General features: G+C 44.3%; 101 protein-coding genes and 1 tRNA gene (2 of these 102 only partly in view). 57 read left to right on the forward strand and 45 right to left on the reverse strand.

Annotation, left to right across the window (positions count from 1 at the left end; all coding sequences use genetic code 11):
- Positions 1-1,687 carry the 5' portion of a TonB-dependent receptor gene (locus AAFN85_RS03440; protein ID WP_347525561.1) on the reverse strand. It extends 734 nt beyond the left edge of the window, so the window shows 1,687 of its 2,421 coding nt (coding positions 1-1,687); the start codon lies at positions 1,685-1,687; its stop codon lies off the left edge, out of view.
- Positions 1,688-1,894: 207 nt separating this feature from the next.
- On the opposite strand from AAFN85_RS03440, the gene AAFN85_RS03445 reads away from it, so the two are divergent.
- Both AAFN85_RS03445 and AAFN85_RS03450 read left to right on the forward strand, forming a co-directional pair.
- Positions 1,895-2,923 carry a sensor histidine kinase gene (locus AAFN85_RS03445; RefSeq protein ID WP_347525562.1) on the forward strand — a complete coding sequence of 343 codons (1,029 nt, stop codon included), beginning with the start codon at positions 1,895-1,897 and terminating at the stop codon, positions 2,921-2,923.
- 28 nt (positions 2,924-2,951) lie between these two features.
- A complete protein-coding gene (locus AAFN85_RS03450) occupies positions 2,952-3,644 on the forward strand; it encodes a LytTR family DNA-binding domain-containing protein (protein WP_347525563.1) in 693 nt (230 codons plus the stop codon).
- A 64-nt stretch (positions 3,645-3,708) separates the two neighbouring features.
- Here the strand turns inward: AAFN85_RS03450 and AAFN85_RS03455 are convergent, their stop codons facing one another.
- From AAFN85_RS03455 to AAFN85_RS03465, 3 genes are all read right to left on the reverse strand, one after another.
- The gene (locus tag AAFN85_RS03455) at positions 3,709-4,005 is read right to left on the reverse strand and encodes a hypothetical protein (RefSeq protein WP_347525564.1); all 297 of its coding nucleotides are present in this window, start codon (positions 4,003-4,005) and stop codon (positions 3,709-3,711) included.
- A gap of 36 nt (positions 4,006-4,041) precedes the next feature.
- Positions 4,042-4,512 carry an exodeoxyribonuclease VII large subunit gene (locus tag AAFN85_RS03460; RefSeq protein ID WP_347525753.1) on the reverse strand — a complete coding sequence of 157 codons (471 nt, stop codon included), beginning with the start codon at positions 4,510-4,512 and terminating at the stop codon, positions 4,042-4,044.
- Positions 4,513-4,597: 85 nt separating this feature from the next.
- Positions 4,598-4,879, reverse strand: a complete 282-nt coding sequence (locus AAFN85_RS03465; RefSeq protein ID WP_347525565.1) for a hypothetical protein — start codon at positions 4,877-4,879, stop codon at positions 4,598-4,600.
- 141 nt (positions 4,880-5,020) lie between these two features.
- Here AAFN85_RS03465 and AAFN85_RS03470 point away from each other — a divergent pair, with 141 nt between their 5' ends.
- From AAFN85_RS03470 to mobC, 4 genes are all read left to right on the forward strand, one after another.
- The gene (locus AAFN85_RS03470) at positions 5,021-5,956 is read left to right on the forward strand and encodes a toprim domain-containing protein (protein WP_347525566.1); all 936 of its coding nucleotides are present in this window, start codon (positions 5,021-5,023) and stop codon (positions 5,954-5,956) included.
- 186 nt (positions 5,957-6,142) lie between these two features.
- Positions 6,143-6,532, forward strand: coding sequence for a plasmid mobilization relaxosome protein MobC (locus AAFN85_RS03475; protein WP_347525567.1), 390 nt, complete (start codon positions 6,143-6,145; stop codon positions 6,530-6,532).
- Positions 6,520-7,812: a relaxase/mobilization nuclease domain-containing protein gene (locus AAFN85_RS03480; RefSeq protein ID WP_347525568.1), complete on the forward strand. Its 1,293-nt coding sequence runs from the start codon at positions 6,520-6,522 to the stop codon at positions 7,810-7,812. The genes AAFN85_RS03475 and AAFN85_RS03480 overlap by 13 nt, the downstream gene beginning before the upstream one ends.
- Before the next feature lie 98 nt (positions 7,813-7,910).
- Positions 7,911-9,905, forward strand: coding sequence for a conjugal transfer protein MobC (gene mobC / locus AAFN85_RS03485; RefSeq protein WP_347525754.1), 1,995 nt, complete (start codon positions 7,911-7,913; stop codon positions 9,903-9,905).
- A gap of 18 nt (positions 9,906-9,923) precedes the next feature.
- On the opposite strand, the gene AAFN85_RS03490 is transcribed toward mobC, so the two are convergent.
- Positions 9,924-10,178: a hypothetical protein gene (locus AAFN85_RS03490; protein ID WP_347525569.1), complete on the reverse strand. Its 255-nt coding sequence runs from the start codon at positions 10,176-10,178 to the stop codon at positions 9,924-9,926.
- A 59-nt stretch (positions 10,179-10,237) separates the two neighbouring features.
- On the opposite strand from AAFN85_RS03490, the gene AAFN85_RS03495 reads away from it, so the two are divergent.
- From AAFN85_RS03495 to AAFN85_RS03530, 8 genes are all read left to right on the forward strand, one after another.
- Positions 10,238-10,525, forward strand: coding sequence for a hypothetical protein (locus AAFN85_RS03495; RefSeq protein ID WP_347525570.1), 288 nt, complete (start codon positions 10,238-10,240; stop codon positions 10,523-10,525).
- A 34-nt stretch (positions 10,526-10,559) separates the two neighbouring features.
- Entirely contained in the window at positions 10,560-10,985 is a 426-nt protein-coding gene (gene vsr / locus AAFN85_RS03500) for a DNA mismatch endonuclease Vsr (protein WP_347525571.1), read from the forward strand.
- Between the two features lie 73 nt (positions 10,986-11,058).
- A complete protein-coding gene (locus tag AAFN85_RS03505; RefSeq protein ID WP_347525572.1) occupies positions 11,059-12,642 on the forward strand; it encodes a DNA cytosine methyltransferase in 1,584 nt (527 codons plus the stop codon).
- Positions 12,643-12,719: 77 nt separating this feature from the next.
- Positions 12,720-14,201, forward strand: a complete 1,482-nt coding sequence (locus AAFN85_RS03510) for an ATP-binding protein (protein WP_347525573.1) — start codon at positions 12,720-12,722, stop codon at positions 14,199-14,201.
- Between the two features lie 5 nt (positions 14,202-14,206).
- On the forward strand, positions 14,207-17,185 hold the full coding sequence (locus AAFN85_RS03515; RefSeq protein WP_347525574.1) for a Z1 domain-containing protein: 2,979 nt from the start codon (positions 14,207-14,209) through the stop codon (positions 17,183-17,185).
- Positions 17,185-18,144 carry a PD-(D/E)XK motif protein gene (locus AAFN85_RS03520; protein WP_347525575.1) on the forward strand — a complete coding sequence of 320 codons (960 nt, stop codon included), beginning with the start codon at positions 17,185-17,187 and terminating at the stop codon, positions 18,142-18,144. The genes AAFN85_RS03515 and AAFN85_RS03520 overlap by 1 nt, the downstream gene beginning before the upstream one ends.
- Entirely contained in the window at positions 18,141-20,498 is a 2,358-nt protein-coding gene (locus tag AAFN85_RS03525; protein ID WP_347525576.1) for an AIPR family protein, read from the forward strand. The genes AAFN85_RS03520 and AAFN85_RS03525 overlap by 4 nt, the downstream gene beginning before the upstream one ends.
- Before the next feature lie 87 nt (positions 20,499-20,585).
- Positions 20,586-20,837, forward strand: coding sequence for a hypothetical protein (locus tag AAFN85_RS03530; RefSeq protein ID WP_347525577.1), 252 nt, complete (start codon positions 20,586-20,588; stop codon positions 20,835-20,837).
- Positions 20,838-20,852: 15 nt separating this feature from the next.
- Here the strand turns inward: AAFN85_RS03530 and AAFN85_RS03535 are convergent, their stop codons facing one another.
- Complete coding sequence (locus AAFN85_RS03535; protein ID WP_347525578.1) at positions 20,853-22,526, reverse strand: hypothetical protein; 1,674 nt, start codon at positions 22,524-22,526, stop codon at positions 20,853-20,855.
- 57 nt (positions 22,527-22,583) lie between these two features.
- Entirely contained in the window at positions 22,584-26,360 is a 3,777-nt protein-coding gene (locus tag AAFN85_RS03540) for an SEC-C domain-containing protein (RefSeq protein WP_347525579.1), read from the reverse strand.
- A 261-nt stretch (positions 26,361-26,621) separates the two neighbouring features.
- On the opposite strand from AAFN85_RS03540, the gene AAFN85_RS03545 reads away from it, so the two are divergent.
- A complete protein-coding gene (locus AAFN85_RS03545; protein ID WP_347525580.1) occupies positions 26,622-27,605 on the forward strand; it encodes a DUF4238 domain-containing protein in 984 nt (327 codons plus the stop codon).
- 440 nt (positions 27,606-28,045) lie between these two features.
- On the opposite strand, the gene AAFN85_RS03550 is transcribed toward AAFN85_RS03545, so the two are convergent.
- Positions 28,046-28,119 (reverse strand) — tRNA-Met (locus AAFN85_RS03550).
- 165 nt (positions 28,120-28,284) lie between these two features.
- On the opposite strand from AAFN85_RS03550, the gene AAFN85_RS03555 reads away from it, so the two are divergent.
- The 3 genes from AAFN85_RS03555 (at position 28,285) to AAFN85_RS03565 (ending at position 31,562) form a co-directional block, all read left to right on the forward strand.
- Entirely contained in the window at positions 28,285-28,665 is a 381-nt protein-coding gene (locus AAFN85_RS03555; RefSeq protein ID WP_347525581.1) for an START-like domain-containing protein, read from the forward strand.
- 107 nt (positions 28,666-28,772) lie between these two features.
- Positions 28,773-30,224: an LptF/LptG family permease gene (locus AAFN85_RS03560; RefSeq protein ID WP_347525582.1), complete on the forward strand. Its 1,452-nt coding sequence runs from the start codon at positions 28,773-28,775 to the stop codon at positions 30,222-30,224.
- Between the two features lie 132 nt (positions 30,225-30,356).
- Positions 30,357-31,562 (forward strand): bifunctional 3,4-dihydroxy-2-butanone-4-phosphate synthase/GTP cyclohydrolase II, encoded by a 1,206-nt coding sequence (locus AAFN85_RS03565; protein ID WP_347525583.1) that lies wholly within the window; start codon positions 30,357-30,359, stop codon positions 31,560-31,562.
- Positions 31,563-31,725: 163 nt separating this feature from the next.
- Here the strand turns inward: AAFN85_RS03565 and AAFN85_RS03570 are convergent, their stop codons facing one another.
- Complete coding sequence (locus tag AAFN85_RS03570; RefSeq protein WP_347525584.1) at positions 31,726-36,168, reverse strand: translocation/assembly module TamB domain-containing protein; 4,443 nt, start codon at positions 36,166-36,168, stop codon at positions 31,726-31,728.
- Between the two features lie 194 nt (positions 36,169-36,362).
- Between AAFN85_RS03570 and tsaD the strand changes: the two genes are divergently transcribed.
- Positions 36,363-37,364 (forward strand): tRNA (adenosine(37)-N6)-threonylcarbamoyltransferase complex transferase subunit TsaD, encoded by a 1,002-nt coding sequence (gene tsaD, locus AAFN85_RS03575; RefSeq protein ID WP_347525585.1) that lies wholly within the window; start codon positions 36,363-36,365, stop codon positions 37,362-37,364.
- A 121-nt stretch (positions 37,365-37,485) separates the two neighbouring features.
- Positions 37,486-37,671: a hypothetical protein gene (locus AAFN85_RS03580; protein ID WP_347525586.1), complete on the forward strand. Its 186-nt coding sequence runs from the start codon at positions 37,486-37,488 to the stop codon at positions 37,669-37,671.
- Positions 37,672-37,867: 196 nt separating this feature from the next.
- Here the strand turns inward: AAFN85_RS03580 and bshC are convergent, their stop codons facing one another.
- From bshC to AAFN85_RS03620, 8 genes are all read right to left on the reverse strand, one after another.
- Positions 37,868-39,484 carry a bacillithiol biosynthesis cysteine-adding enzyme BshC gene (gene bshC, locus AAFN85_RS03585; protein ID WP_347525587.1) on the reverse strand — a complete coding sequence of 539 codons (1,617 nt, stop codon included), beginning with the start codon at positions 39,482-39,484 and terminating at the stop codon, positions 37,868-37,870.
- 136 nt (positions 39,485-39,620) lie between these two features.
- Positions 39,621-40,958 (reverse strand): 30S ribosomal protein S12 methylthiotransferase RimO, encoded by a 1,338-nt coding sequence (gene rimO, locus AAFN85_RS03590; protein WP_347525588.1) that lies wholly within the window; start codon positions 40,956-40,958, stop codon positions 39,621-39,623.
- A 171-nt stretch (positions 40,959-41,129) separates the two neighbouring features.
- Complete coding sequence (locus AAFN85_RS03595; protein ID WP_347525589.1) at positions 41,130-41,504, reverse strand: GxxExxY protein; 375 nt, start codon at positions 41,502-41,504, stop codon at positions 41,130-41,132.
- A 95-nt stretch (positions 41,505-41,599) separates the two neighbouring features.
- Positions 41,600-42,565 carry a signal recognition particle-docking protein FtsY gene (gene ftsY, locus AAFN85_RS03600; RefSeq protein ID WP_347525590.1) on the reverse strand — a complete coding sequence of 322 codons (966 nt, stop codon included), beginning with the start codon at positions 42,563-42,565 and terminating at the stop codon, positions 41,600-41,602.
- Between the two features lie 206 nt (positions 42,566-42,771).
- Complete coding sequence (locus AAFN85_RS03605; protein WP_022830074.1) at positions 42,772-42,936, reverse strand: DUF4295 domain-containing protein; 165 nt, start codon at positions 42,934-42,936, stop codon at positions 42,772-42,774.
- Positions 42,937-43,032: 96 nt separating this feature from the next.
- Complete coding sequence (gene rpmG / locus AAFN85_RS03610) at positions 43,033-43,215, reverse strand: 50S ribosomal protein L33 (protein ID WP_022830075.1); 183 nt, start codon at positions 43,213-43,215, stop codon at positions 43,033-43,035.
- Between the two features lie 82 nt (positions 43,216-43,297).
- The gene (gene rpmB, locus AAFN85_RS03615; RefSeq protein ID WP_022830076.1) at positions 43,298-43,531 is read right to left on the reverse strand and encodes a 50S ribosomal protein L28; all 234 of its coding nucleotides are present in this window, start codon (positions 43,529-43,531) and stop codon (positions 43,298-43,300) included.
- A 512-nt stretch (positions 43,532-44,043) separates the two neighbouring features.
- The gene (locus AAFN85_RS03620) at positions 44,044-44,556 is read right to left on the reverse strand and encodes a hypothetical protein (RefSeq protein WP_347525591.1); all 513 of its coding nucleotides are present in this window, start codon (positions 44,554-44,556) and stop codon (positions 44,044-44,046) included.
- Between the two features lie 181 nt (positions 44,557-44,737).
- Between AAFN85_RS03620 and AAFN85_RS03625 the strand changes: the two genes are divergently transcribed.
- From AAFN85_RS03625 to AAFN85_RS03650, 6 genes are all read left to right on the forward strand, one after another.
- Positions 44,738-45,298, forward strand: coding sequence for a TetR/AcrR family transcriptional regulator (locus AAFN85_RS03625; RefSeq protein WP_347525592.1), 561 nt, complete (start codon positions 44,738-44,740; stop codon positions 45,296-45,298).
- 128 nt (positions 45,299-45,426) lie between these two features.
- Positions 45,427-46,299 carry an alpha/beta hydrolase gene (locus AAFN85_RS03630; RefSeq protein WP_347525593.1) on the forward strand — a complete coding sequence of 291 codons (873 nt, stop codon included), beginning with the start codon at positions 45,427-45,429 and terminating at the stop codon, positions 46,297-46,299.
- Positions 46,300-46,381: 82 nt separating this feature from the next.
- Positions 46,382-46,795, forward strand: coding sequence for a nucleoside deaminase (locus AAFN85_RS03635; RefSeq protein ID WP_347525594.1), 414 nt, complete (start codon positions 46,382-46,384; stop codon positions 46,793-46,795).
- Positions 46,796-47,057: 262 nt separating this feature from the next.
- Positions 47,058-47,621, forward strand: coding sequence for a Crp/Fnr family transcriptional regulator (locus tag AAFN85_RS03640; RefSeq protein ID WP_347525595.1), 564 nt, complete (start codon positions 47,058-47,060; stop codon positions 47,619-47,621).
- Positions 47,622-47,737: 116 nt separating this feature from the next.
- Entirely contained in the window at positions 47,738-48,418 is a 681-nt protein-coding gene (locus AAFN85_RS03645; protein WP_347525596.1) for a type 1 glutamine amidotransferase domain-containing protein, read from the forward strand.
- 4 nt (positions 48,419-48,422) lie between these two features.
- Entirely contained in the window at positions 48,423-48,728 is a 306-nt protein-coding gene (locus tag AAFN85_RS03650; RefSeq protein ID WP_347525597.1) for a putative quinol monooxygenase, read from the forward strand.
- Positions 48,729-48,927: 199 nt separating this feature from the next.
- Here AAFN85_RS03650 and AAFN85_RS03655 read toward each other — a convergent pair whose 3' ends face one another.
- Positions 48,928-49,911, reverse strand: coding sequence for an aldo/keto reductase (locus AAFN85_RS03655; protein ID WP_347525598.1), 984 nt, complete (start codon positions 49,909-49,911; stop codon positions 48,928-48,930).
- Positions 49,912-50,102: 191 nt separating this feature from the next.
- On the opposite strand from AAFN85_RS03655, the gene AAFN85_RS03660 reads away from it, so the two are divergent.
- Positions 50,103-51,002: a helix-turn-helix domain-containing protein gene (locus tag AAFN85_RS03660; RefSeq protein WP_347525599.1), complete on the forward strand. Its 900-nt coding sequence runs from the start codon at positions 50,103-50,105 to the stop codon at positions 51,000-51,002.
- 127 nt (positions 51,003-51,129) lie between these two features.
- Positions 51,130-51,555 (forward strand): DUF2846 domain-containing protein, encoded by a 426-nt coding sequence (locus AAFN85_RS03665; protein WP_347525600.1) that lies wholly within the window; start codon positions 51,130-51,132, stop codon positions 51,553-51,555.
- Positions 51,556-51,680: 125 nt separating this feature from the next.
- Here the strand turns inward: AAFN85_RS03665 and prfH are convergent, their stop codons facing one another.
- The 3 genes from prfH to AAFN85_RS03680 are packed head-to-tail and all read right to left on the reverse strand — an operon-like array spanning position 51,681 to position 53,699.
- Positions 51,681-52,298, reverse strand: a complete 618-nt coding sequence (gene prfH / locus AAFN85_RS03670) for a peptide chain release factor H (protein ID WP_347525601.1) — start codon at positions 52,296-52,298, stop codon at positions 51,681-51,683.
- A gap of 2 nt (positions 52,299-52,300) precedes the next feature.
- On the reverse strand, positions 52,301-52,654 hold the full coding sequence (locus AAFN85_RS03675) for an RtcB family protein (protein ID WP_347525602.1): 354 nt from the start codon (positions 52,652-52,654) through the stop codon (positions 52,301-52,303).
- Positions 52,655-52,703: 49 nt separating this feature from the next.
- Positions 52,704-53,699 (reverse strand): RtcB family protein, encoded by a 996-nt coding sequence (locus AAFN85_RS03680; RefSeq protein ID WP_347525603.1) that lies wholly within the window; start codon positions 53,697-53,699, stop codon positions 52,704-52,706.
- A 748-nt stretch (positions 53,700-54,447) separates the two neighbouring features.
- On the opposite strand from AAFN85_RS03680, the gene AAFN85_RS03685 reads away from it, so the two are divergent.
- From AAFN85_RS03685 to AAFN85_RS03695, 3 genes are all read left to right on the forward strand, one after another.
- A complete protein-coding gene (locus tag AAFN85_RS03685; protein WP_347525604.1) occupies positions 54,448-55,122 on the forward strand; it encodes a hypothetical protein in 675 nt (224 codons plus the stop codon).
- 138 nt (positions 55,123-55,260) lie between these two features.
- Positions 55,261-56,688, forward strand: a complete 1,428-nt coding sequence (locus AAFN85_RS03690; RefSeq protein ID WP_347525605.1) for a 3' terminal RNA ribose 2'-O-methyltransferase Hen1 — start codon at positions 55,261-55,263, stop codon at positions 56,686-56,688.
- An 18-nt stretch (positions 56,689-56,706) separates the two neighbouring features.
- Complete coding sequence (locus tag AAFN85_RS03695; RefSeq protein ID WP_347525606.1) at positions 56,707-59,268, forward strand: polynucleotide kinase-phosphatase; 2,562 nt, start codon at positions 56,707-56,709, stop codon at positions 59,266-59,268.
- Positions 59,269-59,566: 298 nt separating this feature from the next.
- Here the strand turns inward: AAFN85_RS03695 and AAFN85_RS03700 are convergent, their stop codons facing one another.
- The 4 genes from AAFN85_RS03700 to AAFN85_RS03715 form a co-directional block, all read right to left on the reverse strand.
- Positions 59,567-65,410 (reverse strand): DUF3320 domain-containing protein, encoded by a 5,844-nt coding sequence (locus tag AAFN85_RS03700; protein WP_347525607.1) that lies wholly within the window; start codon positions 65,408-65,410, stop codon positions 59,567-59,569.
- Between the two features lie 106 nt (positions 65,411-65,516).
- Entirely contained in the window at positions 65,517-67,358 is a 1,842-nt protein-coding gene (locus AAFN85_RS03705; RefSeq protein ID WP_347525608.1) for a PAS domain S-box protein, read from the reverse strand.
- A gap of 202 nt (positions 67,359-67,560) precedes the next feature.
- The gene (locus tag AAFN85_RS03710) at positions 67,561-70,050 is read right to left on the reverse strand and encodes a M1 family metallopeptidase (protein ID WP_347525609.1); all 2,490 of its coding nucleotides are present in this window, start codon (positions 70,048-70,050) and stop codon (positions 67,561-67,563) included.
- Positions 70,051-70,292: 242 nt separating this feature from the next.
- Positions 70,293-71,057, reverse strand: coding sequence for an SDR family oxidoreductase (locus AAFN85_RS03715; protein WP_347525610.1), 765 nt, complete (start codon positions 71,055-71,057; stop codon positions 70,293-70,295).
- Between the two features lie 195 nt (positions 71,058-71,252).
- Between AAFN85_RS03715 and AAFN85_RS03720 the strand changes: the two genes are divergently transcribed.
- Entirely contained in the window at positions 71,253-71,684 is a 432-nt protein-coding gene (locus AAFN85_RS03720; protein WP_347525611.1) for a hypothetical protein, read from the forward strand.
- A gap of 101 nt (positions 71,685-71,785) precedes the next feature.
- On the opposite strand, the gene AAFN85_RS03725 is transcribed toward AAFN85_RS03720, so the two are convergent.
- Positions 71,786-74,197: a TonB-dependent receptor gene (locus tag AAFN85_RS03725; protein WP_347525612.1), complete on the reverse strand. Its 2,412-nt coding sequence runs from the start codon at positions 74,195-74,197 to the stop codon at positions 71,786-71,788.
- Between the two features lie 310 nt (positions 74,198-74,507).
- Here AAFN85_RS03725 and AAFN85_RS03730 point away from each other — a divergent pair, with 310 nt between their 5' ends.
- The 4 genes from AAFN85_RS03730 to AAFN85_RS03745 all read left to right on the forward strand — a co-directional run bounded on the left by AAFN85_RS03730 (position 74,508) and on the right by AAFN85_RS03745 (position 77,711).
- Entirely contained in the window at positions 74,508-75,071 is a 564-nt protein-coding gene (locus tag AAFN85_RS03730; protein WP_347525613.1) for a thioredoxin family protein, read from the forward strand.
- Positions 75,072-75,084: 13 nt separating this feature from the next.
- A complete protein-coding gene (locus AAFN85_RS03735) occupies positions 75,085-75,672 on the forward strand; it encodes a Crp/Fnr family transcriptional regulator (protein WP_347525614.1) in 588 nt (195 codons plus the stop codon).
- An 86-nt stretch (positions 75,673-75,758) separates the two neighbouring features.
- The gene (locus AAFN85_RS03740) at positions 75,759-76,904 is read left to right on the forward strand and encodes an alkene reductase (RefSeq protein WP_347525615.1); all 1,146 of its coding nucleotides are present in this window, start codon (positions 75,759-75,761) and stop codon (positions 76,902-76,904) included.
- A gap of 12 nt (positions 76,905-76,916) precedes the next feature.
- Positions 76,917-77,711 (forward strand): glucose 1-dehydrogenase, encoded by a 795-nt coding sequence (locus AAFN85_RS03745; RefSeq protein ID WP_347525616.1) that lies wholly within the window; start codon positions 76,917-76,919, stop codon positions 77,709-77,711.
- A gap of 57 nt (positions 77,712-77,768) precedes the next feature.
- On the opposite strand, the gene AAFN85_RS03750 is transcribed toward AAFN85_RS03745, so the two are convergent.
- The 5 genes from AAFN85_RS03750 to AAFN85_RS03770 all read right to left on the reverse strand — a co-directional run bounded on the left by AAFN85_RS03750 (position 77,769) and on the right by AAFN85_RS03770 (position 81,376).
- On the reverse strand, positions 77,769-78,437 hold the full coding sequence (locus AAFN85_RS03750) for a hypothetical protein (protein ID WP_347525617.1): 669 nt from the start codon (positions 78,435-78,437) through the stop codon (positions 77,769-77,771).
- A gap of 80 nt (positions 78,438-78,517) precedes the next feature.
- Complete coding sequence (locus AAFN85_RS03755; RefSeq protein WP_347525618.1) at positions 78,518-79,366, reverse strand: sulfotransferase; 849 nt, start codon at positions 79,364-79,366, stop codon at positions 78,518-78,520.
- A gap of 6 nt (positions 79,367-79,372) precedes the next feature.
- Positions 79,373-79,936, reverse strand: coding sequence for an adenylyl-sulfate kinase (locus AAFN85_RS03760; protein WP_347525619.1), 564 nt, complete (start codon positions 79,934-79,936; stop codon positions 79,373-79,375).
- 203 nt (positions 79,937-80,139) lie between these two features.
- Complete coding sequence (locus AAFN85_RS03765; RefSeq protein WP_347525620.1) at positions 80,140-80,757, reverse strand: hypothetical protein; 618 nt, start codon at positions 80,755-80,757, stop codon at positions 80,140-80,142.
- 7 nt (positions 80,758-80,764) lie between these two features.
- Positions 80,765-81,376 carry a class I SAM-dependent methyltransferase gene (locus tag AAFN85_RS03770; protein WP_347525621.1) on the reverse strand — a complete coding sequence of 204 codons (612 nt, stop codon included), beginning with the start codon at positions 81,374-81,376 and terminating at the stop codon, positions 80,765-80,767.
- Between the two features lie 65 nt (positions 81,377-81,441).
- On the opposite strand from AAFN85_RS03770, the gene AAFN85_RS03775 reads away from it, so the two are divergent.
- On the forward strand, positions 81,442-81,807 hold the full coding sequence (locus AAFN85_RS03775) for an MmcQ/YjbR family DNA-binding protein (RefSeq protein ID WP_347525622.1): 366 nt from the start codon (positions 81,442-81,444) through the stop codon (positions 81,805-81,807).
- 25 nt (positions 81,808-81,832) lie between these two features.
- On the opposite strand, the gene AAFN85_RS03780 is transcribed toward AAFN85_RS03775, so the two are convergent.
- The 7 genes from AAFN85_RS03780 to AAFN85_RS03810 all read right to left on the reverse strand — a co-directional run bounded on the left by AAFN85_RS03780 (position 81,833) and on the right by AAFN85_RS03810 (position 86,410).
- Positions 81,833-82,183 (reverse strand): hypothetical protein, encoded by a 351-nt coding sequence (locus AAFN85_RS03780; RefSeq protein WP_347525623.1) that lies wholly within the window; start codon positions 82,181-82,183, stop codon positions 81,833-81,835.
- Between the two features lie 203 nt (positions 82,184-82,386).
- The gene (locus tag AAFN85_RS03785) at positions 82,387-82,704 is read right to left on the reverse strand and encodes a 2Fe-2S iron-sulfur cluster-binding protein (protein WP_347525624.1); all 318 of its coding nucleotides are present in this window, start codon (positions 82,702-82,704) and stop codon (positions 82,387-82,389) included.
- Positions 82,705-82,706: 2 nt separating this feature from the next.
- Positions 82,707-83,717: an NAD(P)/FAD-dependent oxidoreductase gene (locus AAFN85_RS03790; protein ID WP_347525625.1), complete on the reverse strand. Its 1,011-nt coding sequence runs from the start codon at positions 83,715-83,717 to the stop codon at positions 82,707-82,709.
- Positions 83,718-83,794: 77 nt separating this feature from the next.
- On the reverse strand, positions 83,795-84,694 hold the full coding sequence (locus AAFN85_RS03795; RefSeq protein ID WP_347525626.1) for a LysR family transcriptional regulator: 900 nt from the start codon (positions 84,692-84,694) through the stop codon (positions 83,795-83,797).
- Between the two features lie 86 nt (positions 84,695-84,780).
- Entirely contained in the window at positions 84,781-85,320 is a 540-nt protein-coding gene (locus AAFN85_RS03800; protein ID WP_347525627.1) for a DUF4199 domain-containing protein, read from the reverse strand.
- A 111-nt stretch (positions 85,321-85,431) separates the two neighbouring features.
- On the reverse strand, positions 85,432-85,899 hold the full coding sequence (locus AAFN85_RS03805; RefSeq protein ID WP_347525628.1) for a LuxR C-terminal-related transcriptional regulator: 468 nt from the start codon (positions 85,897-85,899) through the stop codon (positions 85,432-85,434).
- Positions 85,900-86,041: 142 nt separating this feature from the next.
- Positions 86,042-86,410 (reverse strand): hypothetical protein, encoded by a 369-nt coding sequence (locus tag AAFN85_RS03810; protein WP_347525629.1) that lies wholly within the window; start codon positions 86,408-86,410, stop codon positions 86,042-86,044.
- Between the two features lie 165 nt (positions 86,411-86,575).
- Between AAFN85_RS03810 and AAFN85_RS03815 the strand changes: the two genes are divergently transcribed.
- On the forward strand, positions 86,576-88,510 hold the full coding sequence (locus tag AAFN85_RS03815; protein WP_347525630.1) for a DUF1800 domain-containing protein: 1,935 nt from the start codon (positions 86,576-86,578) through the stop codon (positions 88,508-88,510).
- Between the two features lie 18 nt (positions 88,511-88,528).
- Entirely contained in the window at positions 88,529-89,800 is a 1,272-nt protein-coding gene (locus AAFN85_RS03820) for a DUF1501 domain-containing protein (protein WP_347525631.1), read from the forward strand.
- A gap of 160 nt (positions 89,801-89,960) precedes the next feature.
- Here the strand turns inward: AAFN85_RS03820 and AAFN85_RS03825 are convergent, their stop codons facing one another.
- Complete coding sequence (locus tag AAFN85_RS03825) at positions 89,961-90,629, reverse strand: hypothetical protein (RefSeq protein ID WP_347525632.1); 669 nt, start codon at positions 90,627-90,629, stop codon at positions 89,961-89,963.
- 289 nt (positions 90,630-90,918) lie between these two features.
- The gene (locus AAFN85_RS03830; protein ID WP_347525633.1) at positions 90,919-91,902 is read right to left on the reverse strand and encodes a TIR domain-containing protein; all 984 of its coding nucleotides are present in this window, start codon (positions 91,900-91,902) and stop codon (positions 90,919-90,921) included.
- 183 nt (positions 91,903-92,085) lie between these two features.
- On the opposite strand from AAFN85_RS03830, the gene AAFN85_RS03835 reads away from it, so the two are divergent.
- From AAFN85_RS03835 to AAFN85_RS03860, 6 genes are all read left to right on the forward strand, one after another.
- Positions 92,086-92,871: a prolyl oligopeptidase family serine peptidase gene (locus tag AAFN85_RS03835; RefSeq protein ID WP_347525634.1), complete on the forward strand. Its 786-nt coding sequence runs from the start codon at positions 92,086-92,088 to the stop codon at positions 92,869-92,871.
- 116 nt (positions 92,872-92,987) lie between these two features.
- Positions 92,988-93,488, forward strand: a complete 501-nt coding sequence (locus AAFN85_RS03840; RefSeq protein WP_347525635.1) for an RICIN domain-containing protein — start codon at positions 92,988-92,990, stop codon at positions 93,486-93,488.
- Positions 93,489-93,504: 16 nt separating this feature from the next.
- The gene (locus tag AAFN85_RS03845) at positions 93,505-94,950 is read left to right on the forward strand and encodes a PQQ-dependent sugar dehydrogenase (protein ID WP_347525636.1); all 1,446 of its coding nucleotides are present in this window, start codon (positions 93,505-93,507) and stop codon (positions 94,948-94,950) included.
- Positions 94,951-95,016: 66 nt separating this feature from the next.
- Entirely contained in the window at positions 95,017-95,976 is a 960-nt protein-coding gene (locus tag AAFN85_RS03850) for a zinc-dependent alcohol dehydrogenase family protein (RefSeq protein ID WP_347525637.1), read from the forward strand.
- A gap of 181 nt (positions 95,977-96,157) precedes the next feature.
- A complete protein-coding gene (locus AAFN85_RS03855) occupies positions 96,158-96,991 on the forward strand; it encodes a universal stress protein (protein ID WP_347525638.1) in 834 nt (277 codons plus the stop codon).
- Positions 96,992-97,004: 13 nt separating this feature from the next.
- Positions 97,005-97,850: a methyltransferase domain-containing protein gene (locus AAFN85_RS03860; RefSeq protein ID WP_347525639.1), complete on the forward strand. Its 846-nt coding sequence runs from the start codon at positions 97,005-97,007 to the stop codon at positions 97,848-97,850.
- Positions 97,851-98,000: 150 nt separating this feature from the next.
- Here AAFN85_RS03860 and AAFN85_RS03865 read toward each other — a convergent pair whose 3' ends face one another.
- Positions 98,001-98,201 (reverse strand): hypothetical protein, encoded by a 201-nt coding sequence (locus AAFN85_RS03865; RefSeq protein WP_347525640.1) that lies wholly within the window; start codon positions 98,199-98,201, stop codon positions 98,001-98,003.
- Positions 98,202-98,495: 294 nt separating this feature from the next.
- On the opposite strand from AAFN85_RS03865, the gene AAFN85_RS03870 reads away from it, so the two are divergent.
- From AAFN85_RS03870 to AAFN85_RS03880, 3 genes are all read left to right on the forward strand, one after another.
- Positions 98,496-98,825, forward strand: a complete 330-nt coding sequence (locus AAFN85_RS03870) for a hypothetical protein (RefSeq protein WP_347525641.1) — start codon at positions 98,496-98,498, stop codon at positions 98,823-98,825.
- A gap of 51 nt (positions 98,826-98,876) precedes the next feature.
- A complete protein-coding gene (locus tag AAFN85_RS03875; protein ID WP_347525642.1) occupies positions 98,877-99,170 on the forward strand; it encodes a GNAT family N-acetyltransferase in 294 nt (97 codons plus the stop codon).
- 223 nt (positions 99,171-99,393) lie between these two features.
- On the forward strand, positions 99,394-99,912 hold the full coding sequence (locus AAFN85_RS03880; RefSeq protein WP_347525643.1) for a hypothetical protein: 519 nt from the start codon (positions 99,394-99,396) through the stop codon (positions 99,910-99,912).
- A gap of 1 nt (position 99,913) precedes the next feature.
- On the opposite strand, the gene AAFN85_RS03885 is transcribed toward AAFN85_RS03880, so the two are convergent.
- The 3 genes from AAFN85_RS03885 to panC form a co-directional block, all read right to left on the reverse strand.
- Positions 99,914-100,885, reverse strand: coding sequence for a TonB family protein (locus AAFN85_RS03885; protein WP_347525644.1), 972 nt, complete (start codon positions 100,883-100,885; stop codon positions 99,914-99,916).
- Positions 100,886-100,914: 29 nt separating this feature from the next.
- Positions 100,915-101,265, reverse strand: a complete 351-nt coding sequence (panD, locus tag AAFN85_RS03890; RefSeq protein ID WP_347525645.1) for an aspartate 1-decarboxylase — start codon at positions 101,263-101,265, stop codon at positions 100,915-100,917.
- A gap of 112 nt (positions 101,266-101,377) precedes the next feature.
- Complete coding sequence (gene panC / locus AAFN85_RS03895) at positions 101,378-102,208, reverse strand: pantoate--beta-alanine ligase (RefSeq protein ID WP_347525646.1); 831 nt, start codon at positions 102,206-102,208, stop codon at positions 101,378-101,380.
- Positions 102,209-102,362: 154 nt separating this feature from the next.
- Between panC and AAFN85_RS03900 the strand changes: the two genes are divergently transcribed.
- The 4 genes from AAFN85_RS03900 (at position 102,363) to AAFN85_RS03915 (ending at position 107,470) form a co-directional block, all read left to right on the forward strand.
- Positions 102,363-103,187: a glycogen/starch synthase gene (locus AAFN85_RS03900; RefSeq protein ID WP_347525647.1), complete on the forward strand. Its 825-nt coding sequence runs from the start codon at positions 102,363-102,365 to the stop codon at positions 103,185-103,187.
- Between the two features lie 15 nt (positions 103,188-103,202).
- Positions 103,203-104,597 carry a DUF4270 family protein gene (locus AAFN85_RS03905; protein WP_347525648.1) on the forward strand — a complete coding sequence of 465 codons (1,395 nt, stop codon included), beginning with the start codon at positions 103,203-103,205 and terminating at the stop codon, positions 104,595-104,597.
- A 191-nt stretch (positions 104,598-104,788) separates the two neighbouring features.
- Positions 104,789-106,624 carry a glutamine--fructose-6-phosphate transaminase (isomerizing) gene (glmS, locus tag AAFN85_RS03910; RefSeq protein WP_347525649.1) on the forward strand — a complete coding sequence of 612 codons (1,836 nt, stop codon included), beginning with the start codon at positions 104,789-104,791 and terminating at the stop codon, positions 106,622-106,624.
- Positions 106,625-106,711: 87 nt separating this feature from the next.
- Entirely contained in the window at positions 106,712-107,470 is a 759-nt protein-coding gene (locus AAFN85_RS03915) for a TerC family protein (RefSeq protein WP_347525650.1), read from the forward strand.
- Positions 107,471-107,702: 232 nt separating this feature from the next.
- Here the strand turns inward: AAFN85_RS03915 and AAFN85_RS03920 are convergent, their stop codons facing one another.
- Positions 107,703-110,120 (reverse strand): TIM-barrel domain-containing protein, encoded by a 2,418-nt coding sequence (locus tag AAFN85_RS03920; RefSeq protein ID WP_347525651.1) that lies wholly within the window; start codon positions 110,118-110,120, stop codon positions 107,703-107,705.
- Between the two features lie 328 nt (positions 110,121-110,448).
- Here AAFN85_RS03920 and AAFN85_RS03925 point away from each other — a divergent pair, with 328 nt between their 5' ends.
- From AAFN85_RS03925 to carB, 5 genes are all read left to right on the forward strand, one after another.
- Positions 110,449-112,164 (forward strand): IlvD/Edd family dehydratase, encoded by a 1,716-nt coding sequence (locus AAFN85_RS03925; protein WP_347525652.1) that lies wholly within the window; start codon positions 110,449-110,451, stop codon positions 112,162-112,164.
- A 144-nt stretch (positions 112,165-112,308) separates the two neighbouring features.
- The gene (locus AAFN85_RS03930) at positions 112,309-113,076 is read left to right on the forward strand and encodes an SDR family oxidoreductase (RefSeq protein WP_347525653.1); all 768 of its coding nucleotides are present in this window, start codon (positions 112,309-112,311) and stop codon (positions 113,074-113,076) included.
- Between the two features lie 27 nt (positions 113,077-113,103).
- Positions 113,104-113,544, forward strand: a complete 441-nt coding sequence (locus tag AAFN85_RS03935) for a hypothetical protein (RefSeq protein ID WP_347525654.1) — start codon at positions 113,104-113,106, stop codon at positions 113,542-113,544.
- A 23-nt stretch (positions 113,545-113,567) separates the two neighbouring features.
- The gene (locus tag AAFN85_RS03940; RefSeq protein ID WP_347525655.1) at positions 113,568-113,774 is read left to right on the forward strand and encodes a sterol desaturase family protein; all 207 of its coding nucleotides are present in this window, start codon (positions 113,568-113,570) and stop codon (positions 113,772-113,774) included.
- A 206-nt stretch (positions 113,775-113,980) separates the two neighbouring features.
- Positions 113,981-115,343, forward strand: the beginning of a protein-coding gene (gene carB, locus AAFN85_RS03945) for a carbamoyl-phosphate synthase large subunit (protein WP_347525656.1). 1,454 nt of this gene lie beyond the right edge of the window; 1,363 of the gene's 2,817 nt are visible here — the first part of the coding sequence; its start codon is at positions 113,981-113,983; its stop codon lies off the right edge, out of view.

Here is a 115,343-nt window from a genome sequence, read left to right on the forward strand (position 1 = left end):
GCCTGCCGATACGCCGCGAATAAGACGCTGACAAGGAACTGCTGCTGAGTTTGTACCCTGCGACCAGATTCGGGAAAAGGTTCAGGTATCGCTGGTCCGACACATTAGCTAAGGTGACCGATGTGCCTTGCGTGGTGGTGTGCTCCGCACGTAAACCCAATTGGACCGTCAGTTTATTCCAGGTCTGTTTGGTACTGATATAAGCAGCCAGAACGGTTTCCTCATACAGAAAATCATTGCTGCCGTTATCCCGGAGGGTATTCCCCAGCGATCCGCTTTCGGAAAAGAAGCGGTTGGCTACATTGACGTGACCGGCTTTGATACCACCCTCCAGATTCCCGTTGTGAAGCTTCTGCGTATAATCGGCCTTATAGCTATAAATATGGGTTTGCGTGTTACCCGATTGAACGATCCGCTGCTGCGGAAAAAGCAGCTGCTGCCCGCTGTCTTCAAGCCTCAACCCAAGCAGGTTGAAGGTCTGGTAATCGAATATGCCCGCATCCCCGTCCATGTTGATCTCTTGCTGCCTGGCGGAGTCAAGCCTGAGCTTATAGTTGATGTTCAGGTTCAGTCCTTTGCTGCTGCGGGAGTTGCGGTTATCGGAATAGCGTGTTGAATCGGGACCCGGGGCCGCCAAAGCGAGTATACCCGTTTCCGAATTTCTTGACGGCTCGCTACTGCTCTGATAGCCGGTGACCAGTAGCCCGAGCACATCTGTTTTATTTAAATAATGGTCCCAGCCCAAACGCATGTTCTGGTCGCGGTAAGGCGAACGGTACCTCATAGAATCCGACAAGCGCTGCCCGGACGCGCCCAGATAAGTATTGGTCTGGATCTCCTGGGATTGCGTGCCCAGTCCGTAAGCATAACTGCCGTACCAATAGTTATTGCCATTGCGGTAGTTCAGTCCGGCCGAAGCGTTATTGCCGGAAAGATATTTCCAGCCATGACCGCCGGTCAGGCTGACATAGGCATTATAACCCGGCCTTATGCGCTTGAGGGAACGGATGTTAATGATCCCCCCGTCTCCCTGGGCATCATATTTAGCGAACGGACTATGGATCACTTCGATCTGACTGATAGCAGCAGCGGGCATATTACGAAGCAGTGCCATCAATTCGTTTCCGCTCAGGCGGGTCAGCTTGCCGTCAAGGGAAACGGTCACCGCCTTTCCCTCCAGCATGACGGTATTATCATTCAGGATGGCAACACCGGGTAATTTTTTGAGCACATCGGTCGCATTGATCCCGGCCTTGCTGTCGCCGTCCACATGGGCGATCAGCCGGTCGAACTGTTGTTCAAGAAAAGGCTTTTTCGATCTGATGACCACCTCTTCCAGCTGCCGGTCCTGCGGGACAAGTATGATCGTCAGGCTATCCTGTGCCCAGGTGCTGATCTTATAGGAAATATATCCAACGTGGCTGACATAAACGTACTGATCTTTTAGCACGGCCTGAATATGGAAGCTCCCGTCAGCACCCGTTTGCCGGCTGTGTTCAAGCTTTCCGGTAGCGGTTTGGTAAACACTGACGGTCGCACCAGCCAGTGGCTGACCGGGTGCCAGCATGACTTTTCCCGCGACCATACTGGTAGCTTGCCCGGTCGAGATCAAGGGCGTGATAGATAAAAGGGCGACGATCCAAACGGTGATGCATCGGTACATATTGTTAGCAGATCCTGGTTTCATGGCTATGAAAGTACCCTCTCAAAGATCAGTTGAGCTACAGAATCTTTGAACCGGCTTATTCGGGTGGCAGATCACCGTTTTTCGCCTGCAACTGATCCGCAGACGAAAATTGCCGGCTGGCAGAGGAAATATCCTTCCTGACAGGTTTTATGCGCTCTGTTGCTTCAGATCACGTAGTTTTGATTTATGAGGCCGAGATACATCCAGTTGACCATTTACTTCGTGCTGTTCTATGCATTCACGGATTTTAACTGGCAGCTGGGCAATTACCTCGGCGGGAACGGCTTATATGTGTTCTGGAGCAACTGGCGGGGCGTTAGGTCACATCTCAGCACGGTGCTCTCATTTATTATTTACAATCAGATCAGCTACCAGCTGTTTTTCCAGTTCTTTTACAGGCGACAGCGGCGCGTGTTAGCCGTCCTGCTATACCTGCTGGCCGCTTTACCTGTCATGATCGGTTGCCGTTATCTCATTCAGGAGGTGATCGCTTATCACCTTTGGGGTTCCCATAACTATTCGGCGGCTATGCGTCAGCCGGCAAGATACTTTATGGATAATATCTACTTTGCCGTGTATTACAGCGGCTTCGGAGTGGTGTTCTTCTTTATCCAGTTCTCCGCCTATGCGCAGAAGTGCCAAAGCGAACTGCTCGTCCAAAACCGGAACGCAGAATTATCCTTTCTCCGTTCCCAGATCAATCCACATTTTTTGTTCAACAGTCTCAACAACGTTTATACACTGGTCTACCAGGCCTCTGAGAAGGCTTTGCCGTCGATCGGCAAGCTCTCGGAGTTGCTCAGGTATATGCTCTATGAAAAGGAAGAGTTCGTGCCGTTGCTGAAAGAACTGCAATATCTGCGCAACTTTATCGATCTCCAGTTGATGCGCTACGATTTCGAGCCGGCTATCAAAGTGGAACTGGACGCTTCCGGCGATCAGGCGCTAAAGATCGCGCCTTTAACGCTGATCCCTTTTGTAGAGAACGCATTTAAGCATGGGGATCTGAGGGACCCAAACCATCCTTTACTCATCCGGCTTTACTTTATTGACAACGAAATGAATTTCCTGGTGATGAACAAGGTCAGCAGTACCAATAAAGACCAAACCGGCGGTATCGGCCTGGAAAATGTCAGTAAACGTCTGTCACTTATTTACGGTGGCGCACATCACCTGAACATCGATGATGACGGCAGATTATTTTCTGTAAAATTAACCCTCAGCCTGCATGAATGATCACCCTAACGCTATTAACTGTATCATCGTGGACGATGAACCGCTCGCACTGTCATTGCTAAGCGATTATGTGGCCAGGGTCCCCGGACTGAACCTGGTGACCGCGACATCAGATCCGTTCTCCGCTTTGCAACTGGTCAGGAGCCAGGCCATCGATCTGATCTTTCTGGACATGCAAATGCCGGAATTCACCGGTATGCAGTTCCTGAGAACCTTGCAGCAACGCGTCATGGTGATCGTTACAACCGCATACAGTGAATATGCGCTGGAAGGTTATGAGCATCATATCGTCGATTATCTACTCAAGCCGATCATGCTTGATCGTTTTATGATCGCCATCGAGCGGGCGCAGCAACGGTTCGGCATCCCTCAGCTGGCCGATCTGAAACTAACGCCGACAGGTAATGAAAGGCCGGGTTTTATATTCGTAAAAACAGACTATAAGATCATTAAGGTCGATCTGGCTGATATCTATTACCTGGAAGGCGCAAGGGATTATGTGATCATTCATACCCGCGACGACAAGATCCTGACCGCGCAGAGCATGAAGGAACTCGCAGAACTTTTACCCGCCGGCCAATTCATCCGCATTCACCGGTCTTATCTGGTCAATTTGAGTAAAGTTGATCATATTGAAAAGAATCGTGTTGCTATGATGGGGCAAATGCTTCCGGTCAGTGAGTCTTATAAAAACGACTTACTGAAGATCGTAAAAGGCTAAGGCAACACCGTCAGACACTTTTTGAGTGACCATCTCGATGAAATAGCCATGAAATGACCGTTATTTAGCTATATAAAAAATGTTCAACTAAAAGTTTCCATTCCTCAGCCAACGACACAACCGGACGCAGCTTTCCCGCCTTTCGGTACCAGTAATCCGCGTTGCCTGAATCTCCCTCCTTGCGGTGCAGATAAGCATGTACCCATGCCGCCCCCTGATCGTCAAGGTGATCGACCAACCCATGGGCCCTTTGCCAGTTGTTTTTAGCATCATACCACAGGCTCGCGAGCTGAGGGCTGAGCTCGCCAGGCGGGAGGCTGCTTTCCAGGGATTCCTTAAATTCGCTGAACGTTTTCATCATGTTAATGGCCTTTGATCAGATAACCCAAAAGTAGCCCTAAATAACAGCAATGAGCACAACGATCCAATTCAGCTTACCCTTTTTTTCCAGCACCAGCATCCGCTGCTCGTAAACCTGCTGCTTTTCCTGCTGCACCGAGATCATCCCGCTGATCCTTTCTTCGTAAACTTTCTGCAGGTCCGCCTTGCTCTGCTTCTCATTATCGATTTCCTTCTGGTAAGCGGCCGTCAATTGTTTCTTCACCGACTCTACCAGCTGCGCCCGCGAATGCTGCAATTCTGCTACCGTTTCGTTATACGACTCGTTCAGAAACTGCCCGAACGCCGTTGACATAATGAACGCTTTGTCCGCCACTTTTTGCAGCAAGGTCGCATCTTCTTTATGCCCGATAGCAGTCACGAAAAGCGCCGATAAATTGATCGCGGCTTCTGCAATCACCGGCTTGTTAAAGATCGTCAAATTTTCCTCGCCGCCACGGGAAACGACAATGGTATCATCGGGCTGTATTCAATTGTGCCAAACAAAAACATAAAATTTCGTTTAGGAATATCCGGGTAAGCGGCCCGGCGCCGGGCCGCACTCTGAAGGATTTTTATTGGGCGATCAAGCCCTTCATTTTTTCATTCAGGTCTTTCAGTCCTGCTTTTTTCAGACATTCGTCAACAAAGTTCCTGAGCTCTTCCGCATCTTCGCCAGGTATGAAATTCAACAACTCCTGTTTATCAGCTCCGTTACCCAATCCAGCTTCGACTACACTGTTTAACAACAAAACCGTCTTCCGGCTGAGCTTAAAGTCGAGTTTTACCGCTTCGGTCATTCCCGGACTACATAATAAAGTTTCATAAACGGTCCCTATCATACTTTTCGTTGCCATGCGTATTTGATTTTTTGGATTTAACAATAGCTCAAAGGTCGGTAGTTGAGCTGAAACGATCCTACCCAATATTTGGGGTGGATAGGTGAATGCGGTTGGGCTGTTTTACTTTTGCTCTTGTCACAGGAAAAGGAAAGTGAGATGGATAAAGTGGATAGACTGTTTAAGCTGGCTCAGGTGCGCCAAATGGACCTGGCCTTGCTGCTGGAAAAATTGGGGCATGAGCCAACAGCACGCAAGAAAAATGATACGGATTGGTGGTATTTGTCGCCTTTACGACATGAACGGACGGCGAGTTTTCATATCGACCGCGTGAACAACGGATGGTACGATTTTGGGCTGGCTGTGGGTGGTAATCCGGTAGATTTTCTATTGCGCTATTACGATTGCTCGGTGGCCGAAATGCTGGTTCGCTTGAATGATAATTTTGGTGAGCAGCGGGTGCCGGCTTTTGAGCCGGGATTGCGGTCTGAAGGGCCGAGCGACAAGGATCGTTTAGTGATCCAATTCGTCAAATCTTTATATGCCTATCCCCTCAAAAATTATTTGCATGAACGATCTATTCCTGTTGCTGTCGCAGACAATTATTGCAAGGAAGTCGTGTATGAAATAGGCGGTGGCAGGTACTACGGATTGGGCTTTGCCAATGATATGGGGGGCTGGGAGATCCGCAACAAAAATTACAAGCAAAGCGCCTCACCCAAAGACATTACGACCTTTCGTTTTGGATCAGACAGGGTACAGGTATTTGAGGGTTTTATGGACTTTCTATCCTATCAGACTTTGCATCCTTATGAGGAACCGGGCAATACGGATTTTGTGGTACTGAATGGTGCCGGAATGTTCGACCGGGCGCTGCCCTTTTTGCAGAGGCACCAGCAGGTCGGGCTTTGGCTGGACAGGGATGTCACGGGCCAGGCTTTTACAAAATACGCGTTGTCGCTGGGCAGCAATTTTGTGGACCGGAGCGTTTACTATGAGAAATTTAAGGATTTGAACGAGTGGCTGATGCATAAGGGCGAAGTGCCGAAACAAGTGCGGCAATTGGCCAGGGGTAAATATTTGTCTGTTAAGTGATCTTGCCATTTTTCGTTTTTTCTCCTCACCGGGAGAATGCGTGAGATCGCCCGTTTTGCGATCGGCAAGATGTACCATTGTCTGACAACAATGGAAGATTGCGCCCCTTCTCCGAAGTCGGGGGCGCTGGGATAACGGTTGTTTTTGCAGCCTTTAGGGCAGGGATATGTTGTGGGAGGATGAGTGATGGCAGAGGAAAATAATGGCCGCAAGCGACGAATTACGCTGCGTTTGACGGCAGAGGAATATGCAGAATTAGAGGATAAATGGAAAAATTCGACGGTGCGCAAGCTGTCGGATTTGGTGCGGCGGCTGATCTTTAGGCGTAAGTTTACGGTCTATACGCGCAATAAATCCATGGATGAGCTGCTGGAAGAACTGGGGCTTTTGCGTCGGGAATTAAATGCCATCGGGGTGAATTTTAACCAGGCTGTGCACCGCTTGAATATGCTAGATCATGCGCCGCAAATGCAGGCCTGGGTCATACGTTTTGAGCAGGATAAGGAGCGCTATTTTGCTGCTGTTTCGGCGATAGAATTGAAGCTGGTTTCACTGAATGAAATATGGTTGCAGTGATCCATCAATCAAAGCATTTGCGCATTGCTTTAAACTATAATGAGCATAAGGTAAAGAATAGTTTGGCGGTCTGTCTGGAGGCGGGTTATTATCCCGTCGGGCCGGAGCATTTGAGCTTTCACCAGAAATTGAGACGGCTGGAATTACTGGCTGAACTGAACCAGCGGACGAAGCATAACTGCCTGCATGTGTCTTTAAATTTTGACCCCACTGAAAAACTTTCGGATGAGCATTTGCGGGAGATCGCAGCAGTCTATTTAGAAAAAATCGGCTTTGCCGGGCAGCCTTATTTGTTATACAAACATGAGGATGCAGGGCACCCGCATCTGCATCTGGTGACCACAAATATCAGGTCAGATGGTAAGGCGATCCGAATGAATTATTTGGGGCGGGATAAGTCAGAACCGGCGCGTAAAGAGATCGAGCAAATGTTTGGTTTGGTGGTGGCCGACAAGCAGCAAAAGCGGCAGGTGTTTCAGGTGAAGCCCGTCAATGCAGCGAAGGTTTTGTATGGTAAAACAGAGACAAAGCAAGCCATTAATAATGTATTAGTAAAAGTGTTGGCGCAGTATAAATACGCCTCGCTGGCAGAACTGAATGCGGTGCTGCGGCAATACAATGTCGTTGCCGACAGGGGTGACGAAAAGTCACGGGTTTTTAAACACGATGGTTTGGTTTACCGGGTGCTGGATGAACAGGGTAACAAGGTTGGCGTGCCGGTGAAGGCGAGTTTGTTTTTTGCAAAACCAACGTTGAAATTTTTAACGCAAAAGTTTGAAGCGAATAAGCTGAATAAAGATGATCCGAAAGCGAAACTGCGGTTAAAAAATGTGATCGATCTGTATTTGTTAAATGGCGCTAAAACATTGGATGGTTTGGTAACGCATTTGAAAACTAAGGGTATTGATATGATTTTGCGGTATAATGATCAGGGTATTTTATATGGGGTGACTTATGTAGATCATTATAGTAAATGTGTGTTTAATGGAAGTGTTTTGGGCAAAGCCTATAGTGCAAATGTCATAAGGGAACGCTGTTTAAACACCGGGGCTGATGAGGGGAAAAAACAAAACGGGCGAATTGCAAAACTGGCGCGGGACGGGCAGGCAATAGGGGGTAAAACGCGTAAAGATCGAACGGAAATTTTGACTGGTATTGGTGCCCATCAGGGGCCGGGTTTGGTGGAAAGCCTGCTCGATACCGATGGCACGGCGGAGATGATGGATTGGGAACTAAAGCGGACAAAGAAGAAGAAAAAGAAAGTGCGGATGTCGATGTGATGTTGGTGAGCGTTGCGCTTGCTGGTGAGATGAAAAATAAAAGTGTTATTGGATTTAATTCTCCTCTTTCGGGGGAGATTAAAGGGGGTGAGGGGTATATGCAAACTGGAGAAAACGATCAGGCGATGCGCAAGATCCTGGACATGACCAGGCTGATCAGTATCGGGATATTATTACTGCATTTTTATGTGGAGTGTTACGGGGCTTTTGTGGAATGGCATTGGGTGTCGGGACTGTCTGACCGGTTGCTGGACAATGTGGTGAAGACCGGCCTGTTTAGCAGCTTCCTGAGGCCGAAGCTGATCTCGCTGGGATTTCTTGCGATTGCGTTAATCGGGGTAAAGGGAAAGAAGGATGAAAAGCAGACCTGGAAGACGGCGGCGCTTTATTTGGCGGTAGGTCTTTCTTTTTTTCTCGCCAGTCAATTGGTGTTGCTGGTGAGGGGAAAAATAGCTTTGGTGGCATCGGCTTATATGGCTGGCTGCGGACTGGGCTTTTTGCTGATGTTGAGCGGTGGTACGATGCTGTCCCGGATCATCCGGGATAAGCTGCAGGGCGACATTTTTAACCGTGACCAGGAGACGTTTCCGCAGGAGGAGCGTCTGTTGGAAAATGAATTTTCGGTTAACCTGCCGACGAAGTATGTGCTGAAAGGCAAGGTGCGGGATGGCTGGATCAACCTGATCAATTTGTTCAGGGCTTTGTTGGTGCTGGGTTCACCGGGTTCGGGTAAGAGTTATTTTATCATCCGGCATGTGATCACGCAGCATATCCGCAAAGGGTTCGCGATGTTCGTCTACGATTTTAAAATGCCGGACTTGGCGGTGATCGCCTATAATACATGGCTGAAGCATAAGGGCGGGTATAGGATACAACCTGAATTCTACTCCATCAATTTTGATGACCTCTCGCGCAGTCATCGTTGTAACCCCTTGGATCCTTCGGCGATGCTGGACCTGACGGATGCGGTGGAATCAGCGCGTACCATATTGCTGGGGCTGAACCGCGAGTGGATCAAGAAGCAGGGCGACTTCTTTGTGGAATCGCCGATCAACTTTCTGACAGCGATCATCTGGTATTTGCGGAAGTATAATGACGGGGAATTTTGCACCTTGCCGCATGTGATCGAATTGATGCAGGCGGATTATGATAGCCTGTTTACACTGCTGGGTACGCAAAAGGAAATTGATGTCCTGATCAATCCTTTTATCAGCGCTTACAAGCGGGATGCGGTGGAGCAACTGGAGGGGCAGATCGCTTCGGCGAAGATCACGATGGCGCGGGTGGCCTCGCCGCAATTGTATTATGTGTTATCCGGCAATGAGTTTACGCTGGATATCAATAATCCTGATGCGCCGAAGATCGTGTGCATGGGCAATAATCCGCAAAAGATACAGATCTATGGGGCAGTGCTATCGCTTTTTACCAACCGCCTGCTGAAGATCATTAATCAAAAGGACAAGTTGAAATGCAGCCTGGTGTTTGATGAATTTCCTACGCTGACCACGGATATCATCCCGACAATCGCGACGGGGAGGTCCAACCTGATCGCCACAACGCTCGGCATTCAGGATGCCAGTCAGCTGCGCAAGGACTACGGGCGCGAGCAGGCAGATGTGATCATGAGTATTGTAGGCAACATGGCGGTTGGCCAGGTATCGGGTGATACGGCCAAATATGTGTCCGAAAAAATCGGGCGCATCATGCAGGACAGGGAAAGTTTATCCATTAATCGCAGCGATACTTCCATCAGCCGTTCAAAGCAACTGGAAGCTGCCGTGCCGGCCTCGCGCATTTCGGCTTTGAGTTCCGGCGAATTCGTAGGGATGGTGGCCGATAACCCGGATTGCAAGATTGAATTGAAAGCTTTTCATGGGGAAATTGTAAACGACCATACCGCACTTAAAAAAGAGATTGATGGTTATGTGGCTTTGCCGGAGGTACGGAAGATCAGCAGCGCTATTGTGGAGCGGAATTATTTGCAGATCAAACAGGATATCAGGGATATTATTGAGCTGGAGATGGAGCGGTTACTGAGTGACCCGGCAATGGCACACCTGATCATTAGAAAAGCTTCTAACTGCGGACAGTAAGCCCAAAGCTGTGAAACATTACAGTTTCCGCAAATCAGCAGGCCGACCGTCTTCGATCTGCCGTATCATAATTTCAATGCCCTCGTCCCTGCTCATCACATTACCCAGTTCTTTGATCGATTGTTCATCACGATAAATTCCGTTATGGTCATTCCAGCAAAGCCAGTCAATAATATCCTCCCTCGACATTGCCGGAATAAAAATCAGCATATTTTCCAGCGGCAGTTCAGCGAAATCAGCAAAACCATAACCCGATTCTTTCCAGAAATTCATACTTAAATATACTGAAAAATCGTTATATTTAAGTATGAATTTCTATTAAATCAAAGGCTATGATCACTGATATTTTAACTACTGCTGATGTGGAGCTTTTTATGAAACAGTTAGTGAATGAAGGTACCAATGCACACCCGGATGAGGACTTCCATAACTATGTAAATATGGAAACGGGATCACCCTGTTATACCCCCGAAGAAGCTGAATTAAGGAACCGGCTTATAGAGCAATGTTTTGATGTTTGTGAAAGTAACGGTCTGGATGTTTACAGCGTAATGCAGGAAACATTCCTGACCGAAACAGGACTTGACCGGTATATTCCCCTCCCGTCCCTGGTGCAGTAGAACATCCTGACCGGTTTTTTGGTTAATAAGATACATGGCGGACGTTCACACAAAAGAAACCAGGAGTTACAATATGTCCCGTATCCGTAATAGGGATACGATGCCTGAAATTCTTGTCAGGAAATTTTTATTTTCCAGAGGTTTTCGCTTTCGTCTGCACGGTAAAAAATTGCCGGGCAAACCGGATATTATTCTTCCTAAATATAAAACCGTTATTTTCATTCATGGCTGTTTCTGGCATGGTCATAATGGTTGCCGGTACTTTGTGGTTCCCAAAACGAGGACAGAATGGTGGCTCAATAAAATCTCGGGGAACCAGACCAGGGACAGGCAGGCCGAAATATTACTGGCAGCCGCGGGATGGCACATCATTACTCTCTGGGAATGCGACCTCAGAAAAAAAGCGGCTGATCACACCCTTGATCAGCTTGAATGTCAGCTGCGTGAACGGCTGATGTAACAATAGCCCCGGACGACGGTTGTTGGTGAAAGCGTTAATATTTCTATCTTAGATTTTTTTTTGGAATATTAAGATGCCTTTCCCGATAATTGATTTGTTTGCAGGCCCGGGAGGCCTGGCTGAGGGGTTCAGTTCGCTGACCGGGAATGACAATGACCGCATATTCAAGATTGAACTTTCGATAGAGAAGGACAGTCACGCGCATCAGACCCTTACCCTTCGTTCTTTTGTACGCCAGTTCCCGTTCCGTGAACTGCCGGATGAATATTACGCTTTTTTAAGACAGGAAATCACCATTGAAGACCTCTATCAGGCATGGCCGGAACAGCACCATAAAGCTATGCGGGAAGCATGGCAGGCCACGCTCGGTGAAACATCCGAAGCGGAAGTAGACCGTAGGATCGCTGAAAAGCTGGACGGAGAAACCAACTGGGTGCTCATTGGCGGACCGCCCTGTCAGGCCTACTCACTTGTGGGCAGATCCCGCGTGGGCGGTATCAGCGAGACCGATCACCGTGTTCACTTATACAAGGAATATCTGCGTATCATCGCACGTCATCAACCCGCCGTATTTGTGATGGAAAACGTTAAAGGGCTGCTTTCGGCAGAGCTTAACGGTGAAAAGATATTCAGCAAGATCATGGCTGACCTGACCACACCGGCTATCGTTTTTCCGGAATATGCGCCACCGGGTTACCGGATATATTCACTGGTAAAAGATAATGTCAGAACGGATGGGGATTATCTGATCCGGTCTGAGGACTACGGAGTACCGCAAAAACGCCACCGGGTTATTTTACTGGGGGTGCGTGAAGATATCGATGTGGTTCCCGGAACCCTTGAACCATCCCGTAAAACGGATCTGAAGTCAGTCATCGGTGCTTTGCCAGCTTTGCGCAGCGGAATTTACAGGGAATTTACCCACACTGAGATCGTCAATACTGAAAAGGGTACAAAAAAGGCGCGTAAATATCAAAACCTTGACGACTCATTTGAAGGCTGGTCAGAACGGATCAGCAGCTACACGGAAGAACTTTTAAGCACTTTTTCAGAGTTGGGCTACAATGCTAAATTTGAACAGACACTCCCTGAAAGTACCGGATCAGATTATCGCCGTACGCCACGGACGATCTCCCAGGCACACCCATTAAGCAGATGGTATTCCGATGAAAAATTAGACGGTGTCCTCCAGCATCAGTCACGGGGGCATCTGACCCAGGACCTGAAGCGTTACCTTTTTGCAGCGCTGTATACGCGGGAGTTCAAAAAGTTCCCGAGAATGGACGACTATCGCAAATTCGGTACAGATCTTATTCCCGATCACGAAAATGCAGAGTCGGGGAAATTCAATGACCGTTTCCGGGTTCAGCTTCCTGACGAACCGGCAACAACGGTGACCAGCCATATTTCAAAGGACGGACATTATTTTATTCATTATGACCCGTCACAATGCCGGAGTCTGACCGTGCGTGAAGCAGCAAGGATACAGACATTTCCGGATAACTACTGGTTTTGCGGAAGCCGGACACAGCAGTTTCATCAGGTGGGTAATGCTGTACCGCCTTATCTCGCATGGCAGATAGCATCGGTTGTACATGAAATACTGGTTCCGGAAAATGCAAGGGAAGTGCGGGAGCCTGTATTGTTCAGATATTAAATAAAAAATATTAATAAGTTTCAGATCATACAAACATTTCATAATATTAACAACCCAAAGCCATTATCATCAGTTCTATGCCGGAAAGTATAGTTTTATCCCCACCCCCAGTATTTTTTATCAAATCCATATCTGAGCAGGGATATTCACTTTCTACCGCGGTTGCGGATTTGGTTGACAATTCTGTCACTGCCGGAGCACGGAGGGTAGAATTGCTGATTAATGCGAATGTGTCGCCACTCCGGCTTTATATCGCCGATGACGGGTGCGGAATGACCGGCGAAGAGCTTACAGCCAACATGCGTTTTCCCAGTGCTGATCTGGATGCCGGACGTGCAGGTAATGATCTCGGAAGGTTCGGGCTCGGTTTGAAAACCGGCTCATTTTCCCAAGCCAGGCGTTTCACCCTTATTTCTGCAAAAGCAGGTGAACCCTATCAGGCGAGAACATGGGATGTGGAATACCTTAAAAAAACGGAAGACTGGACGCTGATTGTTGAAGAGGAAACTGCCACAGAAAAGCTTTTGCAGGATTTCGCAGAAACCAGCACAGACTTTCATGGCCAGAGCGAATCATTTGTGCCTAGGACGATTGTAATATGGGATGACCTTTATAAACTGGAGCGCCTTAAAAAACAGTCGGAGATTAACGACGAACTGGAAGAACTGCGCAGCCATCTCGGACTGGTATTCCACAGGTTTCTCCAGTCAGGCAAGCTCGAAATACGCCTGAATAACTCCCTCGTTGAAGGGTTCGATCCTTTTCCTGTTAACACTACCGGAGTTCAGATCATTTCCGAAGATTACTGGCAGTCCGGTGATACCTATATCCGCTTTCAGGGTATCATACTTCCAAAGCGGGCGGCGACTGAAGCGCGGGAAGATATATCTGTCTGGGCACCGCCCGGCAAAACACTGGAAGACTGTCAGGGTATTTATGTTTACCGGAACGAAAGGCTGATCAGCTATGGCGGCTGGCTGAGAACCATCACACGTACGATATGGCTTCAGTTCGGCCGGCTCAAAATAGATATTACCAATATCAATGACAGTGAGTTTCATCTCAATGTTGCCAAATCATCGCTGAAACTTCCCTTCGGTCTGAAAAGGGCAATGGCAGTGATGATCTCGAATGTTGCCGCACAGGCATTGAAGGAATACCGGGAGAGGCTTGCATCCGGTGTGATCAGAAATACAGTTGCCAAAAAAGGATTATCACTGATCACCCGCGAAAACAGCGCAGCCGGACCTGTACTGCGCATAAGCCATGAATTTGAATTGCTGCGCCAGCTGGAAAGTCAGCTCACCGAAGAACAGAAAGATATTCTGCGGACAGTAACCGGATTGCTGGAAAAAAAGCTGAACCAGGTATGGAAAGGTGATGCGGCAGCTCCTTCCGAAACCGGCGAAGGGCTGGCTGAAGCCGACAGGCAAAAGATCAGCCGCCTGAAAAATTACTATGAAGAGGCAGGATATTCTGCCGAAGAGATCCGGGAATTCCTGCTGGAAAGCTTCGGACAAAATAACGATGTGAAGACTTTTTTAGAAACCTTATTCTGATTTAAATGGCTTGGGAACACTTATCCGATATCATCAAAAGACGTGCTGAGCGTTACAAACGCGAACAGGGCTTCATCACCGTTGAGCAGTTGAACCATCAGATAGATACGCACTTCGCTTCACTTAAAGATAATCCTGATTTCGACTATGAATTTGAGGGAGCAGATGAATCCCGTCTGGCTGAATGGCTCGGGAACATAAAACTGCGCCTGAAATCAGTTATCGTTACCACGAACGACCCTGACAGCGTGATCGATGAAAAAGAGGATTATGACCGCTGGATAGATAAGCGCGAAACAAAAATAGAATGGAATTACTTTAAAAGATATATCCATTATCTGCGGAGCATCGAACGGCCGGTAGACGTAATTCAGAACACGGAGAAAAGTACACATGCCATCATTGAAAGACTGGGTGATCCGAAACGTAAGATTGAACCGCTGCAAAAAGGACTGGTACTTGGTTCGGTTCAGTCCGGCAAGACCGCAAACTTTAACGGTGTTATCAATCGTGCGATTGATGCCGGTTACGATATCATCATCGTTTTCTCAGGTATCATGGAAGATCTGCGGGTTCAGACGCAAAAGCGGATCAATCATGATGTAATCGGCCTTGGAGACAAGGGTGGTCAGTTCAATCAGGATGTTGGTGTCGGGAAAATTCAGAAATTTGGCCGGGACGGGATATATCAGATCACATCAGTTACCACCGGTACTGCGGACTTCCGGAAATCGATGGTTGACAATCATTTCGATTTTACCAATCAGCGATTACTTATTTGCAAGAAGAACGTATCCGTTCTGACCAATCTGATCTTCTGGCTGAAATCATCACTTCCCGAGGGTTCTGCCCGGCTGTCCAAAAGCGTGCTTGTGGTGGATGATGAGGCCGACAACGCATCATTAAATAACCTTGGTTACAAAGGCGCAGAATATGCCAGCAAGGTTAACGGCCATATACGGGCATTGCTCAATCTGTTCAGCAGGCGTTCCTATCTTGGTTATACAGCAACACCTTTTGCCAATATTCTACAGGATCAGCATGGCGAACGCGCGATGGACGGCGCATGGCCCATCAAGTACCGCTATCAGGGTGAAGTACGTGAACTTGATTGTACACTTTCTCCCGGATTGTTCCCGGATAAATTTATTTATAAACTGGCAACGCCATCATCGTACCTTGGTCCGCGTCGTTTCTTTTCAACCGGAAGGGAACAGGAAGGTGATCAGAAAATACCATTGATCGAGACTATTCCCGATTTCCCGGATGATGAAGACCATATTTTCGGAGACGATGAAACGGTGCTGAGGCGATCGTTAACAGATGCGGTAGATTGTTTTATTCTATCCGTGGCGCTTCGGGACAGCAGGAAATCAGTTTTGGAGATACTGCCGGGATATACACCGCATCATACCATGCTGGTGCACATTTCGCGCCTCATTTCCGATCAGAACATTGCTGCCGAACGCTTAACTAAGTATGTTGCTCATCTGGATAAAAAGCTGAAAGACGACAGTATTAAAGACCCGAATGGTATTTACGAAAAGCTGCGCCTGCAATGGAACAAGTTTTTTGCTTTTAAAGTCGCGAATATCCGGTCTTATTTACCTGAGGAATATAATGCAGATGGCCTGATACCGAAAACCTGGGATGATATTTCTGAGTTACTGCCGAATGCCGTTAAAAACATTCAGGTTAAAGCGGTCAACTCGTTCACTAAGGATAAACTGGTTTATCCTGACAGCGAGACCAAAAAATATATCGCCGTAGGTGGCAACCGGCTTTCCAGAGGATTTACGCTGGAAGGGCTGACCATCAACTACTTTCTGCGCGATACCAATCTTTACGATACGTTGCTGCAAATGGGGCGCTGGTTTGGCTATCGACCCGGTTACCTTGATGCCTGCCGTCTGTTCATTGACGCGGCCACTGAAGATAAATATAATTTTATCACTGCTGCCCTTTGTGAACTGGAAGAACAGATAGACAATATGGAGATACAGAAGAAATCTCCGAAGGAATTTGAACTCCGTATCCGAAAGCATCCGGATATATTGCAGATTACCCGTGCAGCTATACTTAAGAATGCCGTTGAGGTCAGATATTCTTTTCAGGATATGGTTCAGCAGTCGGTGCATTTTGACTTTAAGAAAGATGGCCTTCAGAATGCCTGGGACGGATTTAAAAAACTGTTTAAGGAAACTCCTTTTTCAACCGTTGAGGACGATGGCTTTTATACCTATGATGGAAGTAAAGACGACTTGTTCCGTTTCCTTGATCTGCCCTCGGTATTTTTAGATAAATCTTTCCTGAAAGACGACATGATGCATTACATTGATATGTGTGCCGAAGGTGGAATGCTGACGAACTGGAAGATCGCTGTAAGGCGTACCGGAACGGGCCGGAGCTTTTCTGATGATGGGATTGAAATAACCAATCTTACCAGAAGAAGTGCGCCAAAAAAAGAAGAATCACTTTACTACAGTGAGCTTAAAAACAAACTCCTGTTTACCGCATCTGGTAAATCCATGAACATTATGACTTCCGGATCAGACGAATCACTGGGCTTAGGTAATGAGGCATGCGAAAAAGCAATTGATGAGTTCCGGGCACATAAAAAGAAAAAATTAATTGCGAGCGGAAAAAGCGAGGCGGAAGCTGAAGATACTTCACAAAAGATTACCATACCCGGCTGGATCTTCAGGAAGATAAGGCCTGAAAATCAGGGCCTGCTGCTTATTTACCTGATGGATCTCAGGTATGTATTTAACAATGATGAACTGAGAGCGGTTGCTGTCGCTAAGGGGATAGATATTAATATACCGCTGATCGGCTATGCTTTGAGCTTCCCCGAAATTGATAATGATCCGGGCGCTGTATACATGGCCAATGAGTACATCCGTCCTGAAGAACCGGAGATCAGGAATGAAGACAATGAGATCCCGGAAGATATTAACGATACAGAGGTAAACGATATTAACTGATGAAACTGCAATGGGATATATTACTAAACGATGATTCCCGCTTTCCCCGTCTGCTCTTTTTCGGAGAGTTTGCGGATGAGCGGTTTCGTTATGGCATCGATGCGCAGATGCACTACTGCCTGTACTTTTACTTTGGTCCGCCAGCCGGAAACATTCCTGTTGAGCCGCAGCTACGGGCAAATATTTCGCTGGAAGAGACAATTGATGAGGGCAAACCGGTATTGGTACTGACCCTGCTGAATGATAATGCCCGCGAAAAGTTCAGCGACCTTATCGTCAGTATTGTTGAACAGACCAGAAACGTTCAGCCGGCATCGGCTAAAAAAGCTTTTGTGTCTCTTTGCAATGAATGGTTTGAACTTTTTGAGCCGCTTTCCGGCCAGCTTTCATTACCGGCTTTGCAGGGGATATTTGCAGAGCTCCACTTCCTGAAAGCGTTGCTTGATTATTCCAGACATACCCCCAATGATATTCTTTCGGCCTGGAAAGGGCCGTATGGAAAAGGTCATGATTTTGAGATCGGTGATAATCATTTTGAAATAAAAAGCATTGCAGAATTTAAGCAACTGGTTAATATATCCAGTGAATATCAGCTTGACTATCTGGACGGCCAGCAATTATTACTGGGTGTATCTGAATTTGGTGAAGTAACTGAGGAAGCCATAACACTCAGTGAGATTATCGGCAATATTGCTGCTTTACTCCGTGCGGTTACCGGTTCAAAGCTGCACGTTTTGTGGACTGCTTTATCGAAAGCCGGCATCGATTATCAAAGCATCCAGCAGTATGATCATCATAATTTTCTGATAAAGCATACGTCGTGGTTCAATTGTACAGCAGAAGGTTTTCCCTCAATAAAAAGAACCGACCTGCCCGATGCGGTACGGTCAGTAAAATATGATCTCGCGCTCAATAATATACAGGAATTTGCCATCTCAGATATATCGCCGTTTATATGACCTTAAATGAACTAACCTCCTTTTTTGGAACGCTGCTGAACAATATCACATCGGAAGATAATAATGTAAACCGCCGTGGGCTGCTGACTTATGTATTACCTGCCCTCAACCTGGCGAGGCTTACCGATTCAGAAGAGATCAATGAGTCTTACTTTTTAAGAAATGGTGAAAATGCGGAAGTAGACGGTTACCAGATCAATGAATCCGGTGAGCGTTTACAGCTATTTCTTTCAAACCTTATACTTCCGGGTGCCGAACGGCAGGTCGCCCGCAAGGATTATTATGACCAGCTTTTTTCGCGTCCCAGAAACTTTTTTACAAAAGCTGTTAAAAAACAGCTTTCTGATGTTCAGGCAGGTGATCCGGCGGCGATACTGATCCGTTCACTGGAAACGGCAGATTTTCAGGAACAAATAGACGTGGTGGAGATATTTCTGATCTCCAATACGATCTCTATTGAAACACGGGGATCACAGTCAGCGAAGAATTTCGCCTTTACGGACGATGAAATAACGGTAAGCTATACTAGAAACAAGGAAAGAAAAACAAAGAAGATCAGGATCATTTATCAGCTGATCGACCTTAATAAAATATACAATTATGAGATCAGCGAGGGAACTGCCGAACCGATTGTTATCAATTTCGATCCGCCGCTGCCTGCCATACAGGCCGCTGATGACGAGGGCGTGTTCAAATCATATTTAGCGGTTTTGCCAGCCACCTTACTGGTAAAATTATATCACAGTTACAGTTCCCGGTTACTGGAGCGAAACGTGCGCTCGTTTTTGCAGTTCAAGGGGGTCAATAAACAGTTAAAGGATACCATAGACAGCGAACCGGAAAAGTTCATTGCCTACAACAACGGGCTCACCATTACAGCTACCGCATCGGAGATAAGCCAAGCGGGGGGTATAGCCACTATAAGCTCACTGACGGACTTCCAGATCGTTAACGGCGGTCAAACCACTGCATCGATCTATTTCACCAATAAGGACGGCATCGATGTATCCAAGGTCAATGTTACCGCCAAGATCAATATTGTTAATGCCGATGACCGGGATAGTTTGGATGAACTCATCTCAAAAATATCCCAGTACTCGAACTCACAAAATAAGGTATCAAGCGTAGACCTGAAATCACGCAGTCCGCATCTGGTTAAGATCAAAAAACTTTCTGAAAGCATTACAGATCCGTCAGGTACCAAATGGTTTTTTGAACGTATCCGAGGCGACTTCAACACCCTGCTCAGGATTTACCCAAATCAGAAGACACAGATCGAACGTAACTACCCAAAGCAAAAGAGGCTTAGCAAGGAACAGGTTGCCAAATATTATGTGGCCTGGGGAACCAGTCCGTATCTGGTACGTAAAGGGGGCGAAAAAGTGTTCCGGGATTTTATGGACTTCATTCAGCTTGATCATAATGAAAAACCATTGAACCCGGAAAATCTGGGCAGGGCATTTTATGAGGACCTGATCGCCAAAGCAATTATGTTTAAAGATTTTGAGCAGATCTATGGAGCAGGCGAAGGCGCAATTGGTCAGATCCGTTCTTCGGTGGTGCCGTATGCATTATCGCTGCTCTATAAGATGACACTGATTAAAAAGCACAATTACTTTGACCTTGGTGCGATATGGGTAACGCAGGGGCTGCCTGAAGATCTGAAATCCTTTTCACGGAAACTGCTTGAATCTGTACAGGTATGGTTGAAAACCTACAGCAAGAGTGATGACCTTGGGGAATATGCCAAAAAAGAAGATCTGTGGAATGATGTACTGAAAAGCCCGGAGTTCGCAGCCTTTGAGAGATTGCCTGAAACAAAAGCGATCATTTCCAGATATCAGCTGAGCGAAGCCGATTTTAAAAAACGCTACGCCTCTGTCGAAACCTTTGATTTTTCGCTGATCAACGAGAACTGCCGCATACACTCCAACGGGGCCAAATTCTATACTTCATTTAAGCTGAAATTCAGCGATATGCTGACGGCAAATGAACTCCGGAAAATTGAAGAACTGGTTCAGAAGATACAGGTTAAGCATAATCTTTCTGAAGAACTTGCAGAGTTCGAGAACGCCATCATCAGAAAAATGCAGGCGGCAGACCCTGAGTGGTTTCTTGATTTCAAAATAGAAAATGCTAATCTGATCAACACTATCGGTCAGATCACCAATATTTATAATAAGAACCTAAGCCGTTACAAGGAAGCATTCGAGGCGCAAACGGTAAAAGCTATAAAGAAAGGTGCTCCGGAATATAAGGCCAATGCCTGGAAAAACATTGGAACGCTGATCAGCAGGGATGAAGATCCGTTAATGACAGATATTTATAAGATTACGGAAATGGCAGCTGAATAGTAATCTGGGCTTAATTAAAAGTTATGGTTGCCACAGTTGTCACTTATAGTCTGCCAGTTTCGTAAGATAAAAGGCATAAATTTGATCATGAAGGATTTAATACATGCAGGTCAGATTTGTGAGGTTGAAGACAGGGACCCTTCCGATGTTTTCTTAATTACACAAAGCGATATTATCGCGTCCGGGGATAATGACGTTGAGGCAGTTCGGCTACGCGACCTGCAACGTAATCTTTCTGATCCATCAGCGGTAATTCGTGTCCGTATCCCATTTACCTCTTTGAAAATAATTGCCAATGATCTGGAGGCTTATATTGAAAGCTGGAACAAAGACCGTTGATTCATTAAGAAGGATCTAATTTGCTGAGGTGGCAGATTTAATCTCTATTATTCTGTCAGAAAGATCGAATTCGTATTTTTCGTCAGTTTCTGGTTCCTTACTTTCTGAAATTTTTTCTGTTAAAATCTGATATAATTGCTTGAGTTCATTTGGACAATCGACAGGCAATCTTGATGCCGAATTAAGCAGCCGGTACCAACTGGTCCACGCGGCGCGTTTATCATTTTCGTATCCGCTGAAATTTGCCGCATTCCTGTTTACAACAAATAAAAGTGCTTTATTTATAGTGACAGTGTTATCAAGGCCTAAGCTGGCCAATATAAGTTTGGAATCATTGTCATTTAGCCATTGTATAACCTTCTCAATCCATTCAATTGTTTTGGGATAGAAATTCTTGATGCGGCTATACCTTTCCTTCATGGACTTACCAAATGGATCCTGCCACTTAAGCTGGAAAATCGCGAGCGTGCCGGATTCAGGATGTAGTACAGCCGCATCAATATCGGTGTGGACATTTTTTATTTTGATTACTACACTCTTGTGAACTGTTACATATCGGGGGGAGTTAAAGAGCATGTAAAGTTCATCCCGAAAATATTTCTCTCTATCGTTAACCGCATTAAAGTAATCTTTCGGATAAGCTCGCTTAAGTTCGTTATTCATGAAATAATAAGGATTGCCTTCGCATCCAAAGGCTGACTGAATTAACGAATCCCCCCCGATTTGAATAAATGGTGGAGCAGGGCTAACCTCCCGATTGACATGATAATCCCTGTTTTCAGGAAATAGTGTTAAACTGTCCACAAGAGCAGCAACAGTCTCAGGAGACTGATTTAAAAAGGCAGCTGCATTACTTATGGAATCGGTTCGGGAGCGAAATAGTGAGATGATATCCAAAATATTTGTTGCAGGATTCTTCTTGATCAACTGCCCGCAAAAATCCTTATGTTTGATAGATACAGCCATTGTAAGTTCAGCAAAATCACGAAAAGCAGCATATGGTATTCCATTGAATTTACTATCCGGTGGAAATAAATCCTGATTAAGCATTGAAGCTGACCTGTAATAAGCCAGTTTCTGATAATATTCATCAATTACAGGGTCATCGTAGAGATAAGATATCATATGACCCAGCCAAGGTTGGACTATTTGAAAGAGTTTTTGCCTTACAGGCTCGTATTTATTGAGGAGGAGGTCAAGATTAGGCTTCGAAAAACCATTATTTATCAATTGTTTATACCAATTAGCAGCTTGCCTGTCCACCTGTTCGATATCAACATCACCCGCCCGGTATTGAAAGCAGAATTTTCGCGCCTCAGCTTCGTAGGACAGATGAACTATACCAGCCTTAACATATATTTGGTAGCGCTCGGTCAGTGCTATTTTTCCGCAATGCACAATAAATGCGTTAGCCCAGTTCCATATTGTTTCATTTGTAGGCGTTGTAATCCATCCAGGGGTTTCTATTGCCGGGCCAATTAAAAAATTTAGCGCTTTGGTATAACCCAGTTCGTATAATGTTGAATTATTATCTTCATTCCCTTTATAATGCTGGCTGTAAAATACGTCCATTGTACGAACTACAATTTGAATCATCGCCTTTACAGTGTATATATCTTCAGGAATAGATTGCCTGACCTTCTCATTTTCGCTTTTAAGAAAGTTTTCTAATTCAACAAAATCGTTCATTATTAAAGAAATATCATTTCCAGATGTAAGAATTTTACTCAATTAATTTCAATGACATCACCCCAAAGCCTTCTTTCCGTCCAGTTTTAATCGATGAAACGCAATGACCGGCAGCGGCACGCGTTCTTTAGCGATATAGGTCATCGGCATTTCTTCTGCGGCTATAACCAGTGAAACCACTTCGTAATCATCGGATGCCAATTTTAGAAATTGTTTTAATTTCTCGGGGTTAGCTTTTAAATATTCATCACGCTTGACATGCTTATTGATTTTTGCCTTCGCTGCCTGACCTTCGCGACCCAGGTAAAGATCAAGTTCATTTTTCATCTCGTGGATATTGCGCGCACCTACCAGATTTTTGCATTCAATCGAGTAAACCTTTTTCAGAGTATGATCTACGGCCATTACGTCAGTATCGCCATACTTTACTTCTGCCGGAATATGCCCACCGGGTTCTATTTTGACCTCATGCTCCACTACTTCCAGGTCAGTATGTGTTTTCAGCCAGTCTTTTACCTCATTTCGGTATGGGGTTCCTTTCTCATGATTGATCTTACCCATATAGGAATTCATTTCCTCGGAAGTATCTTCGGGAAGCTTTCCTGTGAATATCAGGAATAACAGGTTGTCAAAATAGGTTTTTAAATGACGGAAACCGAAATAGTATATAGATTCGCCACCTGCGCTTTCAAGTTTTACCAAAGGCCTTCGCAGATAGGATAAGTTGCGCCCAAAGCGCCACGGGAAAATATCTTTTGAACTATAGCCTTGGGGGAATACCCCGATGCCTGGTCTGGTAAGGAGAGTCATGATATCGACGGTTTTTTCAATAGTCGCATTGTCAAGCTCAGGTAATTCAGTTTTGAGTAAATTAAAAAGTTTATCAGATGTTAACTGGGCACAGGATTCTCCTTGCGTAAAACCATAATTAATCAGCACGCCTGCTATATCTGATATATTGGAGATGGTTACGCCAAATTCGGCCCTGAAAGCAGCATCCGCTTCTAATGATTTATCAGTGGCATCTGTTTTTTTTTCATAATTAACAACATATCTTTTCTCAAAACGCTCCATAAAGCCGGCAACAGTGCCGCTTGTGCGCGCCTTGGAATAGGGTATTAAAACATTTTCCTGAAAACCCTTTCCGGTTCCTATTCGCCCGGAAGGCAACAATCCCATTTCCGGATCATTCAGCCTCATTCGCATAGCTTCACTTAACGAACCCCAGTTCGTCAGTTCATCCACTAAAGCCAGCATTACATCTACATCTGCATAGTTTGGTAGTTTTTTGCCGGAGGGTGGTTTAGCTGCAACAAATTCAATCAGTGTACGAAGCGCGTGTGCGGTTGGTACTAATAACAGATCGTGTTTATTGATCTCTTCTACCTCCTTTTCAAAATCTGCAAAGCAGGCAACCTTCGCGGGAGTACGTATTTCCCTAATTTCCCGTGTATAGGTGCAGCGTTCATTCCATTTGATCAGCCATTTGACCAGATATTCCCCATCAAATTCGGCAATCCGGTTCGTAAGTTCTTTGATTACGCCCGTAACAATAGTATCGCACAGTTTGATTTTTTCTTCGATGCCGGTTATCTTTTCGGGTATATCATAACTATCCGGCAAATATCCGGTCAAATTATCCAGTACAAAAGAACTATCGGTTTCTTGAAAATAGTGCTCAGGAGGAAGGTTTCGTTCATCAAGTTCTACATTCGCCGATGCGTCTGTAAAGAGTATCATTTTGGCTGTGTCAGGTTGCATAACTGATTCTACCATCTGTTCTATGGATGCGGCGTTTAGATTGATTTCTTTGCCAGCGGCGTGGATATATTCAACCAGTCCGTTAAGCACTGCTTTAACCAGCATTTTTTCACCTGCATTGTCCGGCCTCGCCATCAGATAAATCAGATCGTAAGGTACCTGCAACTGTAATTTTGGGGGTTCTATGGCAAAAGAAATGTTGATCGCATCAGGCTCTACTGTCTTAACAAGAAATTCGCTGCCATTTAGCATTTGATCGTCAATCACTAATTCAACCTCAAACTGGACAAATCTAAGATCATTTAATGCTGCCGAAAGTTCTGGAGCAAGCCTGTATAACCAGAACATAATTGCCTCGCCTATTTCAGGGGCGAGAAGATCGCTGTTTTCTTGATAGTTGGTAACCCAGATTGGGATCTTAAAAACATCCAGCAACCGGCGGTATTCAGGAGACAGCTTGTTTTTATAAGCATAAATTGGAGCAAAATCCCGTTTACGGATTACATTAACGAATGCCCGTACATTTCCTTCGATCAGCAATTCAGCTGCATGTTCGTCACGCATCAGTTTAATCTCTTGTTTTAATTCAACATCATGACCAGGCAAGATCATGAGCATTGCTCCATCAGGGCGTGCGCTGTTACTGTCTGTCAGGCCGCCGTGGTTTTGTCTGTAAACAGCATAGAGATTAAGTAAGTTAAATAATGGCGGCATTTCATAACGGGAAACCGCAGCCTTAAATACCCCGGCAAATTTCCATAAGGTCAAAAAATCCGATTCCTTATCATAAGCTATGGTTGTTAATTCGCTCAAAGTAAAGAATAAGTGCCTGTCACCGTCCGTTAACTTCGGCATTGCAAAATATTCGCCATGACCCGTTTCTGATAAGATAGCAATGGTAAGAACTTCGTACCCAATTTCTGCCTCTAAAGACTTAAGGTATGATACCACTTCTTTATTTCGCTGGATTAAGGTTTCATTTATCGATTTATCTCTGCTGAAACCTGCCAGCGGAAGGAAACACAGATACCCCAGTTTTTGATTATCGAAACGCCAAACCGACTCCCTGATTAGCAGCGTTTCATCCTTTTTCGGTAGTTTGATATCGGTTAATTGCCAGCCAAGAAAATTTAACGCGTTACCTGCCCTGTAAAACTGCTCCTTATGTAAAAGTTGCATCAGGCGATCATGGCAGCCATATGCTTTAGCCTGATCGTACATACAATTTATGAGAGCACTGACCACCGTCGTCGGCATGAATAAACAGTAATCCTCATTTTCTTTTATTAAAGGCTTGACAGAAACAAGAGCATTTTCCGGATCATTTTGTGCCAATTTCGGGTCTTTTAGGTCAATTATAAATTGGTCGAGCGCTGTGAGTTCATACCCGTAAAGTCCTGCAATCTTTTCCATGAAGTCACGGTCAAACATGAAAACATTTGAAGATTTTATAAATTCATCAAAATCAGGAAGTGTCAGTTCGTCAGACATTTCCCCAAATTCGTAGCGTTCAAAGGCGAGATCCTCAGCTACCTGGTTACTCATGAAAAGCAGCAAACCGGCAGCGCTATAGACTGATTTTTTGTAGTCGTCCGGGAGATCATTCTCTCCGGTAAGGATAATCTCCAGCAACTCGTTCAATATTGTGGTACCATTACGATAAACACCTGGAAAAACAATTTGGTTACCATTGGCTGAGATCACATTTTCGGTAAACATATTCTCAGGCTCTTCGTCACCAAACCCGACACCTGCAGCTATGTTTTTACAAAGTTCCGGCCATGGCATAAAAGGTCGTTTATCATTTTCAGGCATATGACGCAGGACATCTGTCGCAATCATTTCCACGCTGAAATTGCGGCCATGATTTTCCGGCATTGTTTGCAAATAAGCCAAGAACCTCAATATCGGTAAGCCTCGAAATTTGTTAATGTAAGCGGAAAATTGAGGCGGCATAGCAATTTCCGCGGGTGCAGACGTTACTGGTAATGCTTCGTCATTGCTCCAATGACAATTTTTATATTTTTTGCCGCTCCCGCAAGGGCAAGGCTCGTTTCGTCCGGTTTTCGACATGTGAACTAAGGTAAATATTGATACAAAACCTTGACAAACACCATGCTAACAGGAGGTTTGCTGACAAGATGACTTGTTGCTGTCCGAGATTGCATTTGGCATACAACTTGTTCTGAGTGCAATGGCACAGTGGTGAAATTGGCATACACGCGGGGTTTTCAACCTCTTGCTTTAAAGCGTGCGGGTTCGAACCCCGCCTGAAAATATCACTCGAAAGAGTTCATTATATATAGCCCGAAAGGGCTTTTTTATTTACAAGCAATGAGTAACGACCAGGAAATAATTGATCAGCATTTCTTGCCCCAATGCTATATTAATGGATTCGTTAATGAATCAGGCGTTTTATATACATTAGACCTTAAGCTTTTTGCAGAGCGCGGAAAAGTACCCTATGCCAGGGAATCCACGCCAGCTAAAATCTGCAAGGACAAACACTTTTATACAGTTGATGAAAGGGCAAAAGTATATAACCTTGGTGGCGTTATTGACAAATATCAGGTGGAAAAAAGTTTCCATAATTATGAAAATAACTTCCGGCAGTTAATTGCAAAGATTACGACAGGCGCGCCCTTAACTTATAATGAAGCCAGCAGTTTGATACGTATTATCATTGATCTCAAATACAGGAATAAATTTTACAGGGATAAAATGATTGAGCCGAGGCAGGGCAGGGTTATTGAGGAAGCCTTTGTAGAGTTGCAATCTTCATTCGATAACGATCCGGCTTTTCGGGCCAAATATGAAGGTATTACGCCACAAGAATGGGCGGCTGTTAATCAACAGGTGCGTGACCAATTATTAAATGATCCGGATTTCAAAAAGAGTGCCCATCTTTCTTCGCTCGTTAACAGAGAGGACGGCTACGAAGCCTTACTGCAATCCCTCATACCAAAATTGTTGGCCTGTGCCTGGGTCGTGCTTAAGTCCGATGGGCAGTTTATCAGCAATGATAATCCTGGTTGCTCATTAGATAGCAATACAAAAGTGAATAACACTTATTTCGATAAGGATTTTTTGTTCGTGATACCATTAAGCGCGTCTGTTTGTTTGACAATTTCTGACGCCCAGCAGGACATTTCATTTATAAATGACCAACATTTTAAAAGATACCCTGTGGTCGATGCTCCACAAAATATGATTGAGATGTCGAACAGTTTTGCTGTAAAAAACTTTAATAAAATTGCTTTTGGTCCAGTAAAAACTTTGCTTGATGATCTTGCAAAAAATTTGAGAATTGAAAATTAATTGAATCCAGAGAGCGAAGAAGTCGTAAAACTAACAAGACAAACGTAACATTAAGCAAAGCTATTTTTTGACGTTGAAAAGGCATCAAAAAATAGCTTTTTTATGTTTGAAAGGATATTCCTATCTTTAAGTAAGCCAAAGGAAAAGTTAAAAATCGTTAACAATACGTTAACAGAAAAAAGAAAGGCAGTTACGATTTAATGTAACTGCCTGATTCTTAGGTAGCGGGCGCAGGACTCGAACCTACGACCTTCGGGTTATGAGCCCGAAATAATGTTATTTCTTTACCAACCAATCATTGATTTTTTGTATTTTTATATAGTGCCGGAAGGGATATCGGCAATCGTTAATTAACTTCATGCAGGCCCAATGTGTATTAACATTGTATGACCAAAAACAACGAAGGCAGTCACAATTTCATGTAACTGCCTTGTTATCAGTAGCGGGGAGCAGGATCGAACTGCCGACCTTAGGGTTATGAATCCTACGCTCTAACCATCTGAGCTACCCCGCCGTTTTTAGTTATCTTCCTCTTTTTGTGGTTATTTAAAAAGAGTGGCTTCGTTGTAAAACAAGTGGCCGTCCCTAAAAAGGTTTGCAAATATAGTAGAAATTCGTTTTCTTTAGAAAAAATGTTACAAAATTTAGTACTGACCTGCTTTTTATAGTATAAACCCAAATGTCCGAAAAGAAAAAATTTACCATTGAGTACGAGATCAAGTCATCTCCACGTATCCTATTTACATTCTTAAGCGAGCCTAACGGCTTGTCTCAATGGTTTGCAGATGAGGTTAATTACCGGGACCACGTTTATACTTTTACCTGGGATGATGAGTCGCAAAAGGCCAAGCTTTGCTCCGTTAAAGAGAATAAATCCGTGCGTTTTAAATGGCTTGATGATGATGCCCAGTATTATTTTGAAATGGAAATTATACAGGATGAGCTTACCAACGATGTAGCCCTTGCCGTTACCGATTTTGCCACCGAAGATACCATTACCGAACGTAAACAGATCTGGGATAACTCTATCGATTACCTTATAAGCGTATTAGGGGCCTGATAAAACTTTATTTTAGCTAATTTTGTACGCCAAACCATGGTTTGCACGTTAATGGGTTTAACTGTGCATAAGCCTTGCTTTGACCCGGTTAATTACAAATAGCATTAATGAAAAAGATCCACCTTCTGCTCCTTAAATCATTTATAAGGCCTTTTTTGGTTACCCTTTTCATTGTGATGTTTGTGCTGCTCATGTTGTTTTTGTTTAAATACATTGATGATTTGATTGGCAAGGGCTTTGCCTGGTACACTATCCTGGAGTTGATGATGTACAATTCGGCAACCAACGTGGCTATGGCACTACCGCTTTCGGTGCTGCTCTCGTCTATCATGACCTACGGTTCCCTCGGCGAAAATTACGAGCTGGTAGCCATTAAAGCGGCTGGTATCTCTTTACGCAGGGCAATGTACCCAATGATAGTAGTGGTTACTATATTAAGCATGGCCGCTTTCTTCTTTTCGGATTATATGTTGCCGGTGGCCAACCTTAAATATTTTTCGTTACTATATGATGCCCGCAAACAAAAATCGGCCGATCTGCTGCCCGAAGGAGTGTTTAGTGCCAGTTTTCCAGGTTATACCATCCGCGTAAAGCGTAAAGATCCTGATGGCCAGCGATTGTATGATCTCATGATCTACTCTAAAACGCCCAATGATAACAATACCATTGTAACCTTAGCCCGTGAAGCCACCATGTTTCGTACCATGGGCGATAAATACCTGGTTATTCACCTCAAAGATGGTGTGCGGTACGAGGAGGCTCCCGGCCAAAACGCAAGTTACAATACCCGGCAAATGCTATATCGCCAGCGGTTTAAAGAAACTGAACTTAAATTCGATCTTTCCGCTTTTAAAATTGCCCGTACCGATGAGAACGAGTTTAAAACGGCGTCGCAAATGATGGATATCAGGCAGCTTACCCATCATATCGATTCGGCACAGCATTCGGTAGATAGTGTTGCGGCTGCTAACTATAAAATGGTTGCAGGCTACATTAAATATTATTCTATCCCGGCAAAATCAAAAGCCATTAAGCAGCCTATAGCTTATGATGCTAACAAGGGCTCATTACAGGGACTGAAAACACCCGAGCAGCAAATGGCGCTTAGTACGGCCTCGTCAGAAGTGCGGTCCATTAAAGATTTTATTAAAAACAGGGCCGAGATGTACCGGAATGATTCGGAAAGTATCCGCCGTTATTTTGTGGAGTATCAGAAAAAGTATAACCTTTCTGTAGCCTGTTTGGTGTTGTTTTTAATTGGGGCGCCGCTTGGTTCTATTATTCGTAAGGGTGGTTTAGGTTTGCCTGTGGTGGTATCGGTAGTGTTTTTCCTTATTTACTATATTATTACTACTATTGGCGAAAAGGCGGTAAAAGGCGGCGAGATCAATATTTACCTTGGTATGTGGATCTCTATCATCACGCTATTGCCTATCGGTTTGTTTTTGAGTTATAAAGCAGCTACAGATTCGGCCTTGTTTGATATGGAATTGTACAAGCGCTTTATAAACCGTATGGTGCAAAAGTTTAAGCCCAAAGCAACCCGCCACCTGCGTTAACAGTATTTGTTAAAAGGTTGCATATTATCGATAGTCCATCATTTTACACAAAGCCGACCCAACTGATGCTATTAAGCTTTAAATTTGATTAAGATTAATTGGCGTTGAAGGGCGCCATCCAAAAAGTATATAATGTTAAACACCATACAAGAGGCGATCGACGAACTGAAAGCCGGTAAAACCATCATTGTTGTTGATGATGAGGATCGCGAAAATGAGGGCGATTTTTTAACCTCTGCCCGCAATGGTACTCCCGAAACTATCAACTTTATGGTTAAGCATGGCCGCGGCCTTGTTTGCGCGCCAATTACTGCCGAGAGGGCAAAACAACTTGATTTGTTGCCTATGGTAAGCCGTAACACCACCTCGCACGAAACTAATTTTACTGTTTCGGTTGATTTGCTGGGTCATGGATGTACTACAGGTATTTCGGCTTCAGACAGGTCGAAAACTACACTGGCATTGATCGATCCGGCTATCAGGCCGGAAGATCTTGGTCGCCCGGGGCATATTTTCCCTTTGATAGCTAAAGATGGCGGTGTATTGCGCCGTGCAGGCCATACCGAAGCTGCTATTGACCTGGCTGTATTGGCAGGACATGAACCTGCCGGTGTGATCTGTGAAATTATGAAGGAAGACGGCGAAATGGCCCGCCTGCCCGATCTGTTGCAGATAGCCAAAGATTTCGACCTAAAGATAATTTCTATAAAAGACCTGATCGCCTATCGCCTCGAACACGAATCGATGGTGAAACGTGAGGTGGCTGTTAAAATGCCTACCGAATGGGGTGATTTTGATATGATAGCCTATACTCAACTGGATACCGGCGAAAACCACCTTGCCCTTGTTAAAGGTGCCTGGGAGCCGGGTGAAGCAGTTTTGGTGCGCGTGCATAGTTCATGTATGACGGGAGATATTTTTGGCTCCTGCCGTTGCGATTGTGGTCCACAGCTACACAAGGCTATGGAGATGATCAGCAAAGAAGGTAAAGGTGCCATTGTGTACATGAACCAGGAAGGCCGTGGTATTGGTATTATCAATAAACTGCGTGCTTATCAATTGCAGGAAAAGGGTTATGATACTGTTGATGCCAACCTGAAATTGGGCTTCCCAATGGATCAACGTGATTACGGTATCGGCGCGCAAATTCTGCGCGATCTGGGTATTACCAAAATGCGGTTGATGAGCAACAACCCTAAAAAACGTGCCGGCCTTATTGGTTATGGTTTAGAGGTGGTTGAGAACGTACCTATCGAAATTGCATCAAATCCGCATAATGAAGCTTACCTGCGTACCAAACGCGATAGGATGGACCACGCTATTATGCGCGATCATTAATACTTGAACAGCCAGACTTACGAAGTTTTTAAAACTTCGTAAGTCTTCAATATCTCTCAAAACGTCATTGCGAGGCACGAAGCAATCCCCGATTAGCAGGTTCGCCCTGTATAGTTTGGGATTGCTTCGTACCTCGTAATGACGTTTTTTATTGCACTATATCTTACTGATCCTCATCCTCATCAGGCTTCACTGCCGGGCTTGAGGTATTGCCATTTGGCACAGGGTTTGGAGTAACCGGAGTAGTTTTACGTTTGCTTTGCCTGAAAAGATTGCGGATAAACTCGCCAAACGTGTCAAAATCGCGCTGGTACACCAAACCAAAACCGTTTACATATTGAGTGAGCGATGCATCGGTTAAGCTACTTAAGGTAACGTTATTTAATGCGCGGTATGAGTACCGTGCAGTGAGGTTACCATCGCGGCGAATTTTATACAGTACCTCAAAATCCCGCGTTAGCGTATTAAATTTTTGATTAAACAGGTTATTGCTATTGTTATTAAACAAATCGTTCGATCCGTTATTGCTGTACAAGCTACCGCTAAATGATAATCGATTATCATAAAACCGTGCAGCCACACTGGCATCACTAAACGAGCGGATGTTTAAATCGAAGTTGCGGATATTTGACTGCGCTATCAGGTTGTTCAGTTTATTAAACGCGAACTCACTTGCTGCTTCGCCGGCTGTTCCTATTACCTGGTTGGTTAAATCGTTGCTGTTGGCCGTAAAGTTACGGCGAACAATGATACTGATGGCTTGCTGACTACGGTTATTGGCATCGGCAAGATAGGTGGCAAGGTCGTCTTTAACAGATGGGTCTGTAGGGAAATTAAAGTCGAAATCAATTGTTGGTTGCAAGAGCGATTTGGTAAGGATCAGCTCGGCCTGTACCAGTGTTTGCTGACTGGCCGAAGGTGCCTGTAAACCCGCCGCCGCGTACAGCGGAGCTTTGGTAGTACGTACTTCATATAATGCACGGAGGTTGATCTCTGCATTTGATGGGTTACCTGTCCATCTGATGGTACCGCCCTGGCTTACCGTAAAGTTTTTGCTGATAAAGTTTTTGGCAGTAAATTCAAACTTACCCGACGATATCAGGTAATCACCATACATTTCAAAATCACCAAGACTGTTTATATTAAGTTTTAGGTTCCGGGCTACGCCGCTACCTTCCAACCGGCCGTAATCTGTTGCAATACGTACTATAGTTTGTTCGTCGGCACTCAAATCAAAATTAAGCGTAACGCCGTTAAATGCCTTTGTTTTAGGTGCAACCTTGGCGGTATCACTATGGCTAACAAAAGTTATAAAATCGTAATCACTTGCTGTTGATGAGGTATTAAGCGGGATGTTAAAAATGGTACCCGCGTTGGTGCTGGCTGTGATATCAATTTTCATGTTATCAACAGGGCCTTTAAAGCTAAATGTTCCTGTACCGTAAGCAGTACCGTAATACAGGTGATTATCCTTAAATGTAGTATTTAGGGCCATCAGGTTTTCTGCTTTCAGGGTAACATCAATATCCGGGTTGGATAGGTTGTTTAAATTTACCGTACCATTGGCCGTGCCCGTTCCCTTCTTAATATCGTGTAGCACCACATCTTTAAGCGTGATGGTACTGTTATTAACATCAAGCCTGTTATTAATGGTATAGGCTGTTTTTAGGTAGTTAACTGTAAGGCCCGTATTAACCAAAGTTAGGTTACCGTTAAGCTGGGGGTTGGAGAGCTTGCCTGTAAGTTTCAGATCTGTAGAGATATGGCCTTTTAAGTTTGATACCAGATCTTTCACAAAAGGCTCAAATATAATAGCCTCGGTCTGGTTCATTTTTACGTTGAAATCAAGGTTGTTATCAACGCTATCGCGGGCAAAGTAGTACGAACCGCCAATGTTCATGGTTTCCAGGCCACGGTTAATGATATTCATGTTGATATCGGCCTGCTTGCGGTCGTTACCCAGGGTTGAGGTCAATTTCACATTGCCCACCAGGGTTTTGTTCATGGTAAGCGAATCGATGGTGAGGTGCGAATCAACCCCTGGCGATTTTAATACCGATGTTGCCTTGATATCCCCGTTAAGGTATCCGTTTAAAAATATGCCCGATGTTTTGGTGAGCTGATTGAGCGTGCGCATATTAAACTTCTCGAAGGTAAGCTTCAATTCATCGGCAGGATTATCAGATATAAAGCCATCGATAAATACTTTTTGCAAACCGTTTGAAAGTTCAAAGCCCGATACCTGCGTTTTACCATCCAACAGGCGGATGCGTACCTTATCTTCTATTTTCCATTTCTCTTTTTCCAGTATCACATCTGATGGAAGGAGTGCAAGCTTAGCGGTTGTATCGCGGCCAAACTCAACAAGGCCGTATAAATCCAGCTGGTTCACGGCGTTTTTATCCGATAGTTTTATGTTGAAGTTGAGGCTGTCGTGCTTTAAAAAGTTACTGATGTTGATATCCTTGATAAACAGGCTATCTGTCAGATCGATCTTCTTAAGTGAAAGGTTAAGCCCAAGCATATCATCCGAGGTGCTTTCATCAAGGATAATATCATGAAATACCGTTTTGCCATATTTAAGCGTTTTGATATAGCCCGATAGGGTGGCGGTTTTTTGATCCGAATCGAACTGGCCCACTAAGTTACCCTGGTCCGGAATTTTAATATCGGGCGCAAACACAGCCAAAAGCGGATCCAAGTTTTTAAGCGTTAGGTTAAAATCAAACTTTTCGGGCTTTGGCTCAACTATAGTTGTATTGATAGACGGGATGTACTTTTTAACAATGGTTTTAAAGTACGATGGCAAGGTGGCAAGGTCGTACTTGCCTTTAATACCCCCATCAGCAAAATCCGATCGTAGGGTAATAGCCCGGTTAGTACCTTGACCAGCTGCCGATAAGTATAACGAATCGACCACATAATTGTGCGATGAGTTAACTATCCGCGCCGGCGAAAACAAAATTTCACCTTCCAGATCATGTAGGTCATTTCCCCTGAATTTGGTTTTGAGCTGGGTACTAATGCTCAAGGTATCTTTACTGAAGCCAAGTTTGTTCAGGTTAGCTTCCTTGATATCGGCTGCCAGATCATAAGTTGGCAAGGCCAGTTTGAGGTTCACTTTTCCTTTCAGGTCGAGCTTAATATTCCTGTCGTTTACAGTGATATGGGCATCTGCCAGTTGTTTAATAAAGGTGCCTTTTACCGTGAGGTTATTATAGGTGTATTTATTGTAGGTAACGTTGGCTATTTTGGCATCTACATCTTCAACCAAATTTTTTATTTCGTCGCCACTGCCTTTTATGTTGGCAGTAAAGGTAGCCCGATCCAGATCGCTTTCATCAATTAAAGTACCCAGATCAAAAGCATAAGCATTAACACGGCCGCTATAGCTCGGGCGGTCATTTTTATTAATTTTTAGGTTGATATCTGAATCGAACCTACCAAGCGCGGTTTTGAATACGCCGTAAGCCACAAAATCGTTTTGCGAACCGGTAAACCTGCCGCTAAAATTGAAGTTGCCGAACTTAGAAACAATAGCAGGGGCTTTATTGGTAGCATTGCCCGAAAAGCGCCCGATCAGATAATCCAGATCTTTTTTGTTAGATGCCACTTGGTCAAACTTCAGCTCGAGGAAGGCGTTATCCCAATCGGTAAGGTTATGGAGTTTGAAATCGCCTTTCAAGAATGTTGCCTGCCCGCCGGTAATGGTAACGTGTTTGGCGTTAAGGTTGTTTACAATGCCTTTAGCCTGTCCATCTATCCCCAGGTCAAAACTCACTTTCTCCAGCGCGCTGGTAAAGTAGGCAATATCTGACGATGAAATGCGCGACGATTTAAAGTTGGCATCCATATGTACCTTGTTCTCAAAATCGTCAAAATCATCAAATGATTTAAATTTCATCCAGAAAAAATCTTTAAGATCAGAGCGTGGAGTTTGAATCGCCAGGCGCTGTAGTTTGATCTGGTTGGTATCGATAGTGGCGTTTGATGAAAAATGCTTTACCGTAAAGCCGCTTTTTTCGTGCAGGCTAAGGCTTTGGATATCGCCCTTAAACAGGTGGTTTTTAATATCCATTCCCTGTATAACGGTGCTAAAATGCTGCACATCCAGATCGTTAAAATTAACGCCTGCCATTACGGTATCGCGCAGGTGGTTTTTGTAACGGAAGTGGAAGTTGCTGATCGCTATCCTGTCAAAGTTTAATGTCCATGGCTTGCTCTCCGGGGTTTTGGTGGTATCGCCCGAGTTAAAGTAATCGATAATAAACTTGAGGTTGGTAGTGCTATCTTTTTGTTTTTTCAGGTAGAACGAACCATTATCCAGCTCAATATTTTCGAAGTTGATGGTGCGTTTCTTGATACTGCTGAACAGGTAAAAATCCTTAATATCAACAGCAAGTTTGGGGGTGTTTAAAATGGTATCCTTTTGTTTATCGATAATATAAAGCCCCTCTATAACCACCGAACTAAACGGGCGAATGTACAGGCTGCTGATGCCAACCTTGGTATGCAATTCGCCGGCCAGGTAGTCTGCCGCTTTTTTTGCGACCCAGGTTTGTACCGGTTTAAACTGAAATGTGAGTAAAAGTATGCTCAGTGTCAATAAAATGAACAATACCAGCCCGAGGAATATATTGAGTACTTTTTTAATAACTTTGCGGTTTAATTAGCGAATTAATGAATTAATGATTTAGCGAATTAAATACTATCCCTTTACAATTTTACAGGGAGATAGTTTGCCGCTAATTGATAAATCACTAATTCACTAACTCAATAAATCAATAATTAATATAAAACGTGCCCGTAATATTAGCAATCGAATCATCATGTGATGAAACCTCGGCTTCGGTTTGTGTTGATGGAGCGATTTTGAGCAATGTTATTGCCAATCAAACCATCCACGAAGCTTACGGAGGTGTTGTACCCGAGCTGGCCTCGAGGGTTCATCAACAAAATATTGTTCCGGCTGTGCAACAGGCATTAGCGAAGGCAAAAGTAAGCAAAAATGATATTGATGCGGTAGCTTTTACACGCGGGCCGGGACTTTTAGGTTCACTTTTAGTAGGCGTATCATTTGCCAAGGCTTTCGCGCTGGCCAAACAGATCCCGCTGATAGAAATTAACCACATGCAGGCCCATATTCTGGCACATTTTATTGCCGAGAAAAAGCCTTCGTTCCCTTTCCTGTGTTTAACTGTATCTGGAGGCCACACCCAGATTGTGCTGGTAAAAGATTATTTTGATATGGAGATAGTAGGCCAAACGCTCGACGACGCGGCCGGTGAAGCCATGGATAAAACCAGCAAAATTTTAGGCCTGCCTTACCCCGGCGGACCGCTCATTGATAAATATGCGCGCCAGGGAAACCCCGATGCATACCAGTTCCCGGAACCGCAGATCCCCGGTTATGATTTCAGCTTTAGCGGCTTAAAAACTTCTATCCTGTATTTTATTCGCGATAACGTAGCTAAAAATCCGGATTTTATTGAGCAGAACCTGCCTGATATTTGTGCTTCGGTAGAGAAACGGATAGCTACCATACTGCTTAACAAACTGCAAAAAGCAGCTAAAGCTTATGGTATAAAGGACGTAGCTTTGGCGGGAGGTGTATCGGCCAATACCGGCTTGAGGTTAGCCCTACAGGAGATGGCCGAAAAGAACGGCTGGAACAGTTTTATTCCTAAAATGGAATACTGTACTGATAACGCAGCTATGATCGCTATAGCAGGCTATCACAAGTACCTTAAGGGAGAATTTGTAGGGCAGGATGTATCGCCAATGGCGAGGATGGCATTTTAAAGCAATTAGTGATTTAGTGAGGTATTGAATTAGTGAATTTTCAAAGGCAATATGTTCTTTAAAGATTCACCAATCAACAGAAATCGCTAACTCACTAATTCAATAATTCACTAATTAACATATGAACGCAGCAGGATATATTTTTTACATCATTTTTGTTATACCGCTTATTGCCGCTATGGCCTGGCTTATCCGCCAGGATAAAAAGAAAGGCAAAGTAGGGCTTCTGGTACTTGCCGCATTGGTTGTTGGCGTATTGATATACGTGTACCTTAAACGCGATGCTTTGAATGGCGTGAGGCCGTAAATATCTTACGTTATAGCCTAAAAGTCGTCATTGCGAGGTACGAAGCAATCGCGAACTGTGCAGGGCTGACCTGCTAATCGGGGATTATTAATAATTATAATTTGTTTTTATAGGTATTAATGAGCTCCCTTCGGTCGGTTGTCTTCGTACCTCGCAATGACGTGGTAGTGAAAGCTGTGGGCTTTAAATAACCTTTTTACTTCTCCGTAAGCACCGTAAACTTAAAATCAAGCGGCTCAAACAGGCGGATCAGTTCATCAATAAAAACCTGTCCCCATTTTACATACATCAGGCCGAAGTTTTCAGATCGTTCTTGTAAGCTATCTTTAGGAAATAATTCCGCTTTTACCGTGATGAGTTGCTCAAGGCGCACACTGTAATTGCGTTTTTCGGCCTTAACTAATTTCTTCTCCAGGTTATCCATCGCTTTTTTGAGCCTTACCTGCACGGCTGTGGCAGACGGCGATAGGGTAGGGTCGATCTTGTAGGCGCGGAGCTTTATTTTTTCGAACAGGCTTTCCATTTCATACCATTCTTCGGCGATGCTGAGGTTATGTTCGCTGTGTTTTTTGATCCAGTAGCTTTGCAGGGCGTCGCTTTGCTTAAACAGGTCGATGGCTTTTAAGTCCATCCGTTCCACTTTGGCGGCTTGCTCTTTTTTGATTACCAAGGCCGAATTACGGAGTATGAGGATTGGGTAATCAATTTTATAATGATCAAAGTTCGATTTTAGTTCCAGCCAGTAAACCACTTCGGCACCACCACCTATGTAGGCTATATTGGGTAGGATGCACTCTTGATACAATGGGCGCATTACCACATTAGGGCTAAAGCGTTCTGGGTATTCTGCTATCTCAGCTTTCAGCTCGGCTTCGGTAAAACGGATCTCGGTATTCAAAACATGATAGCTATCGTTTTCAAAAACGATACGTTCGCGCAAATGCTCTTTTAAATAAAAGAAATTGATCTCGCGCGGGTTAACCTGAATGTGCACTCCAAGTTCATGAAGCTTATGGTTAGTTTCGGTAATGTTTTTAAAACTATGCTGACCGATAATATCCTGCTCAATTATCGGAGCGAACTCTTTTTTAAACTCATGGTCATCAGCATCAATAATTACTAAACCATATTGGCCAAACAACGAGTTAACCAGGTAACGGGTAGCATCGGCCAGTTTATCAAATTTAGTGTAGGCAGTTTCGACAATTTCGGCCAGATCTGTAGCATGGCCTTCCATTCCCAACACGCCTTTGTATTGGTTAAGTGCCTGGCGAATACTTACCGGGTCGATGCGGCCGGTAGCGCCCGAGGCCTCGTACCACCAATGTACCTTTTTACCGCCGATGTTGGTGTAGTTGATCTCGGCAAAATCATGATCTTCGCTGGCCATCCAATACACCGGTACAAAGTTTTTATCGGGATGGGCAGCTTTAAGTTGCTGAGTCAGCTTGATGGCGGTAGCTATTTTATAAAGGAAATACAATGGCCCCGCGAAAATATTTAACTGGTGACCGGTTGTAATGGTATAAGTATTATCCTGTTTTAAAAGCTCCAGGTTTTGTGCTGTAAGCTCGGTAGAATAGGAGCATAACTTATCCGCTTCCTTACCTAAACACTCGTATTGCTTGGTTAAAACACGCACCAGTACCTCACGATCTGCAACTACCTTTTTGTTTTTCAAAAACTCGGCGAAGCCTGCCATATCGGGGCGGTAGCCATAAAAAGGTTGCAGTTCGGGTTTGTTGTCGATATACTCGGCAACTGTGTTGGAGAAAAAACCGGTGTCTTTATAACTTATGCAGGAAGCGTCCATTTTTTAATTTCAGATTTGGGATGTTTCGTCCTGGATTTCGACCTAAAACAAAACACCAGCAAATAAATATTTAATTGCTGGTGTCGAAATTAGATTATATATCGCAGATCGCTCAACAGCAGGCTGCAAATTACTATTATTTTACAATTTGTCCATAAAGGTCAAAGTCCTCGGCGCTGTTAATCTGCACGTTAACAAAGCTGCCAATGGTAGCGTAATCAATGCTGGCATCAATTAAAACCTCGTTATCCACCTCGGGCGAATCAAATTCGGTACGACCAACAAAGTAATCGCCGTCTTTTTTATCAACCAGTACTTTATAAGTGTTACCCACTTTCTCCTGGTTTTTATCAAACGAAATACCTTGCTGAATTTCCATAATGGCATCGGCTCGTTCCTGTTTTACTTCTTCAGGTACGTCATCCACTAAGCTATGCGCATGTGTTTTTTCTTCGTGCGAGTAGGTAAAGCAGCCCAAACGATCAAACTTGGTATCCTCAACCCATTGCGCCATTTCTTCAAAATCCTGCTGGGTTTCGCCCGGGTAGCCGGTGATGAGCGTAGTACGCATGGCAATGCCCGGTACACGGTCACGGATCTCGTTTACAATGTCGATGGTTTTTTGCTTGGTGATACCGCGGCGCATCGATTTCAGCATATTATCGGTAATGTGCTGCAACGGCATATCCAGGTATTTGCAAATGTTTTCGCGCTCGTTCATCACATCCAGAATTTCCATCGGGAAACCTGAAGGATAGGCGTACTGTAACCTGATCCACTCGATGCCGTTCACATCAGATAAGCGGCGAAGCAGATCATCCAGGTTACGTTTGCCATACAGATCAAGGCCGTAATAGGTCAGATCCTGAGCGATCAGGATCAACTCTCTAGTTCCGTTTTTAGCCAGTTTCTTAGCATCCTCCACCAATTGCTCCATCGGCGAGCTCAGGTGTTTGCCACGCATCAACGGGATAGCGCAGAATGAACACGGACGGTTACAGCCTTCGGCAATTTTAAAATAAGCAAAGTGTGAAGGGGTGGTTAACAAACGCTCACCTATCAATTCGTGCTTGTAATTGGCACCTACAGTAGCCAACAGGTTTTGCAGATCGTTTGTGCCGAAGTAGGCATCAACATTGGTGATCTCGGCTTCAAGCTCGGGTTTGTAACGCTCGCTTAAGCAACCGGTTACAATTACCTTGCCTACTTTGCCCTGCTCTTTAAGCTCGCTGTATTGCAGAATGGTATCTATCGATTCCTGCTTGGCATTATCAATAAAGCCGCAGGTATTAATTACTATAATATCATTTTTGCCTACTTTCTCGGCCTCATGCACCACATCAAACTGGTTGCCCTTCAGCTGGCCCATCAATATCTCCGAATCGTAGATGTTTTTTGAGCAGCCTAACGTAACCACGTTTACACGGGGTTTGGCTTGTTTTGCCGAAGGGCGTGAAATTTCCTTTGTCTTCATTATTTTTTTCTGGGATTACATTTTCTAAGGTTATACCGATTTCGAAAATGATTTCACCGATTTATTTTATTTTTTTGGATTACACCGATTATTTTATGATTACACCGATTTTTTTTTGGGTGATTTCATGGATTATTTTTCGGTGATTTTGCTTGTTTTAGAAATTGATTCTTAAACGGTTATCCTTTTTATTTCACAACTTGAATTGCCAAAGTTAATTAACAATCCTGTTTTAATTTTACTTGCTTTGAGATATGACAATACCTGGTTGGTAAATAGCGCGGGCATAATTCCCGTAACTGATTTAAGTTCAACTATTACTACGTTATCAACAAACAGATCACATCTAAACTTGCCTACATATTGATCTTTAAAGAAAACATTAAATTCCTTTTCAGCCTCAAAAGTCAGGCCTTGTGATGTAAGTTGATATTGTAACGCGTTTGAATAAATTTTTTCATTAAATCCGGGACCTAACAATCTATGCACCTCATAACAACACCCAATTATCTTTGCAGTAAGCGGATCATTTTCAAACTTTCCCATCAAAAATCAAAAAAGAATCAATCTACAACTACAAAGGAATCGGTGTAATCATAAAATAATCAGTGTAATCCCAGAAATAAAAAACGCTACCTGTATTATTGTTTAAACAACGAATCAACAAACGCCTGCCTGTCAAACAGCTGCAGGTGATCTACTCCTTCGCCAACACCTATATATTTTACCGGGATCTTAAACTGATCCGAAATACCGATTACCACACCACCCTTAGCCGTACCATCAAGTTTGGTTAACGCCAAAGCATTTACGTTGGTAGCCTCGGTAAACTGCTTGCATTGCTCAATAGCGTTTTGCCCGGTAGATGCATCCAGTACCAGCAGTATCTCGTGCGGGGCACCGGGAATCACCTTTTGCATTACGTTTTTGATCTTGGTAAGCTCGTTCATCAGGCCAACCTTATTATGCAAACGGCCAGCCGTATCTATAATAACCACATCATCCTCATTGGCCACTGCCGAACGCAAGGTATCGTAAGCAACGGAAGCCGGGTCTGACCCCATGGCCTGAGCTACTACTTTTACGCCAACACGCTCACCCCAAAGTTTGATCTGGTCAACAGCGGCGGCGCGGAAGGTATCGGCAGCGCCTAATACTACTTTATTGCCTGCCTGCTTCAATTTGTGGGCAAGTTTGCCAATTGTAGTTGTTTTACCTACGCCGTTTACGCCTACCACCATAATTACATATGGTTTATGGTCGCCGTATTCAAAATTGCGGAAATCGTTGCTGTTGTTTTCGGCAAGCAGCTGTTGGATTTCGTCTTTCAGCAGCGTGTTCAGCTCGTTGGTGCTTACGTATTTATCGCGGGCAACACGGGCCTGGATGCGGTCGATGATCTTGAGGGTGGTGCTTACACCAACATCCGAGGTTACCAGGATCTCTTCCAGCTCATCAAGCACATCATCATCAACGGTTGATTTACCGGCGATGGCTTTGGTGATCTTTGAAAAAAAGTTATCCTTGGTTTTTTCCAAACCGGTATCAAGCGCCTGCTGGTCTTGCTGCGTGTTTTCCTTTTTCTTAAAAAAATCAAATAATCCCATGTTCGTTGATATGCAAATGTGCTAATTTCAGATGTGCAGATTGTTTGTTCAATGTACTAATTTCAATATTCAAATATGTTGCCACATTAAATCATCTCTCTTCATCTGCACATTTGCACATCTGAAATTTGCACATCCAATTTCATTCAACAAAAAAAGCCCTCTCGTTAAAACAAGACGGCTTTAATATTTTAATCAAAAGATGATTAGATAGTTTTACCTGCAATTGCATCCTTAACTAAATCGTTAGGGACAATTTGGGTTTTGAATGAATAAGCACCTGTTTTAGGTGATTTATTCATGGTGATCACTTTTGAATATTCTTTGCCTTTACCTGCTACTTTCAGGGTTGCAACTACTTTCTTTGCCATTTCTTGTTAATTTATTGAATTAGTGACTTATTGAATAGTAAGTTAATTTGTTGTTAGCATTGTTAACCTAATCAACCAATCAACTTCATCAACCAATTATTTTATCTCTTTGTGAACAGTTACTTTACGTAAAACAGGGTTGAATTTTTTCAACTCTAATCTTTCGGTAGTGTTTTTCTTGTTCTTAGTGGTGATATAGCGAGACATGCCTGGCATACCGCTTGTTTTGTGTTCGGTGCACTCTAAAATCACCTGAACCCTGTTGCCTTTTTTTGCCATTTTCTTTTTATGTTGTACGTGTCACCTCACGGCTTACGTAATTTTTCAATTTTATTATACTGCTAAACTTGCAAGCCAACTACTAAATGTAGCCTTTTTTAACAAATTTATTGATGCAGGCGGTAATACCGTTTTTGCTGATAGTTTTAACCGCTGAGGTAGATACCTTTAAGGTAATCCATTTATCCTCTTCAGGGATATAAAACTTTTTAAGTTTCAAGTTAGGATGAAACCTGCGTTTTGTTTTAACGTTTGAGTTTGAAACGTTGTTACCAACGATAGATCCTTTTCCTGTTAGATCACAAATTCTTGACATGACAAATATTTTTAATTATCAACCCTTTATCCAAAAAGAGTTTGCAAATATCAGACTTTTAAATCAAATATTCAACAGTGATTTCAAAAAAAGTTAAAAAAGATTTATGGAGGTGCCTGATGGATATGTTATTAACTAATAATGGTTATTAATTGCACTATTTGCTATTGCCTGAACCGGGATTTGTGCGGATTTTCGGGATGAGTGGGATTCCTTTTCACGCGAAAAATTCCACATGCTTTAGAAGATGCTAACCCCAGGTTCTGAAAAACAATATTGTAATGAATGTTAAATCTATCGCTTACTGTATTTCTTCAGTAAGTTATAGTCTGTAAAAACCATGTCGTCACCTGCTTTGATGCTTCTTTTTAAAATAACCTTTTCTCTGCCCTTTTTGTCATAAGCATACACAGTTATACTATCACATTGTTCGGCCCATGCAAACTCTTTTAAACTATCAGATTCAATATTGGTAAAAGAAGTGGTGTTACATCCGGAAAGGCCGAGGGATTCTATACAATTAAGTCCTTATTGTAACTCAGATTTGGAAAGGTATCGGAGTTTTTAATAAGTACCAGATCATCATTTTTCTTATCGTAAATAAAAAGCGTACGAATTTCATTACCGCCACGCGCCGCTATAGCCGAAATAAAGGTGAAATCCTTCAGCCCGTCATTATTAAAATCTGATATTAGGGGATCAGGGCCGGTAATTCCATCTTTTGGAAGATGAAATTCATTTTTGAGTATCCATTTATCACCATGTTTCGAAAAGAACCGGATAACAACATAGGTGCTATCCGGTTCTTTTCGAAACTGTTCGAGCCTTACTTTATTTAAACCTTTCCGGCCTATGTTTAGGCTGTCGGTAAATGATTCAGCAGGTTGGGTTTTATTGGTTTGGGGTTTTGCTTTTTGTGCTGCTTCCGGTTGATGTTGTGCAACATGTGTAGGATGTTTTTGCCCACAGCCCACGGTGAGCATGAACATTAATAATGTAATGCTGGTGATAAGTTTTGGTTTCATTGTTGTTCCTTGCCGTAAAAATAAACTAAAGTTGAAAGCTTAGGCGTAGGATTTCAAATAATTTATCTCCGAACTTATATCTATAATTTCAGGGCTATGTAAGACTTTCAACCACATTAAATATACTGACAAATAATTTACCGAACGTTCCGTATATTTGTAATTGAATAAATATTAAGTCATGCGCGCCCAAAAAGTTGATCCCGAAAACGTAGACCAAAAACTGTTCGAACTATTTAGCGAATTAGGTTATGACGGTGCCTCGATGGAATTACTTGCCCAGGCAACCGGCTTAAAAAAAGCCAGTTTATACCACCGCTTCCCGGATGGTAAAAAGGGGATGGCATTGCAGGCTTTAAAAATTGTTGAAGCCTGGATCCAGTCCAATATTGTTGATCTATCATTAAATAATGAGCTAAAACCTGAAGCCAAACTAAGCAGGGCCATCAAAGCAGTTGACCAATTATATAACGGCGGTGCAAATAATTGCCTGTTGCGCACGCTATCGGTTGGTACAGATGCGGCAGCTTTTAAAGGTACTGTAAGTGGGTGCTTCGAGCTACTGGCCGAGGGGTTCACCAATATAGCGGTCGAGCTTGGCCTGCCGCCAAAAGATGCCGCCGAAAAAGCGCGACAAATCAATTTATCTATCCAGGGATCGTTGGTTTTGGCTGGGGCTACCGGCGATAGACGTTATTTTGAAGATACTTTAGACCGTATTCCGGCGCTATTAACCTCCTGATTTTTGCTTTGTAGTGGTACTAATGAACGAATGAGTGGTATTAATTACCGATAATGATCATATGTTATTGTTATTTACCGAACGTTCGGTAAATTTAAATCATCAAATAAAACAAAACAAAAAATATCATGAAAACTCAAACACAGCACAACTACATTAAAATTAATGGTGTAAATATTTTTTATCGCGAAGCAGGTCCTAAAGATGCCCCAACCCTGGTATTGTTGCACGGCTATCCAAGCTCATCGCATATGTATCGCAACCTCATCAGCTCGTTATCTGATAAATACCATTTAATAGCTCCCGATTATCCCGGCTATGGCCGCAGCGAACAACCGCCGATAGCTGACTTTGCCTACACTTTCGAGAACTTTGCTAACATTGTTGAAGAACTGCTTAACCAACTTAACGTTACAAAATACAGCCTGTACCTGATGGATTACGGTGCACCGGTAGGATGGAGGATAGCTGCCAAACATCCTGAAAGGATAGATACCCTGATCGTGCAAAACGGTTGTGCTTACGACGAAGGCCTGGAAGCATTCTGGGACCCGATCAAAGCCTACTGGGCCGATCATAATAACAAAGAAGCCGAAGCTACCCTGCGCACTTTCCACAATGCCGACGGCCTTAAATGGCAATACACCCACGGCGTGCCTGATGCCAGCGTGATCAGTCCGGATAATTGGGAAATTGACCTGCGTCATTTGGAACGCCCCGAAAACGGCCAGATCCAACTCGACCTGTTTTATGATTACCGCACTAATGTTGATCTGTACCCGCAATGGCAGGAATACTTCCGCACCTACAATCCCGAGATGCTGATAGTTTACGGTAAAAACGACTACATATTCCCGGTAGCCGGTGCCGAAGCCTACAAAAAAGACGTTGAAAACCTCGAGTATCATTTATATGATGCAGGCCACTTCGCCCTCGAAAGCAGCGGCGATGAAATTGCAGATGCTATCAGGAACTTTTTAGATAAAAAATTAGGCAAGTAATTTCAACATACGCTAAAAGCCCGCCGCGTTTAATAATAAACCGTGGCGGGCTTTTGCTATTTTGCACATTTTATAAATACCCATGGATACAGATATACACAAACCCTTTATGGATCGCTGCCTGGAACTGGCCATGATGGCCATGCTGGAAGGCGAAAGCCCCGTTGGTAGTGTTGTAGTGCGCGATGGCCAGATCATCGGCGAAGGCTACGAAAAAAGCCGCCAGCTTAAAGATGTTACCCGCCACGCCGAAGTAGTTGCCATTTTAGATGCACTACAGAAAAATGAAAGCTGCGAAGGCGCAACACTATACTCCAACGTTGAACCCTGCATTTTATGCTCGTATGTGGTACGGCACCATAAAATAGGCAAAGTAGTATTCAGCAAATATTGTGGGGAAGTTGGGGGCACTAATGAGAATATGAATGTTTTAACTACGGATAAGATCACGAAGTGGGTGGAGCCGCCGGTGGTTATTGTTTATGGAGATAAATAATGATTCTCATTTCGTAAAAAGATGTTTAAGCGATTAAATAAACCGTTACATCTACAAGCGTCATTGCGAGGTACGAAGCAATCCCCAACTGTACAGGGCGAATTTGTTTGGCTCCTCTGCCTCTTGGAGGTTGCTTCGTATCTCGCAATGACGGCCTTAGTTTAAATAGGCTTTAATAAAGCTCTCCTGCTGACGGGCGCGTTTAAATTATACTGTGATCTATAATCAATCTTTTGTCTATTTTTATTCGCAGCTATACCCTATGGATAAACTAAGAACCCACATTGAAGAAGTTACCCCCATCACCAATGAGGAGTTTGAACATGTGAAAACTTTTTTCACCCATCGCAGGGTTAAAAAACACCAATACCTGATACAGGAAGGTGATGAAGCCAAATTTGAATACCTCATCCTCTCCGGCATTTTCAGGATGTTTTATTTGGATAGCGACGGAAAGGAGCACATAGTTCAGTTTGCTGGCGAAAACTGGTGGATGGCCGATTACCAGGCTTATTTTAACCAGAAACCCGCCACCCTGCATATTGTATGTATGGAAGATGCCGAAGTGCTGTGTACAACACTTAACGGCAGGGAAACCCTCTCGGCCGATCTGCATAAGATGGAACACTTTTTCAGGGTGAAACTCACCAATGGTTATATAGCCCAGCAGCGGCGCATTATCTCTTTACTGGCTGGTAACCCGCAACAACGGTATGAAGAATTTGGACGCTTATACCCACAGCTAATGCAAAGGATCCCTAAAAAATATATTGCGGAGTATCTCGGTTTAAGCCGCGAAACCCTTAGCCGCTTATACTCTAAATAAAAAAGTGTGATTTGCCTCACACTTTTTTAGTGATTTGCCTCCTCGCATGGAGGGGGCTTGATTTCGGAACTTTGAAATGTCAAAACAAAACAAACACATTTTAAAATTTAGAGATCATGAAAAAGAATATTTTAATCATCGTATCAAACGCTAACGCCATCGGCCCACACAACAGAAGGACAGGTACTTTTTTACCTGAAGTAGCGCACCCTTATGCCGAATTTGATAAAGCCGGCTACCAGGTTGATTTTGCCAGTCTATCAGGCGATACCCCATACCTGGACGCCCTTAACCTTGCCGATGATCCTGATAACCTTAAATTTTTAACCGGTAAAGGCTGGGCCGATATGCAAAAGGCAGTTAAGCTATCAGATGTTGATGTTAGCACTTACGACGCGATATTTGTTCCCGGCGGTTTGGCCCCAATGGTTGATATGCCCGAAGCCCCACTGCTTAAAAAAGTAATTGCTGAAACTTATGAACGCGATGCCGTGGTAGGTGCTGTTTGTCATGGTCCGGTATCACTGCTTAATGTAAAATTGAGCAACGGATCGTACATCGTAAATGATAAAAATATCGCTTCCTTTACTACCGAAGAAGAAGATAATTACGCAAGGGCTGATGTACCTTTTGATCTGCAAACAGCCTTGACTGCACAAGGGGCAATATTTCATGCAGCTGCGCCATGGTCGGCCAATAGTATTACTGATGGCAAATTGGTAACCGGTCAAAACCCGGCTTCTGCCAAAGGTGTTGGCGAAAAAATAGTAGCAATTTTAGAAAACGCTAAAGCTTAAAACAATGGAACAGAAACCGGTTTATGTATTTGCCAAATGGCAGGTAAAAGAAGGCGAGTTGGATACTGTACTCAACCTGCTCACCGAAGTAACACAGAAAAGCACCGCCGAAGAAGGTAACCTGTTTTACAATATCCACCAAAGTAATACCGAGCCTAATACGCTGATATTGGCCGAGGCTTATGTAGATGAAGCAGCGGTAGCTACCCACAGGGCATCCGCGCATTTTCAGGATGTTGTGATAGGCAAGGTAGTGCCTTTACTGGCCGAGCGGAAGGTGATCTTATCCACCCGGTTGGATTTGGGTTGAAGTTATAAAAACAATTGTCATGCTGAGCGATAGCGAAGTATCTTCTTCGCCCTGTATAGCGGCCCGGCTTGTTGAAGAAGATCCTTCGTACCTCAGGATGACAAATTGTTTAAAATGATACTATGGATAATTACAAAACCTCCTCCCTGCCATTTTCTATGACGGGGAGGAGGTTGCTATTGTTTTAGACGATAAAAGCCTACCTATTCACCATTTTCTGCATCTGCGCCGGATAACGGTCGCCGGTAATGGTGATCTTCGCCGCGGCTTCTTCAATTTGTTTCAGATCATCAGCGGTTAGTTCAAGGTCAATAGCACCCAGGTTTTCCTCCAAACGGTGCAATTTGGTTGTACCCGGAATAGGCACTATCCAAGGCTTTTGGGCCAGCAACCATGCCAAAGCAACCTGAGCCGGACTTGCATTTTTTTGAGTGCCGATATCAGTCAACAGGTCAACTAAAACTTGATTGGCTGTACGGGCCTCGGGTGTAAAACGGGGAACTATATTGCGGAAATCGCTGGCATCAAATTTAGTATCGGCATTGATAGCACCCGTTAAAAAACCTTTGCCCAGCGGACTGAACGGCACGAAACCAATTCCCAGCTCTTCGAGTGTTGGCAGGATCTCCGCTTCCGGCTCTCTCCAAAATAAAGAATATTCGCTTTGAAGTGCTGCTACCGGCTGTACAGCATGGGCTTTACGGATGGTTTCCGCACCAGCTTCCGACATGCCGAAATGTTTCACTTTTCCTGCCGCAACCAGTTCCTTAACCGTACCGGCAACATCCTCAATAGGTACGTTGGGGTCAACACGGTGTTGGTAAAGCAGATCGATACGGTCGGTTTTTAAGCGTTTAAGGGCGGCTTCAACGTGCGCTTTGATATTTTCGGGGCGGCTATCAAGGCCATCTGTAGGTTTACCATTTTTAAAGCCGAATTTAGTAGCGATCACCGCCTGGTCGCGGAATGGGGCTAAAGCCTCGCCAACCACTTCTTCATTAACGTATGGACCGTAGGCTTCGGCAGTATCAAAAAAAGTAACACCGCGTTCAAACGCCGCGCGGATCAATTTAATGGCATCCTGGGTATCAATGGCCGGACCTAAGCCAAAGCTTAATCCCATGCAACCCAAACCTAACGCTGAAACTTCAAGGTCGCTTTTTCCTAATTTTCTGTATTTCATAATATCAATAAATTATTGTTGATGATGTGTTGCCGTTGATAATAACAAAGCAACAGCACAAAGGTGTAAACTAAATTTATGGCGGGCTTTATACCAATTACGGTATTACCAACCATTTTTACAGGTTGGGTATCCAGCCTGCACAAAACGGTGGATATTGATGTAAATTTGATCAACAAAAAAGGAAAGCCATGGAAGATGAGATGCTAAGATTTGATAACGTAGTTGATTACAACAACTTTAACAACCAGGAAACCCTGCACCCCTTAGTAAGCGTTATTGATTTTTCGAAAGCGAGGCGCAGGAAGGCTTTACACAGGTATTACGGTATTTATGTAGTGCACTTAAAAGATGTGGTTTGCGGCGATCTGAAATATGGAAAAAACTATTACGATTACCAGGAAGGCACACTGGTATTCTTTTCGCCAGGCCAGGTAGTGCATGTTGAAAATCAGGGCGAGCTTTTCCAACCCAAAGGGCATGGCGTGGTTTTTCATCCGGATATGATCAAGGGTACATCCCTCGGGCGCAATATCCACAACTATACCTTTTTTAGTTATAACGTAAATGAAGCATTGCATTTATCCCTGCGCGAAAGGCAGATCATTTTAGATTGCCTCGCCAAAATTCAATTTGAACTGGAGCAGCCTATTGATAAGCACAGCAAAAAACTGATAGCAACCAATATCGAGTTATTTTTGGATTACTGTCAGCGCTTTTACGAGCGCCAGTTCATCACCCGGGATAACGTACACAAAGGCATCCTCGAAAAATTTGAAACCCTGCTTAACGAATATTTTCAATCGGATAAACCACAAACCATCGGTCTGCCCTCAGTAGCCTACTGCGCCGAGCAATTCAATATCTCAGCCAATTACTTCGGCGATCTGGTAAAGAAAGAAACCGGCAAATCGGCACACGAACTCATCCAGGCTAAAGTGATCGATGTGGCAAAAGAAAAGATCTTTGATAGCAGCAAATCGGTAAGCCAGATAGCCTATGAACTTGGCTTTAAATACCCGCAACATTTTAGCAGGTTGTTTAAGCAATGCGTGGGGTATGCGCCTAACGAGTATAGGATTTTGAATTAGGATGTTGGTAATTTGACCGTTCAAATAGCTTGATTTAGCGATTTTTTTAATTGAGTGTTCTGTGATATGGTGAAATTAAAAAAGCTATATTGTATTATAATTCAAGTACCTATAAAACTTTACACTTATGAAAACGATCAAACTGCTGGCTTTTTTAACACTTATGCTAATTGGTTCGATTAGCACTTTCGCCCAAGACAAAACAGGGCAGGTTTACCTGATCCGCGTAACTGGATATACAGGTTCTGCCATCAATTACAGACTGTATGTTGATGATCAGTTAATTTGTAAATTAAAAAACAAATCGTTTTCAGTACATGATCTTGCTGTTGGTACGCATACTGTCAGCGTATCGAGCGGAGGCATCTCGACTGGGAAAAAATCGGAACCGCTAACCATAACTGTGGTTGAAGGTAAAGTTAATTATGTTAGCGTAGTAAGCACCCAGGCCGGTTATGTAAATAAAATAACCTGCCAGGAAATAACCCAAAATTCGGCCGATCCTTTATTAGCCAAAGCCAAACAAAACTCCAATTGTTTACCGGCTAAATAACACGATTGTAAAATCCAAGCTTACGAAGTTTGGAAGCTTAGGGAGAATTAGAGATTTGACAGGTAAACGATGATTAAAAAAGACTTACGAAGTTTCAAAAACTTCGTAAGTCTGATCTGCAAAGTCTAATACAACTCCGCCTTAATAGTTTTAACCGGGTTCCCCCGCTCCAACATATTATGTTCCTGCCACTGGCTTTGCTGTTGCGTCATCAATTGCTCGGTTTGCCAAACCATTATTTTAGCCTCCAACCGGGCAAGGCACAGCTTTTTATTTTCTAATTGAGATCGCGTATCCATCGCCATTACCTGTAAGCCGGATGGCAAATGCGTCCCCCTAACAGCGGTTTCAACCTTATTAACGTTTTGTCCTCCTGGGCCAGATGCGCGGCAGGTTTCCAGCTTCACATCTTTTGGGTTCCATTGCATCAGCTCTTTTACATCAAAAGCAGCTACGCCTACAAACCAGTTTTTGCGTTTGTGGTATTTGCGATAAGGGCTTTGCGCTATCCATTGAATGGTGCCTGCCCATTCGGTAATAAAAGCGTCAAGGTTATCGCCTTCGGCCATCATGGTGGCAGATAGTAATGTGCCATTCAACTCGCCGGGTTTATTTTCCAGCACCTGTAAGTTGATGTTTTGCTTTTTGGCCTGTTTCATCATCAGGCTTTGTACACAGGCTACAACCCGGCAGCACTCTGCCGGGCCTTTGCCCGATGTAATTTGGATCATCATCTTTTTCATTACTACTCCTTATTCATTCGTACGATCCGTGGAAAAAACTTGCCTTGAATATCAACCAACTCGTGCTGGGCGGCAATCACTGTTTCGATGTCCTTATAAGCCAAAGGGTTCTCTTCAACCGTACCGCCGATCAGCGTAACCCCCGCGCCGCTCAACAACTTTTTCATAGCCGAAACCGTCATGCTATCCTTAGCCTTTTGCCTGCTCATGGCCCGGCCTGCGCCATGCGATGCCGAATGCAGGGCGTCACCCACACCCTTACCTGTTACCAGGTAAGCCGGTGTGGTCATACTGCCGGGAATAATGCCCAGCTCGTCTTTGTGCGCGGGCGTTGCCCCTTTGCGATGAACTATCACTTCTTTACCATCGGCAAAGGTATCCTTCCATGCAAAATTGTGATGGTTTTCAACGGTGTAAAGCCTGTAAACCCAAAGCCTTTAATAGGTTGGCGTGGATGCGTTCGTGGCATGCTTTGGCATAATCGCCGGCCAGGGTCATGGCGAGCCAGTATTCTTGTCCGGCTTCGGTATCGAGATCGAGCCAGGCTAATTGCTGGGCATGGCGTGGCAGTTTGCAGGTGTTCATGGCAATCTGTGTAAAATGCCTTGCAATGGCCGAGCCTAATCCGCGGCTGCCCGAGTGGCTTAACAATGCCACGTACTTTTTAGCAGGTAAACCTAAAGTGTTTTCGGCCAAAAGTTCTATTTCGCCAAATTCAACAAAGTGGTTACCGCTGCCTGATGTGCCCAGCTGCCGCACCGCCTTACTTTGCAATGGTTTTAAAAACGGCATCTCATTAAATAACCGACTATCCAGCACCTCATGTTCCTGTCTTATATCCAATCCGCCTTCCATACCAAAATGGGTGTGGTTTTTCAAAGCCTGTTTAATTTGATAGTCGAAACGTTTCAAAAAGCCATCGCTTTCATCAATAATAGAAAGTGCCATCCGGCAGCCAATATCCATGCCTACTGCATAAGGGATCACCGCGTTATCAGTAGCCAGTACGCCGCCAATAGGCAGACCGAAACCCATATGTGCATCGGGCATCAATGCCCCCTGTACACTTACAGGTAGCAGATTGGCCAGTTCCATTTGTTTTTTGGCCGATGTTTCGATGCCTTTACCGCCATAAGTTTTGCAAAACACAGGCTCATCGCGCAGCTCAAAAGCTTTAAATGCAGGGCCATCTATCTTGCCAATTACTTTCTGCGCTATTTTCGCGGTAAGTTCATCATCCAGAAATGCTTCCGGATTGTTTTTTATTTGAACCAGCAGGTCAAGCAGTTGCTGCTTGCTGTGGTGTTTAAAGTTTTTTGAGGCTATACCAATAACCAGGCTTCGCAGCTGATCATTATGATAACCTATTTTACTTAGATCTTTTGTTCTTAAATTGCCCATATCGGGTTGTATTTTTTTTATTCCGGGTTGGTCTATAGTAATAGCTTCGTAAAAAACATTTCGGGCAATTAAGCTAACGTTTACTCACCCCGACTTCGCTTCGCTCGTCACCCCTCTCTACGCTGTGCGTAAAGAGGGGGCTTTTGATTTCTTTATTTTCCCTACCCTCTTTATCCGCAGGATAGAGAGGGTGGTCCAGCGTAGCGTAGACCGGGTGAGTAACCTGTGCGGCTGTTTTCGCCCTTGGTTTCTTTTGTATGCTATTACTTGTTCTAAACCCTGCCGGATCTGTTTTTAAATTTTGCTAACGCGATGTAAACCGGCACCAATGTTTATGGCGCAGCCCTTCACACGCGTTTTTCGCAATGCATTAATTTTTTTTGAATTGATTGTTGGTTTCCGTTCGTCCCCGGAGATGAGGATATACCCTTGTTAAAAGCGCTCAGGAAACCCAATAATGGCGACAGGCAAAATATTTACAGGCATAACATACAGCCTTGCAATTATTAAAATAGTAAAATACAGTGTTTGCCTGCCTTATTAGGCAATGAGCGAAAGGGGCGATATGTAGCGTTGCTCTGTCATGATTCCTTGATATTTAAAAGGTTAATAAATCAAGAATTAGGGCAAAGATAGGTTTTTGTTTGAAATAATATAAACATTGACATATAAAGCGATATTTATTTAATAAAGGAAACGCTAAGCCTGATCTATTTGCCTTATTTTCGAAAAAACTTATCACATTTTTATGTTTAGCTTATTCAGAAAAGCCATCCGAACCATGCCGGCGGATCAGAGTAATGACCCATCGTTAAATTTTAAGTGGTATGACCCAGGTGATGGTAATCCCTTAAATAAACGGATATTAGATATTCGCCCCTATACTCAATATATGATATCCACTACAAATGACTGGAAAACTGCTGAGCGTTTTATAACTAATAGAAAAATTACCGGAGAGGAGTATAAGGGCTTTGAGTTTAAAGGCGCGATTTCAGTTAATGCACAACTAACTTATCCCCATAATGGTAAGCGACTTGAAGGGATTTGTTATAAGGCAAGCGAGATGGAAGATAAGTGGGACATTTATATATGGGATGATATTATTTATTTTGTGAGAAGCTGGACCAGCGTTGTAGCTTACAAGGCCTTTGTAAACTACAGTGATGATAAACTGATCATCCATAAAGTTGAGTTTGAAACGCGCGATGACAACGAAAGCGAATCGCTTATCGCTATTAATAATGTGCATTTCCTGATATCAACATTGGCAGGCAAAACGGTTATGCCACATACAATACCCGGACACTTGAAAACTTATGAAGAAATTGCCCGCTATTCGTTTTCATTGTTTGGACGTAATTGCTGGTATGCCACTTATGAGGATATTCTTGATACTACAATTACTCCTTCAGAAAAGTGAAGGGCAAATAATTCGTGATATCTTAAAATATTTTTATCTGCGCAAATACACTGCGCAGCGCCGTCCCACTTTTGTATCATTGCCGGGATAGCTATTAAAAAAATAGCCTATCCCGGCAAAAAATAATTTATACCCATCATGTTACTCACTATAACCACAACACATACCCCGGCAGATGACCTGAGTTTTTTGCTGCATAAGCATCCGGGCAGGATCCAGCAGGTGGAGTTATCGGCCGGTAAGGCGCATATTTTTTATCCGGAAGTAAGTGCGCAGCAATGCACCGCGGCACTGCTGCTTGATCTCGACCCGGTGGGATTGGTAAGAAATGTAGGCCCTAAAGGCAATGATTTCGCGCTCGAACAGTATGTGAATGATAGGCCTTACGTGTGCAGCTCCTTCATGAGCGCGGCTATCGCCAAAGCCTATTCATCGGCATTGAATGGCCGTTGTAAAGACAAGCCCGAGCTGGTTGACGTTGCCATGCCTTTTGTGGTAAAACTTTCGGTACTGCCCGTGCGTGGCGGCGAGCAATTGCTTAAAACGCTGTTCGAGCCATTGGGCTACGCCATTACCGCAACACAGCATCCGCTCGATCCCGCTTTTCCTGATTGGGGCATGAGCCGTTATTTTACTGTGGAGTTAAGCAATACGATCACGCTGCAACAACTGCTATCGCATTTATATGTACTGATCCCTGTTTGTGATAATGATAAGCATTATTGGATCGCCAGGGATGAGATCGAAAAACTGCTTGATAAAGGGAAAGACTGGCTTGAAACACATCCGGCTAAAGAACTTATTGTTCGCCGTTATCTAAAAAATCAACGTGCGCTGGCCAATAAAGCTTTTGAGGTTTTGGTGAGTAGGGTAGAGCTGGAAGATGAGACCGGAGAAACTACAGCGGAAGATAACACTATCGAAACTGCCGAACCAAAACCCCGCATCCACGATCTTCGCCTGCTTGCTGCCCGCGATGAACTATTAGCCGCCGGGGCAAAACGTGTGGCCGACTTAGGTTGCGGTGAAGGCAAGCTCATGAAACTGTTGATGGCCGAAAAGCAATTTGAGTTTTTATTGGGGATGGATGTAAGCTATCGCTCGCTTGAAATAGCGCAGGAGCGGTTAAAACTTGATCGCCTGCCCGAAAAGCAGCGTGAGCGGGTGCAACTGATCCAGGGTTCGCTTACCTACCGCGATAAACGACTGGAAGGTTTTGATGGCGCGGCACTGGTTGAAGTGATTGAACACCTTGATCAACCACGGCTTGCCGCCCTGGAACTCTCCGTTTTTGAATACGCCCGGCCCGAAGTAGTGGTTGTTACCACGCCCAATGCCGAGTACAACGTAAAGTTTGAAAATTTAGAGGGCGGCAAAATGCGCCATGCCGACCACCGCTTTGAGTGGACACGCAAACAATTTGAAGCATGGGCAAGCGATGTAGCCCTTAAGCACAATTACGATGTAATATTTAAACCGATAGGAGAATCAGACCCGGCGGTTGGTGCATTGAGCCAGATGGCTGTGTTCTGTATTCGCGAAAAAGGGGCCGATCAGTTTATTTAATTTTTTTAGAGATCAAAAATGTCAACCAATAAAACTATACAAATACCCGAGCTATCCTTAGTAATACTGATGGGGGCTACAGGTTCGGGGAAATCATCATTCGCGCGTAAGCATTTTAAGCCTACCGAGATCGTATCTTCAGATACCTGTCGTGGTTTGGTAAGCGATGATGAAAACAACCAGGCTGCATCGGTCGATGCTTTCGCGCTGGCCCGGTACATTGCAGGGATGCGCTTAAAAAATGGGTTGCTCACTGTAATTGATGCTACCAACGTTCAGGAAGAGGCGCGGAAAGACTGGATAAACCTTGCCCGCGAATATCATTGCCTGCCGGTAGCCATTATCCTCAACGTGCCCGAAAAGGTATGTGCTCAGCGCAATGCCCTACGGCCCGACCGTAATTTTGGCGCGCACGTGATCCCTCAGCATATATCGCAATTAAAGCGCAGTTTCAAAAAACTGAAGTTTGAGGGTTTCAGGCATATTATCGAGTTGCGCTCGCCCGAAGAGGTAGAGGCCATAACCGGTATTGTGCGCGATCCCTTATATAACAACAAGAAGCAGGAAATCGGTCCGCTGGATATTATTGGCGATGTGCATGGTTGCTATGATGAGCTGGCCGAACTTTTAACTAAGCTTGGTTATCAAAACAATACTACCACCTGGGCACACCCCGAAGGCCGCAAAGCTGTTTTTGTGGGCGACCTTGTTGACCGTGGCCCTAAAACACCCGAAGTGCTGAAACTGGTAATGGGCATGACCACCACCGGAAATGCTTACTGCGTTCCCGGCAACCATGATATTAAACTGGTGCGTTGGCTTAACGGTAAAAATGTGCAGGTAAAACACGGGTTGCAGGAAACTATTGATCAGCTTAGCCTCGAAACGCCTGAGTTTAGGGATGAGGTAAAGAAGTTTTTGGATGGGTTGGTGAGCCACTATGTTTTTGATGGCGGTAAACTGGTGGTTTCGCATGCCGGTTTAAAAGAACATATGCATGGCCGCGGTTCGGGCGCTGTGCGCGAGTTTTGTTTGTATGGCGAAACAACCGGCGAGATAGATGAGTTTGGATTACCCGTGCGCCTTAACTGGGCAAGCGAATACACCGGCAAGGCCATGGTAGTTTACGGGCATACCCCTGTACCCGAAGCACAATGGCTTAACAATACCATTGATATTGATACAGGCTGTGTATTTGGTGGCTCGTTAACAGCCCTGCGCTATCCCGAACGGGAGTTGATGTCTGTAAAGGCTGCCGAAGTGTATTGTGTACCGGCAAAGCCATTGGATCATCGTAAAGCAACAAACGCTAACCTCACCATACAACAGGAAAACGATACCGTACTTGATATTGCCGAATTTACAGGCAGGCATATAGTTGAAACAAGATTGGGCAATAACATCACCATCCGCGAGGAAAACGCTATTGCAGCCTTGGAGGTAATGAGCCGTTTTGCCATCAACCCAAAATGGTTGATCTATTTGCCGCCTACCATGAGTCCTTCAAAAACAAGTATCCTGGATGATTACCTCGAGTTTCCGGATGAAGCTTTTGATTATTACAAGGCCGCGGGGATTAACAGGGTAGTTTGCCAGGAAAAACACATGGGCTCGAGGGCTGTGGTAATTGTTGGGCGCGATGAAAATGCCATAAGTAAAGCATTCGGTATTACCGGCGAAGGCATCGGTACCGTTTACACCCGTACAGGCAGGGCGTTTTTTAATGGTAAAGAAACCGAGCAGGCTTTATTGCAACGGCTTAACGCGGCCCTGGTTACATCAGGCTTTTATGATCAGTTTAATACCGATTGGGTTTGTTTAGATACCGAACTGATGCCATGGAATGCCAAAGCGCAAATCCTGCTGCAATCGCAATATGCCTCTGTAGGCAGCGCGGCTACAAATGCTTTGCATTATGTGAATGAGGCACTGAGCAAATTAGTTGAACGGGATCCTAATGGGCAGGCCCTGTTAGATGAATATAATTCAAGAGCGCAGGAAACCGGACAGTTTATCGCCGCATACCAACAATACTGTTGGGACGTAAAAAGTATTGATGATTATAAATTGGCCCCTTTCCACATCCTGGCATCAGAAGGGAAGCTATGGACAAGCGAAAACCACGAGTGGCATATGGAACAGATCAAAAAGATCTGCAATGCCGATCCTGCCATACTGCTGGCCACACCTTATAAAATAGTTGAGCTGGACAATGCCGCCGATGTGCAGAACGCTACCGAATGGTGGTTAAATTTAACCGGTAAAGGGGGCGAGGGCATGGTTGTGAAACCTTATAATTTTATCGAAAAAGATGGTAAAGGCTTAATTCAGCCGGCAATAAAGATCCGCGGACGCGAGTATCTCAGGATCATTTACGGCCCCGAATACACAGCACCCGAAAACCTGGAACGCCTTAAACAACGCGGCCTCAACGCCAAGCGCGGAATGGCCATGCGCGAGTTTGCTTTAGGTATTGAAGGCTTGCAGCGCTTCACGGATAAGGAGCCGTTAAGGCGTGTACATCAATGCGTATTTGGTGTATTGGCCATGGAAAGTGAGCCGGTAGACCCGAGGTTGTAACTGTAAAAAGTTAAGCTACCGTTCGCGGCAGCTTAGCTTTTTAATTTTTGGAGGTTATGTTAGTGAGCAATACCATTAAGTTAAGAGCTTTGCAAGGCTGCACCAGAGGTGCAAAAGGTTTGTAGATACCAAATGACCGAAGTTTTTGTGTGCCAGAGGTACACCACCGCCGATGTTCCGTACCTCTGGCACGGCTAATTAAACGGAACATTCTGCTACAAACCTATTCCCCCTCTGGGGGATCATTTTTACTTAATGAGATAGGTTAGTGAGATACCTGGTTGTTTCATTATTCAAATCAGGCACGCAAAGTAACCCGGTCATTCTCCAATTTTGCCTCCCCTTTTTCCAAAGCCTTGTCAATACCTGCAAGCATTGCCGTTTCTACGTTCGATCCGATGCGGGCATAACCAAACAATTTCGCGGTTTCCCGTACCAGGTCATTTTTCGACAGGCCGATCTGGTTGTGTAAGATCTCCAAAACACCGTTCGCTATTTCTTCCGGCGGCAAATCCTCGGCATCCCGTTTTTGAGATTCGTTTCCGGCCACCCGGAAAATAGAATATTGCCCCGGCTCCTGCCCGTTTTTCCAAAAGAAGGTGTTGTAAGCGCTGCTTTCCTGGCGGATGTTCATTTGCCGGTAAATAGCATCAAAATGCGCGGCCACACGTGCCCCCTGGCGCGAAATGCCCCAGGCTGCCAACACCCGTTTACTCAACAGGTTTTTACTGATAGGCGATTCTGTATTGAGCACATTAAAGATCTGCGCTTTTACCTTGCCCAAATTTTGCGGAAAAAGAAAATCATCTGCCGAGGTGGTTAATTGTATCTCAACCGGGTAAATTTCGTAAGGTATCGCCTTAGAGCTTACCGGTGGACGCGGAACCGGCGGAACATTTACATATTGCGACGCGATGCGTTCTTCGCGTACCGGGTTTACTACCAGGTCGGGTTCAGAATGTACAGGCTTGTCATTTTTATGCTCTTCGGCATGTTCAATGGCTTCAAATAACCCGTTCAATACTTTATCCTGCTTTTCCCACCATTCGGCCGACCATATTTTGTGGATATTCCAGCCCAGCTGGCTCAGCACATCTACCTGAACAATCTCCCTGTCGCGGGATGTTTTGGCATTATAATAGTTTTTGCCATCGGTTAATACGCCTAAAATATACCGCTCGGGGTTGTCACGGTCAACAATACCCAAATCTATCTTATAATCAGAGCAACCTATTTGAGTATGTACCTCGTACCCTTTTTTCCGGATCTCATCAGCTATCAGGTTTTCAAAGGATGGGCCGTTATCGGCTTTGTGGCTTGTACGGATCGGTAAAGCGATCTTTCCTTTTTCGGCATAAGCCAGGAAAGCTTTCAGCCCGGCAACCCCTTCGGATGAGGTACGGCTCAGATCGATCTGATCGGCACGTAATGTGGAAAATACCTTCATTTCATAACGTGCACGCGATACCGCTACGTTTAAGCGCCTCCAGCCGCCCTCGCGGTTTATTGGCCCAAAATTGAGCGTTTGTTTGCCGAAACCATCCGGCCCGTAGCAGATAGAAAACATGATCACGTCCCGCTCATCGCCCTGCACATTTTCCAGGTTTTTAATAAACACCGGCTCCGGGCATTCTAAAGCTATTTTTTCAAGATCAGGCCGCAGGCTGAATACCTCGGTAAGCAAGTCATCTATCAGTAACTGTTGTACAGCGCTAAAAGTAACAATGCCCATACTGCGTTTAGCCAATTGCGGATCAGACAGCCGCCTTACCACCTCATCAACTATCGCTTTTGCTTCGGCGTGGTTGGTGCGGGTTTTACCTTTATCATAAAACCCGTTAACCGGCACAAACTGTACCTTACTGGTAATATCATCTGTTGACGGGAAGGTTAAAAGCTTATTATCATAGTATTTGGCATTGCTAAAGGCTATCAAACTTTCGTGCTTGCTGCGGTAGTGCCATAACAGGTGCTGCGATGGCATGGAGAGTGCAAGGCAATCATCCAGGATACTTTCCAGGTCTTCTTTTTCAATATTTTCTTCATCAATATTATTGGTGGAGAAGAAGCTGGTAGGCGGCATCTGTTTCGGATCGCCAACAATGATCACGTTGGTACCACGGGCAATAGCGCCAATGGCCTCGCACGTTGGCATTTGCGATGCCTCGTCAAATATCACCAGGTCGAACTTTTCGCTCTCGGTATCAAAATATTGCGCTACCGAAATAGGACTCATCAGCATACATGGCGTTAACCGTGGCAGCAAATTGGGGATGGTATCGAAGATCTTGCGGATAGACATTGCCCTGCCGTTATTACGGATGGTGCGCTGCAAAAAGCCTATTTCCGAACTTTGAGATGCCTCCTGTGTAAAAGACGGGATCTTAGCAGCTAATCGTGCGTAAAGCTCCTGCCGGGTAAGCGTTTCAAACCGCTGACTGATAGCCCGGAAACGTTTGATCTTATCTTCAAATATGGTACTGTTAAACGTTGCCAGCTGCGGGTTTTTCTCCAAAATAAAATCAGCAGCCGATTTATAAAACCCTTTTTGAAAATGCTGGACTACCTTGTTATCGGCAATCTTTCCGCCTTCATAAGCATTTACCAAAGGCTGCAAACCTGCACTTAAGGCACGGGTTTTAACATTAAGCCAGTTGTACCAATCGGGCAGTTGGTGTAAATGGCTAAGCCAGCCCTCGGCAGCATTATCAACAGCTAACTTCCAATCCGGGTTGCTTTTTATAATATTATTAAAATCGATCCCTAAAAGGTTCGATAATTCGGTCATGCTATCGTTTACCAGCTGGTAATTTCTCAGGTAATCATCAAATAGTTTTTTATGCTGATTGATATAGGCCGCGCTGCCTTCATAAAATTCGGCCGATAATTCGGTGCGCCATGAGCTAAGTTTTCCTATTCCGGTAATCTGCGCGGCAGCTTGATTGATCCTGATCAGCAATTCACAATCATCTTTAACCTGCTGCCATTTAACCTCGCCATTGTTCCATAAGTAGCCAATAAGCGGCGGCAGGTAACTTGCTTTGTTAATGATCTCCTCTTCTTCCTGGTAGGCTATCACCTTATTTAGCAAATCGGGGATTTGATCTTTTTCAACAGATCCAGCGAGTGAAAGCGAGGCCAGGTTTTTTTGAATTTTACGCTGACCGAGCCAACGTGGTAAAAACCATTTTTTATCTACGATATGCCATTCGGTTAATGTATTAGCCGCCGGGAAGGAAAGAATCCCTTTTTGAAATGATGCCGATAATTCGGCCCGGAGCCCGTCGCGCACTATACCATGTGCCGCCAGGCCTGTTACCTGTGCCAGCGTTTGCTCAAACGATTCTGTTTTGAGGATAGATGATGGCACATCGGTTAGTTTCAAAACGAGGCTCACCATAGTGATAAGCGCCTGTTCCTGTTCCGGGCTTTTTACCAGGCCGCCAATTTTCAATATATCGCTTACTACATCCGTATTATCGGCCAGTTGCCTTAAACGGGTAACCAGGGTTTCTATCAGCAATTGCGCCTGCTGTTTTAACTGCGCGCTGTATTGCTGCAGGTTAATTGCTGAAAGCGCGTGCCCCGCCGGGCTGCCTGTCTGCAAACCGGCCACCTGCATTTCTTCGGCCAGGTCCTGCCAATTGGTGAGGTGGGTTGTGGTAAGCTGCTCAAACACGGCCGGGGCAAAATAAACCTCGCTTGTGCCGGGGATCAGGCTATAGGCGGTAAAAAGGTCAAACAGCGAATAGCCGAAAGGATAACGAACATGCAGGGCCGTAACATAAGTATTGAGCTCGTTACGCAGGTCAAATAGCCGCTGTGCTTCGGCCGCGAAATCTGCAGGGGCGTTGCGGTGGGCTATTTCTGTAGCGGCTTTTAACTGCTCTAAAACAGCTGTCTTTTTTGATTTGTTGGAGTGCAGTTCCAGGCAAAAATCACCTATACCAATGGCTTCCAAACGATTTTCAACCACATCAAGAGCCGCCTTTTTCGCTGCCACAAACAGTACCCTTTTACCTGCGTACAGGGCATTGGCAATGATATTGGTAATGGTTTGCGATTTACCCGTACCCGGCGGGCCATGAAGCACGAAGCTTTTGCCTTGTCCCGAGCTTAAAATGGCCTGCAACTGCGATGAATCTGTACTGATGGGCAGCGCTATGCTGGCCGGGTGCAATTGAAGATCGGTAATAGCTTCAACCGCGGCGTTTTCTTCGGGTTGCCACTCCAGCCTGCCCGAAACCAGGCTCGCCACTACTTTATTGCGGCAAAGTTTTTCGGCATTGTTATGAATATCGTTCCATAAAATAAACTTGCTGAACGAGAAATTGCCCAACAGCGCCTGCTCTTCGATATCCCAGCGCGATTTGGACATTACCGCCTGCCTGATGGTGTTAAAGATCGCTTTCACATCAACACCGCTCTCGTCTTTAGGCAAGGTTTCCAGGCCGCCAATAGCCAGCCCAAAATCCTGCCTCAGCATTTCGAGCAGGGTGATGTTCATCATCGTTTCTTCTTCGCGCCCACGAATGATATAACCTTTTTGGGCAGATTTGCGGATAATCTCGACAGGGAGCAACAGTATCGGCGCATACCTGGGCCGCTCACTGGCTTCGGTTTCATACCATTTAAGCAAACCAAGGGCTATGTATAACGTATTGGCACCGTTCTCTTCTATAGATACCCGCGATGAGCGGTAAAGGCTGGTAAGGCTATAGCTCAGATCATTTTCTGAAAGATAGGTGCGTACCCGTTTTTGCGTTAGTTCGTGTTTTACCAGGTCGGCAATCGGGTCGGATTGGTGCAGGGCCTGGTAAACGCCGGTATCCCTGATGGGGTTATCCCAATCAGATGGTTTGGCCAGCACCTGGAACTCCTGCCCATCGGCCAAAGCATCCTCAAGCTTGCCTACATTTATGGTGATCAGCTGGATCACACTCTTGGTGATCCGGATGTTGAGCAGGCTGTTCCTCAGCGTTAAATCGAGCAGCTTGCGCTCCCAGAGTTGTTGTTTTGATACATCGATCTTATCAACATTGATCAGCCTTCCGCCTACCGTAATATCTTCGGGCAGCAGGTTATCCCTGTCTGATTTTGGGGCTTCCACAAGCTCCCAACCGTTTGCCGTAGCTAACCTAAGCGGCAGCGGGCGAATGCTACTGAACCGCGCGCGTTTTACATCGATAAATAAAATAAAATCGGCGGTGTTCAGCATCTTTTGTTCGGCAGAGCGTACCGCGTCATCAAAGCTGTTTTGATGACCGGCATTCATGCAGGTAGCTTCAACTACTACAATCTCGTTAATGCCATCGGCCATCCGTTTGCTGATGAGCGAAGGATCGTCATTAACGGCATCCGCAAAAGATTCGTTAATTAACCAGCCGCCTACAAAGGCATGCCCTTTCACAATTATCAGCAAGGGGTGTATGCCAATAGCCTCCAAACAGGCCGAGTACAGCAAACTGAGATCAAGACAATTGGCCAACCGTTGCGAAAAAATGGTATCAACCAGGCGAATGCGTTGCCCGCTCTCTTCAAAACTTGCCGGTACCGAGCAATATATCAATTGCATTTGGGCAATGGCCTCGTATATAGCGGCCATCTGTTTCCGCACCCGGTTGGGGTTACGGCTTTGATATTCATCGAAGGAGGGGTTTCCCGTCCAACGTTCAAGTATCGCGGCAGCAGAGCGTAAAATTTTTGCCACCTCGGGGTGGTTGGGCGTGCTGAAAGCCGTTAACATTTCGGGTAAAAGGCCAATGCCTCCCCACTGGTCAAAGGCCAATACGCTTACCGGGTAGTTTTCCTGAAAAATAACTTCGTTATCGGCTGTTATAGTGATCAGATAGTTGCCGGATATTTTCTCTGTTAATTCTGATAAAAATCGGGTGGAGATATTAATAGAGGGCTTGAGCTGATAGCTTTCGCCAACTTGTAATACCTCGATAGTGCCCTGCCATTTTGTTGCAAAATCAGGTTCGGATGTGATCTCGATCTTTACATCGTGCCAATCTGCCTCGCTGTTGTTTTTTATAATAATTTCCCTGATAGCGGGCACGTAGTTTTGCTGTAGGGCAAAATTAAGCACAGGGTTATAAGATATTTCAATAGCCGATTTTGATAAAGTGTGGTTCGTCATGACAACACAAGATAGCCTTTTTTATAAATTACTTTTAAAAATGTTGTTTTGACATAATTTCTGCTACCGTAAGCCCGGGCAGCGCAATCCACAAAACAATCAAGCCCTATACCAACGGCAAAGTAAAATAAAAAGTACTCCCTTCGCCAAGGGCACTCTCGGCCCTGATTCTGCCACCATGCTGCTTAACAATTTCAGAGCATAAATATAGGCCAATCCCAAAGCCGGCAATGTGGCGGGTTTCGGCATCTTTAACCCGGTAAAAACGTTCAAATAGCCGCGGCAGGTCTGTTTGGCTAATGCCTATGCCTTCATCGCTTACGCTGATCTGCACTTTGCCATTAATGGTATCTGCCGATACCCGGATGGTTGAATTGGGTTGAGAATATTTAACCGCGTTGCTAATGAGGTTCTGGAGCACCTGGCCAATTTTTTCACGATCAGCCTTTACCCAGATCTGCGATGTGGGGGCAAACAACACGCGGTGTGTTGAAACGGCGGAAAGGGTTTCGTCTTCTGTTTCTTTTAATAACGTAGCGAGGTCAAAACGCTGGCAATCTATCTGGATCTTGCCCGATTCGAGGCGCGAAACATTTAAAAAGCCGTTGATCATCCGCGCCATTTTGCTCAGCTGTTTTTCTGTGCGTTCCAGCATTCCGGCAGATACGGCATCTCCCGCTTCTTCCGTACGTTTTTTAGAAACCTGTACATAGGCGAGGGCAGAAGTAAGCGGCGTTTTCAACTCATGGCTCACCATGCTGATAAAATCGTTTTTGCGCTGTTCGTCCTGCTTTAGCTCGGTAATATCTACCGCGGCACCAATAAAACCAGCAAACGAACCATCGCTGTATCTCCTTACCGATCCATCTATTAGTAACCAACGGTAATCCCCTTCGGCAGTGAGTACCCGGAAGCCTGAGTGAAATGGAAGCTGGGCCTTAAAAGCTTCCTGGTAAACACTGAGGTATTCCTCTCTATCGTCGGGATGTACTATATCTGTCCATTCAAATCCCAGTAACTCACTCATCGATTTCCCGGTGAGCCTGCTCCAGGCCTGGTTAAAGTAGATGCCATTGCCGGTTTCATCGCCCATGGAAATGTAGATATTGGTGCCCTCGGCCATGTTACGGAAACGGGCTTCGCTTTCTGTAAGCGTGCGTTCGGCCAGCTTGATGTCGGTAATATCGCGGGTGGTGCCTGCTATGGCTACCACTTCATTTTGCTCATTAACTACCGGACTAAAAATATAATCATAAACGCGCCGCCCCAACGTAGCGTGCGGAAAAGATACTTCGCCCCGGATAGGCTTGCGGGTGGCCGCCACCTTATCAATCTCCCGTTCGTGCATTTCGGCATGCCAGGGTTCGTAGCCATTTTCCAGCAATTTCTTTCCTATGGCGTTATCCCATGTTTTGCCCCACATGGTAAGCAGGGCATCATTGGCATAGGTAAAGCGGTAATCAAGGTCAAAAACGTAGATCAGGTCGGGCGTGTTGGAAGTAATGGTTTCATACAAGCGTTTTTGCTGTTCGGCTGCATCTCTGGCCACACGCAAAGCTTCCTCGGCACGGTGGCGTGCAGTAACATCATTGGCGGCACCAAACCACTCGGTTATTTCGCCATTGGCATCTAATATAGGTATAGCGCGCGAGTATGTCCAGCCAAGTGTGCCATCGGCCAATACAACCTGGTGCTCCAGTTGAAACATTGTTTTGGTACGGATAGCATGGTCTATGGCATGTTGTACACGATCGCGATCTTTAGGGTGGATATATTTATCCATCCAGTCGGCAATAGGCTTGCCGGTATCCGGCAAAAACTCACCGCCCTGAAGCTGATACATAACACGCCAGTCGGCACTCATGCGGTAAACCCCATCCGAGGTTGCTATAACCAGTGCCCGGTAATGTTCTTCGCTATCGGTAAGGCGGTTTGTATTTTGTTCCATAAGTTATTTCTATAGATGGCTTCGGCATAAAAATAATAAACCGGAAACAACTTTTTATTCGGGCCGGTTTTGGGCAATCAATTTTTAAGCATTGGGTTAACCAGTAATAATAGGTATTTGTTTTTTGGTAGCGATATAGGGAAAATAAAAACGACCATGTCCTGATGAGGACATGGTCGTTACATTTTGTTGTTCTTACTATTTACTTAGCATCATTAATAGCCTTAACAGCATCCCCGGCAGCTGTAGCCGATGCATTATCATTCAGCCTTTTCCTTGCCTCGGCAATTTCCTGCAAAGCAGTGATCAGCTTTGGCGCGATGCCATATCTTTTATAAGTAACAGCCAGATCGCGGATGGCGGTGATACCTTCCTGCGCATATTGGCCATTAGTTAAACGAGCAACCATTTGTGCCAGCGGACCGCGTACCAGATCGAATTTATTTTGAACCGATCCTTTTTTGAAAGCGTTGATCACAAAAGGCCATTCCTTATCCGAGCCGCTGGTGGCATAAACATTAATAATAGCTTGCTGCAATTGTCCTTTACCATCAGCCTCTAAAGTTTTAGCTGTTTGGAAAGCCTCGGCAGGCGAAAGCGTGTTCAAGGCGTTCAGCGCCGCGCCTTTAACGGTATATGATGGACTGGCCAGCGATGATTTATAAATAGCAGCATACGCATTTGATTTGGTTTTACCTAAAACGTTGATAGCAGCGGCACGTACAGGGTAGTTTACATCGTGCGTTGCCAGATCGGCCAGGATTGGCAGGGCAGCTTTCATAACTTCAGCGCTATCGGTTTTAAGCGCGCGGATGGCTTTTATCTGCAAACCATGGTATTTATCTTTTAATGCCGAAAGCACAATATCCATACCTGCTTTGGTAGTTTGCTGGCCAACAGCCGCGTTTAAAGCTTCCAACCTGTCCAGGTAAACTTTGGCGTGGTGATATTGATAGTTAAACTCCTCAAGGGTTTTATGATCAGTTTTTTTGGTAAGCAATACCTTATCGGCATCAACGTTAACCAACTCCGGTTTGGCGGCGCAATCAAAACTTAAGGTATCGTTTTTGCCCGAAAGCCAGACCTGTTTGCGGGTGGCTTTACCGTTTACGTATAGGTCAACTTCAACAGGTACTTTAAAGATTTGTCCCTCTTGCTTTTGGCTGATGAATACTTTTTGCTGATGAGCGGCAGCATCCCATTGGTAGGTAATATCCAACACCGGGTGACCGGCACCATAATACCATTGATTAAAGAACCAGTTAAGGTCTTTACCTGAGATCTCTTCCATAGCTAACCTTAACTGATGTACCTCGCCGTTTTTAAAAGCATTGGTTTTCAGGTATAGGCCCAGGCCTTTAAAGAAAGCATCATCGCCCAAGTAATGACGCAGCATGGTTAACACCAGACCACCTTTGTCATAAATATTGGCTCCGTTAATGCCATCTTCATCTGCGTAAACAAAAGCTACAAGGGGTTGCTTGTAAGCCGTGCCGTTGTTAAGGTAAGCCTGTAGCTCATCATAACGTTTGGCATCGCCATCATCTTTACCATATTTACGCTCGTTCCAGTATTTTTCGCCGAATACCGCAAATGATTCGTTAAGGGTTTCGTTGCTCCAGCTTTCGCAGGTTACCAGATCGCCAAACCATTGGTGAAAAAGTTCGTGGGCAATGGTTGTACCGCCCGATCCGTTTGGATCGTCGATCAGATCCCAAGGGGTTTTCTGAACATACTCGCCATGCAGCGTGGCCGAACTGTTTTCCATAGCGCCCAGCGGATAATCACGCACAACTACCTGCGAGTATTTTTCCCATGGGAAATCAACGCCTAAAGCTTTTGAATAAAGCTCCATCATCTCGGATGTTTGTCCGAAAATTTGTTTCGCGTAAGGGGCATAAGCCGGTTCAAGGTAATATGATACCTCTTTGTTGCGCCATTTATCTTTATAAACTGTAAACTCGCCAACGGCCATCATAAATAAATACGGGCAATGCGCCAATGATTGTTTCCATGTGTCGGTGCGGGTACCATCGGCATTAGTTTTTTGGCTGATGAGCAAACCATTGGATAGGGTAGTGTATTTTGCCGGAACAGTCATGCTGATCTGCTCGGTTGTTTTTTGATCAGGCTTATCAATAGTAGGGAACCAGCACGATGAGCTTTCGGCCTCGCCCTGTGTCCATACCTGGGTAGGCTTACCTGCTTCTTTACCTTGCGGGTTTACAAAATATAAACCTTTGCCGTCCAGCTTAAAGCCAGGTTTATCGTGCAACAAATCGGGCTTAGCGGTGTATTCGATAAACAAAGTGTACTGCTCTTTGGCTGTATAAGTTTTGTTTAGGTTGATAACCAGTTGCAGGCTATCCTCATAGCGGTATTTAAGCGGAAGCACTTTACCCTGCTGCATAATGCCAACAGTTTTAATGTCCATCCCCTTGGCATCAAGTCTTATCGAATCGGTTGGATAGAAATGAGGTTTAAAGGTGGCCCATTCTTTTCCATTCAAATACGAGTGTTGAAAGTCGAATTTTACATCAAGTTTGGTATCAATCAGATCGTTGATCTTTTCGGCAGTGGCGTGGTAATAGGGTTGGTTTGCCGGGTGATGGTTAAGCTGCGCAGTTGCTGTGCCGGTAAAGCCAACAGCTGCAAGCAAAGTATAAAATAAGGATGCGTAAGTTTTCTTCATTTAGTAAAACGTTTTATCAACTGTAAAAATAAGCAACCATTTGGATTTTTGATCATTAAAGGCATTTTAATATCAAACATTATAAAAAACGTCATTGCGAGGTACAAAGCAATCCCAAACTTTACAGGGCGAACCGGCTATTCGGGGATTGCTTTGTACCTCGCAATGACGTCTTGATTAGGCATTGGGGCTTACGAAATTAGGGAGAGAATGTAAGATTCTCTAAGGGAAAACGGAATTAATTATACCAGCATCCCGCCAGATACCTCAATGCGTTGGCCGTTAACCCAACGGGCATCTTCGGTACATAAAAAGGCAACAACACCGCCAATATCTTCGGCTACGCCGGGGCGACCGAGGGCCGTCATACTGCTTACCATTTTTTGTAGATTTTCGTCGTTGCGCAGGTGGCCGTTGCCAAAATCTGTTAACACAGCACCCGGAGCTACGGTATTGGCCCTGATGCCTTTTGCGCCCAGTTCTTTGGCCAGGTAACGGGTAAATACTTCAACGGCGCCTTTAAGTGAAGCATAAACCGATGAGTTAGGAACACTTACGCGCGTTAAACCCGATGAGATATTAACAATACCACCGTCGTTGTTTAAAATGGGCAGCATTTTTTGGGTTAAAAAGTAAACGCCTTTGAAGTGGATGTTCAATAGTTCATCAAATGTTTCTTCGGTAACATCGGCAATAGGGGTGTAGCCGCCAATGCCCGCGTTATTTACCAGGTAATCGAAATGATCGGTACCGAAAGTGTTTTGTAAGGTATCTTTCAGCTGATCTGAAAATGCGGCGAAGCTTTTCAGGTCGCCTACATTTAATTGCAGGGCTGCCGCTTTTTGACCGCTTTGTTGGATCTCTGAAACTACCTTATTGGCCTCTCCTTGTTGGCTGTTGTAAGTAATTACCACGTTAAGGCCTTTTTTGGCCAGTTGCAAAGCCATGTCTTTACCCAAACCACGGCTGCCGCCGGTTACCAGGGCTATTTTATTTTTAGTTTCCATTTATTGTCTTTTTATTTTATACAAAGATGCGGCGTAATGGATTGCAGGTGTTTGTAAATATCAATCGGTTGTTTATCAAATTCAAATAATGGTACAGGGGGCACATTGGCGATATTTTATTAATCCAGAAATCATCCAAAATCCCTCCAAACAATTCACAGAATGCCCATCTACCTTGATGAAAAATTTATCACCATGAAAAAGATCATTTTAAGTATCCCTGCATTAATGCTACTGGCAACCGGCGTTGCCAACGCGCAAAAAGTAAAAAGCAGCGCTGTGCCCGTGGCAACGAAGGCTGCGCTTGTAAAAAAATATCCGCAGGCCACAGGTATCACCTGGGAAAAAGAAAAAGCAAACTATGAAGCCAATTGGGGAGGCAAATCCGGTGAGGATATGTCGGTACAGTTTACACCCGAAGGAGCTTTTGTAGAGGAAGTTGTGGCTATTAGCCCTTCCGCTTTACCTGCCGGAGTAGCAACTTATGTGAAGGAAAAGTATAAAGTAACGAAAATTAAAGAGGCTGGAAAAGTGACCGACGCGGCGGGTGTTGTTACTTACGAAGCCGAAGTTAAAGGCCGCGACCTGGTTTTTGATGGTAACGGGAAGTTTTTGAAGGAGGATTGAAAAAAGAAATGTCGTTGCGAGATACGAAGCAATCGGATGCTAAACAGGGCGGATTTGCCTCCGTGCGATTGCTTCGTTCCTCGCAATGACATAATGGATTGTTAAAACTTAATACTCATGCTCAGCGTACCGCGAGTAGGGTTTTGCGGTGCTAACCTGAAACTCCAATATTTTTCGTTTGTTAAGTTATCCAGTTTAAAGCCAATACGGTATTTAGGCTGATCGTAAAATACAGTGGCATCAACCGTGGTGTATGATGGGATGGTAAACTTAAACTTTGTGGTGTTGGTTTGATACGAATCGCTGCCGTAGTTGCCACCTGCACCAAAACCCAGGCCTTGTACCACGCCCTGAGTAATGCGATAGCTTATCCAAAGGTTGGCTAAACGCGCGGGGCCAGAGTTGGCAGGGCGTAAACCTTGCAGGTTGGTGCCTGGTGCAGCACTGGTAATTTTACTATCATTATAGGCAAAGCCGGCTACAATGTTTAAACCGCTAACAGGGTTAGCGATCAATTCGGCCTCGATGCCTTTGCTTAGCTGTGTACCGGCCTGGGTTGAAAAGCCGGGATGTGCCGGATCGTCCATGGTGGTGTTGGTTACCGAAATATCGTAGTAACTGATGGTCGAGCTGATCTTGTGGTCCCATGCATCAACTTTTACGCCCGCTTCCCATTGGTTAGCGTATTGTGGTTTAAAAGGCGTGTTGTCAAAACTGGTAGCACTTACGTTGTTAAAACCATTCATGTAATTACCGAACAACGAGATCTGATCTTTAGCTAACTGGTAAACCAAACCAAACTTAGGCGACCATGCAGTTTGGCTAAAATTGCCCGTAGTTTTGCCATCGGCAGGAGTGTAGGCCCCTTTGTTCACAAACCTGTCAATACGGATACTGGCCATGGCATTAAGGCGATCAGTAATGTTAAATACATCTGATAGATAGGCCGCGTATGAGCTTTGGTTATTTTGCACATAATCGCCCGCTTTAGGTGCTGCCGCGTTTACAAGGGCCGATATTTTATCGGCAGTAAAGCCATTGTATGCTGCTCCAGGATCAATGTAACTGATAGATGGCATAGTAACGCTTACATTGTTCCAGTTACTTTTTTGGTTATAGTATTCAATACCGGTTACAATGCGGTTGCGGAAATGGCCGATCTTAAAATCACCGATAAAATTTTGCTGTACGTTAGTGATGTAGTAAGGATAATCTTGCTGGGTAACCTGGCGTTTTATTTGTTTGGTGCTATCAACAAGCGTAAAGGCTGTAACCATACCCGTTGTAGTAGAAAACGTTTTGTTGAACATGGTTTGCGATTTCCAGTTCTCCGAGATCTTGTAGTTAATGAGCGAGTAGATATCGATTTGGCGGCTCAGGTAATCAACCCCGTTATTGGCAAACGAACGTTTATAATCGATGCCCAGGTCTTTAACGTTATGAATAGTTGCCTTAGCGCTAACATCCGGTGCAAGTCTGTAAGCCGAAGTAGCGTTTCCGTTACCGATCTCGGCATCGATATCAACCGTAAGGCGATCGTTAACATGGAAGGTGATACTTGGGGCCACAAAAATGCTGCGGTTAAAACCAGCATCCTGAAAGCTGTGCTCGTTGTGCAGCGCCGCGTTAACGCGGAAAAGCACTGTTTTATCCTTATTTAAGGGCAGGTTAACATCGGCAGTAAGGCGGTTAAGGTCGAAACTGCCGGTTTGGTAGGTGATCTCTGATTTGGCCCACTCGTTAGGCTGTTTGGTAACACGGTTAAATAACCCGCCGAATGATGCCAAACTGCTGTTAAACAAAGTACCGGTGGGGCCTTTTATAGCTTCTATCTTCTCGATATCTGCAGGGTCGATAGCGTTAAAATTGTAACCCGCTACGCTGTTACGGATAAAGTTGCCGGTAACAAAACCGCGGGATAGCAGGGTGGTACGTCCGTTGTTGTAAACCAATGGCACACCTGTGCCCGGGATGTTTTTAAAACCATCTACATAGCTGGTTACAATTTGCTCTTTCATCAGCTCGCTGGTAACCACGCTGTAAACCTGCGGGTTTTCGAGATTTTTTAGGGGGAGACGGGCAACATCTTCGGTTTCTTTTTTAAGGAACTTGTTATGCTTGGCACTTTTAACATAAACCTCTTGCAGGTCTTTGGCACCTTCGGTTAAAACAAAGTTTATGGTAGCGGTTTCGCCCGCGGTTACGGTTACCTGTTTGGTTTGCGTTTGCAAACCGATATAACTTGCTACAATAGTATAATTGCCTGTCGGAACATTTTTGATAGTGAAATGCCCTGTTTGCCCGGCGGTAGCGCCAAGTTTTGTATCGGTTAAAACAACATTTACAAACTCGGCAGGGTTACCGTCGGATGTTTTTACGGTGCCCTTAATGGTGCCGTTAGTAGTTTGTGCACCGGCGCTAAACGCTAAAAGTAAAATGGAACTGATTGATAAAAGCAGCTGCTTAAATGAAATACGGTAATTGTAGTTAATAGGGGTAAATACAAATTGCATAATTTGTTAATGGCTAAATACGATTAATGGATCTGTCGCTTATCAATAAGGGTTTAAAACAGTGGTATCCCCTCCATGAAAATCGGCGCAAATTTATCTTTATTTAGATTGATTACAAATAAAAGATTAGGTAATGCTGAAATAGCTTAGGATTTTGCTGAATTGTAAGGGTTTTGTAGTGGTAAAAGAGGGGGCGTTATCCCTGCACTTATTTACATTTTACGAATACTGCCATCCTTAAATTTTACACCCAACCCACCAAAATTCCTCAACCATTCCCTACCTTGCATACAGGTAAATAACAACTCCCATGGATTTCGAAACCTATCAGCAGTTATTTTTCGATACGCTAAACAGCCCTGCCCCGGCAGCTCCTTATGATAATCCGGATTATCTGAATTATACTAAACTAAATTGGTCGCGCCAGCAACGCTGGTTAAAAGTAGGCGTGCTGAATACAGAATTGACCGATGTAATTGAAAATATAGTTAACGAACAACACTGGATGGTGATCACCGAACTTTGGTGCGGCGATGCCTCACATACCATTCCGTTTATCCACCGTTTATCCGAGTTAAACCCGCTTATAAAAGTGAAGTATCAGCTGCGCGATAGTCCCCCGTTTTTGATCGAGCAGTACCTCACCAACGGAACCCGCTCTATCCCTAAGCTGATCATTGCCGACAGCAACCAAAATGATTTGGGCGTTTGGGGGCCGCGACCTGCCGAATGCCAAAAACTATACCTGCAAATGGTTCATGACCATGTGGATATGGCCGAGAAAAAGATAGCCCTGCAAAAATGGTATAACGAAGATAAAGGCGAAAGCTTTCAGCGGGAGTTTCTGGCTATATTGCAGAGTTTGCCTGTTTAACAGATTCTTTCCCATGGAAGATTTTTCACCCATAGTAAACTACGTAAAACGCTACATCAGCCTTACAGCCGAAGAAGAAGCATATTACGTTTCGCTTTTGCGGATAAAAAAGATCAGGAAGAAACAGTTCATTGTTCAGCCCGATTTTGTTTGCAACCATCGTACTTATATTGTTAAGGGGGCTTTACGCTCATACCTTATTGATGCCAACGGGCAGGACCATACCGTAGCCTTTGGTATTGATGATTGGTGGATCTCGGATTTTAACAGCTATTTTTTCCGGCAACCCGCTACGCTTTTTGTTGAAGCCCTTGAAGCCAGCACCATTATCCAGATCTCGTACGATGACGAACAAAAACTGCTCGACACCCACCCTAAGTTCGAAAAGTTTTATCGCATCTTGGCCCAGGTTGGTTATGCGTACCTGCAACGGCGTATCCTGGTAGATATCAGCCTTGATGCTACCGGCCGTTATGAAAACTTCCTGCTAAAATATCCACTTGTAGCTGCCCGTGTGCCGCAGTATGCTTTGGCTTCGTTTTTAGGCATTTCGCACGAATTGCTGAGCAAGATCCGTAACAAACGGGTTAAAAAAAGTTGAAAAACTTCAACTGAATTTCTTGGTGTTCTTCATTTTTTAGCGCCCGGTTTCGGCAGAACTTTGGTTATCAATTAATCAAAGTAAAAATGAAAAATTCAGCATCAGAGCAAACCGCAAATACTCCCGTTGTAGCTCAAAATAAATTATTCGCTCCCGTACAAATTGGCGCTAACCGCTTTAACCACCGCGTGGTGATGGCCCCGCTTACCCGTATGCGTACCATTAAAGATAATATCCCTACCGATTTAATGGCTCAATATTACAGTCAACGCGCTACCGATGGTGGCCTCATCATCTCCGAGGCAACAGTGGTATCACCTAACGGACACGGTTACTATGGCGCCCCCGGTATTTATACCGATGAGCAGGCCGAAGGCTGGAAAAAAATAGTTGCCGCTGTACACGAAAAAGGCGGAAAGATCTTTTTACAGTTATGGCATGTTGGTCGCCAATCGCATGTTGATCTGCAACCTGATGGCGGTTTGCCTGTAGGACCATCGGTGGTGCCGCATCCTGATGATCTGGTTTACACCCCAGGTGGTTGGGTACCGGCCACTCTTAACCGTGAGGCAACCATTACCGATATCCAAAACATCATAGCCGATTTTAAATCGGGCGCTGAGCGTGCCCTTGCTGCCGGGTTTGACGGTGTGGAAATTCACGGCGCAAACGGTTACCTGGTTGACCAGTTTCTGCAGGACGGTACCAACAAACGCACCGACGAATATGGTGGCAGTATTGAAAACCGTACCCGGTTCTTGTTAGAAGTGACCGAAGCTGTTGCATCTGTTTGGGGAGGCGACAAGGTAGGTGTGCGTTTAGCGCCAAGTGGCGTATTCGGTTCAATGTCGGATACTGATCCGAACGCTTTATTCAGTTATGCTGCTGAACAATTGAACCGTTTCGGCCTTGCTTACCTGCACGTGGTTGAGCCACGCATTAACGGTAGCTACGAAATTGCCGATGGCCTGGAGCCGGTGGCGTCAAAACAACTGCGTACCATATTTAAAGGAGCTATCATCTCGGCCGGGGGCTTTTTGCCCGATACCGCTGAAGAAATTGTTGATAAAGGCGATGCCGATATGGTAGCCTTTGGTCGCTATTTTATAGCTAATCCTGACCTGGTTAAAAGGATAAAAGAAAATTTGCCGCTTAACGCTTACAACCGCGATACATTTTACGGTGGCGACGAACGTGGATATATCGATTATCCATTTTACAACAATAATTAATTTAAAACATCAATGAAAAATCAATCAATAACAAACACCACACCGCTTAATGAAAGTGTGGTGCTAATAACCGGCGCTTTAGCCGGCATAGGTAGGGCAACCGCCATTGCTTTTGCGCAAGAAGGTGCCAAAGTAGTGGTGTCGGGCCGAAACAACGAAGTTGGCCAAACACTGGCCGAAGAGCTTCGTAACATTGGGAACGAAGCCGAATTTATTAAAGCTGATGTAAGGAACGAGGCTGATATTGAGGCGCTGATAAATGGTACTGTAACCCGTTTTGGCAGGCTTGATATTGCCGTAAACAATGCCGGTACTGAAGGCCAACCCGGACTGATAATTGATCAAACTCCCGAAACCATAGCTGGCACATTTGATACCGATATTTTAGGCACGCTGCTAAGCATGAAACACGAAATGCGGGTGATGCTTAAACAAGGTCACGGAAGTATAGTGAATGTATCATCAACCTTTGGCAAAAGGGCGGCGGCCGGTGCATCTGTGTATGTAGCCAGTAAACACGCTGTTGAAGGGCTTACCAAAGCCGGTGCACTGGAAGGTGCAACCGTGGGCATTCGTGTGAACGCCATAGCACCGGGGCCAACAGAAACGGGTATGCTTTCCCGCTTTACCGGCACCGATGAAAATATGGAAAAGATGAAAAATGGAATACCTATGAAACGTTTAGGCCGGCCGGAAGAGGTGGCGCAGGCCATCGTATTCATCGGCTCGAATAAATCTCCATTTTTAAACGGACAAATTTTGGCTGTTGATGGGGCTAAACTTGCCGTTGACGGCGGGAGCCTGTAAATAAATTTGTGTTTAAATAATGAGAGGCCTGCCTGGTTTAGGGGGCCTCTTTAAAATTCACTCCAACCAATCTGCTTTATCAGGAAACATTCTCAGTTCCCTGAAACTATCAAGATCTTCAAAAAACTTAAACGATGGATAGTTGTCCATTTCTGTCTCTCCGCGCCAGGTTAAATGGATAACAGCGAACGTGTTTTTTGAACCGGGATGACCGATGGTAAATAACACATCATCGTTACCGCAGTGTTTACATAAGGCCTCCAATTTAAATCCTTGTAAGGGATGTTTTTGCCTAAAAAATCGGTTGGTGCCCAGTTCTTTGTGTAACTCTTCTTCAAAAGCTATCTTTTGTTTGATAGATATTGTTTCCCATGGCTCTTCAACAAATGGCTTTGCCGGTTTGGTCAAGATAAAATCACGTATCACTTCTGTGTCAACACCCGCTATATCAGCCTGGATGATACCCTCTTCATCCTCTATTAATGTGATTCCGCCCCCGGCATAAATAAAGTAGTCGTTTTCAAGTTGTACATTAAGTTTCAGATCATCCCAGTTTTTTAAACTTATTCGGCTCGTTAGCCAGTGCTTTTTAAAGTGTGGCCGAACATAGGTATCAAATGCCTCGTTGGGAGTAAAGAGGTCATACACATGGCTCATGCTAATGTCGCCGGGTAGTATTTCTGTTGTACCTATCAGGTGTGTATGTGAATAGATATTGCCCGTCATGTTAGGTAATTCGCATTATTGCATAGCAAATTACCTATACCTGTGTGATATGACAAATTTTTAATGATATCAAAAACCAATTAATCATCCTCTCCAAAACTCTCGCTGCCGCGGATATAGCTGTTGAGTCGTTTGATGAGGTAAGTAGCTTTGATCAGCAATGATTTGTCCTCTACGTAATCGCTTATATCCTCAGCTTTAACCATGCGCTCCTGTTTGTAAATATCCTTAAAATCAAAGTAGTTAAGGCTCAGGTTCCATTTATCGGTCATGAACGAAAAAACGTTGGTGTCGTTTTCAAGTAATTGAGCGTAGTTAGTAACCAGGTATTCGTCGGGCTTTAGTTTTTTAAGCGTGCGCAGGATCTCTTCGTTATAATTGATCCATATTTTTAAATAAGCGGTGGCATTATCGCGCCAAAAAGCTTCTTTACGGCGTTGACGCCTGAATTTATTCCAGATAAAGCGTTGTACATAATTGCGCGCCAGGTATTTTTTTTCGCCAAAAGCAAACTCGCGCCTTAATAATGAGCTTACTACCGATTGGTAATTGCGTGTTATCACCAGGTATTTGGCATCGGGAAGTAACTCGGTATAGGTATCCAAAAACAGGCAGGTGCGTGGGTCTTTCCAGGCCCATTGCTCAAACAGCTGTTGTTTAATGCCTATAACCGCTTTGAGTTTTTCAAGCTGGTAAAGCGGTACTTCAATATGTTTGTTATCTACCAGTCCGGTTGTAGCCAGGCTGTTGCAGTTTAATATCTCTTCGTGTAGCTTTAAAAATTCAACATCTTCAAAATGCCCGTCAATATTGCTTTCGCTGGCCCCGCAAAGGCGCTCGCCAACCTGCATGCCGCAGCGTTCAAGCCACTGGGTAATCAATGATGTACCCGAGCGGTGCATACCCGCTATTATTAAAGTTTGGTTCATGGCGCGTTAGGATGCTTTATGTTGATAAACGTATTGATTTTGCTCTTGCTGGTATTGATCCAGGATAAATGCTGCAAGCGTTTCTGTTCCTTTAGCAAGCGGGGTGATCTGTGTGTTGATATAAACATCCGGCGATGAAGGAATCTGGAAAGGATCATTCACGCCACTTAGGTTAGTTACCTTATCGGGATGATTTTCGGGCAAAAACGCACGACGGTACAAACCTTTGGTATCGCGTTGCATCAGCGTTTTAACCGGACAATCAACATGTACCAGTTTTACATTGGGGTAAGTGGCTATCAGTTCGCGGCGGATAACATCATACGGGTTAATGGCGCTTATGATAGTTACTACCCCATGGCCCGAAAGTTTGTTGGCGATAAAACCCAGGCGGCGGATGTTTTCAAACCTATCCTCCTTAGTATAACCAAGGTTAGGGAAAAGTTTTTGCCGGTACACATCGGCATCAATTATCTCGACAGGAATGTCGGTATCCGACAAACGCATTTTAACACTTTGGGCGAGGGTGGTTTTTCCCGAACCGGATAAACCGCATAGCAAAAGGATCATAGGCGTGTTTAAATTAAACTGTAAATAATAACTGTTGTTTAAACTCTTATTGTTTACAAAGTAACGCAGCCTTTTTTACTTAAATTATAGTTAACACTTTGTGTATCGACACATAGTGGGTTTGTGTCGATGAATAGCAAAATGACATAGACGGGGAGAGGGGAAAGAAATACGATAAAAGCCGGGTTCTGAACCCGGCTATGTTATGGCTGACCAAATATCATTTTTTTCAACCGGTCGGCAAGCCCAAGTTTTGCGCCATTTGGCAACAGGTTTTCGAAACCGAGGTATTGAAATGTTACATACCGCACTTTCCAGTCCGGATCATTGAGCATGCCGGTTAATTGATTTATTATGGCAGTTTTATTGCGTATTGAAGGATTGTTGAGGAACGATATGATATTTCTTATGGCGGCAAGCCTGATATCAGTCCGTGTTGAACTAAGTTCGGTTTGCAGTTTGTTCACTATTTTTTGTACAAAGGGCCGGGTATCATCTTCAACATAGTAAAACTCGGTGAGGTTAAACAGTATTTCATCTGCCTTATCGGTAGCGTATGCCGCGTTGAAGATTTTGCCAAGTATCTCCACAAAAAAATCTCCCCAGGTATCTGTATCTTTTGATAAGGCTTCCAGTACAACAGATAAAGGGTCGAGGTCTGTATCAAATAAAACTTCTTTTAGTTCGGTTGTAAATTGATGTGGATTATTGTTGGCATAAGCCAGTATATTGGTATGTAACTTTTCTTTTTCGCTTTCGGTAGTAGCTTTATCCCAAAACCGGCGCAGGCTATCGCCATATTCGTTTATAAACTGGTTCATCTTATCATTACAATTTGTACATGCACCAGGTGGTCATACAGCGCAGGTTTTGCACATTGGTGGTTTTTAATGGCTCGAAGAGTTTGCCGCCGAGGGTATCAGTATATTCCATTAGCACATCTTCGCTCACTAAAAAACGTTCGGAGCCGTCGGGCAGTAAATAACGGAAATTGCCTAAAGGTTTAACTTTATCTTCAATGCCTATATCAGAAGCTAAACGTGCAAAGAAGTGGCCACCGGGCTTAAGCACCCGCCAAAGCGAGCGCACCATGGCATCAAAATGTTCGGCATCCTGCGCAAAATGGAGCACCGCGCTGCAGATCACCACATCAAACTGTGCATCGGCAAAAGGTAGATCCTCAACAGGGGCAACCGCGAAATTATCAAGCGGATTAGCAGGGGAGAGGCTTGCAGATAATTGTTTAACCGCTTCAACAGCTTCGGCGCTTTGGTCGATGCCATACACTTCAAACCCGTTATTTAAAAAATAAACCAGGTTACGCCCGCCGCCACAACCGGCATCAAGCACGGTGGTGCAGCTATCAAATCGGCCTTTCAGCAACTGATCAAACAGGTAGATATCGATATTGCCGTATAATTGTTGCAGGTTGTTGCCCATAGTTTTTGTAAAAGCCTAAATTACTGTTTTGCGCTCGCTGTTAATATTAATTTATAAATTTAACCATGGCTACCGATATGCACATATTTATGCGCTTTATGCACAATACCTTGATGCATTTGCCAGGCGTTACGCAAAAGCCCCATTTTGAAGATGAGGCCTTTTATGTAAACGGCAAGATCTTCGCCAATGTAAAGGAAAAAGAAGAGGTACTTGCCGTGCACACCCTCGAGCGTGAAAAATGGATGACAAAGGACCCGGATACTTATTTCATCACCCCACATTATCAAAAATATAAATACATGGCCGTAAGGTTGGAAACCGCATCGCCGGAGGATGTGAAAGAGTTGTTGATCACTGCTTACCTGGCAAGGGCTACCAAGAAGTTGATTAAAGAATATGAGGCGATGATAGCAAATGCTCCCTTTTAATAATTTAGCTTATAAGAATCCATTGTTAATTGCGATGATAATAATCATACTCCAAAATCCATTCGCCATAGCCTCCTGTTTTTTTTAATATTTGTCTTTTATATAAAATAAGCCCAAAGCTATTGTGAAAATATAAAGTAATCAAATCATCCGGTTCAAAAGTAAATTCGAAAAATCTATCATCAGTTAATATTTTATAAGATGTAAATGGCTCAATATCTACATCAATTGCCAAAAACTCAATCCAAAGTCGTTTTGCTTTGTCAGAGTAATTAGCAAATTCAATGCTGGTAAGCGGCTCCGTGTTTTCTTTGGGGTGTTCGATACTGCTTGCGGTGATACGCGGTTTAAAAAGCCTTTTAAATAATTTTTTCATTCACATGATAAGGTTTAAAAATTTGTTTTAACAGGGCTACTCCCGCCCATCAACCTGAACACCTATTGGCGCAAATGTTGTGAAGGGGGCTGTAGCGTTGCTCACTTGTGCCTATGCGCTAAGGCATAAGTCACCCACGCTCGATCTACGCGAAAGACTTGCGCCAGGAAAGGGCTCCGACTTAATACTTTGGACTCCTCACATCATTCTCCGCCCATCAACTTAAACACCATCCCATCCATGTCCTCACTTATCCTGATCTGGCAGGCCAATCTACTGGTTGTCTCCGCATAAGGCAGAGTGTCCAGCACATCAAGTTCAGCATCGGTTGGCGTAAAATATTGTTCAGACCCTTCAATTACCTGTACATGGCAGGTGGCACAAAGGGCCATACCGCCGCAGGTGGCCAGGATATCATATTCAGATGCTTTTAGTACCTCCATCAGGCTCAGGTTGATACCTTCTGGAATTTCGACGGGCATCCGGCCGCCGTCGCGATCTATTATAGTTAGGTTGATCATGGCTAAAAAGCGCTTACACCGTAAACGGTGGTATATTTAAAACTCAGTTTTTGTTCGGGGAATACGTATTTGAAGGCACTTTGCGCCATCAAGGCGGCTTCGTGGAAACCACACAGGATCAATTTTAACTTACCTGGATAAGTATTGATATCGCCAATGGCATAAATACGTTCGATATTGGTACTGTAATCTACCGTGTTTACCGCGATGGCCGATCTATCGATATTCAAACCCCATTCGGCAATTGGTCCCAGTTTAGGGCTAAGGCCGAATAGCGGAATCAGGTGATCAGCTTCGATATGGCTTACTTCATTATTACGATCAAGCAGAGTAATCTCCTGCAGGTGTTCATCGCCGGTTAACGCTACCACGTTCGATTTCAGGATCAGGTCGATCTTGCCTTCTTTAGCCAGTTCAAAAACTTTTTCGGCACTATCCGGTGCGCCACGGAAAGTATCACCACGATGAACTAAAGTTACCTTTTCGGCTATTTTACTCAGGAAAACGGCCCAATCTAAAGCAGAATCGCCTCCACCGGCCAGTACCACTTTTTTATCGCGGAAATGCTCGGGGTTTTTAACCATGTAGGCTACACCCTTACCTTCAAAATCGGCCAGACGGTCAATTTCGGGTTTGCGGGGTTCAAAGCAGCCTAAGCCACCGGCAATCACTACCACCTGGCAATGTACGCTGGTGCCGTCATCGGTTTTAATATCGTACGATCCATCGTCCCTTCGGTTAAGGGTTTCTACACGCTCGCCTAAACTAAAAGTTGGATTGAAGGGCGCTATCTGCAACATCAGGTTATCGATCAGCTGCTGCGCGGTAATATCCGGATAGCCGGGGATATCATAGATAGGTTTGTGGGGGTAAATTTCGGAAAGCTGACCGCCAACCTGCGGCAGCACATCAATTAAATGGCAGCGCATTTTTAACAACCCGGCTTCAAAAACAGCAAATAAACCAACAGGCCCGGCGCCTATAATGCAGATATCAGTAGTGATTTGTTCCATGTGTGATCGCCTTTTGTTCAGCAATCAAATTTGGTCGTAAAGGGACTGTAAATCAAATCATATAAAGTAATGTAGTATTACTTTAAGTTATAATTGGCGAGGCAGAAACGTTTAAATAATTCGATCAGTTTGCTGTGTTTGCCATGCAGCTGAATGAATTGAAAAGTGCGGAATATCTCCAATCCTTTAATGTCGATAATACTAAGCTCGTTGTATTTCAATTCGCTTACTACTGATTGGATAGACAGGAAAGTAGCTGTTTCTGAATACAAAAGATACTGTTTGATGGCGATACTGCTTTCCAGTTGGATCTCGATGTTCAGATCTTTGGGATTGATCTGTGCTCCGGCCAGTGCATTGAATATTACATCCAATGTACCTGAACCTGCCTCGCGTAATACGAGTGGAATTGCTGGTAATTGTTTGGGCGAGATCTCGGCCTTTTTGGATAACTTATTGTTTGCCGCGGTAACCAGTACTATCTCGTCTTTAGCAAAATCGGTATAGGCCAGTTGCGTTGAATGCGCCGCGCCTTCAACAATGGCAATATCAATTTTTTCGGCCAGTACCATCTGCGATACCTGATCGGTATTGGCCTGTATAAAGTTGAACGTTATTTTAGGGTATGTTTTTTTAAACAGCGCCAAAAGCTTGGGCAAAATAGTTTGCGCCACGGTAGTACTTGCACCGATGTGAAGCGTGCCCGCTTCCAGATCGTTTAGCTGTGCCAGTTCATTTTCCAGATCGGTATAGGTTTGGAAAATTTTTTCAGCATATTTTTCCAATACCTTACCGGCAGGAGTGAGGGCGATATTATTCCCATTACGCTTAAAAAGCTGCTGACTAAGCTGCTGTTCCAGCTCTTTGATATGCTTGGTAACGGCAGGCTGGGTAATAAACAATTCCGAAGCAGCTTTGGTAAAGCTTAATCGCTGCGCAACCGTATAAAAAACCTTCAGCCTGAAATCGAATATCATGGAAGCAAGGTAGGAATTTCTTAATCCAGACTTACGAAGTTTTTGAAACTTCGTAAGTCTCTAACATCCCCACATATCAGTTTATTTCAATTAGCAACCAACTGCTGATCTGTATTCTTGCGTTTCAACATCAGCGCAGCTATCAGTGCAATCACCAGGCCAACCGGCAATATCTCTACATAGGTAAACAGGATAACACCAACCGGGCTCTTGTACATTTCTACATAAGGAGCCATTTCGGCTGCCTTTTGCTTAAGTTCGGCCTCTGTTGCACCGTGTGCTTTGGCTTCATTTAAAACATGGGCCACGTATTTGCTCATAAAATCGGGGAAGAAATTATAAAACTCAATCAGCCAGATCAACACATAAATAGTTGATGTAATGGCCACAATTGAGAGGCCGATACCAAGTGCCTTACCAAAACTGATAACCCCATCATTATATTTATCGCGATAATTTTTGATGGCTACAAATATTAAGGAAAAGGCCAGCACCATCGAGCCGTAGCCAATCCACATGTTGCCCTGAAAATTGGGATTGTTATAACAAAGAGCGCCCGAAATACTCCCGGTTGCTGCAATGATCAAACCCGAGATCGATCCAAAAACAAGTACATTTTTTTTCATATCGTTTTTATGTTTTGATGGAACAAAGTTGGCTTGCCAAATCTAAATCAAGCTCATACTTTAGGGTGATTTTGGAAATATTGGCCTAAATAACACTAAATGGTGATGTTTTTAGGGGATAATACAAAGCCGCTTTGCCATCTCAACCGCCTGTGTACGCCGCTTTACCTCCATTTTTTCAAACACTTTTGCCGAGTGTGTTTTGATGGTATTTAGCGATACAAACAACCGTTCTGAAATTTCCTGGTTGCTCAAGCCCTCGGCCATTAGTTGCAGCACTTCCAGCTCGCGTTTGCTTAGGCCAAGTTTATCAAGTTCGGTTTGGTTGATGGTAAACTCCGGGCCGTTGTTGATATAAACCGGCTTTTCAACCACAACGGTTTTAGGTTTGGTAAGCTTTAACGCCAGCCAAATGCCGAGGGTTGTGAAAAAAATAGCTATCGCCCCCATGTAAGCCTCATAGGCATGGTTTACAATGATGAGTTTCAGCTCCAGCCACTTCAGCAAAAACAATAACAAAGCCAGCGATACCCCGTAAAGAATAGTAAGCTTATGTTTTGCCAGCGGGTTTGAAATCATAATAACGGTCAGCGATTTGAATTAAAATTAGAATAATTCGGGCAAAGGAGGAAAAGCTGTAAAACAAAAAAGCGGGATACGTCCCGCTTTTACAAATTTTTATACAGCATCAGGGCAATCCCCCAATCCTAAAAATCAAGGTTTACTGTGCTTTCTTCACTGCATCCTTCTTAGCCTTTTTCTCAGCTTTCATGGCGGCATATTCTTTTTTCTGCTCAGGAGTTAACACTTTATCCAGCCTTGCCTGTGCCAGTTTTTTGATCTTCTGGTCGGCCGCGTGACCGGTTTGTTTGTTTTGTTTTAATTTTTTGAGGCTATCAATACTGTTAGCTTGGGCCAGTAAAATGGCATTTACTTTTTTGGTTTGATCTGCAGTTAATTTAAGGTGTTTTTCCAGGTGCTCGGTTTTATTGCCTGCTTTTTGGGCCGGTGTTTTCTCAACTTTTTTTTGCGCGCTGGCCGCGAAGCTTAGTCCGCCTACAAGGGCCATTATCATCAGTAATTTTTTCATCTTTTTTGTTTTGTGTAGATAACTAAATGTATTGACAATATAGTTCAGTTTTAGTTTAACAGATTAAAAATTTAGCTCCATTTTACATTTAAATTAAACCAAAGCCATTTTTTGGCGTCATAACATCACCAAAACAAATTAATAGTTAAAATATACCCGGATATTATGAAAAAGGCTGTTAAATACTGGTGTGGTGTTGGAGTGTTGTTGTGTGTGTTTACCGTATTTACTGCCTTTTTGCCGGGCTATCCCAACCCGGGAACCCTGAAATTTCCTTACAAACAAGCCGGTTTAACCCCACAACAGGCGGCTGCCCATTTGCTTAGCAGGTTTACCTACGGTGCCACTCCCGGCGAAGTGGACGATGTTGTAAAGCAAGGCCCCGAAAAATGGTTTGCCCAACAACTGGATGCCCAAATGCCAGATGATTCGCTAAACCAGCTGTTAGATAAATATGACGCCCTTAAACTTACTAATACCGAAATTGTAGCGCAATACCCCAAAAACGCGCAGGTGCTGCGCATGGCTGTAAAAGATGGTGTGGTAAACCGCGATTCGGTAAAAACAGATCGAAAAGCTTACCGCGAGCAGTTGCAAAATTACATGCAGCAAAACGGCCTTAAACCCGAGCAGGAATTGTTGCGCCAGTTCATCAATCAAAAAATCTTAAGGGCGGCTTACAGCAATAACCAGTTACAGGAGGTGATGACCAGTTTTTGGTTTAACCATTTCAATGTATCGGTAGTGAAAAATGATTGCGCCCAGTTTATCCCGGATTATGAGCGCGATGTGATCAGGCCGAATGCTTTAGGCAACTTTAATGAGCTGTTGTTGGCTACAGCCAAATCTCCGGCGATGTTGTATTACCTGGATAATTTTAACAGTGCGGGTAATAATGCTGATAAACCGCAAGTTCAAAAGCGCATGCAGTTATTGCAGCAAATGCAAAGCGATACCGGGAGTATGGCCAATATGCCCAAACTGAAAGGTAAAAAAGCGCAGGGCCTTAACGAAAACTATGCTCGCGAGGTAATGGAATTGCATACCCTCGGTGTTGATGGCGGCTATACCCAACAGGATGTAACCCAAGCCGCCAAGGTGCTTACCGGCTGGACGGTTTATCCGATGGGCAACTACGGAAAGGCTGGCGAAAAACTGATGAACCGTATTGGTGATGATAAATTGGAGAACCGTGGTTTTGTAAACGAAGGAGATTTTCTGTTTAACCCTAATCGGCATGATACCGGCGAGAAAACAGTTTTAGGCCATCATTTTGCCGCAGGCGGTGGATTTGACGAGGGGGTAACTTTATTGAATATGCTGGCGCATCAGCAAGCCACTGCCAAATTTATCTCCAAAAAAATAGCGGTACGTTTTGTGAACGATACCCCACCGCAAAGCCTGATAGATAAAATGGCCCGCACTTTTATGGATAAGGATGGCGATATTAAACAGGTGCTGATCACGATGGTGAACTCGCCCGAGTTTTGGAGTGCCGCGGCTGTACGTGAGAAAACCAAATCGCCTTTTGAATTAGCTATCGGTTCGGTACGGGCGCTGCATGCCGACGTTAACCAGCCTTACCAACTGTTTAACTGGATCAATAAAATGGGCGAAAAAATGTACTACTACCAGGCCCCGACAGGTTTCCCCGATCGTGGCCAATACTGGATCAATACCGGCGCGCTGCTTAACCGCATGAACTTTGGTTTGGCCCTGGCCTCGGGCAGGATTCCCGGTGTGAAGATAGATCTGGCAGCGCTCAATAATCATCACGAACCCGAAAGCGCGCAGGTCGCGCTTAATACATATAGCAAACTAATTATGCCGGGGCGACCGCTTGATGAAACCATCAAACGCCTTACCCCAATGCTTAACGACCCCAAACTGATGGAAAAAGTTGACGAAGCCAGCGCCAAAACTCCTGCTGCAACTATGGCACCGGCAACCGGAAACGATGAGATGATGGATAAGCAAACAGGCACGAAAGGTAAACGAAAAAACAATTTTACGGCAATGCAAACCACCACAGGCAATAACTCAATGCTGGCGCAGGTGGTAGGTGTTATTATTGGCTCGCCCGAGTATCAAAGGCGATAATTGCAGGAGGATAACGAAATGGTATCAAGAAGAGGATTTTTAAAATCGGGCGGATTGGCCCTGTTAGGCGTGGGCTTGCTGGGTGGCATTCCTGGCTTTTTGGCAGAAGCCGCGGCCAGCGAAAAGATCTTATCGCCCTATAAAAAGAAAAAAACATTGGTATGTATTTTTCAGCGCGGTGCTATGGATGGCCTGATGGCTGTTACTCCGTTTACTGATGATTATCTGAAAACCGCAAGGCCAAACCTGTTTATGTCGGCTGCTAAAAGTGGTAATGGTAACCCTTTAATTGATCTGGATGGTCGTTTTGGTTTGCACCCGGCCATGAAGGCTTTTGAACCCATGTTCCGCGAAAAGCGTTTGGGAATTGTGCATGGCATAGGATCGCCCAATAATACCCGCTCGCATTTTGATGCGCAGGATTATATGGAATCGGGTACGCCGTTTAATAAAGGTACATCAAGCGGCTGGTTGAACCGGGCCGTGGGTTTATTGGGGCATGACGCGCTTACGCCTTTTACGGCGGTGAGCCTTACATCGGCCATGCCGCGTTCTTTTTATGGTGATAACCCATCAGTAGCCATCAGCAACTTGCAGGATTTTGCCATCCAGATGCGGGGCAACCCAACGGGGGCAAATATGGCAGCCAAAAGCTTTGAAGATCTGTATGACCAAACCGCATCAGGCCTGCTGAAACAAACCGGTAAGGAAAGTTTTGAGGCTGTAAAAATGCTTCAGAAAACAGATGTTAAGAATTACAGTCCTGCTAATGGAGCAGTTTACCCTAACTCGGCCTTAGGTAACTCGCTCAAGCAAATAGCCCAGCTTATAAAAATGGATGTTGGCCTGGAAATAGCCTTTGCCGAATCAAACGGCTGGGATACCCACTTTAACCAGGGCACCGAAAACGGTATTTTCTCCCGCAACGTGGCCGACCTGAGCAATAGCATCATGGCCCTGTGGACCGACCTCGGCACCTACCAGGATGATGTTGCCGTAATGACCATGACCGAATTTGGCCGCACCGTACACCAAAACGGCACCGGCGGAACAGACCATGGCCGTGCCTCATGTAATTTTATTTTAGGTAATGATGTAGGCGGCGGTTTGATTTATGGAGATGTAAAACCCCTCGCCATCGAAAACCTGGAAGATGGCCGCGACCTTGCCGTAACTACCGATTTCAGGAGTGTATTCAGTTCGGTGGCAGATAGGCACCTCGGCATTAATAACGATCATGTGCTTTTTCCGGATTGGAAAGGGGATAGGATTAATGTGATGAGGGGGTAAAAAGAAAATAGCCGTATATTCAAAAAAATAACTGTCGCGGGTTTAGCGATAGCTTAACCCGAGGTTGGAAATGCCTCATAAAAAACCAGGCTTGTAATCTTGCCTCCTAAGTAGGGCGCAAAAAACAAGACATCTGAGGCAGTATAGGTAATAAGAACTATCAAGCACTGAACATAATTTTGAAAACGCCTTCTTCGATCTTGTTTAATCTTTTTAACTCCTCATTTTCCAACATTTGCTTAAGGCTTGCAAAAGATTCTTTTTGTTCTTCAAAATGATAAATCATTTCTTCTTTTGTTATCTTATCCAACACAGCCTCGAGTCCTCCAAGCCAATCATTCGCTCTTTCTATGTTTTCGGCAACCAATGCAGATTCTATTACCCCTAATGCCCAACCCATAGCAGCAGCTGGGCTTTCCTCTTTTAACGCAAAGTACATAGCGCGACCGGCATCATATTGCAACTTGAGAGTTTGATCTTTTAATGAGTTAATATTATTTTCAAATGTCGACGTAAGTTGTTCAAAGCTCTTTTCGTTTTCTTCGATTCGTTTCTCAAGCTCATTTTTGACGTTTTCAGTCATTCTATCGAAACGCTTCAACAAAACATTCCAATTTATTAAGCCTGCTATAGTAACAATTATCGTTAAAATTAATATAAAGATCATGATAACACCTCCAATTATGTCATGAAAATATCCGGTGCCGATGGTTGTCGTTGCGCTAATCGTATTTAGGCTGTCAACGACGTGCTTTAAATGATTAATTTGGTCTTGTAGGGTGTCAATTTTAGTTAAATGGTGAGGTAAGGTTTGTGCAGCTTGTAGCATTATTTAAAAGTTTAGTTTCCAAATTTACCCATTTTTTACAACCCATAATGGTTGGTGGAATCAGAAAATTTAGTTTTCATAGCGTTGGAAAAAGGATTTTTTTGGTCGAGGTTTATGTTAAACTTGGGCAAGCATTCTGCTTGCGTAACTTGGCAACTGTATATGCCGCTCTAAGATTTATGGCAAAGCTAAACAGGAAGCTTAACACACTTTAGCACGAAGTTACGCTGTGCTAAACTTCGACCAGATGGCGTAAAACTGACTACTTCCGCATCGATTCTTATCGGTTTTAGTAAACCTTAAACCGGTAAAACTTTTTTTCAATATTATCCGGAATTAATTTACTCAAGGTTTGTTCAAAGTTCCTGATCTCCTTATCCACAAGTTTCTCGAGGTTATTTTCGGTTGCCAAAAAGCTACTTTTAAAAAGAGTATTTATTGTGAGATAGGATGCGTAAAGTGTAGTTGGTATATCAATTAATTGGATAGGTTTATCCGGACTAAATTCCCCAAGAATATAAAATGCATAAGGCCTTGATGCAGCATTAATTACTATTTGCTGATAGGCCCTGGTTTCACTTGTCAATATATCTTTTTTTAATGATGAAAGCTTTCTCGGAACCCTTATTTCAATAGTTGGATATGGTGCTTTTATTTCGTAGTCGATAGTTTTGATCGCTTTGCCCAATTTGTCTCTTTCCAATACAACCTCAATAGATTTTTGGCTATTTAGCGCGTTTAATATCTCTTCAAGAAAATTATGATAGTAACCAACGGCCAACGCGGTTGATGGCAACATCGAGTAACTCATCAATTTGGTAGCAATGCTCATTCCTTCCCGGATGCGGGTACAGCTCGCACCAAGCGCGGCTACGAGGTTATCACGCCTCGTAAAAGTAGTGGTAGTGATTCCGGCAAAATCGCTGATCAGGTCAACGCCCTCTTCAAGTACCAAAAACGACCTGTTGATGCCAATTCTGCCTAAAAACAGGCCGAACTCGAAAATTACATTCCCCCGGGTAACCTTTGTGTTTTTTCCTTTAACAACTGCTTTGTCATCTGCAGCAAAAACCGCGATAAAGAAATCGTAATAACTCGATCTGTTCAACAATACTTCTAATGTGTTTTCATTTAATTTGAAAACATTCTCCGTCCAGATATCTACATCTGCTTCATGATCAAAGTTTAATTTAATGGCTTCTGCAATGTCTTTGGCCTTGCCCGACGAAGCAATAAACACCGTAGGTTTAGTAGGTATGGTTTTCTGTTTCATAGCTTAGTGATAGGTTAATAGGTTAGGAGTTGCGATATTGATCAATATCATGCTTAAAGTTAACTGTAACAGATGATTATAGCAAGTTGCACAATAAAAATGTTATCAGATAAGTTTAATAATTACGCTGCTTCTATCGGTTTACTTGTTAACTTATTACTGCCCTAAAAATCTGCCATGGTCATGAAAAAATATCTATCGCTACTGCTGTTGTTGGTAAGCTTTCATTTTGCAAAATCGCAAGACTTTAATTTATACAAAAAAGCATTGTTTATTAACGGAGCCGATACTTTACGCTACCGGATCCTGTACCCCGAAAACTATGATCCAAAAAAATCGTATCCATTAGTAGCGTTTCTGCACGGTGCCGGGGAGCGGGGAAAGGATAATGAACAACAGCTTGATCTTGGTGCCGATCTGTTTTTAAAAGATTCGGTACGCAAAAAGTACCCGGCAATCGTGATTTTTCCGCAATGCCCTAAGGATAGCTTGTGGAATAAGTTTCCGGCCCCAAAGCCTGATACAACTGTTGCCTATAACCGTGGTATGAATAAGTTGGCACTGTCCACTCCCGAAAAGCTGGTAAAACTATTGATGGATAGCCTGGTGAAAAATAAGGTAGCTGATAAAAAACGGGTATATATTGCTGGCTTATCCATGGGAGGTTTCGGAACTTATGATCTGATCGTTCATTACCCTAAATATTTCGCGGCAGCAATTTCTATCTGCGGGCAAACCAATGTGCAATTATACCCCAAAAAAGCCCTCCATTTACCGCTGTGGATTTTTCACGGTGCTGATGATAATGTGATCGATCCTAATCCTAACCGAGAGTTGATCAAAGTGTTGCAGGCCAATGGCGCTAAAAATGCGAAGTATAACGAGTACCCGGGAGTGATGCATAATAGCTGGATTAATGCTTTTGCCGAGCCGGATCTGTTGCCATGGCTGTTTTCATTTAAGAGATGAATCATATCCGGGTTTAACGTTTTGCCCCCTTTGATACGTATCGACTAAAAACTGAACCAATTTGTATAACAGCTGTTTATACTTTGTATATAAATTTGTTTAAACCGATATCTGCCATGAAAAAACTGATTTGCCTGTTGGGTTTTGTAGCCTGCTGCTTTGCCGTATCAGCCCAACAAATAAAGGGAACTTATGCCATCAAAAACGAACAAACCGGTTTACTGTTGAGGGTTAAAGATGCCCGCTCTGAAAACGGTACGCCACTGGTAGCCTACAACCCCGAAAACTGGAAATGCATGACCTGGGATTTTCAGCATGTAGAAGGCAATACCTATAAACTTAAAAACCTTTTCACCAGCAAAACTTTTCAGCCAGTAGCAGAAGCCAATGCGGGCGTAGCCCTCGAAGAGCAACCCCTAAATGCTGATAATGCTAACCAGCAATATGAATTTGAGCCGATAGATCAGGATACTTTCATGATCAAACTAAAAGGTACCGATCTGTACCTAACACCATCCGATAAAAAGGGCAGCGTGAACTCAAAGATCATCTTGGCTAAAAAGACTAATACTAAAGATCAGTATTGGGATATCTACCAGCAATCACCAACCATGTAATTTAAAATTCCTGCTTATGAAATTGAGGCCTGTTTATGTAGTTGTGTTATTGTGCTGCGCGGTGATGATCAGCGCGTTTATCGGTACAAATAAAACTGATAAAAAGATTAGGCTTGCTGATACCGCTATCGGGTTTAAAATAGATACCCTAATAACCAATGTTATTGTACCATGGCAAATTACTTTTTTGCCCGATGGTTCTATGCTGTTTACTGAGCGCGCAGGCAGGGTGCGGATCTATCGCGATAAAAAACTTTTGCCTAAACCGGCACTCACGGTTAGCGATATAGCCCTCGATAAAAAAACAGGGTTATTGGGCATGTGCCTGCACCCAGCGTTCACCCAAAATAAGTGGATTTACATTGCCAGCAACTACACAGATAATAACCGCATAAGAGTTAGAGTGGCCCGCTACGATTTCAGGAATGATTCGCTGATCAACCCGTTCACTATCATTAAAGATATCCCCGGGAACCAAAACCATACCGGCTGTAGGTTGATATTCGGGCCGGATAAAAAGTTGTACATCACTACTGGCGATGCCGATCAGCCAATCCTGGCGCAAGACCTGAAAGCCCTCAACGGAAAAATTTTAAGGGTGAATGATGACGGCACTATCCCAACCGATAACCCTTTCGCCAAAAACGATACAGCTCGCAAAGAGATCTGGAGCTACGGCCATCGCAACCCGCAAGGCCTGGCATTTGAACCCGGCACAGGCATATTATTTGATAGCGAGCACGGCCCAACCGGCGGCGATGAGATCAATATCATTAAACCCGGCGAGAACTATGGTTGGCCGGTGATCCATCATCAGGATACCCGCGGAGGGATGATCTCGCCGCTGCTGGAATATACGCCATCTATTGGCCCTTCAGAAGCGATGTTTTACAACGGGAATGCTTTTCCGGAGTTGAAAGGGAATTTACTGGTGGCCTGTTTAAGGGCAGAATCTATCCTGCGGATAGCCCTGAATAATTATAAACCCATAAGCCAGGAAGTGCTGCTTAAAAAACAATATGGCCGCATCCGCTCGTTGGTAACCGGACCCGATGGTTATCTGTACATCTCCACCTCACATTATGATCCGCCTGAGGGCAAAGGCGAACCTCCTTACGATATGATCCTGAGGTTAAGACCATCTAACGAAAAAGTAAAACAGCGTGTGCAAAGCATCGCCATTAATAAAAAAAGTGTTGCCCAAAAGCAAACCGCCGCGCTTATGTTTCAGCAATTATGTGCCGCCTGCCATGGCGATCATTTGCAGGGTACCGAGAAAACCAAAAGTTTGCTTGGTCGCAATTTTAGTCATGGTGCCAGTAAGGCTGCCATCGTTAACAACATTACCAATGGCATTATTGCCAAAGGGATGCCTTCATGGCGCGGTGCTATCAGTGAAAAGGATATTGCAAAAATTGCTGATTATGTATGGATAACTTCTAAACGTAAGCCATCGAAATAAACGGAGCACAACCGGCTTGAATAAGCCGAATAAAACCTTAACGGCCTGCTAATTGTATAATGATACATGAAAGCACTGGTGTTTGAGCAGGCGGGCAACGCCGCCGAAGTTATCCAATTAAAATATCTGGCCTTCCCAAAGCCAGGGTCGGGGCAGCTGCTTATCCGCGTAAAAGCCAGTCCTATACACCCTGCAGATCATTTGTTTATCCAGGGCAAGTACCGCTATCAACCTACATTTCCACAAATTGGCGGACTTGAAGGTGCCGGTTATGTTGAAGAGGCCGGGCACGACAGTATTATCCCCAAAGGCAGTTTTGTAGCTTTCAGTAAGATAGGTTCATGGGCCGAATATGTAGTGGTTGATGAGCATGATGTTGTTTTACTGCCCGATGAGTTTCCGTTGCAAAAAGCGGCTCAACTGCTGCTTAACTCATACACAGCCTACGGCCTCATCCGGGAAGCCAAAGTTAAAAGCGGCGACTGGCTGCTGCTTACCGCCGGTAACTCCACGGTATCGCGCATTATAATTCAACTGGCTGTTGAAAAAGGGATCTGCGTGATAGCAACCGTGCGCGATGATAAACAAAAAGACGACCTGCTTGCCCTTAAAGCCGAGCAGGTTATTTTACCCGAACCTGGCAAGCTTAAACAAACAATTGATGAGATAACCAAAGGTAGGGGACTAACAGCAGCGGTTGATGCCGTTGGCGGTACGCTCGCTGCCGAAGTGATCAGTTCATTAGCCCCTTGTGGAAGTTTAATTGTTTACGGCATGCTATCGCCCGATGCGGTTAATTATTGCAATGCCGAGGTAGTTTTAAAAAATCTGACGATAAAAGGTTTCGGTGTTAGGGGATATGTGGAGAAGCTATCGCACGAAGAAAAGTCGCAGATGATCAGTCACCTGGTGCACTCTGTAGGCAGGCCCGAGTTTAAGCTGGCGGCATCGGCCATTTACAGGCCCGATGATTTTGCGGAGGCTTTCAGTAACAACGAAGGAGGAAAAGTGCTTTTTGGTTTTTGAAAGGCCGAAAAACTTTTGGCTAACAATAATCAATATTTTATTACGTAAATTTAATATCAGATTAACGTTCTTAAGTACTAAGTTTTAAGCCCTAAGTCGAAAGGCGATCCTCGTTTTAACTTTCGACTTCAAACTTCAAACTAACGACTTTACACAGCCAATTAAGCCAAACCTCTTTGTTATGAAAACTATATTGATACCGGTAGATTTTTCGGAAACAAGCACCAACGCCATCAAGTTCGCAGCCGACCTGAGCCGCGATGCTGCCGTAAAAAAGATCATCCTGCTTAAAAGTTTTTACACCTCGGTTTATGAGCAGATACTGCCCACGCCCGATTTTTTGCAGATAAGCGCCGAAGATATTGAAACGGAGCGCGAAGAGATAGTTAGCCAGCTGGCAACGGTAAGCCGTAAATTGCTTAACCGCTGCAATGAAACCATCGAGGTAGAAACTATTATCAGTACCGAACCGGTTTTACGGGCCATATACCAGGCCATTGCCGATAGGCAACCGGATTTATTGATAGTGGGTAGCGATGCTCCCGGCGAAGTAAGTATGGTAGGCGAACAAATTATTGAAGTTGTAAAAACCAGTGCTGTTAAGGTAATGGTGATCCCGGCAAACGCAAGCTATCATAAAATTGAGCAGGCTGTAGTTCCCTGCGATTTTGAGGCTGTTGCCCGTTTGGGCTTATTGCAGGGCTTAAATAATTCACACAGCTGGCTTAACCCTAAGCTGATGGTGCTTTATGTAGATCCGAAAAATAAACACATCGGGCGCGAGGTGGAATATGAGGCTGCTGTAAAAAAACTGGTTAATTGCTACGATTGCAAGTTGTATTACTCTGGAGCTAAGGATACCGTGAAAGGCATTTTGGATTTTGCCCGCGATAACCACGCGCAGCTGATCATCGCTTTGCCGGGTAAGCATAGCTTTTTTTATAACCTTACCCATAGCAGTATTACCGATGCCTTATCGTTTAACGCGAAGCACCCGGTATTGATATTGAAATAGTTTAAAGAGCATTATGGAACCGCAACTGGAACAGATCCGCGATCAGCAAAAACAATCGTGGAATAAGTTTTCGCCGGGATGGCAAAAATGGGACGATTTTAACATGCGTTTTTTAAAACCCATGGGCGATGCCATTATCAAAAAACTACAGGTTAAAAATGGCGAACATGTACTTGATATAGCAACCGGTACCGGCGAACCGGGCCTTACCATAGCCGCGCTTACGCCCACGGGAAAAGTTACCGGCACAGATCTGGCCGAAGGAATGTTAACCGTTGCGAATGCCAATGCCACGGCAAGAGGTATAACAAATTACGAAACCCGTGTTGCAGATGTAAGCGAATTACCCTTTAGCGATGAAATATTTAACGGGATAAGTTGTCGGATGGGTTTTATGTTTTTTCCGGATGTGCAGCTTGCCACTAACCAAATGTATCGGGTACTAAAACCTGGAGGGAGGATAGCAACTTCGGTTTGGGCCTCTCCCGAACATAACAGCTGGTTAACCACCATTATGGGTGTTATACAAAAGTATATACCAGCGCCGCCGCCAGTTGCCGGCGCACCGGGCATGTTCAGATGCGCAAAACCAGGCTTGATAGCAGACCTGTTTGAGCAGGCTGGATTTACCAACCTTAGCGAAGAGTTAATATCAGGTGTTATTGATTATGGCAGTTTTGATAATTACTGGCAAATGATGCTTGAAGTAGCCGCGCCGATAGTAGCGGCAATGGCGCAGGCCGATGATGAAACTAAGGCCATAATTAAGCAAGAGGTTTTGGAAAAGTTCAATGCTCAGAATAGCAATGGAGAGGCTAAGTTAACGTACGCTTCGCTCATCATCAGTGGGCAAAAATAATTGCTGTAGCATTTGTAGGATTTTTTCCTGTTCTATAATAAATACATCTTGTTAACTTTATATTTGTAAGTCACTTACTAACAGATAAAAGTTAACAAAAAGCCATCAGGCTACAAGCTAATGAGATCACAACGTAAACTTAAGGTGTTTTTATTCATCGCAACGTTGATGTTTGTGGTTAAGCCTTTTATTGGCTTTTTGCAATTTAGTAAGCAGCATCCACCAGCCAAGGTTGATGTGTTTGAACTGTACAGAGTTTTCGGTAAGCGGATCCTTCAAAACCGGGATGGTAGCCTTTCGGCAATGGCGTCTGTTCAAAAGCAAATAGCCGATCCGGAACTTAAGTTGCATGTAACATTTTCGTCGCTGTTACTGTTCCTGTTTCCACTTCTCTTTATCTTTGAAAGCAAGTTTTTATCTAACTGTAAAATAAAGAGGGATTTACAGTCTTCGCCGGTTTATCTGCTTAACCGGCAGTTTTTAGTTTGATAATATAGGCTCCTTTCACATTCCTGCCCGGCACAATTAAACCGCCGGATCAATCGTTTTATTTTTAATCACATATGCCGCGAGCAAGTTCGGGCTATGTATCATTTCATATCAGGTAACCGTATGGATTACCAATATGATCAATAACATGCAGTTATGCCACTATCTTATTCATATTCAAACTTTGATGAGGGTGATAAAGAATTATCAAACTTTGCGAAGGCCCTCGCTTTACCGGTGCGGATTGCGATAATCCGTATCATTATGGAAAACAACAATGCCGTTAACCGTGAGGTGCTGTGGGAAATCCCTTTTAATATGGAAACCATCAACAAACACGTAGCCGAACTTAAAAACCTGGGCATACTAAAGGTGCAGGGTTTTAAGGGCCATATCACCTACAGTATTGATGAAAGCCTTTTTGAGCATATGGCATTTCGTTTTGCCGAGCTGTTTAAAAACACCAGGATATTTAACATCAATTAGCTCAAACGGGGAACTTTTAGTTTGTAAATTTGTTTTTCAATACATACTGCTATGAAATACGAAGAGATCCCACTGGTAAATAATGAAGCCATCCACAACTTTGAATTAACGGTTGATGGCTACCGAGCTTTTATCGATTACAAGCTAAGAGATGATAAAATCTACCTCATCCACACCGAAGTACCGGTAGAGCTGGAAGGCAAAGGTGTAGCCTCGGCCATTGTTGAAAAGGCTTTTAATTATATTGAAGAGAATGGGTTGAAGCTGGTTCCGCTTTGTGTTTATGTGGCCAGCTACCTGAAACGTCACCCGGAGTGGGCAAGGATCCTGGCTATTCATAACTAATTCCCTGCGGAGGGTAATAAGCCTTATAGCCGGTCTGTTCTTTTGCAATGTATCATAGTGGTTTTCCGTACAAGGCGGGTGATAATATTCGTGCTGTTTAAAACTTTAATGGATTATTTATTTCCATAAAACTTTCTATATTTAACTATTGCAAACCACCAGCAAAACCAAATTAAACCGGTAGCCGTAATAGTTACTGTTACCCTTAAAGCAGTATGAAACTATGATCAAGAAGCCTGTTTTTTTACTATTGGCGGCTGTTTTGTTTTTTGGCAGTTGCGCCATGCTGCAATCTGTTGTTAAAGGAACGTTTCCTTATACAGCCAATGTTGTAATTCCGGCTTCGGCTAAAGCTGGTGAAATGCAAACGGCTGTTAGTACGGGAAATAGCTTTGATCAGGATTTTACCAAAGATGGCAATAACGCCAGTCATATTAGCGAAGTGCGTGTTGTATCGGCCAAGCTGCAATCAAATGATCCTTCAGATTATAACATCGGTAACATATCGTCGGTAAGGGTTTATATGGCGAAAAACGATGGTAGCGACGAGGTGATGGTGGCTATCCGCAAAGATATCTCCGCAAACTCCGGCAACAGCATAACGCTTGATATCGATAATTCACATTTTCTGGATGATTTGGTGCGGCAGCAAAACGTGCGCATCAGGATGGTTTACCAACTGCGCAAAGCAGTAAAAACCGATGTGATCTTGAAAGTATCATTAGGAATAGGGGCCAACTAACTCACCATTTTAAAGCAAATTTGATAGGCACAGCATACTGAACCCTTACCGGTTGCCCAAATTGTGTCCCCGGGATCCATTTTGGAGAATTACGCAGCACCCGTTCCGCTTCGGCATCCAGTGCGGGCGCTACAGATTTGCTGATCCTGATATCAGTAAGGCTACCGTCTTTTTCTACAACAAACCTTAGTATCACAGTGCCCTCAACGCCATTACGCCGGGCATCGGCTGGATATTTGATATTATTTGATAAAAAAGCCGAAAAGCCGGGTATCCCTCCATCAAATTGCGGCGAAACCCATCGGGATGAGTTATAGGTATTGATCTTGCCCTCTTTGTTAGTAGATGTTCCGCCCACCAGCTGGCCGTTATTATAAGTTTCGGTGAAAGTGGTGCCGATGTTTTGAAAGTTCCCTTTCCATTGCCCATCCCGCTTGCCATCTTTTACTGGCCCCTCTTCTTCAATATAAGCAAACTTATCGTTGTAAGCTTTATAATAGCCATTACCATCTATTACCAAGGCTTTCCCTAACGAATCATTATTGGCGATGATGAGGTAGCCGCCAGCTCTTTCCATCATCCGGTCGGTATTGTCTTCGGGAAATGAGAACTGTGCATACAACCTTCCATTGGGATAAAACTCCATATCCGGCCCTGCTTTTATTCCGTTTTTATAACTGGCAACAGATTGTCTTTTACCATTTGAATAATACGTTGCACACTGCCCTTCAAACTGCGGCGGATTGATCTTGCTCGATTTACCGATCAATTTTTGGCCTCCGTTAGGATAATACTCCAAAACATTATACAGCGTTGAGGCCGAATCAGGCTCGCGCACTACACGGATGTAGTCAGCGCTATCGCGCGTAGCAACGTAGTTTCCGTTATTTTTAATAAAATAAACGTTCTGCCGCTGAGCGAAAGCTCCGGTTACAGTTGTAAGAAAAAGGGAGATGGTAAAAAGGATCTTCATTAAGTAAATTGCGGCTTAGCGCCGCTAATTTACTTAATCAGTTTATTATCCGGGTCTGGAAAAATTAAAATAGGTTCGTAGCTGCGGGCCTCTTCAGCTTCCATATAAGCGTAACTCATAATGATCACAATATCACCTACCTGTGCCAAACGGGCGGTAGCGCCGTTAAGGCATACAGTACCAGTACCACGCTCGCCTTTTATAACATAAGTTTCAAAGCGCGCGCCGTTATTATTATTCACTATCTGTACCTTTTCGTTGGGGATGATATTTGCCGCCTCGATCAGGTCTTCATCGATAGTGATACTGCCCACATAGTTCAACTCGGCTTGCGTTACCCTAACCCGGTGAAGCTTGGACTTTAATACTTCAATTATCATGGCGCAAAGTTAGAAATAAATTTTGTCCATAGTCCATGGCATATCGTCCGTACATTGTAAAATGATTTCATGCAAAAAAACACCTATGAACGATAGGCCTTGAACTATCAATCTAATTAAGCAACACGTTATCTATCAATCTTGTTTTACCTACGCGGGCGGCAACAAGGGCAACAAAACTTTCAGATGCTTCAGTTGCCGGGTGCAATGTTTTACCATCGGCAATTTCAAAGTATTCCAACTCAACACCCGGTTCGGCCGAGATCAATTGCGCGGCTTGCTGTTGCAATTCGGCAATTTTTGCTTTGTCGAAATTTTCCTTAACCCAATTTAACGTCCGCGATAAAACAAGCGAATGTTCACGATCGTAAGGTGTAAGGTGGATGTTTCTCGAACTCATGGCCAGGCCGTCGGCTTCGCGCTCAATAGGGCACATCACCAGCTTAATGGGCATGTTCAGTTTCTCGATCATTTTATTGATCACCATTACCTGCTGGTAATCTTTTTGGCCGAAGAAAGCCACATCCGGTTTTACAATGTTAAACAGCTTGTACACTACTTGGGTAACCCCCTGGTAATGCCCTGGCCTGAATTTGCCTTCCAACAGATGTTCCAGGTCGCCCAGTTCAAAATGCCATTTTTCATTATCATCATACATCTCGGTTACCTGCGGATTAAACAAAATATCGCAGTTAACTTCTTCCAGCCGGCGTATATCGTCGGCTATTGGGCGAGGGTATTTTTCAAGGTCTTTAGGATCGTTAAACTGGGTGGGATTTACAAATATGCTGCACACTACTTGTGTACTTTGCTGTTTGGCCAGTTCAATTAAACCAAGGTGCCCTTTATGCAGCGCGCCCATGGTGGGTACAAAGCCAATTACTTTTACCGGTTTGCGGTTAAAATAATCGGTTATCTCTTTTTTGGTGGTGAATATTTTCAATGTAACAGGTATTACAAAATCTGGCAAAGGTGTACAATTACTTAAAAATATCCAAAAGTAACTTGCATAATCGGTTGCCAGTTTATATAATATTAGTTATATTTGCAAACTCAAATTTTTTGAACTTCTTTACATTTTAAATACTGATTTAGTGATGGGTAAATCTAAGCTTCTGTTTGTAACTCATGAAATGTCTCCTTTTCTCGAACTCACAAAAATTGCTGAAATAACACGCCAACTCCCGCAGGCAATGCAGGAGAAAGGTTACGAGATCCGTATCCTTATGCCGCGTTTTGGCAATATCAACGAGCGCAGGAACCGTCTTCATGAGGTGATCCGGTTATCAGGTATGAACATTATTATTGATGATAATGATAACCCGCTCATTATAAAGGTAGCATCTATCCCGGCGGCGCGCATGCAGGTGTATTTTTTAGATAATGAAGAATATTTTCAGCGTAAACACGTATTTGCCGATAAAGATGGCAAATTTTACGCCGATAACGATGAGCGCATGATCTTCTTTTGCAAGGGCGCGCTCGAAACCGTTAAAAAGTTAGGCTGGGCCCCTGATATTATTCACTGCCATGGCTGGATGAGTGCTTTGGTACCCGCGTACCTTAAAACCACCTACAAAGACGACCCTACCTTTAAACATTCAAAAATTGTTTATTCAATTTATGAGAATGACCTTAAAGAAAATATGGGTGCCGCTTTTGCCAATAAGGCTGTGATGAGCAACATGACCGAAAAGCATGTTGAACCTTACGGAAATGGCTCAATACCGGCGCTTTATGCCGGTGCTATCCACTACTCGGACGGCATTGTTTTAGGCGACGCCAACATCGACGCAGATGTGTTAAATAATGTTAAAAACAGCAATAAATCGGTTTTAGAATTTGATTCTACCGCAGATTTCGAAAATTATTACAATTTTTACGACGAAATTACCAACGACGAATTGGTGCATGTTGCATAATACTTAATATTATATATGAAATTTTTCCGATTAGACTTATTGACCCTGTTAATAAGTCTTTTTATTTTCAACGCTTGTAAACGCCAGGATGGCATCGGCTTAGGTGTTAATGATCAAAATGCCATCACCGGTAATTTGATTGTTGATTCGAATCTTATTGTCAATACTGTTGCCGAAGATACTGCTGCTACCTCAAGCGGATCAAAAACTCCGCTCGCCAATTTTGTGGATCCGGTTTTTGGTACCACCCAAACTTATGTAGCTATCGGAGTAAACCTGCCAAATAACGCAGCTTATACTGTACCTGCCGGTACTTTATCAATCGACTCGGCTGTGCTGGTATTAAAATACGCAGATGGTTTTTACGGCGATTCGCTGGCATCACGCTATAAAATAAGCGTTTATCAGCTTCAGAATAAAATTGAAAGCAAAAGCTATTATACCAACAGCCATTGGGATGCCGATCTGAGCAAATTACTGGGTTCAAAAACATTCTCGGCCCGTACTCATGATAGTATTACCATAACACGCATCCGTACCGATACGATAGATACTGTACAAAGGGTTGCACCGCAATTGCGTGTAGCTTTTGATAAAGCATTTATTTATCAGCATTTATTTAACGCGCCGGGTAGCGAGTTATCATCTGTTACTAACTTCCAAAATTCGGTAAAAGGTTTATATCTTAAACTGGATAGGGCGCAATCAAGCGATGCCGGTGGTATAATTCAATTAGGCCTTGCTGCATCTACCATAGATGTTTTTTATAAAGTTGTAAATGGTACAACTATAGATACGGCATCGGTGTCACTTCCATTTTTTAACAGGGCTGCCGAAGTGGTTCATACCTATCCGGGAGCTATTACAACCGCTCTGCAGGCTTCACAAAACAGCCCTGGTACTACACAAAACACTATTTATATGCAAGGTGTTGCCGGCTTAAGGGCTAAAGTGAGTTTCCCTGGATTGGAAAAACTTGCCGACTCGGCCATTGTAATAAACCGTGCTGAAGTTGTGATCACACCAAAACCAGGTTCAACCGTACCATACGCTGCACTGCCTAAGCTTACCATGTATAAACTTGACATAGCCAAACAGCGTACTGTGTTGCAAGATGCCAACGGAAGTGATAAACGCTCGCAGCTTACCTATTTTGGCGGTGGCTACAACCGTACAACCAAGCAATACCACTTCCTGGTTACAGCTTTTGTGCAGGACCTTATCAGCAAAAAAGCTGTTGATTATGGTACGTACATAGCACCGGTTGATACCACCCTGGTTAATACAACATCGGGTATTGACATTGGTGCTACAACACTTACCGCTGCAAGATCTGTACTGGTTGGTACTGATAATTCATCGCCTTACAGTATCCGCTTAAATATCATTTATACCCGGATCAAGAAATAAGATAACTCTCAATAAACATAAAGAATCCCCGCTTAGGGGATTTTTTTGTTTAAGGCAATTCTACTTCTTAAAATAATTTTCTAAGTATTTAAAAACTTTACGTTTTCGGCAAAAAATCAAAATAATTATTGCTGATATGTGTTATATAGCTGTTTATTTTGCGGCGTTTAACATTTTTTACTTAGAAATTTATGTGCGGAATTGTTGGTTATATAGGGTTTAGGGATGCCTATCCCATCGTTATAAAAGGGCTTCACAGGCTTGAGTACCGGGGCTATGACAGTGCCGGGGTTGCCCTGCTTGATGAGCAACTTAAGGTTTATAAAAAAGCAGGTAAAGTTGATGACCTGGAAAATTTTGTAAAAGGGATTGATCTGAAAGGTTCGATAGGTATGGGGCATACCCGCTGGGCTACACACGGTGCGCCAAGCGATAGGAACTCGCACCCCCACTCATCGGGCGACAGGAAACTCACCATCATCCACAACGGCATTATCGAAAATTACGGCCCTATCAAAGAAACCCTGATAGCCAAAGGCCATGTATTTAAAAGCGATACCGATACCGAAGTTTTAATTCACCTGGTTGAAGATATTCAGCAGGCTACCGGGATGGATTTAAAGGAGGCAGTGCGCATCGCCCTGAACAAGGTGATAGGTGCCTATGCTATCGTAATTATGAGTGCCGATGAACCTGACTTGCTGATAGCAGCCCGCAAAGGCAGCCCTATGGTTATAGGCGTTGGTAAAGGTGAGTACTTTATTGCATCTGATGCTACTCCCATTGTTGAGTACACTAAAAACGTTATCTACCTAAATGATAATGAAATTGCCTATGTACAACGCGAGGGACTGCTGGTAAAAAATATTGATAATAAGATCCAGATTCCTTATATCCAGGAACTCGACCTGAAGTTGGAGGCGCTGGAAAAAGGCGGCTACGATCATTTTATGCTCAAAGAGATCTATGAGCAGCCCCGCTCTATCCGCGATTGTCTGCGTGGTCGTATTTACCCGCAACAAGGCAAAGTGCAGCTTGGTGGTATAAAGGAGTACACTGAGAAGCTGAAAAACGTAGACCGGATCATTATTGTGGCTTGCGGAACCTCATGGCATGCAGGTTTAGTAGGCGAGTACCTGATAGAGGAATACGCCCGTGTTCCCGTTGAAGTTGAATACGCTTCGGAATTTAGGTATCGCAACCCTATCATCACCGAAAAAGACCTGGTGATAGCCATTTCCCAATCGGGCGAAACTGCGGATACCATGGCAGCTATTGAATTAGCTAAAGAAAAAGGTGCTACCATTTTTGGCATCTGTAATGTGGTTGGCGCGTCCATTCCGCGTTTAACACATGCCGGGGTTTATACCCACGCCGGACCGGAAATTGGTGTGGCATCAACCAAGGCGTTCACAGCGCAGGTAAGCGTATTAACCCTCATTGCTTTTTACATTGCACAGCAGCGCGGCAAAATTACCCGCAACAAAATGGTTGAGTACCTTACTGAGTTAAACGAAGTTCCTGAGCTGGTAAAAGCGGCCTTGAAATGCAATGACCATGTGATGGAGATCGCTGCCCGGTTTAAAGATTCGGCCAATTGCCTGTTCCTGGGCAGGGGAAGTTCGTTTCCGGTCGCTTTAGAAGGCGCTTTGAAGCTTAAGGAGATCTCATACATCCATGCCGAAGGTTATCCGGCTGCCGAAATGAAACACGGGCCAATAGCCCTGATAGATGATGAAATGCCGGTAGTGTTCATCGCCACCAAACACTCATCGTACGAGAAAGTGATCAGCAATATACAAGAAGTAAAAGCCCGCAAAGGCCACGTGATAGCCATTGTTACCGAAGGCGATACCGAGGTAAAAAGCATGGCCGATTACGTAATAGAGATCCCCCAAACAGATGAAGCTTTTGTGCCATTGATAGCAACTATCCCTTTGCAGCTACTATCGTACCATATAGCGGTAATGCGCGGTTGTAATGTTGACCAGCCTCGTAACCTGGCCAAATCGGTTACGGTTGAATAAAGCTGAAAGCTAATTTATATTTAACAGCCCCTGCCCGTAACGGCAGGGGTTTTGTTATTTTTGGGAAGAAACAAATACCTGCAACCTATGAGTTTTGAAATTTTTGCACAAGCCGAAACATGGATCTCACTTATCACGCTAACCTTTTTAGAGATCGTTTTAGGCATCGATAACATTGTATTTATCTCCATCCTGGCCGATAAGCTACCGGCCAACCAGCAAAGCCGTGGCCGAAGAGTTGGTCTTGGTATGGCCATGATCACCCGGATCCTACTGTTGCTATCCATTAGCTGGGTAATGACATTAACCGCCCCCCTATTTAACCTGAGCGGAATTTTTAGCATTACTGATGCCGATTGGGTGGAAAAACTGGCTATCTCGGGCAGGGATATTATCCTGATCGTCGGTGGCCTGTTCCTGATCTACAAAAGTACAGCCGAGATCCACCACAAAATTGAAGGTGATGAGGAAGAGGAAAGTTCCGGCAAAAAACATTCGTTTTGGGCTACCATTATTCAGATCATGATACTGGATATCGTTTTCTCTCTCGATTCGGTAATTACCGCTGTAGGTATGGCCAGCCATGTGGAGATCATGATATTGGCAGTTATTATAGCAGTTGGTATTATGATGTGGGCCTCAAATGGTGTGGCATCATTTGTAAATAAGCACCCAACAGTTAAAATGCTGGCCTTATCATTTTTGCTGCTGATAGGCGTTTCCTTACTGGCCGAGGCTTTTGAGCAACACATCCCTAAAGGTTATATCTACTTCGCGATGGCTTTTTCCGTTTTGGTTGAGATGCTGAATTTGAAAATGAAGGCGAATAAGGGGAAGAAGAAATAACCATATGTCATTGCGAGCGTAGCGCGGCAACCGCATGCTGTACAGAGCCGCCCTGTATAGTATGCGATTGCCACGTCGCGCCGTCGCTCTTCCACTCCCGCAGCTCCTCGCAATGACATGGGAAGAAATAATGAGTCCAGACTTACGAAGTTTTAAAAACTTCGTAAGTCTTAGCACGCGTTACATTTTCGCCTAAACAATGACTTAATGATACAATGACCTAATGACCCAATTAAAGCGCTACAACCACCGCTTTGCCGCTATATTTAACAACCTTATCGGCCTTAGCAGTCAAAGCTACATCCGAGCCATGTGCACCTTTCACCATCACAATATTAAATGTGCGGCTTTTCAGTTGACCAGGGAAATGCCCTTTGGTATCCGAGATCGTTAACTTATGTGCCTTGTCATTCCAGTTTAAAGTAAATGTGGCCGATTGGCCTTTTTCGTAATTATAGTTATCGTTCTCATCCTCATAAAACTTAAACGCGGCATCGGCACCGGGGTAAATACGCAGTTCGATATTGCTGTTAGGTTTTTCGGTAGCATACTCCACATCCGGCCCCATTGGGATTATAGAACCTGCTTTTACATAAAGCGGCAAAATTTCGATAGGTGCGGCGGCACTGATGGTTTGGCCGCCATCAAGCAGTTCGCCGGTCCAGAAGTTGTACCATTTGCTTGCGGCAGGCAGATATACCTGGCGGGCTTTGGCTTTTCTGTCGGCATCGCTTGAGGTATATAGCTGCTCTGTAACCGGGTTAACCATAAACGCCGGACCAAACATGTATTGATCAGGAATGCCGTAAACCTTGCTATCGCCACGGTAATCAAAAGCCAGCGAACGCATCATAGTATAATTATCATGAGTTACACGGCCCGCCAACGAATAAATATAAGGCATCAGGCGGTAGCGCAACTTATCAAAGTTCAACAATATCGAACGGGTATTTTCGTCCCAATTTTTGCTGAAGATGGCGCGCTCGCCTTTACCATGGATGCGGAATATTGGGCAAAACGTACCAAACTGAAACCAGCGGGTAAACAGTTCGCGCTTATCGGGCTGCGACCAATCGGCAGGTTTCCAGTGGTAATGGTAGCCGCCTATGTCTGATGTCCAGTAAGGGATGCCCGATGTACAGGCGTTGATACCCTGCGGCACCTGGTCTTTAAAATCGTGAAATGTACACTCAATATCGCTTGACCATAAAGTCGCGGCATTACGCTGCTCGCCTGCGAACGATTGCCTTACCAAAAAGAAGGCACGTTTACCGGGGATGTCCCTGCGCCAACCTTCATACACACCTTTGGTATGCTGTAATGAGTATGTGTTAAAATAATCTATCCCTTTACCTATGGCAAAATTGCTTTGACGGCGGGCATCAAGCAACGCGCCGTTATCCGGCTCGCATTGATCAATCCACCAGGCATCCCAGCCGTAGCGCTTAATGAGGCTATCGCGGGCCTGGTCCCAATACAGTTCGCGGGCTTTGGGGTTATGGGCATCGTAGTAAGTATCAAAAGTGTGGGTAACCACGTTATCCCAGGTAATATCGGTTAAGCCTCCCATTTTATCCAGGGCATCATAGTTGGGTGTTCCTTTACCAAATACCGGCCAAATGGAGATCATGGCATGCAGGTTGGCTTTATGCAAGGCATCAACCAATTGCTGCGGGTGCGGGTAACGCTCAGGTTTCATAACGTGCGAACCTATCGGGAGCGGATCCCAGTAGTACCAATCCTGCACAATGGCATCAACCGGGATGTGGTTGTTGCGATAATTATCCTTTACGGTCAGGATCTCATCCTCGCTCAAATACCTATCCTGCGATTGAAACAAACCATAAGCCCATTTACCAAACATCGGCGCTTTGCCGGTAGCTGTACGGTACAGATCAATAATATGATCAAAGGCTGGGCCGTAGAAGAAGAAGTAATCAACCTGTTTACCACTTTCGGATACGTACTTGAATTTGGTATTATTAGCCTCGGCACCATAAAAATTGCTGGCCGAATAATTATCCCACATTAAACCATAGCCTTTGGTTGATAGCAGCACAGGAATAGCACCGGTAAGATATTTAATGGCCAGATCCTGGTTGCGGCCCTTGTAATTGATTGACATGGAATCTAAAGGATGGCAACCTAAACCAAATAAGCCTTCCTTTTCAGGAGAGATAAACTGCGTGGTTATGGTGTTAGTGTTGATGCCCGCCACAGTTGCCGATACTACCGATTTGTTATCGCTGTCTTCGGCAGTAATGATATTGCCCTTTAAATCGGTATAAGTGATGGCATTGGTGGCTTTGTTAACTTTTACTTTGAGTTTGGCGGTGGTAATGATCACCTCAGTTTTGGTATCGGCAACCTGGTAAGCCGGGTGTTGCAGCCATTTGTTGTTTACTACCAGCGATGGCTTGGTTTCAAAAGCATCAAAAACGGTGTATTTCACTTCGATGATATCATCCTTACGGACCAGCACTTTCATCAGGCCTTTATCTAAAGTAAAAGTAACGCCATCCGCTGCTTTTTTGAAGGATTTTATGGCTGCCGAAGCCTGCATAGTTGACATGCCGGCTATCAGCATAAAAAACAACGCAATCGATTGTTTTATTTTTGATTTTTGGTGAGATAATTGTTTTAACATCATGACTATCACTTATCTGGTTTATATTGCGTGTGAGATTTACACCTATTTTGAGATGTGAATATAGCGTAGTTTTTGCAGTTGAAAAAGAAAAAATGATTACCGAGAAAATTTTGATTTTATAGTATCAGGAAAGATTAAAAAAGTATAGAAACGAAAGATCCTACACTAATTTTTCGAATTAAAGCGAATTACACCAATCACGAAGCCACAATCAATTCGTGTAATTCGATTAAATTTTATTCGACCCGAAAGTTAATTCGTGCATAATTGCTTAAACGATTTACAGAAATCTATATTTGTTATACAACCAATTAATAACATACACCTTATGGAGGATAAACCGCTACGGAGCCGGCAATGGTTTGGCAAGCAGGGTAAAGACGGTTTTATTTATCGCGCCTGGATGAAAAACCAGGGTATCCCGGCACACCAGTTGCAGGGCAAGCCAGTGATAGGCATCTGCAATACCTGGTCGGAACTTACGCCGTGTAACGCCCATTTCCGCGAGTTGGCCCAATCTGTAAAAAATGGGATTTATGAAGCGGGCGGTTACCCGGTAGAGTTTCCGGTAATGTCGTTAGGTGAAACATTGATCAAGCCAACCGCCATGCTATATCGGAATTTGGTAAGTATGGATGTGGAGGAAAGTATCCGCGCCAACCCGGTTGATGGTGTGGTACTACTTTGTGGCTGTGATAAAACCACTCCTGCGCTGGTAATGGGTGCAAGTAGTGTGGATATCCCTACCATTGTAGTTTCCGGCGGACCGATGCTTACCGGCAAATACCGTGGCCGGGATATAGGCACCTCAGATATCTGGCGCTTTTTTGCCGATCACCAAACCGGCCAGATGAGCGATGAGGATATGTACATAGCCGAGGCTTGCATGGCCCGCAGCCAGGGGCATTGCGCTGTAATGGGCACGGCTTCTACAATGGCGTGTATGGTAGAATCAATAGGACTTTCCCTTGCCGGAAATGCGGCTATCCCCGCCGCCGACTCGAGGCGTAAAGCACTTGCTCACTTATCCGGCAACCGTATTGTTGATATGGTGAGGGAAGATCTGAAACTATCAGATATCCTTACCCGCCAGGCTTTTGAAAATGCCATTACGGTTAACGCGGCCATTGGCGGATCAACCAATTTTATTATCCATTTATTGGCGATTGCCGGGCGGGTAGGTGTTAATTTATCCATGGATGATTTTAATACCGCCGTTCGTAAAATACCATTGCTGGCAAACCTGCAACCATCGGGTAAATATTTTATGGAAGATTTTTATTATGCCGGAGGCCTGCCTGCTTTGATGAAAGAACTTCATACCCAGCTTAACAGCGAAGCCATAACGGTAACCGGGAATCCCATATCACACAACTATGAAAACGCGGAATGCTTTAACCGCGAACTGATATCGCCGATAGAAAACCCATTTAATCCTATTGCAGGCATAGTAGTACTCAAAGGGAACCTTTGCGAAAACGGCGCGGTGATGAAGCCATCGGCAGCAAGCCCGGCTTTGATGCAGCACAGCGGTAGGGCGGTGGTGTTTGAAAATATTGAAGATTTTAACCATCGTGTTAATGATCCCGACCTGGAAGTAGATAAAGACAGCGTATTGGTATTAAAAAACGCGGGCCCTAAAGGCTACCCTGGTATGCCCGAAGTTGGCAATATGCTGATCCCCAAAAAACTGATGGACGAAGGCATTACCGATATGGTGCGCATCTCTGACGGACGAATGAGCGGTACCGGTTTTGGCACGGTGGTGCTTCACGTATCGCCCGAGGCTGCGGTCGGCGGCACGCTTGCCATTGTACAAAATGGAGATATGATCACGCTTGATGTACCTTCCGGTGTTTTGCATCTGCATGTGAGTGATGAAGAGATAGCCGCGCGCAAATCAACACTGATTTTGGATACTCACATTAGTAAACGGGGTTACACTTACTTGTATCAAACCCATGTTGAGCAAGCGCATCTTGGTGCCGATCTGGATTTTTTGAAAGGTAGCTCGGGGAGCGAAGTGGCGAGAGATTCGCATTGAGGAAGGAGATTTGTAAACACCGATTGTGATGCGTGCTGGGCTGTCATCCTGAGCTTGTCGAAGGACGCGCGCAGAGGCCCACCCACCATGCTTCGACAAGCTCAGCATAACACCCATTTTTAATTATTATAACATCAATCCAAAATGATACCTAATAAATTCACTAACCAGGTAGCCATAGTAACCGGCGCAGGCCAGGGCATCGGCTTTGAAATAGCCAAGCAACTAAGCCTTGCCGGTGCCGATGTATTACTTAATGATTTGAGCGAAGAGTTGGCTAACCAGGCATCAGAAGCTATTAAAGCTCTCGGCGGTAGTTGCCATCCCTTTGCTGGCGATGCCTCAAACATTGATTTTATACAACAAATGGTTGATGAAGCGGTGGGGCGCTTTGGCAAACTCACCATAGCTATTGCCAATGCCGGGATCACACTTTTTGGTGATTTTTTAAATTATCCTCAACAATCGCTTCAAAGTGTAATGAACCTTAATTTGCAAGGCAGTTTCTTTTTGGCGCAAAGGGCGGCGCGGCAGATCATCGCTCAAAAATCGGGCGGGAGTATCCTTTTCATGTCGTCGGTTACGGGGCACCAGGCACATCAGGATCTTGCAGCTTACGGCATGACCAAAGCCGCTTTAGAAATGCTGGCCAAAAGCCTGGTTGTTGAACTGAGTCAGCACCAGATCACGGTAAACACTGTTGCCCCCGGAGCCACCCTAACCGAGCGTACTACAGAAGACGCCAGCTATAAAGATACCTGGGCACGCATTACCCCGATGGGCAGGGCGGCTACAGTTGAAGATGTGGCCAACGCGGTATTGTTTTTAGTTTCGCCTGGTGCAAGGCATATCACCGGACAAAATATTATTGTTGATGGCGGATGGACGGCTGTTAGCACTTCGCCTTATTGATTTACCAGCAATTGCATCATAACATAAATGTTTAATAATATAGATCTTTTTGAATATACCAACCGAACATATCAGGCTGATACCTGGACACTTTTACCGCCGGAAGCTGTTTTGGAAAACATAGCCAGCGAGCTGATTAAATCCCGCTACCGTATTACAAGTCAAACTGATAATATGATCAAATTTGATTACAACAGCAATTACATTTTTAATGATGGGATCAAGCCCTTTAAAATGTTAGAAGAAGGCGTATTTGAGGTATCAATGGCAGAGGACAAGACCATTGTCAAGCTAATATATCATGTAGACATGACCGCCGAAATTGTGTTGATGTTTTTAGCTGTGTTTTGCGCTTGTATTACTATTAGCTGGGAACCTTTGTTAATGGCTGCCTTTATTGGTCTTCTTTTATTGCTTCGCTTTTATTCAGTAAAAAAAATAGCAGCCAGATTGATTTCCAATTTTTGAGCGATGTGTAGAAGTTTGAAAACATGGCTATTTATCATACCAATATCAAAACGGCTAAATGGGTAGGCTACATATTTCAACGGCCCGAGACGCACCGCATTCATTACGAGTGCGAAAAGCATAGCAATAACTACGGCGACATAGTTTGGTGGGACATTATTTTTGGCACTTATAGCAAGCCAAGGGAGTTTACAACAACCTGCGGTTTTACATACCGAAAAGAGGCTTAAACTTACCGTAATGTTAAAATTTTAAGATGTGCATAAGTGCTAATATTAAATCTGAAAAAAAACATAAATCGTGTTTGTTAAAACTCTATCTTTGCACCCCGACGCTGAGGTCGGGATTTCCTGGCTTTCAGCGCATAGGTATAACAGTTTATCGTCACGATTGACAATGGACTTTTGACTTGGAACTTTTTAAAAATAAAAGCCCTATGCCCAAAGACACCTCCATCAAATCCATCCTGATTATCGGTTCAGGACCGATCATTATTGGCCAGGCATGTGAATTTGATTATGCCGGCTCACAAGCCGCCCTTTCCCTTAAAGACGAAGGTATTACCGTTTCTATCATTAACAGCAATCCGGCTACTATCATGACGGATAAAGTTATTGGTGATCACGTGTACCTGTTGCCGCTAACTTGCGAAAGCATCGAGAAAATTTTAACCGAGCAACAGATCGACGCCGTATTGCCTACCATGGGTGGCCAAACAGCGCTCAATCTTTGTATAGAAGCCGACGAACGCGGCATCTGGAAAAAATACGGTGTTAAAATTGTTGGTGTTGACATTGCAGCCATCGAAAAAACCGAAAACCGCGAAGCATTTCGCCAGTTAATGGTTGATATCGGTGTAGGCGTAGCAAAATCAAAAATTGCCAACTCGTTTTTAGAAGGTAAAGAAGCAGCGCAAGAGATCGGCTTTCCGCTGGTTATCCGCCCAAGCTATACCTTAGGTGGTAAAGGTGCAGGCTTTGTGCACAAAAAAGAAGAGTTTGACGCTGCTCTGAGCCGCGGCTTGCAGGCTTCACCAACCCACGAGGTTTTGGTTGAGCAGGCGGTTTTAGGTTGGAAAGAGTATGAGCTGGAGCTGTTACGTGATGGTAACGATAACGTGATCATCATCTGCTCTATCGAAAACTTCGACCCAATGGGTATCCACACCGGCGACTCGATCACCGTGGCCCCGGCCATGACCCTGAGCGATCGTTGCTACCAGGAAATGCGTAACCAGGCCATTAAAATGATGCGTGCCATCGGTAACTTCGCAGGTGGGTGTAACGTGCAGTTTTCGGTAAACCCGGCCGACGAGTCAATCATCGCTATCGAGATCAACCCACGTGTATCACGCTCATCAGCATTGGCTTCAAAAGCTACCGGTTACCCGATCGCTAAAATTGCTGCTAAACTGGCTATAGGTTATAACCTTGACGAAATTGAAAACCAGATCACCAAAACCACTTCGGCTTACTTTGAGCCAACGCTGGATTATGTGATCGTTAAAATACCTCGTTGGAACTTTGATAAATTTAAAGGTGCCAACAAAGAACTCGGCCTGCAAATGAAATCGGTAGGTGAAGTAATGGGCATTGGCCGCAGCTTTACCGAGGCTTTACAGAAAGCTTGTCAGAGTTTAGAGATCGGCCGTGCCGGTTTAGGTGCCGACGGTCGCCAGAGCCGTAACCTGGAAGAGATCATGGCCAGCCTTGAACATCCAAGCTGGGACAGGTTGTTCCACATTTATGATGCCCTGAGCCTTGGTGTTCCTTTGGAGTCGGTACGTAAAGTAACTAAAA

The sequence above is a fragment of the Mucilaginibacter sp. CAU 1740 genome, from assembly GCF_039839285.1.
GTDB lineage: Bacteria > Bacteroidota > Bacteroidia > Sphingobacteriales > Sphingobacteriaceae > Mucilaginibacter.

Coding starts and splice junctions, on each gene's coding strand:
- AAFN85_RS03875 (WP_347525642.1), top strand. CDS start 98,877: ATGAAATACGAAGAGATCCCACTGGTAAATAATGAAGCCATCCACAAC.
- AAFN85_RS03530 (WP_347525577.1), top strand. CDS start 20,586: ATGAAGGATTTAATACATGCAGGTCAGATTTGTGAGGTTGAAGACAGG.
- AAFN85_RS03640 (WP_347525595.1), top strand. CDS start 47,058: ATGGATAAACTAAGAACCCACATTGAAGAAGTTACCCCCATCACCAAT.
- AAFN85_RS03475 (WP_347525567.1), top strand. CDS start 6,143: ATGGCAGAGGAAAATAATGGCCGCAAGCGACGAATTACGCTGCGTTTG.
- AAFN85_RS03580 (WP_347525586.1), top strand. CDS start 37,486: ATGAACGCAGCAGGATATATTTTTTACATCATTTTTGTTATACCGCTT.
- AAFN85_RS03905 (WP_347525648.1), top strand. CDS start 103,203: ATGAAATTTTTCCGATTAGACTTATTGACCCTGTTAATAAGTCTTTTT.
- AAFN85_RS03940 (WP_347525655.1), top strand. CDS start 113,568: ATGGCTATTTATCATACCAATATCAAAACGGCTAAATGGGTAGGCTAC.
- AAFN85_RS03745 (WP_347525616.1), top strand. CDS start 76,917: ATGAAAAATCAATCAATAACAAACACCACACCGCTTAATGAAAGTGTG.
- AAFN85_RS03650 (WP_347525597.1), top strand. CDS start 48,423: ATGGAACAGAAACCGGTTTATGTATTTGCCAAATGGCAGGTAAAAGAA.
- AAFN85_RS03455 (WP_347525564.1), bottom strand. CDS start 4,005: ATGATGAAAACGTTCAGCGAATTTAAGGAATCCCTGGAAAGCAGCCTC.
- AAFN85_RS03620 (WP_347525591.1), bottom strand. CDS start 44,556: ATGAAACCAAAACTTATCACCAGCATTACATTATTAATGTTCATGCTC.
- AAFN85_RS03625 (WP_347525592.1), top strand. CDS start 44,738: ATGCGCGCCCAAAAAGTTGATCCCGAAAACGTAGACCAAAAACTGTTC.
- AAFN85_RS03605 (WP_022830074.1), bottom strand. CDS start 42,936: ATGGCAAAGAAAGTAGTTGCAACCCTGAAAGTAGCAGGTAAAGGCAAA.
- AAFN85_RS03925 (WP_347525652.1), top strand. CDS start 110,449: ATGGAGGATAAACCGCTACGGAGCCGGCAATGGTTTGGCAAGCAGGGT.
- AAFN85_RS03930 (WP_347525653.1), top strand. CDS start 112,309: ATGATACCTAATAAATTCACTAACCAGGTAGCCATAGTAACCGGCGCA.
- AAFN85_RS03785 (WP_347525624.1), bottom strand. CDS start 82,704: ATGATCAACCTAACTATAATAGATCGCGACGGCGGCCGGATGCCCGTC.
- AAFN85_RS03855 (WP_347525638.1), top strand. CDS start 96,158: ATGAAAACTATATTGATACCGGTAGATTTTTCGGAAACAAGCACCAAC.
- AAFN85_RS03900 (WP_347525647.1), top strand. CDS start 102,363: ATGGGTAAATCTAAGCTTCTGTTTGTAACTCATGAAATGTCTCCTTTT.
- AAFN85_RS03770 (WP_347525621.1), bottom strand. CDS start 81,376: ATGGGCAACAACCTGCAACAATTATACGGCAATATCGATATCTACCTG.
- ftsY (WP_347525590.1), bottom strand. CDS start 42,565: ATGGGATTATTTGATTTTTTTAAGAAAAAGGAAAACACGCAGCAAGAC.
- AAFN85_RS03535 (WP_347525578.1), bottom strand. CDS start 22,526: ATGAACGATTTTGTTGAATTAGAAAACTTTCTTAAAAGCGAAAATGAG.
- AAFN85_RS03665 (WP_347525600.1), top strand. CDS start 51,130: ATGAAAACGATCAAACTGCTGGCTTTTTTAACACTTATGCTAATTGGT.
- AAFN85_RS03735 (WP_347525614.1), top strand. CDS start 75,085: ATGGAAGATTTTTCACCCATAGTAAACTACGTAAAACGCTACATCAGC.
- rpmB (WP_022830076.1), bottom strand. CDS start 43,531: ATGTCAAGAATTTGTGATCTAACAGGAAAAGGATCTATCGTTGGTAAC.
- AAFN85_RS03920 (WP_347525651.1), bottom strand. CDS start 110,120: ATGATGTTAAAACAATTATCTCACCAAAAATCAAAAATAAAACAATCG.
- AAFN85_RS03725 (WP_347525612.1), bottom strand. CDS start 74,197: ATGCAATTTGTATTTACCCCTATTAACTACAATTACCGTATTTCATTT.
- AAFN85_RS03760 (WP_347525619.1), bottom strand. CDS start 79,936: ATGATCCTTTTGCTATGCGGTTTATCCGGTTCGGGAAAAACCACCCTC.
- AAFN85_RS03740 (WP_347525615.1), top strand. CDS start 75,759: ATGAAAAATTCAGCATCAGAGCAAACCGCAAATACTCCCGTTGTAGCT.
- AAFN85_RS03490 (WP_347525569.1), bottom strand. CDS start 10,178: ATGAATTTCTGGAAAGAATCGGGTTATGGTTTTGCTGATTTCGCTGAA.
- AAFN85_RS03465 (WP_347525565.1), bottom strand. CDS start 4,879: ATGGCAACGAAAAGTATGATAGGGACCGTTTATGAAACTTTATTATGT.
- AAFN85_RS03765 (WP_347525620.1), bottom strand. CDS start 80,757: ATGAACCAGTTTATAAACGAATATGGCGATAGCCTGCGCCGGTTTTGG.
- AAFN85_RS03865 (WP_347525640.1), bottom strand. CDS start 98,201: ATGCAACTTAAGTTCCGGATCGGCTATTTGCTTTTGAACAGACGCCAT.
- AAFN85_RS03830 (WP_347525633.1), bottom strand. CDS start 91,902: ATGAAACAGAAAACCATACCTACTAAACCTACGGTGTTTATTGCTTCG.
- AAFN85_RS03510 (WP_347525573.1), top strand. CDS start 12,720: ATGCCGGAAAGTATAGTTTTATCCCCACCCCCAGTATTTTTTATCAAA.
- AAFN85_RS03540 (WP_347525579.1), bottom strand. CDS start 26,360: ATGTCGAAAACCGGACGAAACGAGCCTTGCCCTTGCGGGAGCGGCAAA.
- AAFN85_RS03565 (WP_347525583.1), top strand. CDS start 30,357: ATGTTAAACACCATACAAGAGGCGATCGACGAACTGAAAGCCGGTAAA.
- AAFN85_RS03860 (WP_347525639.1), top strand. CDS start 97,005: ATGGAACCGCAACTGGAACAGATCCGCGATCAGCAAAAACAATCGTGG.
- AAFN85_RS03775 (WP_347525622.1), top strand. CDS start 81,442: ATGGCTACCGATATGCACATATTTATGCGCTTTATGCACAATACCTTG.
- AAFN85_RS03630 (WP_347525593.1), top strand. CDS start 45,427: ATGAAAACTCAAACACAGCACAACTACATTAAAATTAATGGTGTAAAT.
- AAFN85_RS03505 (WP_347525572.1), top strand. CDS start 11,059: ATGCCTTTCCCGATAATTGATTTGTTTGCAGGCCCGGGAGGCCTGGCT.
- AAFN85_RS03885 (WP_347525644.1), bottom strand. CDS start 100,885: ATGAAGATCCTTTTTACCATCTCCCTTTTTCTTACAACTGTAACCGGA.
- AAFN85_RS03495 (WP_347525570.1), top strand. CDS start 10,238: ATGATCACTGATATTTTAACTACTGCTGATGTGGAGCTTTTTATGAAA.
- panD (WP_347525645.1), bottom strand. CDS start 101,265: ATGATAATTGAAGTATTAAAGTCCAAGCTTCACCGGGTTAGGGTAACG.
- AAFN85_RS03795 (WP_347525626.1), bottom strand. CDS start 84,694: ATGATATTCGATTTCAGGCTGAAGGTTTTTTATACGGTTGCGCAGCGA.
- bshC (WP_347525587.1), bottom strand. CDS start 39,484: ATGGACGCTTCCTGCATAAGTTATAAAGACACCGGTTTTTTCTCCAAC.
- AAFN85_RS03880 (WP_347525643.1), top strand. CDS start 99,394: ATGATCAAGAAGCCTGTTTTTTTACTATTGGCGGCTGTTTTGTTTTTT.
- AAFN85_RS03480 (WP_347525568.1), top strand. CDS start 6,520: ATGGTTGCAGTGATCCATCAATCAAAGCATTTGCGCATTGCTTTAAAC.
- AAFN85_RS03870 (WP_347525641.1), top strand. CDS start 98,496: ATGCCACTATCTTATTCATATTCAAACTTTGATGAGGGTGATAAAGAA.
- AAFN85_RS03820 (WP_347525631.1), top strand. CDS start 88,529: ATGGTATCAAGAAGAGGATTTTTAAAATCGGGCGGATTGGCCCTGTTA.
- AAFN85_RS03690 (WP_347525605.1), top strand. CDS start 55,261: ATGTTACTCACTATAACCACAACACATACCCCGGCAGATGACCTGAGT.
- AAFN85_RS03715 (WP_347525610.1), bottom strand. CDS start 71,057: ATGGAAACTAAAAATAAAATAGCCCTGGTAACCGGCGGCAGCCGTGGT.
- AAFN85_RS03545 (WP_347525580.1), top strand. CDS start 26,622: ATGAGTAACGACCAGGAAATAATTGATCAGCATTTCTTGCCCCAATGC.
- AAFN85_RS03805 (WP_347525628.1), bottom strand. CDS start 85,899: ATGATTTCAAACCCGCTGGCAAAACATAAGCTTACTATTCTTTACGGG.
- mobC (WP_347525754.1), top strand. CDS start 7,911: ATGCAAACTGGAGAAAACGATCAGGCGATGCGCAAGATCCTGGACATG.
- AAFN85_RS03730 (WP_347525613.1), top strand. CDS start 74,508: ATGGATTTCGAAACCTATCAGCAGTTATTTTTCGATACGCTAAACAGC.
- AAFN85_RS03635 (WP_347525594.1), top strand. CDS start 46,382: ATGGATACAGATATACACAAACCCTTTATGGATCGCTGCCTGGAACTG.
- AAFN85_RS03915 (WP_347525650.1), top strand. CDS start 106,712: ATGAGTTTTGAAATTTTTGCACAAGCCGAAACATGGATCTCACTTATC.
- AAFN85_RS03840 (WP_347525635.1), top strand. CDS start 92,988: ATGAAAAAACTGATTTGCCTGTTGGGTTTTGTAGCCTGCTGCTTTGCC.
- AAFN85_RS03705 (WP_347525608.1), bottom strand. CDS start 67,358: ATGGAACAAAATACAAACCGCCTTACCGATAGCGAAGAACATTACCGG.
- AAFN85_RS03810 (WP_347525629.1), bottom strand. CDS start 86,410: ATGAAAAAATTACTGATGATAATGGCCCTTGTAGGCGGACTAAGCTTC.
- AAFN85_RS03780 (WP_347525623.1), bottom strand. CDS start 82,183: ATGAAAAAATTATTTAAAAGGCTTTTTAAACCGCGTATCACCGCAAGC.
- prfH (WP_347525601.1), bottom strand. CDS start 52,298: ATGAAAAAGATGATGATCCAAATTACATCGGGCAAAGGCCCGGCAGAG.
- AAFN85_RS03660 (WP_347525599.1), top strand. CDS start 50,103: ATGGAAGATGAGATGCTAAGATTTGATAACGTAGTTGATTACAACAAC.
- AAFN85_RS03470 (WP_347525566.1), top strand. CDS start 5,021: ATGGATAAAGTGGATAGACTGTTTAAGCTGGCTCAGGTGCGCCAAATG.
- AAFN85_RS03750 (WP_347525617.1), bottom strand. CDS start 78,437: ATGACGGGCAATATCTATTCACATACACACCTGATAGGTACAACAGAA.
- AAFN85_RS03720 (WP_347525611.1), top strand. CDS start 71,253: ATGAAAAAGATCATTTTAAGTATCCCTGCATTAATGCTACTGGCAACC.
- AAFN85_RS03520 (WP_347525575.1), top strand. CDS start 17,185: ATGAAACTGCAATGGGATATATTACTAAACGATGATTCCCGCTTTCCC.
- AAFN85_RS03515 (WP_347525574.1), top strand. CDS start 14,207: ATGGCTTGGGAACACTTATCCGATATCATCAAAAGACGTGCTGAGCGT.
- AAFN85_RS03755 (WP_347525618.1), bottom strand. CDS start 79,366: ATGAACCAAACTTTAATAATAGCGGGTATGCACCGCTCGGGTACATCA.
- AAFN85_RS03645 (WP_347525596.1), top strand. CDS start 47,738: ATGAAAAAGAATATTTTAATCATCGTATCAAACGCTAACGCCATCGGC.
- AAFN85_RS03680 (WP_347525603.1), bottom strand. CDS start 53,699: ATGGGCAATTTAAGAACAAAAGATCTAAGTAAAATAGGTTATCATAAT.
- AAFN85_RS03655 (WP_347525598.1), bottom strand. CDS start 49,911: ATGAAATACAGAAAATTAGGAAAAAGCGACCTTGAAGTTTCAGCGTTA.
- AAFN85_RS03790 (WP_347525625.1), bottom strand. CDS start 83,717: ATGGAACAAATCACTACTGATATCTGCATTATAGGCGCCGGGCCTGTT.
- glmS (WP_347525649.1), top strand. CDS start 104,789: ATGTGCGGAATTGTTGGTTATATAGGGTTTAGGGATGCCTATCCCATC.
- rimO (WP_347525588.1), bottom strand. CDS start 40,958: ATGAAGACAAAGGAAATTTCACGCCCTTCGGCAAAACAAGCCAAACCC.
- AAFN85_RS03700 (WP_347525607.1), bottom strand. CDS start 65,410: ATGACGAACCACACTTTATCAAAATCGGCTATTGAAATATCTTATAAC.
- AAFN85_RS03835 (WP_347525634.1), top strand. CDS start 92,086: ATGAAAAAATATCTATCGCTACTGCTGTTGTTGGTAAGCTTTCATTTT.
- AAFN85_RS03560 (WP_347525582.1), top strand. CDS start 28,773: ATGAAAAAGATCCACCTTCTGCTCCTTAAATCATTTATAAGGCCTTTT.
- AAFN85_RS03710 (WP_347525609.1), bottom strand. CDS start 70,050: ATGAAGAAAACTTACGCATCCTTATTTTATACTTTGCTTGCAGCTGTT.
- AAFN85_RS03695 (WP_347525606.1), top strand. CDS start 56,707: ATGTCAACCAATAAAACTATACAAATACCCGAGCTATCCTTAGTAATA.
- AAFN85_RS03800 (WP_347525627.1), bottom strand. CDS start 85,320: ATGAAAAAAAATGTACTTGTTTTTGGATCGATCTCGGGTTTGATCATT.
- AAFN85_RS03850 (WP_347525637.1), top strand. CDS start 95,017: ATGAAAGCACTGGTGTTTGAGCAGGCGGGCAACGCCGCCGAAGTTATC.
- AAFN85_RS03525 (WP_347525576.1), top strand. CDS start 18,141: ATGACCTTAAATGAACTAACCTCCTTTTTTGGAACGCTGCTGAACAAT.
- AAFN85_RS03825 (WP_347525632.1), bottom strand. CDS start 90,629: ATGCTACAAGCTGCACAAACCTTACCTCACCATTTAACTAAAATTGAC.
- AAFN85_RS03595 (WP_347525589.1), bottom strand. CDS start 41,504: ATGGGAAAGTTTGAAAATGATCCGCTTACTGCAAAGATAATTGGGTGT.
- AAFN85_RS03935 (WP_347525654.1), top strand. CDS start 113,104: ATGTTTAATAATATAGATCTTTTTGAATATACCAACCGAACATATCAG.
- vsr (WP_347525571.1), top strand. CDS start 10,560: ATGGCGGACGTTCACACAAAAGAAACCAGGAGTTACAATATGTCCCGT.
- AAFN85_RS03555 (WP_347525581.1), top strand. CDS start 28,285: ATGTCCGAAAAGAAAAAATTTACCATTGAGTACGAGATCAAGTCATCT.
- rpmG (WP_022830075.1), bottom strand. CDS start 43,215: ATGGCAAAAAAAGGCAACAGGGTTCAGGTGATTTTAGAGTGCACCGAA.
- AAFN85_RS03845 (WP_347525636.1), top strand. CDS start 93,505: ATGAAATTGAGGCCTGTTTATGTAGTTGTGTTATTGTGCTGCGCGGTG.
- AAFN85_RS03815 (WP_347525630.1), top strand. CDS start 86,576: ATGAAAAAGGCTGTTAAATACTGGTGTGGTGTTGGAGTGTTGTTGTGT.
- AAFN85_RS03685 (WP_347525604.1), top strand. CDS start 54,448: ATGTTTAGCTTATTCAGAAAAGCCATCCGAACCATGCCGGCGGATCAG.